Below are 83,741 nucleotides of genomic sequence, written 5' to 3'. Positions count from 1 at the left end.
CCCGCCGCCTGGGTAACGAGGGCTACACCTTCGCCAACGTCAACGGCGTGCCGCAGCCGCATGATGAAGACCACACCGTCGACATCACGTTCGCCGTGGACCCGGGCAAGCGCGCCTACGTCAACCGCATCAACTTCCGTGGCAACACCAAGTCCGAGGACGAAGTGCTGCGCCGTGAAATGCGCCAGATGGAAGGTGGCTGGGCGTCGACCTACCTGATCGACCAGTCCAAGACCCGCCTGGAGCGCCTGGGCTTCTTCAAGGAAGTCAACGTCGAGACACCGGCCGTGCCGGGCGTCGATGACCAGGTCGATGTGAACTACAGCGTCGAAGAGCAGGCTTCCGGCTCGATCACCGCCAGCGTCGGTTTCTCGCAAAGCGCCGGCCTGATCCTTGGCGGCTCGATCACCCAGAACAACTTTCTCGGCACCGGCAACTACGCCAGCCTGGGCCTGACCCGCTCGTCCTACCAAAGCAAGTACAACATCGGCTTTACCGACCCCTACTTCACACCGGACGGCGTGAGCCTGGGTTACAACGCGTTCTACAACGCCACCGACTACAACGAATATTACGATGACGATAATTCGTACTATTCCATCAATAGCTATGGCGCCGGCACCTCCCTCGGCTATCCGATCAATGAAACCTCACGGTTGAATGTCGGCGTGACGGTGCAACATGACAGCATCGAACCGGGGACCTACAGCGCCGATGAGATCTACGATTTCATCGCGCGTGAAGGCAAGGACTTCACCAACTTCAAGGCCAATCTCGGCTGGTCCGAATCGACCCTGAACAAGGGCGTGCTGGCCACCCGCGGGCATTCGCAAAGCCTGAACCTTATGGCGACGGTGCCCGGCAGCGACCTGAGCTTCTACAAGATCGACTACACCGGGCAGACGTTCCTGCCGGTCAGCGACACTACCTCGCTGCGCTTGCACACCAAACTCGGCTACGGCAACAGCTACGGCTCCACTGACGGCCTGCCGTTCTATGAAAACTACACCGCCGGTGGCGAAGGCTCGGTGCGCGGCTTTGAAAGCGGTACCCTCGGCCCGCGCGATACACCGGCCACCGGCACCTATGCCAGTGCCGGCCAGGCGTACTACTCCGACCGGGACACCGAGTCACTGGGCGGCAACATACTGATCACCGGCGGCGTGGAGTACCTGTTCCCACTGCCCTTCATCAAAGACAACAAATCACTGCGTACCTCGGTGTTCTGGGACGTGGGCAGCGTCTATTCCGACAAGTGCTACCTGAGCACCACCCAGGGATGCGACGGGGTCGACCTCAGCCAGATGGCCAGCTCGGTGGGGGTCGGGGTGACCTGGTATAGCCCGCTGGGCCCGTTGAGCGCCAACATCGCCTTTCCGGTCCGAACCCCGGATAACGCTGATACGCAGGTATTCCAGTTTTCCTTGGGGCAGACGTTCTGAATGTGCTGGCCGGAACGGGTCGTAGGGCACGGAGCTGCTATCTTGGATACAGACCTGAGTAGTTGCGATCCCCGTATCCAGGTTTGAGCAATGGAGTGATGAAGTTGGAAGCAGTGGAACTGCTCGCTATGGATGAATGGGCCACATCATCTCTGCGTGGCGAGTGTGATGTGATCATCGTCAATTACAATGACGGCAGTGAACAAGCCGGTGGACGCAGGGTATTCCCCACGCCCAGGCGCGCCTTCATGCGGGCTTTCACGGCTTTCAACCTTTTTCGTCAGGCGCACCTCTGGGCTCAGCGTTTTTCTGCGATCAATCTCAAAAACCGCCAGTAACGGCCGATACCCAGGATAAGACCCCGCCACTGGGGCGCAGGACAGAACGGTAGGTCAGTCATGACAGAGATTTATTTGCTGATAGCGCACGGCACGGACCAGGGCGAAGCTTACGTGCTGGGCTGGTTCGACGACCGGAGCAAAGCCCGGGAAGTGGCCGAGCAGAAAGAATGGGAAGCGTACCGCGCCAGCCTGAAGGAGAAACACCCATGGTCCAGCCACAAGCCGCTGGCACCGGACCAGACGGACTACCGCCGCTACTGGATCAAGACCATTTCCAAATTCGAACATGTGCCAGTGCCAAGGTCCTTTGCGGTCCATTGATCATCACGCATGAATATTCGACGAAACGAGCGCTATCGGTGGCGGTCTAGACGATTAAGCCCACCTGATGAGAGCGTTACTATGTTGAAATTCCTTGGCGGTACCGTAGGTATCATTTTCCTGATTGGCCTGATCGTGGTGATTGCGCTGTTCAAGTTCATTTTTTGAGCGTGGCAGCGACGATCTTTGACTTGGGGTTCCACCTACCTGGAGAGCAGATCGCAATAAATGACAATCACAGGGACGGATAAGGCTGACTGGGAACCGCTGAACCTTGAATGGCATCAAGGCTTCGCATTCTTGGACGGTGTGCTGCTGGGCGATGGGCAAGTGCCTGATGTGTACATCATGCTCAACCCTCAAGGCACACGACCTGGCGAGTTAGCACAATGTGCCAGCGCTGGGCACTATCCGCCCTCGCCCTTGCTGGCCGGTCAGCCGGTTTGGCGGCATCGACGCAACCCTTGGGTCTTGCGCGAAGCCCAGCGTGATTACTACTTGCTTCCGGCCTACCGGGAGCGCCACGGCTACCATGCGCTGCAGCCCCTGCCGTTTCGGTTCGACAAGGGCCTGGAAAGCCTCGGCCACCAGTACTGGCGTGACGCAACCGGTGCCTATTGGTTCGGCGAGTACGCGATTACCCAAATCCACGAGGCGCGACCCGATAGGCTGGCCCTGTTGGCATCGTCCCCGGCCTCGGTGACTTCAGCGTCCGCGCTGTTCTGCGACGGTGTGCATCTCTTTTTGCAGGGGCACATTATCGCCAGCGCCACGGCGCGGGTGCGGTATTGCAACCACCCGTCCTATCGAGTGATCGACGATCAAGTCTATAGGGGCTTCAAGCCCCTGCACCAGAAGGACGGCACGCCACTGCCGGTCGCCAACCCGGACGACTTCCAGATGCTCGCCCAACGCTGGGGCACCGATGGGCAGTCGATCATCGTGCAAGCGCAGCAAGGCTCGAGCATTGCCTATGAATACTTCTACCGCATCGACAATGCCGATCTGGCGACCTTCACCGTGCTTAACGAACGCTACGCCAAGGACAAGCAACGGGCCTATTACCTGACCGGAAAAACCATTCGCTACGTGGGCGACTTCCACCTGCTCCAGTGCTGGCAGCCAGCGTTCGATGAAGGCGGCCGCGTGGTCAGCGCCAGCGAATACGAGGATGAGTATTTTGCCGTGGACGACCAGTACGTCTACGCCGCCGGGACCCGCCTGCGCGATGCCCATGGCCCGAGTTTTCGTCACTTGGGGTTCGATTATTACCGTGATCACCAACACGTCTACAGGCGCCAGAAACGCCTCGATGTCGACGCGGAAAGCTTCGTCGTGATCCAGCCCTGTCGTAATGACCAGGATTACTCGCCCGTGCTGGTCGGTGACAAGCACGGCCCGCTGGGCTCTGGCGGCATCATCGATGCGGCCATGCAAGCGGCGTGGGCGCCTTACTTCGAAGCCCATCCGCAGTTGGAGGGTTATTGGTGGCACCGCTTGCAGACACGGCCTGAAGCCGCGCAAACGCACACGGAAACGTTGCCGCTACAGGCCATCGGTCGCGGTTTTGAGCTAGGCGACCAGGTGTATTTCCATGGACGCGTGATCAACGGGCTGGACGCTGCGAGTTTCAAATTGCTGGACACGCATCTGTGCGGTGATGCCAACGGTTTGTATCTGATCCCATTCCATAACGCCGACACGGAAGTACCCGAACGTTTTTCCCCGGAATCGGCGGAACATTTTCGCTCACTGGGCTCACCCTACCTGACTGACGGAAAGACCGTGTTCTGTCACCGGGTTTTTTACCATCCCCCGGAGCCGATTCGTAGGGCCCAAGCGGCTACGTTCGAATCCTGTGGGCATGGCTGGGCGAAGGATCAGGACACGGTGTATTACTACGGTGAGGCGAAAAAAAAGCTACCTCCCTCGGATACCCGCATTCTCGGCACCTATGCTGTCAGCCCTACGCTGATCTTCTCGGAAGGTAAGCCGCTGGACGTGGCGTTCGTTCCTGATGAAGTGCGCGTGCCCCATCCCGACTTCCTGCAACTGGGCACGCGCAAGTTGTTCTGTCATCGACGCCCGTTGAGCGCCAAGCGGATCGACCTGGCCACCCTCGAGTTCCTGAATGACCGCTACGCCCGTGACCAAAATCGCCTCTATCACTACGACGGTTATGCAACCCTGACCGAAGTCGACGAAGCGCATTATCGGGAATCCCTCGGCCAGCCAGCGGCAAGCGTTTAGAACTGCGTCACAACCGTAACGCCTGCGGTGTCAAACCGGTCCATGTTCATGAGCGCATCAATCGATTGCTCAAGGCTGATGGTCTTACCCACCAGTTTTTCAGGCGCCAGCTTGCCGGACGTGATCATCTCCATCATCGCGCCGTAACGGTGAGCCTGCATGCCATGGCTGCCGCAGATCTCCAGCTCGTAGGCAATGACTTTACTCATTGGGATAGAGGGCGTGCTGTGGTCCGCCAGCATCAAACCGACCTGGACATGCCTTCCACGCCGTCTCAGATTATTGATGGAGTTGAAGCAGGTCGTTGGATGACCCAGGGCATCCAGCGAAACGTGAGCGCCACCCTTCGTAATCTCGAGTACCGCCTCGGTGACATCCGCCACCCGGCTTGCGTTGATTGTCGCGACGGCACCGAGCGACTGGGCAAGCTTGAGCTTATCGTCGGAGATGTCGATGGCGATGACGTTCGCTCCGATAGCGTGGGCGATCATCACGGCGGACAGCCCCACGCCACCACAGCCATGAACCGCCACCCACTGGCCCGCCGTGACCTTGCCTTGATCGACAACCGCACGGAACGAAGTGACGAACCGACAACCAAGGCTCACCGCCGTGGCGAAGTCCATGTTTTCCGGCAACGCAACCAGGTTCAAATCCGCCTTGTGAATCCCCACATACTCGGCGAAAGAGCCCCAATGGGTAAAACCCGGCTGAAACTGGCTGTGGCACACCTGCTGGTTGCCGCTATTGCATTCCGGACACGCGCCGCAGCCGCCGACAAAAGGCACGGTGATACGATCGCCCACCTTCCATCGGGTGACATCCCGCCCCACCTCCGCCACGATTCCCGCCAATTCGTGACCGGGCACATGGGGCAGTTGAATGTCAGGGTCATGACCTTTCCAGCCATGCCAGTCGCTTCGGCATACGCCCGTACCCAGGACTTGAACAACCACACCGTGACGCTCGGGGGTCGGGCCTTCGACTGTCATCAAACGTGGGGGTTGGGAAAAGGCTTCGTAAACTACGGCTTTCATGAGAATCCCTCTACTTTAGAAAAGCGCTCTGTCTGAATCCTGGCTCGCGGACCGACCTTGCCGCGAACCAACGCCAACAGTAACCACAAATCCCCCGACACGTAAGAATCCCTGTCACTTATAGGTTGCAGCTGTACTGATATTCGAAGGGGAAGAATACGGTATCGACCACCAGTGAGAACGGTGCGTCGATAAGCAAGAAAGGGATCAGCTTTCCTTTGGACGTGCCCACCAGCCACCAGTCAAAGCGCAGGCCAATATAGGGGCACCGATGCTTGTCGTAATCCATCCGCATCGCGGTGGCCATGCAGCCGCCTAAGCTGGCGACCAGAATCAGCAGAATCACTTTCTGTAGCACGTAATGTCCTTATTACTTCTTTGCGAAGAGCTGCATAGACGCTTTCGCTAAAAGCGAGTCACCCCTTCCAAGTCACCAACGTAGCCACCCGCAGCCTAGTTGGTGCGCTTACGCTCCATGCCGGGCGCGCAAAACGTGGACTTGAAGAAGATGCGCAATATATAAGTCGTTTTTTTACAACCACGGAAGGGATCAACAAACGATGCACAAACAACTTTTAATGGCTGCAATGTCACTGACTTTTTACTGTACCTCTGCAGCAGCCCACTCCTATTCGGACCTCAACACCCCCGACAAATCGGGTTTCATGTGGGGGCAGGTCTATCAGCATACAAAAGCAGCGTGCGGCACCTTGCCCGAAGATCTCGAAGACGACTACGCGAAAGCAATCCGACTCCTTTCGGAGGCCAGTCCTGAGTTTGGCCCAACCTATCAAGATGGCCTGAAACCCAGCGCAAAGAAGGATCCTTTGAGGTCAGTCGAGGAACTGGAGGATTTATGCGTAAAAGGTCAGGTAGGCCTTAGAACCCAGGTGAAACTCGCACGATACTGGTTTTCTGCAAAATGGTAGGCGGGCGGGCAGACCGTCGGCGTTGATTCAGAGCGCGGCACATGGGGCAGCTGAATATCAGGATCATGACCTTTCCAGCCATGCCAGTTGCTTCGGCATACGCCCGTGCCAAGGACCTGAACAACCACGCCAGCTCTGCCATTCCCATCCAGACTCGCTCTGCCGTCGCGGCATCGCCTGCAACAGTGATAGAGAGTGCTGAGGCCCTCCCGGCTCGACCATCGGCAACTGTCAGCCTGGGCAACCCCGTGGCCGATGTCGAATCACAGACCTATTCCCGACTCGGGCAACTGCCCGGCCGCCAAAAGTTTGCACCGGCTGAATCCTCGACTGCTGAACTCGGCAACGAGACACTGAATGCTGGTCAGGATTGCCGGTAAGCGGGGTATCACGGCGGACCTCAATCCGGTGTCGTCTTACGACAATGGAACAACCGTGAGCCTGTTTGATTCGACCGTCGCAGCCATCTGCATTGCCTGCGGATAAGCCAGCAAACACTCAGCGATGGCAGGCTCCAGCTCAACCCGCACTCGCCTTGTCAGGGCCCGAGCACCGAAGCGTGGGTCATGCTTTTGGCACAGCCAGTCGCTTGCCGCAACGTCCAGGACCAGCGTACGGCGATACTGACCGAGACGTTGGTTGAGTTTGTTCAGTTCGATCTGCAACAACGCTTCCAGCCATCGGGTTTCGATGCGTTGGAAAACCAGGATGCGATCAATACGGTTTAGAAACTCCGGTTCGAACCACGCGTGCAACGCCAGCTCCAACATAGCCTGCTCACCTTGTGGGGCGATGCCGAGCCAGCGCCGCCAACCGCGTGAAAAACGTTCCCTGTAGGTGGTCGCTTGCCGGGCTCCAATGTTGCTGGTCATGAAGATCAGGCTATTGCGAAAATCCAGTGTTCGGCTACCGCCCGCCAAGGTCAGTTGGCCGTTCTCAAGAATGCCCAACAAACTGCGCACCACTTCCTTGCTGGCTTTTTCCAGCTCATCGAACAGCACGATGCCTGGGCGACTGTAGGTGCCTTGAATCAATTCGCTATTGAACAGACTGACGCCCTCTTTACTCCCCACATAACCAGGTGGCGCTCCGGTGAGCGCCGCCGAGTAATGCTCCTGGGCCAAGGTGTGCATGTCGATGCGACAAAAAGCATCGGCGCGACCGTGTATGGCCAGTGCCAGCAGACGTACTATTTCGGTCTTGCCGACACCGGTCGGCCCCATGAACAGGTTCACCGTCAACGGTCTCTCACGTTCACCAATATCGACCTTAACCACGTTTAGCAACGCCTCGACCGCGCTCATGGCGTGTTCTTGGCCGACAATTCGACTGCGCAACAACGCCATGACTTGGGCGGGATTGAAGACGAAGCGTGAGGTCAACAAATCTGCTGCCGGTGATGCGCTGGTCAGGCTAGGCTGGGGGTGGTTTGGGTCGATGCGATCATTCACGAAAGGCATGGTTTAGCCTGCGTGTTTTTCTTTACCGTCGTGGGGAAGCTCTCCCACCGGGCAATGAGCCACGCCGACGGTGCTACGGGTCAGTTTTTCGACATTTTCCTGGGCTTTCTGCGCGTCCATTACCCAGGTGCGGTAAAAGTCGAACGGGCAGTCAGCCACTCCCTTGTCGCCGTCCCCGGAGTGATAGACCCCGGTGTAACCGCGATGCAGCAGCTTGAACAAATGATTCTGTGATTGGTCGTTCGCTCGCGCATCGCGGATTTGCGAAACGGATAATTGTGCGTACTGAATGCCCATTTCCTCTTCACCGCATTCGCCCAGGGTGCGACCGTCGAAGCCAATAATCGCCGAGTGACCAAAGTAGGAATAAACCCCATCGAAGCCGGCCGCATTGGCCACTGCCACATAGCAATTATTGGCCCAGGCCATGCTTTTGGACATCATCACCTGCTGCTCTTTGGCCGGGTACATATAGCCCTGGCAACGGACGATCAACTCCGCCCCTTTCATTGCACAGTCGCGCCAGATCTCCGGGTAGTTGCCGTCATCACAAATGATCAAGCTGATTTGCAGGCCCTTGGGACCCTCGCAGACATAGGTCCGATCACCCGGATACCAACCTTCTATGGGGCACCAGGGAATGCACTTGCGGTACTTCTGGACGATTTCGCCCTGGTTATTGATCAACACCAACGTGTTGTACGGGGCTTTGTGGGGATGTTCCTCATGCCGCTCACCGGTCAGTGAAAACACCCCCCACGTGTCAGCCGCACGGCACGCGGCGGAAAAGATCGCAGTTTCTTCGCCTGGAATACTGGCGGCAGTCGCCATCATCTCATCGTGGTCGTACATGATGCCCATGGTGCTGTATTCAGGAAACACCACCAGGTCCATGCCGGGGAGACCGCTTTTCATCCCCGTGATAATGTCGGCAATCTTGCGGGCGTTTTCAATGACCTCGGCTTTTGTATGCAGCCGCGGCATTTTGTAATTGACGACAGCGACACCCACGGTATCCGGGCAGCTGGAAATATCACCATGACGCATGAGATTTACCTCTGTTAATGACTGATCATCCAAGGTCTGGAGCCGGTTTTACTCTTGAGCCCCTGTGGATTTTCTTTGGTCGGGGCCAGCGGTTTGCTCGGTGCGCAACAACTGCACCCACTGGGATGACGACGGTTCTGCTGGTACTCGCCAAGCGTCTGCGGCGCGTGGGCACTTCGCTCGTTGGTCGCCATGGCCCGGCGTTGACTGCTCGCCAACGTCGTCAGTGCCGGCGCAGACAACAGCAACCGCCCTCCCGGGCCCGCGCAAGACGGGCACTGGCACGACTCGTGCCGTTGGGCCATGGGCCGCAACATTGTGAAAGAACCACAGGTTTGACATTCGTACTCATAGGTCGGCATGGCGCTCTCCAGATATTGATCGAGCTCGGGCGTGTCTCACAGGTCCGGGGCAATCGGCAGATCGATACTGCCGTCGAGGTGTTTGATGGGACCGTTGGCGTTGGGGTTGATGTCGAACTCGAAGATTTCGGTGGGTAACCAGAGGGTCGCGCAGGCGTTGGGAATATCGACCACGCCGCTGATATGCCCTTGCACCGGCGCAGAACCCAACAGGGCATAGCCTTGGGCGGGGGAATAACCAAACTTGGTCAAGTAGTTGATCGCATTCAGGCAGGCCTGGCGATACGCGATATTCACGTCCAGGTAGTGCTGTTTGCCGGCTTCATCCACCGAGATACCTTCAAAGATCAGGTAGTTCTGGTAGGTCGGGATGATCGGGCTGGGTTTGAACACCGGGTTCTTGATCCCGTACTTGGCCATGCCGCCCTTGATCAGTTCGACTTTCATATGAACCCAGCCGGCCATCTCGATAGCACCGCAAAAGGTGATCTCGCCGTCGCCCTGACTGAAGTGCAGATCCCCCACCGACAACCCGGCGCCTTTGACGTAGACCGGGAAGAAAATCTTCGAGCCCCGGGACAAGTCCTTGATATCGCAGTTACCACCATGTTCACGCGGTGGCACGGTGCGCGCGCCCGTTGCCGCGGCATCATCCCGGGCCTGGCCCTTGAGCTTGCCCATGTGTGCGGTGGCGGCCAGCGGCGCGTTGGCCAGGGGCGGCACGCGGGTCGGGTGGGTGTCGATCAGTTCCTGCTCACGGCGGTTCCAGTCGCCGAGCATTACCGGGTCGGGCAGGCAACCGATCAATCCGGGGTGGATCAGGCCGGCAAAGTTGACCCCGGGAATGTGCCGCGAGCTGGTAAACATGCCTTTGAAATCCCAGATGGCTTTCTGTGCGCTGGGAAAGTGATCCGTGAGGAATCCGCCACCGTTCTGCCGCGAGAAGAAGCCGTTGAAGCCCCACATCGATTCGGCCTTAGCGCCGATGTCCAGCAGGTCGACCACCAGCAGATCCCCCGGCTCGGCGCCGTGCACGCCCACTGGACCGGACAGGTAGTGCACGGTGGACAGGTCGACGTCACGCACATCCGAGGCGTCGTCGTTGTTCTTGATCGCGCCAGCGGTCCAGTCGTAAGTCTCAAGAATAAAGTCATCCCCCGGCGTGACCCAGCAGGCCATGGGAATGTCCGGATGCCAGCGGTTGTGGATCTGTTCGTTCTCGGTGGCGGGCTGGTTGAGGTCGACTTTGATCAAGGTATCGGTCATGGCGAAGCTCCTGAACATTAGGGATGTACCGCGTTGGAACCAGTCTCGAATGGCGGCACGAATCGGCCAATACGTTGGATGACGTACCCCTTTGAGCTGGCTTGCCAGCTGCTACAAGGGGGTCGATCGCGCCTATACGCAGAGGTAGCGACTGATGGTGGATTCGTCGACCTTGTCCCGGGTCTCCTCAATCACGAAGCGACCCTTCTCGATCACCAGGAAGCGGTCGGCGATTTCCAGGGTGAATGACAGCACCTGCTCGGAGACCACAATGGTCAGGTCGCGCAGGTGGCGGATCTCTTTCAAAGTGCGGGCGATGTCCTTGATGATCGACGGCTGGATGCCCTCGGTGGGTTCATCGAGCAACAACACCTTGGGATTGGTCGCCAGTGCCCGGGCAATCGCCAGTTGTTGCTGCTGCCCGCCCGAAAGGTTGCCACCCTTGCGCGAGCGCATGTCGTGGAGCACCGGAAACAACGCATAGAGGTCTTCGGGCACCTGGCCCCGGGCCGATGCCGGCAGGCCGGTCTGTATGTTTTCCAACACCGTCATGCTAGGAAAAATCATCCGCCCCTGAGGCACATAGGCGATGCCGTGCTCCACCCGCTCGTGGGTTTCCAGATTCGAGACTTCCTGACCATCGACGCTGACCTGCCCCCGCCACTGCGGAAGGATGCCCATCAAGCTCTTGAACAGCGTGGTCTTGCCCATGCCGTTGCGTCCCATCACGGCGACGATTTCGCGTTTGGCCACGGCCAGGTCGAGGTCGTGAAGGATCTGACTCTGGCCGTAACCACAGGACAGCTTGTCTACGTTGAACATGCCTGCTTCCTCAATGGCCTAAATAGACTTCGATGACTTTCGGGTTGTTCTGCACCGACTCCATGCTGCCCTCGGCCAAGACCTTGCCCTGATGCAGCACCGTGACCTTATGGGCGATGCTCTTGACGAATTCCATGTCGTGTTCGATCACCAGCACCGAGCGGCCCTGGCTGATGCGCTTGAGCAGTTCCGCAGTCTGTACGCGCTCGTTGACGCTCATCCCTGCGACCGGTTCATCGAGCATCAACAGGTCAGGGTCCTGCATCAGCAGCATGCCGATCTCCAGCCACTGCTTCTGGCCGTGGGACAGCAGGTCGGCCTGTTGCTGCAACAGCTCGCCGAGAAAGATCTCCCGCGCCACCTCTTCAACCCGGGCAATCACTGCGACACTGCGTTTGAAGAACAACGCGCCAAACACCTTGCGCCCGGCCGGGTAGGACATCTCCAGGTTCTCGAACACCGTGAGGTTTTCGTAGATCGACGGGTTCTGGAATTTGCGCCCGACACCGGCACGGACGATGTTGTACTCGCGCATCTTGGTCAGTTCCTTTCCATCGAACTGGATGCTGCCGCTGGTGGCGCGGGTCTTGCCGCAGATCAGGTCGAGCACCGTGGTCTTGCCTGCGCCGTTGGGCCCGATCACCACCCGCACTTCATTGCGGTCGATGTACAGGTTGAGGTTGTCCACGGCCTTGAAACCGTCGAAGGACACCGTCAGCCCCTCGATAACCAGCACCGGCTTGTTCATCTGAAAACCTACGGCGGTCATGGCTGCGTCTCCAGCGAAGGGCGTTCAGAAGCAGGGGTCGGCGGTGCAGTGCGCGACGTCTCCGGCAGAGGCGCGGCAAAGGCAGCTTGCTGCGGGGTACGCCGCAATAAACGGCCAAGGGCCTGGCGGCCATGGCTGTCCCAGAGTCCGGCCAAACCATTGGGGAAGTACATGACCACGGCAATGAACAGCCCGCCCATCAGGTACAGCCACAATTCGGGGAAGGACTCGGAGAAATAGGTCTTGCCGTAGTTCACCAGCAAGGCCCCATACACCGCGCCGAGCAGCGACATGCGCCCGCCGACAGCGGCAAAGATCACCATCTCGATGGATGGCACGATGCCGACGAACGAAGGCGACATGAAGCCCACCTGCAAGGCGAACATGGCGCCGCCTATGGCCGAGAAGGCAGCGGCGATGCAGAACACGAAAATCTTGAAACTGGCCACGTCATAACCGGAGAAGCGCACCCGCTCCTCTTTATCGCGCATCGCCATCAGCAGCCGCCCGAGCTTCGACGCAAGGACGAAACGGCCAATGAAAATGCAGCCGAACAACAAGGCCGCGTTGATGAAGTACAGCAGCAGCTTGGCGCTGTCACTGCGCAGGTCCCAGCCGAGCAGCGTCTTGAGATCGGTGATGCCGTTGACTCCGCCGGTCAGGCCCTGCTGGCCGACGATCAGCACCGTGAGAATCAGCGCGATGGCCTGGCTGACGATAGAGAAATAAACATCCCCCACCCGCCGCTTGAACAGCGCCATGCCAATGATGAAGGCCAGCACTACCGGCACCAGGATCACCGCCAACAGGGTGAAGCTGAAACTGTGGAACGGTACCCAGAGCCACGGCAGTTCGGTGATCTGGTTCCAGTCCATGAAATCCGGAATGCCCGGCGTCGACTGGATTTTGGTGCTCTGCGGGTCGGAGGCTTCGAGCTTGAGAAACATCGCCATGCAGTAGCCGCCGACGCCGAAGAACACCCCTTGCCCGAGGCTGAGAATGCCGCCATAGCCCCAACACAGCACCAGGCCGACAGCGACGAAGGCATAGGTCAGGTACTTGCCCACCATGTTCAGGCGAAAGGCATCCAGGGTCAGCGGGAAGACCACGAGAATGAGCAGCGCCAACAGGGCCACGCCCAACAGGTTCTGCTTGCCCGCCAGCATCTTGTCTAAAAGCTTCATTGGCTCGCCTCTACTTGCGCACTTTGATGGAGAACAACCCTTGAGGGCGCAACATCAGGATCAGAATCACCCCGGACAGGGTCAGCACCTTGGCCATCGAACCACTGAGGAAGAACTCCGAGATCGATTGGGTCTGGGCAATGACGAACGCCGACGCAATAGTGCCGAACAGGCTTTGTGCGCCGCCGAAGACCACCACCAGGAAGGTGTCGACTATGTACTGCGAGCCCGCGGTGGGCCCGGTGGAGCCAATGGTGGTAAAGGCCGCGCCGGCCACCCCCGCGACTCCACAACCGAGGGCAAAGGTCATGCGGTCGACCTTGCGCGTGTTGATGCCCACGGCACGGCTCATCAGCCGGTTTTGCACCGTGGCCCGCACTTGCAGGCCCCAGCGTGAGCGATAGAGCAAGAGAAAAATGGCCGCGGTGAGCAGCAGGGTCAGGGCCATCATGAACAGACCGTTGCGCGGGATCTCGATGGACTCGGTGAAGTTGAACGAGCCCATCAGCCACTCCGGCGGCGTGGCGCTGACTTCACGGGCGCCGAACACCGAACGGAAGGTCTGCTGCATCACTAGGGACAGCCCCCAGGTCGCCAGCAATGTGTCCAACGGACGCTTGTAGAGCCGACTGATCATCGCCCACTCCACCAGCCAGCCGATGGCCCCGGCCACCAGAAACGACAGGGCGATGGCGATGAAAAAATAATAGGGTTGAAACCACGGGGCGAAATGACTGGTCAGGCTCGAACAGACATAGGTGGTGTAGGCGCCGATCGTGAGGAACTCGCCGTGGGCCATGTTGATGACCCCCATCTGGCCGAAAATGATCGCCAGCCCCAATGCCATCAACAGCAGCACACAGAACACGGACAAGCCGTTGAACCCCTGCATCGCCGCGATGGCACCAAATTCCGATAGCCATTCCATGATGATGGACTCCTGCTTGGAGGGAGGATGTGGAAAAACGCTGGAGCTCCATCGCCGGCAAGCCAGCTCCTACAGAGTGTTGGAGTCGGCCTGCCGCGATGGCCCAGACCTTACTGATAGCCTTTAGGGAACGGATTCGGCTCGATCAGGTCGGACTCGTACACCACTTTGAACTGGCCATCGGGCTGCACTTCACCGATGCGGGTCTTGCTCCACAGGTGATGGTTTTCATGCACTTTGACGTAGCCTTCAGGCGCGGTTTTCAACTCGATGCCCGGCGAGGCTGCAACCACTTTGTCGACATCGAAGCTGCCGGCTTTTTCCACCGCGGCCTTCCACAACCATGGGCCCAGGTACGCGGCCTGGGTCACGTCGCCGATCACCGAATCCTTGCCGTACTTGGCCTTGAAAGCGTCGACGAAGGCTTTGTTGTTGGGGTTGTCCAGGCTCTGGAAGTACTTCATCGAGGCATAGAAACCGGCCATGTTCTCACCGCCGATGCCCAGCAACTCATCTTCGGTGACCGAGAGCGTGAGCAAGGTCTGCTTGGCCGAATTGACACCCGCCGCATTGAGTTGTTTGTAGAAGGCCACGTTGGAGCCACCCACCACTGCCGCGAACACCACGTCGGGCTTCTTCAACTTGACTTTGTTGATCAGCGAACCGAACTGGGTGTTGCCGAGCGGGTAATAGTCTTCGCCGACCACGGTGCCGTGCAGCACGTTTTCAATGTGCTTGCGGGCAATCTTCATCGAGGTGCGTGGCCAGATATAGTCCGATCCCACCAGGTAGAAGGTTTTGGCGCCTTTGGTCTTGGCGATCCAGTCGAGGCTGGCGAGGATTTGCTGGGTGGCTTCCTGGCCCGTGTAGATCACGTTCTTCGACTGCTCCAGCCCCTCGTAGAAAGTCGGGTAGTAGAGCAGGCCGTTTTCTTTCTCGAAGATCGGCAGCACAGCCTTGCGCGACGCCGAGGTCCAGCAGCCGAACACCGTGGCCACCTTGTCGTTGACCAGAAGCTTCTTGGCCTTCTCGGCGAAGGTCGGCCAGTCGGAGGCGCCGTCTTCTTGGATCACCTTGATCTGCCGACCGAGGATGCCGCCTGAAGCGTTGATCTGCTCGATGGCCAGGCGTTCGGCCTGGATCGAACCGGTCTCGGAAATCGCCATGGTGCCGGTGGCCGAGTGCAACTGGCCGACCGTGACTTCAGTGGCGGTCACCGCCAGGCCGGTGCTATTGGCCTCGTCGGCCCATACACCCTGGCTGAACACACTGGCAGCCAATAGCGACAGGGCCGCCGCCCCCAGCGCCAGGCGGCGCGGCAACAGGCCTTTGGTCCGGATCAATCGTGGTTCCATGCTGCTACTCCTCTGCGGTGACGCTGACAGCTCGCCTTGGGGCGGCCGGCAACGGTGGTGGCATCAGCATGGCGGCGCGGATCGGCGACGGGTATACGCAGCCTGACGTAAGCGCATACGTCATTTGACGTAGGGAAAAATGCACCAAGGCGGCGCAGGCTATCGCTCCAGGCCCCGCCTGAACGGCACTGCGCGGACGCGCGCGCAGGCAACAGTTGGCGCGGCAAGACGGCGCGGTGCAGGGCATGAAAATTGCTCGGCTATCCGCCACGGGCACACCCGCCAGGCACGGAGCGCCTTGACCCCAGGAGTCTTTCGCCGTGCTTCCACCTGGCACCCAGCGCATCGCCAAGATCCGTCGCGACTACAACAGCTGGGTCGCCGACGAAACCATGGAAGACTACGCCCTGCGTTACACACCAAAGTCCTTTCGCAGATGGTCGGAGCTGCGCATCGCCAACACCGCCCTGGGTGCGGTGTCGTTCCTGGCCCTAGAGGCGATTGGCGGGGTGCTGGCCCTGAGCTACGGCTTCACCAACACCTTCTGGGCGATCCTCGCCGTGAGCCTGATCATCTTCCTCACCGGCCTGCCCGTCAGCTACTACGCCGCCCGCTACGGCGTCGATATGGACCTGTTGACCCGAGGTGCCGGCTTCGGCTACATCGGCTCGACCATCACCTCACTGATCTACGCCAGCTTCACCTTTCTGTTCTTCGCCCTGGAAGCAGCGATCATGGCCCTGGCCTTGGAGCTGTACTTCCATATCCCATTGGCCTTTGCTTATGTGATCTGCTCTGTGCTGGTGATCCCCCTGGTGGCCTATGGGGTGACCCTGATCAGCCGCCTGCAACTCTGGACCCAGCCGTTGTGGCTGGTGCTGCTGGTGCTGCCCTATCTGTTTGTGCTGCTGAAAAACCCCGAGGCCTTCAGCGACTGGACCAGTTTCCAGGGCCGTGATGCCAGCGGCGACTTCAATCTGCTGGCGTTTTGCGCTGCCTGTACCGTGGCCCTGTCCCTGGTGACGCAGATCGGCGAACAGGTCGACTACCTGCGCTTCCTGCCGGAAAAAACCGCGTCCAACCGCAAGCGCTGGTGGGCCGCCCTGCTCTGCGCCGGCCCCGGCTGGATCCTGCCCGGCGCCCTGAAAATGTTCGCTGGCGCCTTCCTGGCGTTTCTCGCCCTGCAACACGAGATCCCCATCGAGCGCGCTACGGAGCCGACCCAGATGTACCTGGTGGCCTTCGGTTATGTGTTCGCCTCGCCGGAATGGGCCCTGGCGGCCATGGTGCTGTTCGTCTTCGTCTCGCAGATGAAGATCAACCTGACCAACGCCTACGCCGGCTCCCTGGCCTGGTCGAACTTTTTCGCCCGGGTCACCCACAGTCACCCCGGCCGCGTAGTTTGGCTGGTGTTCAATGTGGCGATTGCCCTGATGCTGATGGAGCTGGGGGTATTCGACGTCATTGACCAGGTGCTCGGTCTCTACGCCAACATCGCCATCGCCTGGATCGGCTCGGTGGTCGCCGACCTGGTGATCAACAAACCCTTGGGGTTGTCACCGAAATACATCGAGTTCAAGCGCGCTCACCTCTACGACATCAACCCGGTGGGCGTCGGCTCCATGCTGATTGCCTCGCTGCTGTCGGTCCTCGCCCACTTCGGTCTATTTGGTGCGCTGGCCCAGGCCGCCCCGCCCTTCGTCGCCCTCGGCACCTCGCTGGTCATGACCCCGCTGCTGGCCTGGGCCACACGCAGCCGCTATTACATTGCCCGCACCCGCGATCCGCTACTGCTGCAACCGGTGGCACCGAGCACGCTGATCACCTGCGGCCTGTGCAGCAACCCGTTCGAAACCGCCGACATGGCTTTCTGTCCGGCCTACAGCACGCCTATCTGCTCACTTTGCTGTTCGCTGGACGCGCGTTGCGGAGATCGCTGCAAACCTCACGGGCGTCTATCGGCGCAGTTCGAAGCGCTGTTGCATTGGTTGCTGCCCAATGCAACGGTGCCACGCCTGCACACCCGGCTAGTGCATTACCTGGGCCTGCTGCTCGCGCTGATCCTGATGCTCAGCGGCGCTCTGGCGCTGATCTATGGCCAGGCCTCCCAGGGGCTGCCCCACTCGCCGCAAGCCCAGGCGACGCTGTACCAGGCATTTTTCCAGGCCTTCCTGACGCTCTCGGTACTGGCGGCCATCCTCGCCTGGTGGGTCGTTCTGACGCGGGAAAGCCGCCGCGTGGCCCAGGAAGAATCGGACCGCCAGACCCTGCTGCTGATGCAGGAAATCGAAGCCCACCGCTTGACCGACCAGGCCCTGCAAGATGCCAAGGAGGCTTCCGAGGCGGCCAACGCGGCCAAGAGTCGCTACGTCACCGGACTGTCCCACGAACTGCGTACGCCGTTGAACAGCATCCTCGGTTTTACCCAGATCCTGCAGCGCGACGCGGCCATGCCGGAGCAGCATCAGGATGCCCTGGCGACCATCCTGCGCAGCGGCTCGCACCTGCTGTCGCTGATCGACGGCCTGCTCGATGTGGCCAAGATCGAGGCTGGCAAATTGCGCCTGGAGCCGACGGAAATCCCCTTCCCGGAACTGATCCACGATCTGGAGCTGATGTTCACCCCACAAGCACGGGACAAAGGGTTGCGCTTTCGCCTAGAGCTGATCGGCAAGATGCCGGCGGTGGTGCGAGGTGACGAAAAGCGCGTCCGGCAGATCCTCATCAACCTGTTGGGCAATGCGGTCAACTTCACCGACAGCGGCGAAGTCTGCCTGCGGGTCAGTTACATGCGCGAGACGGCAACCTTCGACATCATCGACACGGGTATCGGCATCGACCCCGAGCACATCGAGCGAATCTTCCAGCCTTTCGAACGCGGTGATCTGATGCGCCAGGACAAGGGCGTTGGCCTGGGCCTGACCATTACCCGCATGCTCACCTCGCTGATGGGCGGCGAGTTGCAGGTCAAGAGTCAGCAGGACAAGGGCACCTGTTTCCAGGTGCGCCTGTTTCTCTCGCAAGTACGGGTGCCGCAAGCGGTGATCCATGTCGAACACGACATCATCGGCTACCAGGGGCCGCGGCGTCTGGTGCTGGTAGTGGACGACCATGTGGACCATCGCAAGGTCCTCAGCGGCATGCTTACGCCCCTGGGCTTTGAAGTGGTCCAGGCCAGCAACGGCCAGGAAGCTATTCGCCAGGTCGCCCTGCTGGGGCCGGACCTGATTCTCATGGACCTGTCGATGCCGACGATGGATGGCTGGGAAACCAGCCGGCTGATCCGTCGCAATGCGTTGTCCACGGCACCGATCATCGTGATATCGGCCAATGCCTTTAACGACGAGCGCGAGCGCAGCCTGGCCAGTGTCTGCAACGACTACCTTGCCAAGCCGGTACACACCCCGGAGCTGCTTGAGCGGATCCAGAAACAGCTCGACCTGCGCTGGCTGCGCCGCGAAAAACCAGCCCCTGCGACATTCCCCGAACCGGGGATATTGCCCTCACAGCCTGACCTCATCGCCCTCGGCGAACTCAGCGCCATCGGCTACGTACGCGGTCTGCACGAAAAACTCGACGCCATCCAGGCCGAGACGCCAGCCACCGCCCCTTTCATCAGCTCGCTACGCAAGCTGCTGAAAAATTTTCGCCTGGACGAAATCAACCGCGCCCTCAAGGAGGCAGAAGATGAATGCACTGACCACAGTCGCTGAACCCGGTGTCGTGTTGATTGTGGACGACACCCCGGACAACCTCGCCATGCTCTCCGACGCCCTCAACGATGCCGGCTACATGGTGCTGGTGGCCCTCGACGGGCTCAGCGCCCTGAACCGCATCGAACGCCGGCGTCCAGACCTGATCCTGCTGGATGCGATGATGCCGGGCCTGGACGGCTTCGAGACCTGCCGGCGGATCAAGGAGCAACCGGCCAACGCCGATATTCCAGTGCTGTTCATGACCGCGCTGACGGAAAGCAGGCATGTGGTCCAGGGCTTTGAAGTGGGTGGCAGCGACTACGTGACCAAGCCGATCCAGACCGACGAAGTGCTGGCCCGGGTCGCCGCGCACCTGCGCACCTCGCGCATCCTGCTGTCGGCCCGAGCGGCGTCACAGCCAGCCCCGCCGAGCCTGGACGACGAGCCGGCGCACAGGGTGCTGTCAGCACGCTTTCAGCTCACCGGTCGGGAGGTCGAGGTTCTGCGCTGGGTGGCCTGCGGCAAGACCAACCGCGACATCGGCACCATTCTTGATCTGAGCCCACGCACCGTGAACAAACATCTGGAACATGTGTATGTGAAGTTAGGTGTAGAAACACGCACAGCAGCGACCTCTGTGGCCTTGTCGGCCATGACCGATTCTCGCAACAGTGCTTCAAGGTAAGCCACGATAACCGGACGTATTGTTGGATGAGCACTGGGGCCGTTTTCGTCCATGACAGAACCTGGTGGATGAAGCAGGAACGTTGGAAACGACTCTGGATTTTCAGCCCTGCCATCCAGGCAATGCGGGGGTATTTTTTAGGCATGAAAAAGCCCAACCTTTTCAGATTGGGCTAAGTCATTGAAAAATATGGTCGGGACGGAGTGATTCGAACACTCGACCCCTAGCACCCCATGCTAGTGCGCTACCGGACTGCGCTACGCCCCGACTAGGCGTGAATCTTGTTCCGCTTCTCAACGGAACGCTCAGGAATATATCGCAAGCTTTTGAAAACTGGAAGTATTTAAAGCAGAAATTTTATTTCTTGAGCACCACCAGCACATCTTCAAGCTCGGCGATCATCTGGCGGATCATTTGTTTGTACTGGGTTGTATCGTCCTTGGCCTCATCACCGGAGAGGCGCAGGCGTGCGCCGCCGATGGTGAACCCCTGATCGTAAAGCAGCGCGCGGATCTGCCGGATCATCAGCACGTCTTGTCGCTGATAATACCGGCGGTTTCCGCGGCGCTTGACCGGGTTGAGTTGAGGAAACTCCTGCTCCCAATAGCGCAGCACGTGCGGTTTTACCGCACACAGCTCGCTGACTTCACCAATGGTGAAGTAGCGTTTGCCCGGGATGACGGGTAGTTCGTCGTTATGACTTGGTTCCAGCATAAGCCTCAACTCGGGCCTTCAACTTCTGCCCTGGACGAAAGGTGACCACACGGCGAGCCGTGATCGGGATTTCTTCTCCCGTTTTCGGATTGCGGCCAGGCCGCTGGCGTTTGTCCCGAAGGTCGAAATTGCCGAAACCGGACAATTTGACCTGTTCGTTGTCTTCCAGAGCGTGCCTGATTTCTTCGAAAAACAGTTCGACCAATTCTTTGGCCTCCCGTTTATTCAGGCCCAGCTCCTCATACAGACGTTCCGCCATCTCAGCTTTCGTCAGAGCCCCCATACGTCACTTCCTTAACGTGGCGTTCAACCTGTTTTCGAGCGAGGTGAGGATATTCTGCGTTGCGGTATTCACCTCATCGTCATTAAGAGTGCGCGATGGATGCTGCCAGGTCAAGCCAACTGCAAGGCTTTTTCTATGCGGATCAATGCCTTTACCCTGATACACGTCAAATAGCCTGAGGTCCGTCAGCCATTCGCCTGCATTTTCACGTATTACCTCCAGCACGGCGCTGGATGCAACGTCGCGATCGGCCAGCAACGCAAGGTCACGACGCACTTCAGGAAAGCGCGATAACTCCTGGAATTTCGGCATTTTCCCTTGGGCCACTTCGGCCAGCACCAGCTCGAAAACGAAGACTGGACGATCGAGGCCCAGGGTTTTCGACAGTTCCGGGTGGATGGCGCCGACATAGCCGACTTCACGCCCGTCTCGCTCGATGCGTGCGGTCTGCCCTGGGTGCAGCGCCGGGTGCTTGCCTGGTACGAAAGTGAATGCGTCGAGCGCGCCGGCGAAGCCCAGCACCGCTTCCACGTCAGCCTTGACGTCGAAGAAATCGACGACATCGCGACCTTGCGCCCAGCCTTCCGGCAAGCGACTGCCGCAGACGACACCGGCCAGCATCGGCTCTTGCTTCAAGCCGTCCAGTTGACCGACGAAGCGCAGGCCGCTTTCGAACAGACGAACGCGATCCTGCTGGCGGTTGAGGTTGTGCTGCAGCGACTTGACCAAACCAGGCCACAGCGACGAGCGCATGGCCGCCATGTCGTTGGAGATCGGGTTGGCCAGCAACAGCGGCTCGACACCGGGGCTGAACAGCTCGAACTGGCGTGGATCGATGAAGCTGTAGGTGATCGCTTCCTGATAACCACGGGCCACCAGCAGGCGACGCAGTTCCGGCAGATCGCTGCGGGCTTCGGCCTTGGCTTGCGGGGCCAGGCGCGCTTGCGGGTAGCGAACCGGCAGACGGTTATAGCCATACAGGCGAGCCAGTTCTTCGATCAGGTCGACTTCCAGGCTGATATCGAAGCGATGGCTTGGCACTTCGACGCGCCACTGCCCTGCCCCATCGGCGCTGATGTTCAGGCCGAGGGCGCTGAGCAGGCGTTCGACTTCAGCGGCGTCCATTTCCATACCCAGCATCTGGGTGATGCGCTGGGCACGCAGGTTGACCGGTGCGATCTTGGGCAGGTGCTGTTCGCTGACGGTCTCGATGATCGGGCCGGCTTCGCCGCCAGTGATCTCCAGCAGCAGGCCAGTGGCGCGCTCCATGGCTTCACGGGCCAGCTGCCAGTCCACGCCACGCTCGTAGCGGTGCGAGGCGTCGGTGTGCAGGCCATAGGAACGCGCCTTGCCAGCGACGGCGATCTGGTCGAAGAACGCGCTTTCCAGGAATACATCGCGGGTCGTGGCGGATACGCCACTGTGCTCGCCGCCCATTACGCCAGCAATCGCCAAGGCGCGGGTGTGGTCGGCAATCACCAGGGTGTCGCTGCGCAGGGTCACTTCCTGACCGTCGAGCAGCACCAGCTTTTCACCCTCTTCGGCCATGCGCACGCGGATGCCGCCATTGATTTCGGCGAGATCGAACGCATGCAGCGGTTGACCCAGCTCCAGCATCACATAGTTGGTGATGTCGACGGCGGCGTCGATGCTGCGCACGTCGGCGCGACGCAGGCGCTCGACCATCCACAGCGGTGTTGGCTTGGACAGGTCGACGTTACGGATCACGCGACCCAGGTAACGCGGGCATGCCGCCGGCGCCAGGACGTCAATCGAACGCACTTCGTCATGCACCGCCGGCACGGCCGCGACCACCGGACGCGTCACGGGGGCGGCATACAACGCACCGACTTCGCGGGCCAGGCCGGCCAGGGACAGGCAGTCGCCACGGTTCGGCGTCAGGTCGACCTCGATGCTCGCATCGTCCAGGCCCAGGTACTCACGGATGTCCTGGCCCACCGGCGCATCAACCGGCAGTTCCATCAGGCCATCGTTGCCTTCGCCGATCTGCAGTTCGGCCTGGGAGCACAACATGCCGTTGGACTCGACGCCACGCAGCTTGGCTTTCTTGATCTTGAAGTCGCCCGGCAGTTCGGCACCGATCATGGCGAACGGGATCTTCAGGCCTGGACGCACGTTAGGTGCGCCGCAGACCACCTGGAAAGTCTCCGCGCCATTGCTGACCTGGCAAACCCGCAATTTGTCAGCGTCCGGGTGCTGCTCGGTGCTCAATACCTCACCCACCACTACGCCGCTGAATTCGCCGGCGGCCGGCGTGACGCTATCGACCTCAAGACCGGCCATCGACAGGCGAGCAACCAGCTCGTCCCGACTTACCTGCGGGCTTACCCAGCCGCGCAGCCATTGTTCACTGAATTTCATCCTGTTCTCCTAATAAATTCGTTACCACGACCTAGCGAAATTGCGCAAGGAACCGCAAGTCGTTGTCGAAGAACAGGCGCAAGTCATTCACACCGTAACGCAGCATGGCCAGGCGCTCGACGCCCATGCCGAAAGCAAAGCCCGAGAACTCTTCCGGATCGATCCCGGACATACGCAGCACGTTCGGATGAACCATGCCGCAGCCCATGACTTCCAGCCAGCCAGTCTGCTTGCAGACGCGGCAGCCTTTGCCGCTGCACATCACGCATTCCATGTCGACTTCAGCGGAGGGCTCGGTGAACGGGAAGTACGAAGGGCGGAAACGCACCGCCAGTTCTTTTTCGAAGAACACCCGCAGGAACTCTTCGATCGTGCCTTTCAGGTCGGCGAAATTGATGTCGCGATCAACCAGCAGGCCTTCGACCTGGTGGAACATCGGCGAGTGGGTGATATCGGAGTCGCTGCGGTACACACGGCCTGGGCAGACGATGCGGATCGGCGGCTGCTGCGATTCCATGGTGCGGACCTGTACCGGCGAGGTATGGGTGCGCAACAGCATGTTCGCATTGAAATAGAAGGTGTCATGCATCGACCGGGCCGGGTGATGGCCTGGGATGTTGAGTGCCTCGAAGTTGTGGTAGTCGTCTTCGACCTCAGGGCCTTCGGCAATGCCGTAGCCGATGTGGGTGAAGAACTGCTCGATGCGTTCCAGGGTCCGGGTCACCGGATGCAAGCCACCGGAAGTCTGGCCACGGCCAGGCAGAGTCACGTCGATGGACTCGGCGGCGAGCTTGGCAGCCAGATCCGCCTCCTCGAACAACGCCTTGCGCGCATTGAGGACTTCTGTGACACGCTCCTTGGCAACGTTGATCAGCGCACCGACCTGCGGACGCTCTTCGGCTGGCAGGTTCCCCAGGGTCTTCATCACCTGAGTCAACTCGCCCTTCTTGCCAAGGTAGTGAACCCGGATTTGCTCCAGGGCATTGATATCTTCAGCGCTTTGCACAGCCTCTAGTGCTTGAGCGACCAGCGCGTCCAGGTTTTCCATGTACAGACTCCAGATACAAAATAGGGGAAGAGCTTTAAGGCTCTTCCCCTATTTATGACGTTTGGCACCTGGGCCCACAGAGGTGGGCCCTGGTGACTGCCGGGGGTACTTAAGCCAAGGTGGCTTTAGCTTTCTCGACAATCGCAGCAAACGCCGCTTTTTCGTTCACTGCCAGATCAGCCAGAACCTTACGGTCGATCTCGATGGACGCTTTTTTCAGGCCAGCGATGAAACGGCTGTAGGACAGACCGTTAACACGAGCACCAGCGTTGATACGAGCGATCCACAGAGCGCGGAACTGACGTTTTTTCTGACGACGGTCACGGTAGGCGTATTGGCCTGCCTTGATTACCGCTTGCTTGGCAACACGGAATACGCGGGAGCGCGCGCCGTAGTAGCCTTTAGCAAGTTTCAGAATTTTTTTGTGACGCTTACGGGCAATGACGCCACGCTTTACACGAGCCATGAGTTACTTCCTCTATTCTTGATCCAAAAATTAACGAAGGCGCAGCATGCGCTCGACTTTTGCCACGTCAGACGGATGCAGCAAGCTGCTACCGCGCAGTTGACGCTTACGCTTGGTCGACATTTTGGTCAGGATGTGGCTCTTGAAAGCGTGCTTGTGCTTGATACCGTTAGCAGTTTTCAGAAACCGCTTAGCAGCACCACTTTTGGTTTTCATCTTTGGCATGTTCGGATACTCCGCATTCAGTTGATAAACATAATCGCAAGGCCTGCCGTGCCCTGGTGATTACTTCTTCTTTTTCGGGGCGATGACCATGATCAGCTGGCGTCCTTCCATCTTAGGATGCTGTTCGACCGAACCGTACTCGAGCAGGTCTTGTTCAACCCGCTTGAGGAGTTCCATCCCCAGCTCCTGGTGGGCCATCTCACGGCCGCGGAATCGCAAGGATACCTTGGCCCTGTCCCCATCACTCAGGAAACGTACCAGGTTGCGCAGTTTTACCTGGTAATCCCCTTCCTCCGTCCCTGGACGAAACTTGATTTCTTTTACCTGAATCTGCTTCTGGTTTTTCTTCGCCGCGGCAATCTGCTTCTTCTTCTCGAAGATCGACTTGCCGTAGTCCATCACCCGGCAAACCGGTGGGACTGCGTCCGCGGAAATTTCTACCAGATCAAGCTTTGCTTCTTCAGCAATACGAAGCGCTTCATCAATCGAGACGATGCCAATCTGCTCGCCGTCAGCGCCAATTAACCGAACCTCGCGTGCCGAGATATTCTCGTTGATCGGGGCTTTCGGTGCAGCTCGTTTATCTTGTCTCATTTCACGCTTAATAATAATTACTCCAAATCTGGGCGACCACGCCGGGAAACCGCTTGCGCGAGGAACTCAGCGAATTCGGCGACGGGCATCGAGCCCAGGTCAGCACCTTCACGAGTACGCACAGCGACAGTCTGCATCTCGACCTCCCGATCTCCAATAACCAAGAGAAAGGGAACCTTGAGCAAAGTATGCTCGCGGATTTTAAAGCCGATCTTTTCATTTCTCAAGTCGGACTTGGCACGAAATCCGCTTTGGTTGAGAGTTTTTTCGACTTCAGCGGCAAAATCTGCCTGTTTATCAGTGATATTCATGATCACTGCCTGGGTCGGTGCCAGCCACGCAGGGAACGCACCCTCGTAGTGTTCGATCAGAATCCCGACGAAACGCTCGAACGAACCGAGGATCGCGCGGTGAAGCATGACCGGGTGCTTGCGGCTGTTGTCTTCGGACACGTATTCGGCGCCCAGACGGATCGGCAGGTTAAAATCGAGCTGCAGGGTACCACACTGCCAGACGCGACCGAGGCAATCTTTCAGCGAGAACTCGATCTTCGGACCGTAGAAGGCCCCCTCGCCCGGCTGCAGGTCATACGCAAGGCCCGCGCTATCGAGGGCGGCGGCCAGGGCCGCTTCGGCGCGATCCCACAGCTCGTCGGAGCCGACGCGTTTTTCCGGACGAGTGGACAGCTTCATCTCGACCTCGGTGAAGCCGAAGTCCCGGTAGACGTCCATGGTCAGCTTGATGAAGGCGGCGGATTCGGCCTGCATCTGCTCTTCGGTGCAGAAGATGTGCGCATCGTCCTGGGTAAACGCACGCACGCGCATGATGCCATGCAGCGCACCCGACGGCTCGTTGCGGTGGCAGGCACCGAACTCGGCCAGGCGCATTGGCAGCTCGCGGTAGCTTTTCAGGCCCTGGTTGAACACCTGCACGTGGCACGGGCAGTTCATCGGCTTGATGGCGTAGTCGCGGTTTTCCGACTGAGTGGTGAACATGTTGTCGGCGTAGTTGGCCCAGTGCCCGGATTTCTCCCACAGGCTGCGGTCGACCACTTGTGGCGTCTTGATCTCCAGGTAGCCGTTCTCACGCTGGACCTGGCGCATGTACTGCTCGAGCACCTGGTACAGGGTCCAGCCGTTCGGGTGCCAGAACACCATGCCCGGGGACTCTTCCTGGGTATGGAACAGGCCCAGGCGCTTGCCGATCTTGCGGTGATCGCGCTTTTCGGCTTCTTCGATGCGCTGGATGTAGGCCGCCAGTTGCTTCTTGTCCGCCCAGGCAGTGCCGTAGACGCGCTGCAACTGCTCGTTCTTCGCATCGCCACGCCAGTAGGCGCCGGACAGCTTGGTCAGCTTGAAGGATTTGAGGAAACGCGTGTTCGGCACGTGCGGACCGCGGCACATGTCGACGTATTCTTCGTGGTAGTACAGGCCCATGGCCTGCTCGTCCGGCATGTCTTCCACCAGACGCAGCTTGTAGTCCTCGCCACGGGCCTTGAAGACTTCGATGACTTCAGCGCGCGGGGTGACTTTCTTGATGACGTCGTAATCTTTCTCGATCAGCTGCTGCATGCGCTGTTCGATGGCGGCCATGTCGTCCGGCGTGAAAGGACGCTCGAAGGCGATGTCGTAATAGAAGCCTTCGTCGATGACCGGCCCGATGACCATCTTCGCGCTCGGGTACAGTTGCTTGACCGCGTGGCCAACCAAGTGCGCGCAGGAGTGGCGAATGATCTCCAGCCCCTCTTCATCCTTGGGCGTGATGATTTGCAGCGTGGCGTCGCTGTCGATGACGTCACTGGCGTCGACCAGTTTGCCGTTGACCTTGCCAGCCAGGGTCGCCTTGGCCAGGCCCGCGCCGATGGATGCGGCGACCTCGGCTACGGAAACCGGGTGATCGAACGAACGTTGACTGCCGTCGGGAAGAGTAATAGTTGGCATGGCGCCTCCTCTCCTAGTGGTGACCCCTACCAAAGGTCACGTGGGTTGGGATGAGCCAGTACAAGATCCAGTCCAGGCCATTCAATGACGAACGCCTGCCTTACAGCGGCAGGAGCCTTGCGGCCAACCGGGAAAACCGAACCAGAGTGACTGGGATTCAAATCAGGGTTATTCGGACTCTTTGCCACCGGGACGAACGAGCATCCACAGCCTGGAAATAGCCGAGCCCGGCATGCTAGCACAGATGAACGGTCATCGATGCACAAGGCTGTCACAGGAAGGCAAATCGTCTGCTTTTATGCCAGAGTGCTGAACTTGATCGGCCCTAGAGCCCTCGAATCACAGAACATCGACCCAGAAGGAGCATCCCCGCATGCGTCTCAATACCCTGTTCGCCGTAGTCGCCCCCATTGTTCTGCTGCTGCCTTTGAGTGCCCACGCTGACTGGCCGAAGGGCGAGCGGGATAAATACATGGCCCAGTGCACCCAGGCAGCGACCCCGCAGATTGGCGCGGCGGCGGCGAAATCCCACTGCGCCTGTGGCGCCGACGCCATCAAGTCCTACCCGGCGAGTGATATCCAGGCGCTGATGGACAACAAGGCCACCCCCCAATTGCAGCAAAAAGCCCTCGGCGAGATCGCCAAATGCAAGGCCAATGCGCCTGCGAAAAAGTGAATAACTGGAGCCTTTGATGCCGCCCGGGGCTGGTAAAAGGCCAAAAAAAGCGCTTTTTCGTACTATTTATGCAGGTTTTACAGCTTTTTTTATCGTCTTTACTTTCGGCTCAAAGCCTTTAAAACCGGGCCTTTCAGCGGGTAAAGGCGATAAAGTAAACACGACTGATTGGCAAACAGCGCCTGCGGGGGGCTCCCAAATCGAACATTTCGACTATGATACCCGGGTGTGCCCAGTTGGCCTGAGCAGCACAGTACACTGAAAATATATGTTTCTTGGAGATACACCATGTCTAATCGCCAAACCGGCACCGTTAAATGGTTCAACGATGAAAAAGGCTTCGGCTTCATCACTCCTCAAGGTGGCGGTGACGACCTGTTCGTACACTTCAAAGCTATCGAAAGCGACGGTTTCAAAAGCCTGAAAGAAGGCCAGACCGTTTCCTTCGTGGCTGAGAAAGGCCAAAAGGGTATGCAAGCTGCACAGGTTCGCCCAGAGTAATTTCTCGGCGCACAAAAAAACCCCGTCCATGTGACGGGGTTTTTTATGGGCGATCGAAAAGCGTCAATCAGCCACAGTTCACCCGGTTGATCACCAGGTCGGCATCGGTATTGAGGTTCAGGCGATCGGAGCGGTACTCGAGCGTGACCATGTCGTTGGGCTTGAGGATCCGGGCATTCTGCGCGCCGGCGCGGGTACGGGCCTGCTCCAGCAACTGTGGCGAGGCCTTCTTGCCAATGGCGAACTCGGCGGCCTTTGCTTCGCAGCGGCTGTGACCGGTCTCGGCCGCCACAGGTTCGGGGGTCGATTCAGAGGTGCTGCTGCAACCGCTCAAGAACATGGCGGCCAGCAAAGTACTCAATGACGCGAGCTTCCAAGGCATGAAGCCTCCTTTTTTCGATGAATAAACAGAGAACGTGCGACAGCCCAAACGGCGCTTGGTTTCAACACCGCAGGCCTCAGCCAGGGGAAAGCTGGCAGTTTGCCTGAGCCCGTTCCCGCTGTTCAGGCCTGAATCGTGACTGGATATGAACACGGCTCAATAAACGTCAATGTAATCGAAGGGCGGATTGGGCCAGTTGTCCTTCAGCGCGTTGTAGATCTGCATGACCCAGACCTCGTCGCTGGCAGCGACCCGGCCGACGTACCCCGAGCCCTTCGCCCAAGTTTCGAGCCGAAACCGCAAACCATCGATGTCAACGCCACCGACCACACCCGAGGACAAATAGGCAATGCCACCCTTGGTCACGCGCAGTTGGGTATGCTCGTCGTCACTGGCCGAGGCCAGCAACTGACGAACCGCCTCGACGGTCAGGCCATCAGGAGCGTTCAAATCTATCTGCACGGCGAAGCTCCTTTGAAAAATAAAGGAACAAGTGTCGCACAGCCCTCCCCCAATGCCTAAGTCGCAGTGCCAAATCCCGGGCAAAAATGTTTAACTCAGCCTACAGACCTTCAACTCGCGAGCCCGACCATGAGTACCGTCAGTATCGAAGCCACCATCAATGCCAAATGGTCGGAGGGCCACAGTTCCTATAGCCCGGGCAGCCCGGAGGAACTGGCAATCATCTGCATAGAATTGTTGGTGAAAGAGTTGGGGATAGAAGTCGCCCGCAACTTCATCCAGCAGACATTCGAGCGCTACCCGAGCATCGTCGACGCCGTGGATTGAGGTACGCGCCCGCGGGTCCAGCCAGGGGCGCGCTATAGCCAGGCAGATTACTTCAGGCGCGCCAGGCGCTCGGTCAGCAAGTCAAAGAACCCCTGGGCATCGCCGTTTTCCACCCAGAACGCGTTCTTCGGCGCTTTCAGGCCATCGTACCAGTCGACGATGGTCTGCCCGAACGTCGGGCCCTCGCGACTGTCCACCACGACATTGACTGAACGACCAGTGAACAATTGCGGCTTGAGCAGGTAGGCAATCACGGTCGCGTCATGCACCGGCCCGCCCGTCATGCCGTAGTGCTCCATGTCGCCCTTGACGTATTCGTTGAGGATATCGCCCACCAGCTTGCTGGCATTGTTGTTCAGCGCCGCGATCTGCTTCAGGCGCGCCTCGCTGGTGAGAATCTTGTGGGTCACATCCAACGGCAGGTAGGTCAGCTTCACGCCGCTCTTGGCCACCACCTCGGCCGCCTGCGGATCAGCGAACAGATTGAACTCAGCCACCGGGGTGATATTGCCGCCGTTGAAGTGCGCACCGCCCATGATCACCACTTCCTTGATGCCCTGGACAATGTCCGGTTCCTGGACCAACGCCAGCGCCAGGTTGGTCTGCGGCCCCAGCATGGCAATGGTGATGCTGTGGGGCTTGGCCGCCTTCAGCGTGTCGATCAGGTAGTTGACGGCATTGCCTTCGGCGAGCCCCTTCTTCGGCTCGTGCACCGTGACACCCGACAGGCCTTCCTTGCCATGGATGTTTTCTGCGTAGATGGGCGTGCGCATCAAAGGTTTCGGCGCACCGGCATAGACCGGCACGTCTTCGCGCCCCGCCCACTCACGGGTCAGGCGAGCGTTGCGCGAGGTCTTGTCCAGGCGCACATTGCCGGCGACGGTGGTCAGCGCACGGATATGCAGTTCCTCGGGCGACGCCAGGGCGAACAGCAGCGCCACCACGTCGTCGGCGCCTGGGTCGGTGTCGATGATCAGGTCGATCTTTTCCGCCGCCTGGGCGCTCGTTGCAGTGATCAATGACAAAAGCAGCAGACTCCGGATCAGTTGATGCATTTTCTCAGCATAGCGGTGCATGGCGCACTCCTTGTGCAGGGTTGAACAGGGTTAGAACGTCACTCCAGCGACCAGCACGATATTGCAGTACGGCGAGCATTCGCCTGTACGAATGATCGCCCGTGCCTGTCGGCTGATGACCTTGAATTGCTCATGGCTGACCAACGCCCGCTCACCCAACGCCCCCTCGGCATTCAGCGTCTCCAGGGTTGCCAGGGCCAACGGCTGCTTGTCGAGGATCTCCTCGGCCAGGACATGGCTTTCCACCTGCATTTCGCTGAGCACCACCTTCAAGGTGCTGACAAAGTCAGGAATGCCATGGGTCAGGGCCAGGTCAATCAATTCGACCTGGGGCGGCACGGGCAGGCCGGCATCACCGATGACCACCTTGTCGCCATGGCCGAGGGAAGCGATCAGTCGGGACAGTGCCACATTCAATAACGGCGTCTTTTTCATGATTTGAAAGCCTGTACTTCCAGCAACGTGGGGATTGAAGGTTGCGCGCCGGCGCGGGTGACCGACAGCGCGGCAGCGACCTGGCCGAAACGAATCGCATCGACCTCGCTTTTGCCGCTGGCCAAGGCTGCCGCGAAGCCGCCGACAAAGGTATCCCCGGCGGCCGTGGTATCCACGGCCTTGACCCGCGGGGCCGGGAAATGCTCGAAGCTGGCGCCGTTGGCGAACATCAGCCCCTGGGCCCCCAGGGTGACGATCACCTTGCCGGCACCGGCGGCGATCAAATGCGCTGCGGCGGCCTCTGCGGTTTCCAGGGAATCCACCGCCAGCCCGCTCAGCACCGCGGCTTCGCTCTCATTGGGAATCAGGTAGTCGATGCAGGCATACCAGTCGGCGGGCAACGCATGGGAAGCCGGCGCCGGGTTGAGGATGACGATTTTGCCCAACTCCCGCCCGCGCTTGAGGGCATGGCCGACGGTGGCATCCGGCACTTCGAGCTGGCAGATGATGACATCGGCGCTTTGCAGTACCTCATCGACACCGTCCAGGACCTCGGCGGTGAGCGCTCCGTTGGCACCGGCGACGATAACGATCGCATTCTGGCTGTTGTCGTCGACGACAATCAGTGCCACGCCGCTGGAACCCTGCTCCACGCGGACCGCCTGGCAGTCGATGCCCTCGGCCAGCAACGCGCCGCGTAATTGTTCGCCATAGGCATCGTCGCCCACGCAGCCGACCATCGACACCTGCGCCCCCAGGCGCGCGGCGGCTACCGCCTGGTTGGCGCCCTTGCCCCCCGGGATGGTCGCGAACGACTCGCCGATCAGCGTTTCACCGCCACGGGGCAAGCGCGGCGCCCGGGTCACCAGGTCCATATTCAGACTGCCTATTACCACTACTTTTGCTGGCATACATCACTACTCATCAATTCGGTTCAGCGGTATTGGGCGAATGTACCGGACAGCGGTGCAGTCGACTCTCGCAAGACAATACTCGGCGTCACGATCCGCTGGTCGGTGGCAAGGCCCGGCGTAGCGATACGCCGCAGCAGCACTTCGGCCGCCATCTCCCCGAGCTGCAGGATCGACTGCCCCACCGTGGTCAACGCCGGGTAGACATAGCGGCTCATCTGGATGTCATCGAAACCGATGACCGACAGTTCGCTGGGCACGCGCACATTGCGTTCAGCCGCGGCGCGCAGTACACCGATGCCGATCATGTCGTTGGCCGCGAAGATCGCGCTGGGCGGCAGCTGTTCAAGCAGTTGCGCAGCGGCGCGGTAACCGCCGGTACTGGTGAAATCGCTTTCGAGCATGCGCTCGACGGGCAGCTCGATCCCGGCCTCTTTCAGCGCCCGGCAGTAACCGGCCAGGCGCATCTGCGCCACGCTGGTATCGGCCGGGCCGCCGATGAAGGCGATGTCGTGGTGACCCAACTCCAGCAGGTGCCGGGTCGCCAGGTAGGCGCCGTATTCATGATCGATGCGCACCAGGTCCGCGTCGACGCCATCGAGCCCGCGGTCGACGATCACCATGGGCGTGCGCACGCTGGCCAGGCCCTCGGCCAGGCCGACATCGCCTCCGGCGGACGCGAAGATCAGGCCATCGATGCGTTTTTCCAGCAGCACCCGCAGGTAGCTGCGTTGCTTGTCCGGGTTGTCGTCGGAGTTGCACAGGATCACGCAATAGCCGTTGCGCTCACAGTAATCCTCGATACCCCGGGCCAACTCGGCAAAGTAAGGGTTGAGGCTGTTGGGCACCAACAGGCCGATGGTCGCCGTGGTCTTGGCCTTGAGCGACCGGGCCACGGCACTGGGCACATAGTCCAGGCGCTCGATGGCCGCCTCGACCTTGAGTCGCACTTCTTCGCTGACCGGCCGCGTCTTGTTAACCACGTGGGACACGGTGGTGTAGGAAATCCCCGCGAGCGCTGCTACATCCTTGATCGTCGCCATGGTTCAGCCCCGCCGACTGGCGCGCTGACTGCGATAGGTATCGAGCACGACCGCCACCACGATCACCGCACCGGTGATGATGCGCTTGGTCGGCTCGGTAGCGCCGATCTGTGCCAGACCCGCCGCCAGCACGGAGATGATCAACACGCCAAAGAAGGTACTGATGACCGAGCCTCGCCCACCCATCAGGCTGGTACCGCCGATGACCACCGCCGCGATCACCTGCAGTTCCAGCCCCGAGCCAGCGTTCGGGTCCGCGGCCTCCAGGCGGGAAATCTGGAACAACGCCGCCACGCCGGCCAGCAAGCCCATCAGGCTGAACACCAGGATCTTGTAGGGCTTTGGATTGATGCCGGCCAGGCGCACGGCTTCTTCATTGGTGCCGATGCCGATCAGGTAGCGACCGAACACCGTGCGGGTCAGCACCGCCTGGGCAATGAAGATCACCAGCAAGGCGATGATGAACGAAGGCGAGATACCAAAGGCGATGGGGTTGGACAGCCAGGCGAACGAGTCGCCGATGTAGGCGGTCCGGGAACCGGTCATCTGGTACGCCAGGCCCCGGGCCATTTCCAGCACGCCGAGGGAGACGATGAACGATGGAATCCGCCACGCAACGGTGATCGAACCGGTGACCGTACCCGCCAGCGCTGCCACGGCCATGCCGAGCAAGGCCGACGGCCAGACGCTCCAGCCCCAGCCGAGCACGGCCACACTGACCGTCGAGGCCGCCAGTGCCAGCACCGAGCCTACCGACAGGTCGATGCCGCCGATGATCAGGATGAACGTCATGCCGACCGCCAGCACCATCAGGTCGGGAATCTGGTTGGCCAAGGTGCTGAACGTGTCATAGGACAGGAAATGGCTGCTCAGGGTTGAGAACAGCGCGACCATGGCCAGCAGTGCGCCGGCCAGGCCCAGGTAGGTCCCGAGGCCATAGAAGTTGCCACTCGATTTGCCGACGGCAGATGCGGTTTTCATGAAAAATCCCTAGGCGCTGCTTCGTTGAGCAACGCATCACGTTTCTGGTAGCCGGCGAATGCGGCGGCAAGCAAGTCATCCTGGGTCCAGCTGTCGCGCTCGAAGGTGTCGATCAGGCGCCCGGCGGACAGCACGCCGATTCGGTCGCAGATCAACATCAGTTCCCGCAGATCACTGGACACCACGACCAGCGCCTTGCCCTGGCGAGTCAACTCGCCGAGCAGCGCATAAATGTCGAATTTGGCGCCGACGTCGATGCCACGGGTCGGCTCGTCGAACAGCATGACCGCGCAATCGCGTTCGAGCCAACGACCGATCACGACTTTCTGCTGGTTGCCGCCCGACAGCTCGGACACCAACTGGGTCGGGCTGGAACTGCGGATGCGCATGGCATCGACCTGGCGCTGCGCCAAGGCCAGTTCGGCGCTGCCGTTGACCAGGCCAGCGCTGGAAATCTCCGGCATGTTACCCAGGGCAATGTTGGCGGCGATGGACTGCGTCAGCAGCAAGCCTTCGCCCTTGCGGTCTTCGGTGATCAACGCGATGCCATGGGCCACCGCATCGGACGGCGAGCGAATGCTCACCACCCGGGCCGGCGAACCCAGCGCCACCGTGCCGCTGTCGGCCGGATCGGCACCGAAGATCAGCCGCAACAGTTCGGTGCGCCCTGCCCCGATCAGGCCGGAGATGCCGAAGATCTCGCCACTGCGGACTTCGAAGGACACGTCGCGGACCTTGTCGGAACGGGTCAGGCCTTTAACGGTCAACGCCGGCGCGCCGATCTGGCGAGGGCCAAGGTCGATATGCTCGCCCAGCTCCCGGCCGACCATCAGGGTCACCAGTTGCTCGCTGTCGTAGTTGGCCATCGGCTCGACGCAGACCAGGTTGCCATCGCGCAGTACCGCAATGCGCTGGGCGACCCGCGCCAGTTCTTCGAGACGATGGGAAATGTAGATGATCGACACGCCACGCGCCTGCAAGCGGGTGATCTGCTCAAAGAGCATTTCGACTTCGCGGGCCGTCAGCATGGCGGTCGGTTCATCGAGAATCAGCACATGGCAATCGCCAATCAGGTTGCGGGCGATCTCGACCATCTGTTGGTGACCGATCCCCAGCTCGCCGACCAGCGTGTCGGGATCGATCGCATCGAGCCCCACCTGGGCCATGGCCTCGATGGCCGCCTTGCGCAATTGCTTGCGACTGATCCAGCCGCCGTGGCTGGGCAGGTTGTCGAGGAACAGGTTTTCAGCCACGGACAGGGTCGGCAGCAGGTTGAGTTCCTGCATCACCATGCGCACGCCCAGCTCTTCAGCCTGGGTCCGGCTGCCAGGACGATAATCCTGCCCCTGAAATTGCATCTGCCCGGTCGTCGGCGTCACCAGCCCGCCGATGATCTTGGACAGGGTGCTTTTGCCGGCGCCATTTTCACCGGTCAGCGCCAGCACTTCACCGCGCATCAACGTCAGGTTGATATCGGTCAGTACCGGCTGGGCATAGGTCTTGCCGATACCGCTGACGCACAGGACAGCGTTCGGGTCGCGAACGGACATAACAAACTCTCCAATGCGCTCGCCCGGATGGGCGAGCACCGTTGTGGCGCCAGGATTACGGCTTGGTCACCAGCTCGACCGGAGTTTCGATAACGCCGTTGGTACCGCTGTCGACTTTTTCGCCCTTGAGCATCTTCAGCGCTGTTTCGATGCCGAACACGGCCTGCTTGGCGGCGAACTGGTCGGCAGTCGCCAGGACACGACCGTCCTTGAGCATTGGCTTGATGGCATTGATGTTGTCGTAGCCGACCACCTGTACTTTGCCCGCCTTGCCCGCCGCGCGCACGGCCGATACGGCACCGACCGCCATGCTGTCGTTACCGGCCAGCAGTGCCTTGATGTTCGGGTATTCGCTGAGCATCGACGCGGCAACCTGGTTGCCCTTGTTGATTTCCCAGTCGCCGGATTGCAGGGACACGACCTTGACCTGCGCCGCCTCCATCGCATCCTTGAAGCCCGCGGTGCGTGCCTGGGCGTTGGTGGTGGTGGAGACACCTTCGATGATGCCGACTTCGTCACCGGCCTTGAGTTGCTTGGCCAGGTATTCGCCCACCAGTCGCGCGCCCTTGCGGTTATCAGGGCCTACGAACGGTACGTTGATGTTCTTGCTCTTGACCACGGCCGGATCGAGTTGGTTATCGATGTTGATGACCGTGATGCCGGCATCCACGGCTTTCTTGATCACCGGCACCATGGCCTTGGAGTCCGCTGGCGCGATGATCAGGGCATCGACCTTGGACACGATCATCTGCTCGACGATGCGGATCTGGTTGGCGGTGTCGGTTTCATCCTTGATCCCGTTGGAGATCAGGTCGAAATCGGCGGAGTGTTCCTTCTGATAAGCCTTGGCGCCGTCTTCCATGGTCAGGAAGAATTCGTTGGCCAGGGATTTCATGACCAGGGCAACCTTGGGCTTTTCTGCGGTCTGGGCGAATGCCGAGGAGATAGGCAGCGCAGCGGATGCGGCCGCGAGCATGGCAACAGCGAGAAGGCGTCCAGCGAATGGCAACTTCATGGGTTCACTCCGATCTTATGATTATTGTGAGCAAATCAATGCACGGAACGCCGCGCAAACGTTTGCGTGAAGTGAACTATGGTAAGGCTTCGCAGATTTGTCAACGTTGCGGTTTGACCCGCAACGTCGAAACTCAGACCGTCGTATTGACCACCGAACCCGAACCGCTGCCCTTGGACAACTCCGTGACCAGGTGGCCGGTGACTTCCAGCAAAGCGCCACTGGTATCGGCGATCTGCCCCTGGACTGCCATGACCGCAGAAGCCTTGGCTTCCTCCGTGGCATAGTCGCGCGCCTCTGCGGCGGCCAGTTGCTGTTGCTGCTCCCTGAGCTGCTGCTGAAGTTCTTGCATCCGCTTGAGCAGCACCTGGACCGCCACGCTCTGGGTGCTGCCACCCTCCTGCGCCTGGTCGGTTGCTTCAGCGCCAGCGCCCATGCCCGTGCGGACCTTGCCCGAGGTTTGCGTTGTACCCAGGGCCTCATCGGCGGCCTGGTCTTCTGCCTCGCTCAAAGCCTTCAGGGTGGCGGCGGATTTTCCGCCGATGGTCACCGCTGCCGCATTGGGAAAGCCGATGGAAAACGACATGTCAAAACTCCATGAAGGGGGGATTCCTACGAAGGTCATCGCCCGCCGAAGTCGTTTCTTTAGCGCCCACTGAAACCCATCGATAGCTTCGTCACCCTGAGCGGCAACGCCTGTGTACATCAGCCGATAAAAAATTCCTTTTTCCCACACCAAAACGAAAAAAGTGCTGTCAGACGATCTTCTTGAATTTTAAGTAGTTGCGTAAATGCCTACGGTTAAATACTGTATGCCCGTACAGCTTAATAAGGATAATCCTGTGGCCACCCCCTCCGCTGCAACTACCCCCTTAGATTCCTATACACGACTCGGCCTCCGGGTCTCGAAAATCATCAACGCCCCCACCGCGCAAAAAGCCAAGGCCGCCCTGATCTTCCGTCTGCCCGACGAGCCGGTGGATGAGTGGGAGCGCCTCCTGGAAGAAATCGACGAGAACGACAACGTGACCCTCGCCTATCGCGACGATGGTGGTGTGCAGGTTTTCTGGGTTGTGCCGAAGGAAGATTGAGCCTGATGAGTGTTCGCTGTTTAGCTTTTTTGCTTGTGTTCATCGCCATGGGCGCACAAGCCGGTGCCCCGCGCACCTTCAACGAAGCCAAGAAAATCGCCTGGAAACTCTATGCCCCACAATCCACCGAGTTCTACTGTGGCTGCAAATACACCGGCAATCGCGTGAACCTGGCCGCCTGCGGTTACGTACCGCGCAAGAATGCCAGCCGTGCCGCCCGCATCGAGTGGGAGCATATCGTCCCGGCCTGGCAGATCGGCCATCAGCGTCAATGTTGGCAAGAAGGTGGCCGCAAAAACTGCACCCGCTATGATCCAGTCTATCAACGGGCCGAGGCCGACCTGCACAACCTGGTGCCGAGCATCGGGGAAGTGAATGGCGATCGCAGCAATTTCAGTTTTGGCTGGTTGCCGGAGCAAAAGGGCCAATACGGCTCATGCCTGACCCAGGTGGATTTCAAGGCCAAGAAGGTCATGCCCCGCCCCTCCATCCGGGGGATGATCGCCCGGACCTATTTCTACATGAGCAAGCAATATGGCCTGCGCCTGTCGAAACAGGACCGGCGTCTGTATGAAGCCTGGGACAAGACCTACCCGGTCGAAAGCTGGGAACGCCAGCGCAACCAGAGCGTGGCGTGCGTCATGGGACGAGGGAACGAGTTCGTGGGACCGGTGGACATGAAGGCCTGCGGTTGACCTCGCACTTGTGAACAGCACAAAACCAACAACTGTGGGAGCGAGCTTGCTCGCGATAGGGACAGGCCAGTCAACACCAACGCTGGCTGATCCACCGCTATCGCGAGCAAGCTTGCTCCCACAGGTTTTGGGGCTTGGCTGACTTTTTGGGCTGCCCGATTATTGAGCCGTCGGGTAATCCACCACCAACGTCTCGATGTTGCGCTTCTTCGCCCGGACCAGGGCGGCCGTGACCTGCTCCTGCTTGGCTTGGGCTTCGGCCTCGGAGCTGAAAGGGCCGACCAGGACGCGCTCCTTGCCGTTCTCCCGCACCACGTTCGACATGAAGCTGTGCTCGATGAGCCAACCGGTCAGGTCGCTGACAGCCTGCGGTGTCTCGCCACGAACCTCGACGGCCCACTGCGGCGCGGCAGCGACGGCCGGTGCGGAGGTGGCGGCGGGTTTCGGCTTCGGTGCTTCGACGTCACGCCCTTCACCGCATCCTGCCAGCACCAATACCGCGATAACCCAAGCCAATTTACGCACAACGTTTCCCCTGGAAGACATGAGACATGGATTTTAGCACCCGTGCCTCTCAAGATCGCCGCAAACAATGCTCAAAACACGAGAATCCTGCCCGGCGTCTCTGTATAGTCGCACCCTGGGAATTAATGCTGCATCTGCACGTCAGAAAGAGGCACCCACATTGTGACACTTAGCACTAATCTATAAGCAGTACCGACATCTGCACTGTCTGAATCAGGTGCCCTATAAAGCAATCAAGGAGAACACCATGCTGATACTCACCCGCAAAGTCGGTGAAAGCATAAACATTGGTGACGACATCACGATCACCATTCTGGGCGTTAGCGGCCAACAAGTACGGATCGGCATCAACGCCCCGAAAAACGTTGCGGTGCATCGTGAAGAGATCTATCAGCGTATTCAGGCCGGCCTTACCGCCCCTGACAAGCCGCAAACTCCCTGAACATTGCAGCAGTCCGCAGCCAGCCCGTTTGCATCGTCGCAATGGCTGGCTAAAGATTCTGGCCGACTGCGCCGCACCCTGCCCCACCCCGCCTTCTTTCGCCCCGCCCGTGAATCGATACTAATGGCATGGCGCTTGGCATGGCTGTCAGACGTTTCGTTTTAATGATGACGAAGCAGGCGTTCGCGGCCGGTCAGCCCAAGCCCACGCCGCGCGCCATGCCTGTGGCGGCGACGACCATCAAGATCAGCAACAAGGCTTCGATGTGGCTGATCCGTGCAAGTCGGCCGGCTTTCGAAGGATCGATCGCCCTCCCTTTGCCCAGTGCCATCCGCCATTTGATCAGGGCAATCATCGGCACGATCTCTAGCAGCAGAATCAGCAGCAGCAACGTCATCTTCAAGTGAAAAAGCGGTTGATGCAGGTAATAGTCCGTGCCTTTTTCATACCCGCCGAAAGCGCGCATCCCCCCGGTCACCAACAGCACCAGGGCCGACAGGCCCCACAGGTTGTCAGCAACCAAGACACCCCGCACCGCGTCCACACCGCCCGCCAGGCGCCGTAGCGCCGTGCCGCGCGTCAGCACCGCCCAGAATCCGAGGGCGAACGCCAGCAGATGAGTTGCCGCAAGAGACCAATGAGCCAACATGGAAGACTCCTGACAGTGGGAACGTCGAATCGACCAGACAGTACTAGCTCATAAAGGAATGGTTGCCAGGCTGAGCACAAAAAAACTGTGGGATCTTCAATGTATGTGATGCCTGTGAACCGCTCAAAAAACTGTGGGAGCGAGCTTGCTCGCGATGGCAATCTTTCATTCAACATTATCGTTGACTGATTCGACGCTATCGCGAGCAAGCTCGCTCCCACAATTGGATGAACACCACTGGCCCTGTGGGAGCGGGCTTGCCCGCGAAGACGGAGGCTTATTCAACATCTCAGTGACAGAGACACCGCTTTCGCGAGCAAGCCCGCTCCCACATAGACCCGGGTGGACTCAGTCCGCCAATCGCCAGGTCGTCCCGCCCTTCCCGTCTTCCAGCACCACGCCCATGGCGGTGAGCTGGTCGCGGATGCGGTCGGATTCGGCCCAATCCTTGTTGGCCCGGGCAGCCAGGCGTGCCTGGATCAATGCGTCCACCTCGGCGGCGTCCACGCGGCCTTCGGCACCGGCCTGCAGGAAGTCATCGGCTTCGAGCTGCAACACACCCAGCACGCTGGCCAGTTCTTTCAGGCGGGCCGCCAGGCCGGCTGCGGCATTGAGATCGCTCTCACGCAGGCGGTTGATCTCACGCACCATCTCGAACAGCACCGCGCAGGCTTCCGGCGTGCCGAAGTCGTCGTTCATCACTTCGGTGAAACGCGCCACGAACGCTTCGCCACCGGCAGGCGGCACGGCGGGCAGGCCCTTCAACGCATGATAGAAACGCTCCAGGGCACCCTTGGCGTCCTTGAGGTTGTCTTCCGAGTAGTTGATGGCACTGCGATAGTGGCTCGACACCAACAAGTAACGCACGACTTCCGGGTGGTACTTATCGAGCACGTCGCGGATGGTGAAGAAGTTGTTCAAGGACTTGGACATCTTCTCGCCGTTGATCCGGATCATGCCGCAATGCATCCAGGCATTGGCGTAGGTCTTGCCGGTGGCCGCTTCGCTCTGGGCGATTTCGTTTTCGTGGTGCGGGAACTCCAGGTCGCTGCCGCCGCCATGAATGTCGAACGTCTCGCCCAGGCAGCAGGTGGACATCACCGAGCATTCGATGTGCCAACCCGGACGCCCGGCGCCCCATGGCGATTCCCAGCTCGGCTCGCCCGGCTTGGCCGCCTTCCACAGCACGAAGTCCAACGGGTCCTGCTTCGACTCGTCGACTTCGATGCGTGCGCCAATGCGCAGGTCTTCGATCTTCTTGCGCGACAGCTTGCCGTAGCCCATGAACTTGGCGACGCGGTAGTACACGTCGCCATTGCCCGGCGCGTAGGCGTAGCCCTTGTCGATCAAGGTCTGGATCATCGCGTGCATGCCCGGAATGTGGTCGGTGGCACGCGGCTCCATGTCCGGCTTCTTGATGTTCAGGCGCGCTTCATCTTCATGCATCGCCGCGATCATGCGCTCGGTCAACGCTTCGAACGACTCGCCGTTCTCGTTGGCGCGGTTGATGATCTTGTCGTCGATGTCAGTGATGTTGCGCACGTAGGTCAGGTCATAACCGCTGAAGCGCAGCCAGCGGGTCACCAGGTCGAAGGCGACCATGCTGCGACCATGGCCGAGGTGGCAGTAGTCGTACACGGTCATCCCGCAGACGTACATGCGCACCTTGTTGCCATCCAGCGGCTTGAAGACTTCTTTGCTCTTGGTGAGCGTGTTGTAGATCGTAAGCACGGTGTTTCCTTAAGACTTGATCACTGGCCCCACGAATCACGCAGGGTCACGGTACGGTTGAATACCGGCTGACCTGGTTTCGAGTCCTTGATATCCGCGACGAAGTAGCCTTCGCGCTCGAACTGGAAACGGTCTTCCGGCTGTGCATTGCCCAGCGAGGGTTCAGCACGACAACCGGTCAGCACTTGCAGTGAGTCAGGGTTGATGTTGTCCAGGAAACTCGCGCTGTCTTCGGCCTTCTCCGGGTTCGGAGAGCGGAACAGGCGATCGTACAGACGCACTTCGCACTCGACGCTGGCAGCAGCCGGCACCCAGTGGACCACGCCCTTGACCTTGCGGCCTTCAGGGTTCTTGCCCAGGGTGTCCGGATCGTACGAGCAACGCAGCTCGACGATGTTGCCGTCGGCGTCCTTGATCGCTTCGTCGGCACGGATCACGTAGCTGCCGCGCAGGCGCACTTCGCCGTTCGGCTCCAGGCGCTTGTAGCCTTTTGGCGGCTCTTCCATGAAGTCATCGCGGTCGATGTAGATTTCACGGGCGAATGGCAGTTTGCGCACGCCGAGTTCTTCTTTTTGCGGATGACGCGGCAGCTCGAGGTTTTCGACCTGGTCTTGCGGGTAGTTGGTGATCACGACCTTCAACGGACGCAACACGCACATGGCGCGCGGGGCATTCGCGTCCAGATCCTGACGGATGCTGAACTCGAGCATGCCGAAATCGACCACACCGTCGGAACGGTTGGTGCCAATCATCTCGCAGAAGTTGCGGATCGACGCCGGCGTGTAGCCACGGCGGCGGAAGCCCGACAGCGTCGACATGCGCGGATCGTCCCAGCCATTGACGTGTTTCTCGTCCACAAGCTGCTTGAGCTTGCGCTTGCTGGTGATGGTGTAGTTCAGGTTCAGACGGCTGAACTCGTACTGACGAGGGCGCGCCGGAACCGGCAGTGCATCGAGGAACCACTCGTACAACGGACGATGGCTTTCGAACTCCAGGGTGCAGATCGAGTGGGTGATGCCCTCGATGGCGTCCGACTGACCATGGGTGAAGTCATAGTTGGGGTAGATGCACCATTTGTCGCCGGTCTGGTGGTGATGGGCATGACGGATGCGGTACATGATCGGGTCGCGCAGGTTCATGTTCGGCGAGGCCATGTCGATCTTGGCACGCAGCACCCGTGCGCCGTCCGGGAACTCACCGGCGCGCATGCGGGCGAACAGGTCCAGGTTCTCTTCCACGCTGCGCTCACGGAACGGGCTGTTCTTGCCCGGCTCGGTCAGGCTGCCGCGGTACTCCTTGGCCTGCTCGGGGGTCAGGTCGCACACGTAGGCGTTGCCGGACTTGATCAGTTCCACCGCCCAGTCGTGCAACTGGTCGAAATATTGCGAGGCGTAGCGCACCTCACCGGACCATTCGAAACCCAGCCACTTGACGTCGCTTTCGATCGCATCGATGTATTCCTGGTCTTCCTTGGCCGGGTTGGTGTCGTCGAAACGCAGGTGCGTGACGCCGCCGAACTCCTGGGCCAGGCCGAAATTCACGCAGATCGACTTGGCATGGCCGATGTGCAGGTAGCCGTTGGGCTCCGGCGGGAAACGAGTGACGATCTGTGTGTGCTTACCCGAGTCCAGGTCCGCCTGGATGATCGGGCGCAGGAAATTGACCGGCACGGCCGGGCCGGTCTTGGAATTCGAGGTAGGGTCGACAGTGGGCTTGCTCATAGGATCCTTGAACGTACAAGTGCGCGGCCGGGTGCGGCCTGATAAATCAAAGCCCGTATCATAGCCGATGCTGTCAAGTACCTGACAGGCCAGGCCGGCAAACGATTGAATTTAATCGACGGCCAGATGAAAAACAGCCTCGAAATTCGTGCCCGGCACGCTAAACTGCCCAACCTGGCCGATTGCAGCCAGACCGGTTGCGGGCGTTTGTGCCCCGAAACCCACGAATTCCTTGAAAGAGTACCGACCATGAGCAAAGTCAAACTGACCACCAACTTCGGTGACATCGTTCTGCAACTGAACGCCGAGAAAGCGCCGCTGACCGTGGCCAACTTCATCGAATACGTCAACGCCGGCCACTACGAAAACACCGTGTTCCACCGCGTCATCGGCAACTTCATGATCCAGGGCGGCGGCTTCGAACCGGGCATGAAGGAAAAGAAAGACAAGCGCCCGAGCATCCAGAACGAAGCCGACAACGGCCTGCCGAACAAAAAATACAGCGTTGCCATGGCCCGTACCATGGAACCGCATTCGGCTTCCGCGCAGTTCTTCATCAACGTGGCCGACAACAGCTTCCTGAACCACAGCGCCAAGACCGTACAGGGCTGGGGCTACGCAGTGTTCGGTGAAGTGACCGAAGGCACCGACGTGGTCGACAAGATCAAGGGCGTCGCCACCACTTCCAAGGCTGGCCACCAGGACGTCCCGGCAGACGACGTGATCATCGAGAAAGCCGAGATCATTGAGTGATATTGCTGATTTCAGACTTGCATCTGGAAGAGGAGCGCCCGGACATCACCCGGGCGTTTCTGGATTTACTCGCCACACGCGCCCGCTCGGCGCAAGCGTTGTACATTCTGGGCGACTTTTTCGAAGCCTGGATCGGCGACGATGCCATGACGCCGTTCCAGCGTTCCATCTGCCAGGCCCTGCGCGAATTGAGCGACAGCGGCACGGCCATCTTCCTGATGCACGGCAATCGCGACTTCATGCTGGGGCAGGCCTTTTGCAAAGCGGCCGGCTGCACCCTGCTCAAGGACCCGAGTGTCGTGCAGCTCAATGGCGAGCCGGTGCTGCTGATGCATGGCGACAGCCTCTGCACCCGCGACGAAGGCTACATGAAGCTGCGGCGCTGGCTGCGCAACCCGGTGACGCTGTTCATCCTGCGGCACCTGCCGCTGGGCAGCCGCCAGAAACTGGCGCGCAAACTGCGCAGCGAAAGCCGCACGCAGACACGCATGAAAGCCAATGACATCGTCGACATCACGCCCGAAGAGATCCCGCGGATCATGCAGCAATACGGCGTGAAGACCCTGGTCCACGGCCACACCCATCGCCCCGCCATCCACAAGCTGCAACTGGGCGAACACGCCGCCCGGCGCATCGTGCTGGGGGATTGGGACAAGCAAGGCTGGGCGTTGCAGGTGGATGAACAGGGGTTTGCACTGGCGCCGTTTGGGTTCGCCCCGCCGCCGCAGCTGCCTGCGCCCCACCCAACCTGAGATCCCCCTGTGGGAGCGAGCTTGCTCGCGATAGCGGTGTTTCAGTCGACATAAAAGTTGACTGTCATGCCGCCATCGCGAGCAAGCTCGCTCCCACATTGAATTGTATTGACCTTTGGATCAATGCCCCGCCGCAGCCGGCCCCGCCTTCGCCGCAAACGGCGGTTTGGCCAGCCACACCAGCACGATCAACCCCATGAATGCCCAACCCAGCAGCGTGAAGTAATCCACGGTGGAGAGCATGTACGCCTGGCTGTTGAGAACCTGCTCAAGCCGGGCATAGGCCGGAGCATTCGCGCCGCCAAGCTGGTTGAGCGCCTCGCGGGTGGCCGGCTCGAAAGTGCTGATGCTTTCGCTCAGGTAGGCGTGATGCTGGTCGGCCCGGCGGATCCAGATCCAGGTGGTCAACGATGCGGCAAAGCTGCCGCCCAGGGTCCGCAGGAACGTCGCCAGCCCCGCGCCGTCGGCAATCTGGTGCGGCGGCAGGTCCGACATCAGGATGCTCAGGGTCGGCATGAAGAACAGCGCCACGCCGATGCCCATGAACAACTGCACCAAGGCAATGTGCTGGAAATCCACCTCGTTGGTGAACCCGGCGCGCATGAAGCAGCTCAGGCCGATGGCCAGGAACGCCAGCCCCGCCAGCAAGCGCAGGTCGAACTTGTGGGCGTACTTGCCGACGAAGGGCGACATCAACACCGGCAGGATACCGATGGGTGCCACGGCCAATCCGGCCCAGGTCGCGGTGTAGCCCATCTGGGTCTGCAACCACTGCGGCAGAATCAGGTTGATGCCGAAGAACCCGGCGTAACCGCCCACCAACACAATGGTGCCGATGCGGAAGTTGCGATAGGCGAACAGACGGAGGTTGACCACCGGGTGGCGGTCGGTCATTTCCCAGATCACGAAGACCGCCAGGGCAATGACTGAAATCAGCGCACCAATGACGATGAAGTTCGATTCGAACCAGTCCAGGTCGTTGCCCTTGTCGAGAATCACCTGGAGCGCGCCAACACCGATGATCAGTGTAATCAATCCCACGTAGTCCATCGGCTGATGGCTGGTGACCACCGGCCGCGCCTTGAGCTGCTGGCGCACCACCATCGCCGCGAAGACGCCAATGGGCACATTGATGAAGAAGATCCACGGCCAGCTATAGCTGTCGGTGATCCAGCCGCCGAGGATCGGTCCGGCAATCGGCGCCACCACCGTGACCATCGCCAGCAACGCCAGGGCCATGCCCCGCCTGGCCGGCGGGTAGACGGCGATCAGCAAGGTCTGGGTCATCGGGTACAACGGCCCGGCCACCAGCCCCTGGAGTACCCGAAAGCCAATCAGCTCCGGCATCGAGGTGGAAATGCCACACAAGAATGAAGCGAGCACGAACAGCATCGTCGCCCACAAAAACAACTTCACCTCGCCAAACCGACGGCTGAGCCAGCCAGTGAGCGGCAGGGCGATGGCGTTGCTCACCGCGAACGAGGTGATCACCCAAGTGCCCTGCTCCGAGCTGACGCCCAGGTTGCCGGAAATGGTCGGCAAGGCGACGTTGGCGATGGTGGTGTCGAGCACCTGCATGAACGTCGCCAGCGACAGCCCGATGGTGCTGAGCAACAGGCTGGGCGGCGTGAAGGACGCGTTATTGCTCATTGCGAAATCCTATGAAGCGAAGAGAGTCAATCGCGGGCAAGCCTTGCTCCCACTGGATCCAGAGTTGCCTGAACTCAGTGGGTAGGACACAAAACCTGTGGGAGCCGAGCTTGCTCGCGATGAGGCCCTTGCAGTCAATATCTCTGTAGCCGGTCATACCGCTATCGCGAGCAAGCTCGGCTCCCACAACTGATCAGCGCTGCGCGGTTTTGCTCGCCGCGGAACTGTTGTCGTGGATCAGACGGGTGATCATCGCGTCGGCCTCGGCCAACTGCCGGTCATAGACCTGGGTGCTAAACGAGGCTTTCTGCGGTGGCTGTTGGGCCAACACCGGGCCGCTCTGGTCGTGCAGATTGACGCTGACCTGGGTCGACAGGCCGACTCGCAGCGGATGCTTGGCCAGTTCTTCGGCGTTGACATGAATGCGCACCGGCACCCGCTGGACGATCTTGATCCAGTTACCGGTGGCGTTCTGCGCTGGCAGCAAGGCAAACGCGCTGCCGGTCCCGGCGCCCAGGCTGTCGATGGTGCCGCTGAACTTCACATCGCTGCCGTACAGGTCGGCTTCGATGTCCACCGGTTGGCCGATGCGCATGTCGCGCAGTTGGGTTTCCTTGAAGTTGGCGTCGATCCACAGCTGATCCAGCGGGATCACCGCCATCAACGCCGTGCCCGGCTGCACCCGTTGGCCCAGTTGCACGGTGCGCTTAGCCACATAGCCGGTGACCGGCGCGATCAAGGTACTGCGGGCGTTGGTCAGGAAGGCCTGGCGCAATTGCGCGGCGGCAGCTTGCACGTCGGGATGGGACGACACCACGGTATCGTCCACCAAGGCGCTGGTGGTCTTGAGCTGTTGCCGGGCATTGGCCAGGGCGTTCTGCGCCGAGGTCAGGTCATCCCGGGCGTGGGACAGTTCTTCCTGGGAAATCGCTCCGCCGGCCGCCAGGTTCTTGCGTCGGCTGTAGTTTTCCTGGGCCTTCTGCACTTCGGCCTCTTGGGCATTGACCTGCGCCCGCATGCCATCGACGTTGCTGTACAAGCCACGCACCTGGCGCACGGTCCGGGCCAGGTTGGCCTGGGCACTTTGCAGCCCGACTTCGGCGTCGTTCGGGTCGAACTGCACCAGCACCTGGCCTTCACGCACCAGGTCGCCGTCATCGGCACCGATGCTCACCACGGTGCCGGTCACCAACGGCGTGATCTCCACCACGTTGCCGTTCACATAGGCATCGTCGGTGCTTTCGCTCCAGCGGCCATACAGTTCATGCCAGCCCCACACACCCAGGCCCGCGAGAATGACGATCAGCGCCAGTGCCAGCAGCATGACCTTGCGCTTGCGTGGGTTGCCGCTGTCTTGTGTGTTTTCGGATTGAGTCGTTTCGGCAGTCGCCATGACAAGTACCTCGAATCAGTGAGTCGGCGTGGCAGGGGTCGGCGTTGCCGCCGCCAGGGTCTGGGCTTCGAAACCACCGCCCAGGGCCTGCATCAGTTGGATCGACAAATCGATCTGCTCGGCATTCAGGTTCGCCAGTTGGCGCTGGGCCTGGAGCAATTGCTGCTCGATGCTCAGCACGTCCAGGTAATTACCGATGCCCGAGCCGTAGCGCTGGACCACGGTGTCGTAAGAGTTCTGTGCGATATCGGTGGCATGTTGCTGGGCACCGATCTGGCGAGCGATGTCGCGCAACTGGTTGATGGTGTCACTGACATCGCCAAGGGCCGTGACCAGGCTCTTGTTGTACTGCGCCACCGCCAGGTCGTAATCGGCGTCCCGGGCATCCAGGTCCGCCCGCAGGCGGCCACCGTCGAAGATCGGCAACGACACGGTGGGCGCCACGTTGAAGAAGCGGCTGGCCGAACCGAACATCGCATCGCCGAGCAATGACTGCACCCCCGCCGCCGCGCTCAGGTTGAGGTTGGGGTAGAAGTTGGTCTTGCCGGCCTCGATGTTCTTGCTGGCCGCCTCGACCCGCCAGCGCGCCGCGACCAGGTCCGGACGACGGCCCAGCAACTCGGCCGGCAGGTTCGACGGCAAGGCGACCGCGCTGGCTTGCAGCACGTTGGGCCGGGCGATTTCATTGCCGCGATCCGGGCCCTTGCCCAGTAACACCGCCAGGGCGATCTTGGCGCTTTGCAGGCGTTTTTCTGCGTCGATCAAGGTCGCATCGGCGCTGGCTTCCAGGCTTTCGGTCTGCTGGAACTGGTACTCGCTGTCGATCCCGGCGCTGAGGCGGCGCTTGCCCAGGTCGAGCATCTGCCGGGTGCGCTTGAGGTCTTCGGCGGCCAGGTCATGAATGATGTGGGCCTGGCCCAGGTCGCTGTAGGCCCGGGCCACGTCGGCGGCCAGGGTCAGTTGCGCGGCCTGGCGATCGATCTCGGCGGCGCGGGCCTGGCCCAGGGCGGCTTCCCAGGCGGCACGCTGGCCACCCCAGAGGTCGAAGTTGTAGTTGAAGTCCACACTCAGCGAACGCAGGGTGCTGTATGCCCCGCCCTGCCCTTGCGGATCCTGGTCACGGGCCAGACGCGAACGGCTGACGCTGCCACTGGCATCCAGGGTCGGCATGCGCGCCGCGTTGGCAGCATAGGCCGCGGCACTGGCCTGGTGGACCCGGGCGCTGGCGACCTGCATGTCCGGGCTATCGCGCAGGGCTTCACGGATCAGGCCGTCGAGCTGCGGATCACCGAAGTTTTTCCACCAGTCGTTTTTCGGCCACGCGGCCGGCGACAGTGTGACCCCGGTCAGGGACTGTCCAGCCTGGAGGCTCTTGGCCTCGAGGCTGACGCCTTCGGTCTTCAGGCCGCTGTAGCTGGCACAACCGGCGAGGCTCATGGCCAACAGCACCAGGCTCAAGCGGGTACGCAAGGTTTGACGTTTCATTTCTCCCCCAATCGCAACACGGTGATGGGATCACCGGCAGCGAGCAGTATTTTCTTGAGGATGTCTTCGAGGGTTTGCAGCTCCTCGCGGCTGATGGCGCTGGCCAACTGGTTCATGGCGTCGGCACCGATGAACGGCAGGCGATCGGCGAGGGCCTGGCCGGCTTCGGTCAACACCAGTTGCACCTGGCGCCGGTCCTCTGCCGAGCGCTGGCGGACCAGGAAACCTTTCTGCTCCAGGCGATCGAGCATCCGCGTCATCGAGCCGCTGTCCAGGGACAGGTAGCGACACAGCTCGACCGGTGTGTCGATGCCGTGCTGGGCCATGATGATCAACACCTTGAACTGGGCGGCGGTAATGCCGACGGGCTCCATGTGAGTGTCGATGATCCGGTCCTTGAGCAGCGCGGCGCGGCCGAGCAGCATGCCGAGGTGGCAATTGTGAAATTCGTCTGGGGTGAAATGCTTCATCTGAGCACCGTTTGCTGCCTAGGCAGTGAATGTATGTCGAGATATTACTGCTTAGGCAGCAAATGTCAAACAAATAGTTAGCTTGCTACTCACCAGCAGACAAAATGCAGACATCCCTGTGGGAGCGAGCTTGCTCGCGATAGCGGTATAACCTTCAACTTCTTCGTTGACTGACACGCCGCTATCGCGAGCAAGCTCGCTCCCACAAGGGTTTGGGGGAAGGGGTTTAGAAATCGCGCTTGTAGAAGATATCCAGCGAACTGGCGACGCCGCTGGCGGCTTCGAGGTACACCTTCTTGCTGAGCTTGTAGCGCAGGGCGATGGTGTTGGCCGGTTCGAACACGCCGACGCCGTAGCGCAGGCTGAGTTTTTCCGAAAGGTTGCCACTGGCGACCACGCTGGTGGTGTTGCCGCTGCCTTGGGTGTCGAGCTGGAAGTCATCGATGCCCAGGTTATTGGCCAGGCTGCTGGTCACGCCCGAGCTGCCCATCAGCCCCAGGCCCAGCGCCGCCTGGGCGAGCATGTTGTTGTCCTCGCCCGTGGTGCTCAGCGGCCGGCCCAGTACCAGGTAGGACAACGCCTGCTCCTGGCTCATGGCCGGCTCCGAGAAGATTTGCGTGGTCGGTTGCTCGGCGCTGCCGCTCAAGCGGATGCCGGCGATCACGTCGTCGGTCTGGCGAATCGCTTCGATGTCCAGGTAGGGCTGGTCGATGGGCCCGGCGAACAGCAGCCGGGCCCGACGCACCGTCAACCGTTGCCCGTAGGCCCGATAGCGGCCGTCGTTGAGCCACAGTTCACCGCGGGTGTCCATGTTGTCGCCGATGTGCACTTGCCCCTGGACGTTGGCCGTCAGGCCGAAACCCGAGAACGCGAGTTTGTCCTGGCCGACGATCACGTCGATGTCCATCGCCATGGCTATCGGCGCCTTGCCCTCCTCGGTCTGGTGGCCGACGATCACCGTGTCATCCGACACCTTGACGGTGGACGGCGGCAGTTCGCGGACGGTGATCTCGCCCTTGGGCACCAGGACCTTGCCGGCGATGGAAAGCTGCTCGCCCTGCATCGTGATGTTCAGGTCCGGGGCGACATCGAGCACCGCGTACGGTTCGACGGTGACCGGCAGTTGCGAGCCCTTGAGAGCCAGGTTCAGGGTCAGGGCTTCGCCCCAGCCGATGTTCCCGGTCAGGCTGCCCTGCCCGCGCTTGCCGCTTTTCCAGGCACCGTCGAGCCGTACCGTTTCGCCGGCAATCATCGCCCGCACCTGCAGGGCTTCGAGGCTGATCGGCAGTTCCGGGCCAGAGACTTCGCCGTCGCTGAGCACCAGGTTGCCGTTGACCTGGGGTGCGAGCAAACCACCCGACAACGTCCCGCTGCCGTTCAGATGACCGGTGAGGGTTTCCACCATCGGCACGAACGGCCGGGCCACGGACAGGTCCAGACCCGTCAGGCGGAACGAGCCGCTCAAGGGCTTGCTGGCCGGCAGCGGATTGATCTGCGCCTGGAGCACCAGCTCGCCGAGCTTGGCGCCGACGAAATTCAGGTCGGTGTCGATGCGCTTGGGGGTCAGGCGGCTATTGAGCGTCAAGGTCTGGTAGGGGAAGTCCAGCCATTGCGCCTTGTCCCCGGCCTTGTCACGGATGCGCAACGTACCGCCACTCGCGTCCACCAGGACCCGGCCATTCGGGCCGCTCGCTGGCAGATCCAGTTGCAGGTCCGCATTGAGCCGGCCCTGCCAGGCAAAATCCTTGGGCATCCACTGGGCCAGGCTTTCGATGGGGAACTGTTTGAGGTGATAGCGCAGCTTCGGCTCCGGCATCAGCCGCTGGTCTTCACCGCACAGGCTGGCATCAAAGGAACGCCAGCAGTGAGCGCCAACGTTGAGCGTGCCATCGGCCAGGCGTTCCAGTTTTGCCGGGGCTTGCAGGCGCCAGGCTTGACCGCCGGCCTGCACCTCGCCGCTGGCCAGGCGTCCGCGCCAATTGCCCTGGTCGAGGGCGCCGTCGAGCGCCAGGGTCGTGTCGAGTTGCGGCCCTTGCAAGTCCAGGTTGAGTGTTTGTCGTTTAATGTCACCCTGCCCGCTGACGGTCAGCGCGCCCAGGGACGTTTCGCCGGCGCGGATGCCGCTGGCCTTGAGGTCGAGCTTGCCGCGCTGGGCGCTGTCGAGGGTCGCGTCCAGGTTCAGGCTTTGCAGGCGATTGTCCTGCAGCGCCAATTGCGTGCCTTGCAGACCGAGCTTGCCTTGGGGCGCCTTGAGCGTGCCGGCGACATCGACCCGGCCAACGACCTGGCCGCGCAATTGCGGCCAGAGCTGGGCCAGGCGGGCGAGCTTGATGTCGATCTGGCCGGTGAGTTTCTGTTGCAGGCTGCCAGTGCCGTTGATGCGGTTATCCCCCAGGCGGATGTCCAGCGCGCTCAGGTTCCACTGCTCGCCAGCACCACTGGCCTTGGCCTGGAACAGCGCCGGTTGGCCCCGTAGCTTGCCCTTGAGATCCAGGTCCGCGTCGAGCTCGAGGCGGTCGTTCTTCATCGTGCCTTTGCTGCGCAACGGTCCGGCCAGGGTCCCGGGCAACTCGCCGAGCCAATACGCCGGGTTGATGGCCGACAGTTGCAACGCCGTGTCCCAAGCAATGCCGTCGGCAAATTGCAGGCTCAAGTGTCCTTCGGCCTTGCCCTGCCCCGCGGCGAGCTTGAGTTGCGGCAGATGGATTTGCGTCAGGTTGCCGCTGAATGGGCTGTCCAGGCTGAAAGCCCCGGCGGGGCCGTCCAGCGCGGCCTGAAAATTGCCCAGGTAGTTGCCATCGGTGTACGAGACTTCGCCATTGAAGCTGCGCAACGTCACTTGCGGCTCGTCGATCAGCGGATACAGGCGATGCCAGGGGAAATCCAGCCAGGCGACTTTCGCCTCGGCGCTCAAGCCGTCGCGCCAGTCCACTTGTCCGCTGAGTTTCAGGCTTTGCTGATTGCCGGCGTCCAGATCCAGGCCGGCGATCCGTGCGCCATTGGCGTCCACGGTGCCTTGCAGCAGCAATGCCACTGGCCCTTTTTCGGCGGGCAACGTCGCCTTGCCAAGCAATTGATAGCCTTTTTTCAGATCGCCTTCGCCGGTCAATTCCAACTGATTGAGCAACAGCGTGTCTGGCAGATCGGCGCTGGCTTTGAAACCATCGGCGGTAATGCGCACCTTGGCGGGCAGGTTGTCCGCCAGCGGTTGCAGCTCACCGGTCAACTGGCCTTGCAGGTAGCCGCTACTGTCGGCCTTGAGGTTGAGGGTCTTGAGCAGGTTGCCGTCGACTTTCAGGTCCAGGGCCCAGGGCGTGGCACCCGGAGCTGGCAGGGTCAACCGGCCTTCGGCATTCAACGGCCAGTCGCCGCCGGGCTTGAGCAAGCCGGACAGCTTCAGGCCCAGCTCGTCGCGCTGCAACTGCACCGAGTCGATCTGCAGACCCTCGGCGGTCCAATGGGCAGCCAATTGCAGGCCCTTGAGTTGCTCGCTGCCGTTGAACGACAGGCTGCCGACTTGCACATCGCCCAATTCGATCGCGAGCGGCAAGTCCAGGTCCGGCAAGCTGATCGGGCCGCTGCTCGGCTCATCGGCCGAGGCGGGCAACTGCAAGGCGATCTGGTCGGCCTTGAGCTGTTCGATGCACAGGGTCATGCGCGCCAGGCACAACGGCGACCAGGCGAATATCACTCGATCCAACGCCACCCGACTGTCGCCCTGCTGCCACAGCAGGTGATCGGCGCTCCACTGCCCGCCCAGCCGGCCCTGGAAATTCTCCACGGCCAGCCCCGGCACCAGGCCGAGGGCCCAGCGGCTGCCAAATGCCGTGCCCAGCACCGTGCTCAAGGCCAGCACGACCGCCAGCAGCCCCCCAACAAGGGCCAGTAGCGTTATCTTCACACCACGCTTCACAGCTCAGGCCCCATGGAAAAGTGCAATCGAATACCGCCTTCATCGTCCATCGCATGGGCCAGGTCGAGGCGGATCGGCCCCACCGGCGACACCCAGCGCACGCCGACACCCACGCCGGTCTTCAGGCTCGGCAGCTCAAGGCTGTTGAAGGAGTTGCCCTGGTCGATGAACGTCGCCACTCGCCATTTTTCCGCGATGGAATACTGATACTCGAGGCTGCCGGCGACCATATAGCGACCACCGATACGGTCGCCCTCGGAGTTTTCCGGCGACAGGCTCTGGTAGTCGTAACCCCGCACGCTCTGGTCGCCACCGGCGAAAAAGCGCAGGGACGGCGGAATGGATTTGTAGCCATTGGTGGCGCTGCCGCCGATTTGCGCCCGCGCCAGCAAGCGATGCTTGTCGAACACCGTGGTCAGGCCCTTCACCATGGCGGTGCCGTATACAAGGTTATTGTCCGAGCCCAGCCCTTCCTTGGCGACCTTGGTGTCGAACTGCAAACGGTAGCCGTTGTGCGGGTCGATGCGGTTGTCGCTGCGCAGATAGGAATAGCTCACGCCCGGCATCAACAGCGTGCTCAGGCCCGCATCGTCGCCGAGGCGGTATTCCTCGCGCTGCCACTTGAGCGACACCACCCGCTGCCAGCCGCTGGGCAACTTGCTGTGCCATTCCGGGCCCACGGTAAGCAGTTTGCTGAGGCTGTCGGTACCGGCCAGTTCTTCATATTGATAACCGCCGGCGTAGCGCATCTTGTCGGTCAGCGGCGGGTCCAGCGGCACGTCGTACCACAGGCCGACGTTTTGCCGGGGCGCCGACACTTCCGCTTCCCAGCCATAGCTGTGGCCCTGGGGGTTGACCCAGTGGCGCGTCCAGTTGGCTTTGGCCCGGGGGCCGACATCGGTGGAAAAACCCAGGCCAAGGCCCATGGTGCGCGGCTTGCGCGTATCGAGCTTGACCGCCACCGGAATGACATTGTTGGTGGCGGCGGTGGGGGCCGCATCCACCCGAACGCCTTCGAAATAGCCGCTCGATTGCAAGGCCTGGTTGAGTTCGGCAATCAGCTCGGAGTCGTACGCCGTGCCCGCCTTGAACGGCACCATGCGTTGCAGCAGGTCTTCGTCGAACGGCGTGTCGCCCTCGAAGCTCACCGGGCCCAAGGCATAGCGCGGGCCGCTGTCGTAGACAAGCTCGATGTCGGCGATGCCCGCCTGGGGGTCCACCCGGAGTTTCTGCTGGGTGAAACGTCCGCTGAAGTAGCCGTAGCGCGAGGCCTGGTTCTGGATCACCCGCTTGGCGTCTTCATAGCGACCATGGTTGAGTACCGCGCCGGGCTTCAGCGCGGCATTGCCGGGCACGCGAAAAGCCTTGAGCGAAGCCGCCGGCCCATCGATGCGCACGGTGACGTTGCGCAGGTGCACCGGCTCGCCGGGGTCGATGGTCAGCACCAGCCGTGGATCCTTGCCGCCCTTGACCTCGCTGTCGATCTGCGGCTGGTAGTAGCCCAGCGCCTGGGCGGCCTTGCGCGCCTGTTCCTCGGCGCCGCGACTGAAGCGCAGCAAGGCTTCCTCGTCACGGTCCCCCACGCCACCGATGTAACCTTCGACGTTGGCCTTGAGTTCATCATTGGACGGCTGGACGCGTACTTCCAATTCACTGTTTGCCAGTGCCGCGCAGCTGAAGGACAGCAAGAGCGCGCCACGGGTCATTCTTCCTGGGAGATTCATGGCGCGGATGCTATCACGAGCGTAGGTGCTTGATAGAGCCAGACATTTCCTAAAAGTTCGCCCGACTATGCCGTTGCGCTTTGCAGAATCTGCGGGTTGGCGTGGAAGAACACATGCTCGCGGATCGGTCCTACCGCGACTTCACCGATTTCCTCGTATCCCTGGCGTTTATAGAACTCAAGGTAGCGCGGGTTTCCGGTGTCCAGCACCACCCCTTGGGAATGCTCGTCCACCGCACACCAGTTATGGACCGCCTCGAGCAACTGCTCGCCGAAATGCTTGCCCTGGAACTGTGGGTGCACCCCCAGCAGCGGCAATACATGGACCGCATCCGACGGCAGGCAGGCCAGCACCGCCGCGTGGTACTCCAGATAGCGCCGGGTGCAGCGAAAACCGGTGCTCAGGACCATGCGCAGGCGCCAGGCCCAGCTTTCGGTGATGCCCAGGCGCCGCTGCGGCGGGGCGATCAGGGCGATGCCAATCAGGCGGTCGTTGACCAGCAGGCCGATGGCCGGCAGGTCCTGGAGAAAATGCTGCTTGACCAGCTCGCGCACCGTGGCCCGTACCCGCTGTTCATAACCGGGACGCTCGGATTCGAACAGGTAGCTGAAGGTAGGCTCATGGCGATAGGCCTGGTACAGCAACGAACGGGCTTCACGGGAATAACCACTGTCGAGCATATGGACGTCGGCGATGGCGGCGGTTTCAGGCATGATGGCAGATCTCCTGGGCGGGCTCGGTGAAGCCTGAGCAAAGACCTTGTGGGAGCAAGGCTTGCCCGCGATGAAAGCGATACGGTCTTTCAGGAATCGAGTTGTCTGTTTCGCGAGCAAGCTTTGCTCCCACAAAGCGTTCGCCAAAAGGACATTAGCAGCGCATTTGTCCTACTGCCACGCTGGCTCCCTTCCCACATGTCAGCTAGCATCGCAGTTTTGCCAGGACAGCCGACCATGAAGATCGTCTCCTTCAACATCAACGGGCTGCGCGCCCGCCCCCATCAGCTGGCGGCGCTGATCGAGAAGCACCAGCCGGATGTGATCGGGCTGCAGGAAACCAAGGTTCACGACGAACAATTCCCCCTGGCCGAGGTGCAGGCCCTGGGTTACCACGTGCATTACCACGGGCAAAAAGGCCACTACGGCGTCGCCCTGCTCTCCCGCCAGGCGCCGCTGAGCCTGTACAAAGGTTTCGAAAGTGACGACGAGGACGCCCAGCGGCGCTTCATCTGGGGCACCTTCGCCGATGCCAACGGCGTACCGGTGACCATCATGAACGGTTACTTCCCCCAGGGTGAAAGCCGTGACCACCCGACCAAATTCCCGGCCAAGGAGCGTTTCTACAACGATTTGCAGCAACTGCTGGAAAGCCGCTTCAGCAACGACCAGCCGGTGGTGGTGATGGGCGACGTGAACATTTCCCCGGAAGACTGCGACATCGGCATCGGCCCGGACAACATGAAGCGCTGGCTGAAAACCGGCAAATGCAGCTTCCTGCCGGAAGAGCGCGAATGGATGGCCCGCCTGAAGAACTGGGGCCTGGTGGACAGCTTCCGCCACCTGAACCCGGACGTCGCCGACCGTTTCAGTTGGTTCGACTACCGCAGCCGCGGTTTCGAGGACGAGCCCAAGCGCGGCCTGCGCATCGACCTGATCCTCACTTCCCACGGCCTGCTGCCGCGGGTCAAGGACGCTGGCGTGGACTATGAGCTGCGGGGCATGGAAAAACCGTCGGACCACGCGCCGATCTGGTTGCAATTGAGCTGACTGGCGCACATGAACCCTGGACAGACCTGTGGGAGCAAAGCTTGCTCGCGACGAACGATGACGCGGTCCCGCCGTTAAACCGAGTCGCCCGTATCGCGAGCAAGCTTTGCTCCCACAGAACGCATCTCCCTGCAGCGGCTGAAAAGTCGCACTCCTGTCATTTATCAGTAACCTGACTGACTTAATCTTCCGGCACTTCCTCGGGTTCAGAAGGTGCCGGCATGCGGCTGTGTGTTGTGGTTTTCATGGGCCTCTGGCTGCCGTTCGTAGCATGGGCCGGCAATTTGCCCATTCCCGAACAAGGCCCTGCCTTGCGCCTCCAGGGCTCCAATACCATCGGTGCGGCGCTGGGGCCGGCCCTGGTCAGAGGCTTGATGGAAGATCAGGGCCTGCTCAGGGTCAGCAGCGAAATCACCGGGCGCGACAATGAGCAGCGCATCATCGGCCTGACCGCCGATGGCCGGCGGGTGGAAGTCGACATCGCGGCCCACGGCTCCAGCACCGGTTTCACCGCCCTCAAGCAAGCCAGCGCCGACCTGGCGGCCTCTTCCCGGCCGATCAAGGACAGTGAACTGAAGGAATTGTCGCCCCTCGGCGACCTGAAAAGTCCTGCCGCCGAGCAGGTCATCGCCATTGATGGCCTGGCGATCATCCTTCATTCCTCCAACCCGCTGCGCCAACTCGATACCGTGCAACTGGCGCGGATATTCAGCGGCGAGGCAAAAACCTGGGAGTCCGTCGGCGGAACGGGCGGGCCGATTCATTTGTATGCCCGGGATGAACAGTCCGGCACCTACGACACTTTCAAGGAACTGGTCCTCAGCCGACAGGGGAAACGGCTGGATCCTGCCGCGCGGCGCTTCGAGTCCAGCGAACAGTTGTCCGACGCGGTCAGCCAGGACCCGCAAGGCATCGGCTTCATCGGTTTGCCCTACGTGCGCCAGGCCAAGGCACTGGCCATTGTCGACGGTGCCTCCCAACCCATGTTGCCGCTCAACCACCTGATCGCCACCGAGGACTACCCACTCTCCCGGCGCCTGTTCTTCTATTTGCCCCCCTGGGGCACCAACCCGTGGGCCACGGCACTGGTCGAGTTCACCCAAAGTGACAAAGGCCAGGCCATCGTCGCGGCCAACGGATTTATCGCCCAGACCGTCCAGGCCATGGCCGTCACACCCAATGCATTGATGCCCGAGGGTTACCAGGCCCTGAGCCGCCACGCCCAACGCTTGACCGTGAATTTCCGCTTCGAAGAAGGCAGCGCCAGCCTGGACAACAAGGCCCACCAGGACCTGAGCCGCGTGCTCGACTATATAAAGCAGCACGGCAAAGCCGACCGACGCGTGACCCTGGTAGGTTTTGGCGACGCCAAGGATGACCCGGCGCGGGCCGACCTGCTGTCCAAACTGCGAGCCATGGCGGTGCGCCGTGAACTGGTCAAATACGGCGTGGCGTTGCGGGAAGTGCGAGGGTTCGGCGCCTTGATGCCGGTGGCGGCCAACAGTGAGGATGAAGGGCGGGTTCGGAATCGGCGGGTGGAGGTCTGGGTTTACTAGAACGACGCCATCAAAAAGCGCACCCGCTTTTGTGGCGAGGGAGCTTGCTCCCGCTGGGCTGTGTAGGAGCTGCCGAAGGCTGCGATCTTTTGATTTTGATCTTTCGCTTGGGATTCAAGTGTCTGGGGAAAGATCGCAGCCTCGTTGCACTCGACAGCTCCTACACAGCCGAACGGGAGCAAGCTCCCTCGCCACAAAAGCCTGGATGTTTACCTCATTATTCTTGATGTAGGACCGAACGACCTCACCTTGCGCCATTGCCTACATCTACGCCAGAATCCGCCGGCTTGTACGCCTTGAGGCCAGGTTTTATCGTTTCCGGGTCGCTGACGAATCAGCGATCGGGTTTGGTAGCCCGGTTTCCTGGCGCACGTGCATCCTGATGCAAGGGGCTTCTACGTCCTCTGTTTTATGGTGGTCATGCGCAGGGCGTTCTCGGACGCGCCGGGTTGCCAGGTAACCGGTCTACCAACCTTCGTATGGCCACCACCCTTCGTTTGGTAGCGAGAGTGATGGCTCCAATTTCTTATCTGGAGTTTCATCTATGTTCAAACCAACACCCAACCCGCCGGACACTGATCCAGCCAACTCAAAAGCGTTCGACAAAGTCGCCGACCGCGCCCTCGACTACTACCTCAAGCCCAAGACCACCAAAACCGAGGCTGATCCCGGCCAACTCTTCACTGTCATCAACGGTGTCGACACCGAATCCCTGCTCGCCAACCTCAGCGAAACCCTGGCCTCGGCCAACGCCATGCTCAGCGACCTGGCCTTCGACCTGGAAGGCTCGAGGCGCCACATTGCCCTGGGCATCCAGCAATTGATCGAATTGAGTGGACAACTGGCAAACCGCGCGCTGGACAACGTCGAAGCGCGTCCGTCGACATAGCGCATTTTCCTGTGGGAGCGAGCTTGCTCGCGAAGGCGGTTTGTCAGCCAACACTTGATCGACAGACAGATCGCTTTCGCGAGCAAGCTCGCTCCCACAAGGTTTCGAGGCGTTCGAGGTTACGGCATGGTGCGTTACCGCCCCGCCAACTCCATGATCATCCGCGACAACAGGTAAATCCGCGGCACCACGCTCTCGACTTCCGCATATTCCTCCGGCGTATGAATGTTGCCGCCGACGATGCCAAAGCCATCCAGCGTCGGCGTGCCGACACCCGCCGAGAGGCTGGCATCCGCCGCGCCGCCGCTGCCTTCCTCGGTGAGTTTGCGCCCCAGTTCGCCATAGATGCCTTGGGCCATGGCCATCAACCGGTCCGACTCCGCCGTCTGGGGCATCGGTGGCAGGCCGCGCTTGAGGCTGGTAGTGACTTCGGTGTCGGCGATCAATTTGTCCTGCGAGACCCGGGCCAGGTCTTTTTCGATGCGGTCGAATTCTTCCGGCACCGCCGCCCGCACATCGGCCTTGGCGCTCGCCTGGTCGGGAATCACGTTGGTCCGGTCACCAGCGTTGATCACCGTGAAGTTGATGGTGGTTTTCTTTTCCGCGTCGCCGAGCTTGCCCAGTTGCAAGATCTGGTGCGCGGCTTCCATCGCCGCATTGCGCCCCAGTTCCGGCGCGACGCCGGCGTGGGACGCTTTGCCCTTGACCTCTACCAGCGCCGTGGCACTGCCCTTGCGCCATACCACCAGGCCGTCGGCCGGGCGACCCGGTTCGAGGTTGAGGGTCACGTCATGAGCCTTGGCGGTTTTCTTGATCAGGTCGGTGGCGGCGTCCGAGCCGGTTTCTTCGCTGGCGTCGAGCAGGAAAGTAATCTGCGCGTAGTTCTTGAAGTCCAGGTTCTTGAGCACCTTCAAGGCGTAGATCCCCGCGACGATACCGCCCTTGTCGTCCATCACTCCCGGCCCGTAGGCGCGGCCATCCTTGATATGGAACGGGCGTTCGGCGGCCGAGCCCTCCTTGAACACCGTGTCCATGTGGGCCATCAGCAGGATTTTCGCTTTACCGGTGCCCTTGAGGGTCGCCAGGATGTGCTGGGTACCGTCCGAGTTCGGCACCTTCTCAATGGTCGCGCCCAACTTTTTCAGTTCGTCGATGGCAATGTCGCCGACCTGGGTCAGCCCCGGCACATACCCGGAGCCGGAGTCGATATTCACCAGGCGCTCCAGCAACTTCAGGGCCTCGCCCTTGTACTGCTGCGCATCGCTCAGGATTTGTTGATGGGGTTGCGCCAAGGCCATGGGGGTGAAGACGCCAAGGGCCAGGCTCAGGCCGAGGCTGACGGCCAGACGGGAGCGAACAGCGGTTATCGTCATGATTTCATCCTTGTTCCGTATCGAGAGAGTGCCATGGGCACCCTACCCGACAATCGAGCAAGGCTCTAGACAGCAGGTGGCCATCTCAAAGGGAAACGACCGACTCCTCCAACACTTGCAGACTCCGGAAACAAGTGACCCGGTTGCGCCCGCCGGTTTTGGCCTCGTAAAGCGCCTGGTCGGCATCATTGAGCCAATGGGTCGCATCGCCATAGGCCGGGTTGAAGGCCGCCAGGCCAATACTCAGGCTCGCCTTCAACGTCGGGTTCTGTTCGTAGCCGAGCATCGCGAAGCGCTCACGCAAGCCATCCATGGCCCGTACGGCATTGGCCAGCGTCAGGTCCGGCAGAATCACACAGAACTCATCACCGCCATAACGCCCGACCACGTCGGCGGCCCGCAGGTTCTGACTGAGGATCTTGCCAAGCTGGCGCAGCACGATGTCGCCAGCCACATGGCCATACGTGTCATTGATGGCTTTGAAATGATCGATGTCGATCAGCGCAAGTGCGCCGTGCCCTGCCCCCTCATCAGGGTGACGCAGGCAGCGCTGGAATTCCTCGTTGAGGCGATCTTTCCAGGCACCATGGTTAAGCAGCCCGGTCAGGCTGTCGGTACGACTCAGGGCCAGCAACTCGCGCTTTTGCCGACCCAGGATGTAGGCCTGGCGAAAGCAGAACCAACCCAGCGCCATCGGATACAGGCACAGCAACGGCAGACAGGCGTAGATCTGCGCCGGGCTGGTCATGGGCACGCTGGTCAGCGGGAAGATCAGCACCCCCACAACAATGCCGGCTACTTGGGCCAGCGCCCCGATAAACAGGAAACGCAGGCCACCGATGGCAACGTTGTTCATCGCCATCATCGCCAGCGTGACGGCCGCGGGCAGCGGGTTGAATTGCATCGCCGCGACCCAGAAGCCGCCGAGCGCCGCATCGATCAGTAAATTGAGGTGTTCGACGTGGTACGGCCTCGCGCAATGCCGGCCCCACCAGTAGGACACGTGTGGCCAGAGCAGGCCGTTGAACAGCATGAAACCCCAGACCCACGGCGCCGGATCGAGGGGAAAGACAGCAGCGCTCACCAACAGCAACCCCAGCGTCAGGCCCAGAATGCGCGAGATATAGAGCCTCCTGGCCAGCGTCCGTCCCTTTTTTCCCGTTGTTTGCATAGAAGCCTCTGCACCGCGGGTTTCCCAAGTCATTGGGACGGGGGTTGCCTGGAGTCTATCAGGGTGGCATTAAATAGCCACCACTGAATACAGGGGTATTTATTCTCCTTCAAATACGGGACTCTGCTCGTATTTTGGCTATACATGACAAGGAAATCCGTAAACCCTCAGAAAGAGGTCCCTGGGTTTAAGCTGCTTATTACCGCCTGATCCGTTTGATTACATTCTGTCGCAGCCCATGGAGGGCAAAACATGCTGGTGTTGTGGGTAGTTCTTGCTGTACTTATCGCCTGGAGCTGGTTGACGTATCCCGGCATCGGCCATGTGATCTACGACATGAGCATGGCCTTGGAGGCACGCCTTTACCGGTTGCGCAAAATCACCGTGCCCATCAGCGAGATGACCGTGTCGACCTGGCAGGGCGGGCCTTATGAAGCGTCCGCCAGTATCCTGATGCTGCACGGCTACAGCGGCGACAAGAACCTCTGGCTGCGTGTTGCCCGGCATTTTGTCAGTGATTACCGGGTGGTGATCCCTGACCTCCCCGGCCATGGCGAAACCGGCTTCAAGGCCGGCGGCGGCTACGACATCCCGACCCAGGCCCGGCGGATCATCGAGTTGCTCGACGCCTGCGGCCTGGACAAGGTCCATGTGATCGGCAATTCCATGGGGGGCCATCTCGCCGCGTGGCTGGCGGCCACTTCGCCTGACCGCGTGCTGACCCTGGCGCTGCTCAATCCGGCCGGCGTCACCTCCCCCCAGCCCAGCGACATGGACCGTCAACTGGCCACCGGTCGTAACCCGTCCCTGGTGCATTCGCGGGAGGAGTTCATGCCGTTCTATGCAATGACCATGGCCTCGCCGCCCTGGGTACCGGGCATGGTGATGGCGGCCGTGGCCGAGCGTTATGTACAACACCGCGAAGAACTGGCGGAGATCTACACCGACTTTCGCGCCAGCCCATCGATGGAGCCCCACCTGGCCGACATTCGCGCCCCTTCGCTGCTGCTCTGGGGCCGCCAGGACCGGGTGATCGATGTCAGCAGCGTGCCGGTGTGGAGCAAGGGCATCGCGGACTTGCGCGTGGAAATCTGGGACGGGATCGGCCACCTGCCGATGATCGAGCAACCGGGGAAAACCGCGGCGCTGTACCGTGGCTTTCTTAAGGGGTTGGGCCAGTGACGGCGATGCGTAAAACAACATGAACCCAAGGTGGGAGCGAGCTTGCTCGCGATAGCGGCGACACATTCAACACTGAGGCACGCTGACCCACCGCCATCGCGAGCAAGCTCGCTCCCACAAGGATTCGTGGCCGACCGAGGGGTATCGATTTCATGAACATCCTCTACGACGAACACCTCGACGGCCCTTTGCCGAAGGTGGACAAACAGGCCCTGCTGCAAGCCTTCCAGGCACAGATTCCAGACCTGGACATCCTGCACCAGGAGCAAGACCTCAAGCCCTACGAGTGCGATGGCTTGTCGGCCTATCGCACCACGCCCCTGCTGGTGGTCTTGCCCAGGCGGGTCGAGCAGGTGCAAGCGCTGCTCAAGCTCTGCCACGAACAGAACGTCCCGGTGGTCGCCAGGGGCGCCGGGACCGGTCTGTCCGGTGGTGCCCTGCCCCTGGCCAGTGGCGTGTTGCTGGTGATGGCGCGATTCAACCAGATCCTGCACATCGACCCCGACGCCCGTACCGCACGACTTCAGCCGGGTGTGCGCAACCTGGCGATCTCCCAGGCAGCGGCGCCGTTCGGGCTGTATTACGCGCCAGACCCTTCGTCCCAGATCGCCTGTTCCATTGGTGGCAATGTCGCGGAAAATGCCGGCGGCGTGCACTGCCTCAAGTACGGCCTGACAGTGCACAACCTGTTGAAGCTGGAAATCCTCACCGTCGAAGGCGAACGCCTGACCCTGGGCAGCGAAGCCCTGGATTCGCCGGGCCTGGACCTGCTGGCGCTGTTCACCGGCTCCGAAGGCTTGCTCGGGGTGATCACCGAAGTGACGGTCAAGCTGTTGCCCCGGCCCCAGGTCGCCAAGGTGCTGCTGGCCAGTTTCGATTCGGTGGACAAGGCCGGGCGGGCGGTGGCCGACATCATCGCCGCCGGCATCATTCCCGGTGGCCTGGAAATGATGGACAACCTGGCGATCCGCGCCGCCGAGGATTTCATCCACGCCGGCTATCCGGTGGACGCCGAAGCGATCCTGCTGTGCGAACTGGACGGGGTCGAGGCCGATGTCCATGACGACTGCGAACGGGTTCGTCAGGTGTTGGAACAGGCCGGGGCCACCGAGGTGCGCCAGGCGCGGGACGAGGCCGAGCGGCTGCGGTTCTGGGCCGGGCGCAAGAACGCCTTCCCGGCGGTGGGGCGCCTGGCGCCGGATTATTACTGCATGGACGGCACCATCCCCCGACGCGCCCTGCCCGAGGTGCTGCAACGCATCGCCAGCCTGGGCGCCGAGTATGGCCTGCGGGTCGCCAATGTGTTTCATGCCGGCGACGGCAACATGCACCCACTGATCCTGTTCGATGCCAACCAGCCCGGCGAACTGGAGCGCGCCGAAACCCTGGGTGGGAAAATCCTCGAACTGTGTGTCCAGGTAGGCGGCAGCATCACCGGCGAGCACGGGGTTGGCCGGGAAAAAATCAATCAGATGTGCACGCAGTTCAACAGCGACGAACTGAACCTGTTCCACGCGGTAAAAGCGGCATTCGATCCCCAAGGCCTGCTCAACCCTGGCAAGAACATCCCGACCCTGCACCGTTGCGCCGAGTTCGGTGCCATGCACATCCATGGCGGGCAGTTGCCGTTTCCCGAACTGGAGCGTTTCTGATGAGCCGCGAAGCCGACCAGGACGCCAGCGACCTGTTGCTCGAACAGGTCAATCGCGCACGGGCCAACGCCACGCCGTTGCGCATCCAGGGTTCGAACAGCAAGGCGTTCCTGGGGCGGGAAGTGGCCGGCGAAGTGCTGGACACCCGCGTGCACCGTGGCATCGTCCATTACGACCCCACCGAGCTGGTCATCACGGCGCGGGCCGGCACCCCGCTGCGGGAACTGCTCGCCGCCCTGGAGGCCGCCGGGCAACGCCTGCCCTGCGAACCGCCGGCATTCGGCGACGACGCCACGGTCGGCGGCATGGTCGCCGCCGGGCTGTCGGGGCCCCGTCGCCCCTGGGCAGGTTCGGTGCGCGACTTCGTCCTGGGTACGCGCCTGATCAGCGGCCACGGCACCGTGCTGCGTTTCGGCGGCGAGGTGATGAAGAATGTCGCCGGCTATGATCTCTCGCGCCTGCTGGCCGGCAGTTTCGGTTGCCTGGGGGTGATCACCGAAGTGTCCTTGAAGGTCCTGCCCAAGCCCCGTCACAGCCTGAGCATCCGCCTGGAACTGGGCAGCGCCGAAGCCTTGGAGACACTCGCCGAATGGGGCCGCCAGCCCCTGCCCATCAGCGCCGCCAGCCATGACGGCGACTGCCTGCACCTGCGCCTGGAGGGGGGCGAAGGCTCGGTCAGTGCCGCTCATCAACGTTTTGGTGGCGAGGTGATCGACGATCGATACTGGACGGCACTGAATGAACATCGGTTGGCATTTTTCGACGAAGGCTTGCCGCTGTGGCGCCTGTCATTGCCCAACCATACCGGCCCCCTCACCCTGCCCGGCGCTCAACTGATCGATTGGGGTGGCGCGCAACGCTGGTTGAAAACCGAGGCTGGCACGGTACAAGCCCTGGCCCATGAAGTGGGCGGCCATGCCACCTGCTATCGTCAGGGTGCCAGCGACACACCGTTCCAGCCACTGGCCCCGGCGCTGCTGCGCTATCACCGGCAACTCAAGGCCCAGCTCGATCCCCTGGGACTGTTCAACCCTGGTCGAATGTACCCGGAGCTCTAGCATGCAGACTCGGTTCAGTGAGGAAAGCAAAAACCTGCCCCGCGCCGAAGAAGCCGAACGGATCCTGCGCAGTTGCGTGCATTGCGGCTTCTGCAATGCCACCTGCCCCACCTACCAATTGCTCGGCGATGAACTGGACGGCCCGCGAGGCCGGATCTACCTGATCAAGCAAGTGCTCGAAGGCCAGCCGGCGACAGCCAGCACCCAGTTGCACCTGGATCGCTGCCTGTCGTGTCGCAACTGCGAGACCACCTGCCCGTCCGGCGTGGATTACCACAACCTGCTGGATATCGGCCGGGCAGTGGTCGACCAAGCCGTACCGCGCCCCGCCGGCCAACGCGCACTGCGCCTGGGGTTGCGCAGCCTGGCCGTCAGTCCCGAACGGTTCAAGGCCCTGCTGCGCCTTGGTGCGGTCTTCCGTCCGTTGCTGCCGACGAACCTGAGCGCCAAGTTGCCCCGCCCCGCCCCCTCCCACAGCGACCGCCCCCCGCTACGCCATGGGCGGAGGGTGTTGATGCTCGAAGGCTGCGTGCAACCGGGCCTGTCGCCCAACACCAACACCTCGGCAGCGCGAGTGCTGGATCGACTCGGCATCAGCGTGATCCCTTGTGCGCAAGCCGGCTGCTGCGGTGCGCTGGATTATCACCTCGATGCCCAGGCCACCGGACTGGACCGCGCCCGACAGAACATCGACGCCTGGTGGCCGCACCTGGAGCACGGCGCCGAAGCCATCGTCCAGACGGCCAGCGGTTGCGGTGCCTTCATCAAGGACTACGGGCACCTGCTGGAACATGACCCTGCCTATGCCGCCAAGGCCAAGCAGGTAAGCGAACGAGCGCTGGACCTGGTGCAAGTGCTCGGCAACGAACCGCTGGAAGAGATCTGCGCGGCCAGGAACCAGCGCATCGCCGTTCATTGCCCGTGCACCTTGCAGCATGCGCAGAAACTCGGCGGCAGCATTGAAGCGCTGTTGACGCGGCTGGGTTTCAACCTCACCGAGGTGCCCGACGGCCATTTGTGTTGCGGTTCGGCCGGCACCTATTCGCTGACCCAACCGGCCTTGGCGCGGCAGTTGCGCGACAACCGCCTCAATGCCCTGGAAAGCGGCCAGCCGGAGATGATCGTCACGGCCAACGTCGGCTGCCAGAACCACCTCGACGGCGCCGGTCGCACGCCCGTGCGGCATTGGATCGAGCTGGTGGATCAGTCCCTGGCAGAATGAAGTCCTGAAGATTCTTCGTTTGCCGGGGCCGGCGAAGGCTGCGATCTTTCGTTCAACTTTCCCACTGCCCTCGCCAGGAATTCTCACGATGAGCTTCGTCAGCCCCGACCTGATCCGCCAACGCTTCTCCAGAGCGATGTCCGACATGTACCGCGACGAGGTGCCGCTGTATGGCGCCCTGATGAAGCTGGTGGAACACACCAACGCCCAGGTGCTGAGCGAACAACCGCAGTTGGCCGCACACCTGCGCAGCACCGGCGAACTCGAGCGCCTGGACTTGGAACGCCACGGCGCGATTCGCGTCGGCACCGCCGCCGAACTGGCGACCCTGGGGCGACTGTTCGCGGTCATGGGCATGCAGCCGGTGGGCTACTACGACCTCACGCCGGCCGGGGTGCCAGTGCATTCCACAGCGTTTCGCGCCGTGCATGAAAGCGCGTTGCAGGTGAGCCCGTTCCGAGTGTTTACCTCGCTGCTGCGATTGGAACTGATCGAGAATTCCGAGCTGCGGGCCTTTGCCGAGTCGGTGCTGGCCAAACGGCAGATCTTCACCCCCGGGGCCCTGGAGCTCATTGACCTGGCCGAGCGCCAGGGTGGCCTGACGCAAGCCCAGGCCGAGGACTTCGTCCTGCAGGCCCTGGAAACCTTCCGCTGGCACCACAGCGCCACCGTCACCGCCGAACAGTACCGGCAACTGAGCGCCCAGCATCGCCTGATCGCCGACGTGGTGGCGTTCAAGGGCCCACATATCAATCACCTGACGCCGCGCACCCTGGACATCGACATCGTCCAGGCCCAGATGCCCATGCATGGCATTACCCCCAAGGCCGTGATCGAAGGCCCACCCCGTCGCCAATGCCCGATCCTGCTGCGCCAGACCAGTTTCAAGGCACTCGACGAACCCGTCGCCTTCACCGACCAGCTACAGGCCCAAGGCAGCCACAGCGCCCGCTTCGGCGAAATCGAACAACGCGGCGCCGCGCTCACGCCCAAGGGCCGCGCGCTCTACGACCAATTGCTGAACGCCGCACGCGATGCGCTGGGGGCGTTTCCCAACGAAGCCAACGCCGAACGCTACAACGCGTTGATGGCCGAACACTTTGTCGCATTCCCGGACAACCACGATGAATTGCGCCAACAGGCATTGGCGTATTTCCGTTACTTCCCGACGCCCAAGGGCCTCGCCGCCAAGGGCGACCTCGAACCAGCAGCGTCCCTGGAACACTTGCTCGAACAGCAATACCTGCGCGCCGAGCCCTTGGTGTACGAAGACTTCCTGCCGGTCAGCGCCGCCGGCATCTTCCAGTCGAACCTCGGCGATGCCGCCCAGAGCCATTACGCCGGGCAGTCCAACCGCCAGGCCTTCGAAGCGGCGCTGGGGCGAGCGACCATCGATGAGCTGAGGCTGTACGCCCAGACGCAACAGCGCTCCATTGATGAGTGCAGGGCTGCGTTGGGCGTGTAGGAACAGGCCGAAGGATAAAACGGCAATAAGTTGCCTGACCGGCGCGCAACACGGCGCGCCGTCCTCGGTGATTCTGCCCGGCTAGAGCGACGCCCGGGTGGATCGCGAATATCTGCAATGCACCGGGCAAGCGTTTGTACGCTTTGTTGCCCGACTGAAGGGAATAGCCGCCTTCACTCAGATCAAGCCATTGATATTTATAGTCTTTTCTAATCTGGCATAGCGTTTGATAACCGTCAGGCCACCTAGGGGCGATTCCCGTCCCAGGACCTTATCGTTATCCAGGAAGGAGAACATTCCTTGGCTATCCCCGCGTACATGTCCGTTACAGGCACCAAACAAGGTCTGATCACTGCCGGTGCGTTTACCGCCGACTCAGTGGGCAACACCTACCAAGAGGGTCACGAAGACCAGGTCATGGTGCAGGCTTTCGAGCACCAGGTGACCATCCCTCGCGATCCTCAGTCCGGTCAGCCAACCGGCCAGCGCATACACAAACCCCTGATCATCACCAAGGTATTCGACAAGGCTTCGCCACTGATGCTCGATGCCCTGACAAGCGGCGAGCGCCTGACCGAAGTCAAGATCCAGTGGTACCGCACTTCGGCCGCCGGCACCCAGGAGCACTACTACACCACCACATTGGAGGACGCGATCATCGTCGATATCAAGGACTACATGCCCAACTGCCAGGACCCGGAGAACACCCACTTCACCCATCTGGAAGACGTGTACTTCACGTATCGCAAGATCACCTGGACCCATGAAGTCAGCGGCACCTCGGGTTCCGATGACTGGCGTGCACCGGCCGCCGGTTGAAATCGGAGGCAGCCGTTCACGCATCGACCAACGCAGTGGGTCAATGTGCACTCTGATAATTGACAGTTATTGATTCAGGACGGTGTTCGCCCAGTGCGACGGCCTCGGCAATCCATGCACTGGTAAAGAGCCTGACACTGGGCGAACAGGCACAATAATAATGGAACTTTCAGAATAAGTCCGCGAGGCTGTTTAAATAATTGTTTATCTTTGTTGTAGCTGCGCACGACTGATCATGACTCATATGTTCGTACAGTTACATTCGTGGACCGGAACCCGGACCTGTGGCGAGGGAGGATTCCTTCGCTAGCGCTGCAAACAGTTATACAAAACATGGACAAGTACAAAAAGTTGCCTACACAAGAAAATTAAACAGTCATTAAAAAACTCTTTTTAATACCAGCCGGACTTCAACCACGCCGTCCGGTTTTTTGCGCATCGGTGTCCCCCGCTTCAGGGTCACCCCGTTGCTGTTTGCGCTTGGCCGGATCATTGGGGCGCAAGGCATCGTTATCGCGTTCCACTTCGCCGGGCAATGCCGGTGCGTCCGGGTTGGATGGGGTTCGATCGGGGTTGTACTTCATGGCGAACTCCTTGGATCTTTCGGGATTCAAGCATCGGGGTCGGCGACTTCTTCAGCGACATTGGCATCCGGCGAGCGCCGGTGCAGTTGCTCGGCCTGGGTCTTCAAATCCTGCCAGCGCGCCAGGTCGATGACGCCCCGGCCAAACAGGTCATTGGCCACCCGCATCAGCTCGGTGAAGTGGGCGTCGGGGGACTGCTGCCAATAGGCGTTGTCGTCGAACAACTGCTGCCAGTCGGCCAGCGACGGAAGTTTGAGGTCATCGCTCATGACGGGCTCCTGCGAGACGTTCATCAGTTATGAGGGTCGACGTTCGCAGGGAGTTCCGGCGATTTTCAATAGCCGGTCATTTCCAGATAACCCGTGCCGCCCTGGTTGCCACTGAGTCGTACCGGGCCTTCCCAATAGGGAATGCGCAGGTCCATCCAGGCCTTGGGATTGAGTGCCTGAAGGGTAACGTCGAGTTGTTTGCCGGGGATTTTGATGGCCCAGCGTACCGGCATCGGGCGTCCGGCGACCTGGGTGGTGTCCAGAGGCACGAGACTGATCTCTGCGGCCTGCAGGGTTTGCGTCCGGCCCTGGGCATCGATCCAGGTGCCTGTGAGGTAAGGCGCGCCGTCCTTGTGGCGCATGCGATAGAGCATCAGGTGCTCGCCATTGTCCAGGTGCAGGGAGAACCAGTCCCAGCCGGTCTGGTTGGCGGTCAGGGGCTGGCTGCTCCATTCGCGGTCGAGCCAGGCCGGGCCGCTGACCGTGTAACGCTGACCGTCGATTTCCAATTCACCGCTGGCCTGGAAAAACGGCTGGCTGTAGTAGTACGACGCCTGCCCCTGTTCGGATTTCTGGCTGAAACCTTGATCGCCCTGCAACACCAACGGGCGGCTCGACGTCAGCCGCAACGCATAGCTGAAGCGTCGGTCGCGCGCCTTCAATTGCATGTCCGCCAACGGCTCGGCCGCAACAGCCTGGCTGGTGAATTGCCAGTCGTCGATCCATGCCTCGAAAGGCACCGCCTGCACCCCGGCCTGCCCCACTCCGCCTCGGGCATAACGCTCGGCGGCATGGTGCACGGTGGCGGAAGTGACCGCCGCGTGGCCAAGCCAGATCGTCTGGTTGCGCCAGCCGCTGGCCTGGGGCGCGGCATCCAAGGCGCTGCGAAACAGCGTCCATTGCACACCGAATTCCCGGCCCTGGGCGTCCTTGAGATTGGCGGTGACGTACCACCACTCGATACGGAAACCGTCATGGATGCCATGGTCGGCCGGAAAACTGAACGCCCGCCCAGGCACGACGGGCGTAAAGGCGACAGCCTGGTCGCCGAGGCCGGCAAAGCCCTTTTGTGGCGGCGCTGAATCATCACAACCGCTGAGCAACGCCAGCAGCAACACGCCAATTTTAATTTTCATGGGCAAAGGTCCTCAGCAAATCCGCCGGCTGCGTTCGATACAACGCATACAGCGGCCAGGCCGATGCCAGGAGCGTGGCGAGCATCGCCAGGGCCAGCAACTGCACCAATTGCAACGGGAACACCCGCAACGGCAGGCGCCAGCCGAAGGCCTGTACATTGATCACCGCGTCCAGGCACCAGGCCAGGGCAATCCCCAGCGGCAAGGCCAGGACCAGGGTCAGCAGCGCCAGCAACCAGGTCTGGCCGAGGTTGAGCAACATCAATTGCCGACGCGTCACCCCCAGCGCCCACAGCGGCGCCAACTGGCCGAGACGACTCTGACTCTGGGTCAGCAGGCTGATGAACAACGCCACCCCCGCCACCGCCAGGGTCAGGCTGTTAAGGGCGGCGGTGGCGGCGAAGGTGCGCTCGAACACCTGGGTCGACCAGCCCTTGAGCCGGGCCTGGTCGACGATGCGGCTGTCGTCCAGGCTGAACCGGCCCTGCAACGCGGTCAGTAGTGCCGGGATCGCGGGCGGTTCGATGCGCAGGTTGAAACGGTTCGGCGTCAGCTGCGGCCAGTGCGCCAGCAAGTGATCGGCATTGACCAGCACGTGGCCCTTGGGATTGCCGTAGTCGGCGTAGATACCGACGATGCGCAGTGCCCAGGGTCCCTGTGGCGTCGGCAGGGTCAACTGATCGCCGATCCTCACCTTGAGGCGCCGGGCCAGTTGCTCGCTGAGCATCAGGGTGTCGGCGGCGGCCAGTTGCTCCCACGGCTTGTCGCCGGCCGATTCCAGTAGCGGCCAATGCTGGCGATAGTGCGGGTGATCGATGATGCCATGGATCTCCGTCGGCCAGCCCTGCAACGGGATCGAGACTTGCCAGAGGGGAACGACAGCCGTGATCGCCGGTTGCTGCTTGAGCCAGGCGTGCAACTCCACCGCCTGGGCTGGGGTTTGCGGGTTGATGTACAACTCGGCGGTCAGCCGTTGTTCGAGCCAGTTACTGAAGGTCTGGCGGAAACCGGCGGTCATGCTGCCGGCACCGATATTCGCCGCCAAGGCCAACAGCAAAGCCATCAGCGCCAGGCTCAGCGTCGGCAATTGCTGACGACAATCGGCGAGAAACCATTGCCCGAGCACCGAGCGATTGTGGCGCAGCAGTTGCTTCAGCGCACTGTTGAGCAACACCGGCAAGGCCAGCGCCGCCCCCAGCAACAAGGCGGTCATCAGGACAAAACCGCTGGCCAGGCTGTCGCCCCAGACCAGCGCCGAGGCAGCAATCAACGCCGCCCCTGTCGCCACCCAACCCTGGCGTCGCAGCCAGCGCCCATGGGCCTGATGCCAGGCCTGGGGATTGGCCAGCGCCAGCAAGGGCAAACGCGCCGCCCGTAGCAGGCTGTCGGCCCCGGCCAGCAGCGCGCCGAGCAGGCTCAGGCCGACACCGCTGAGCCACCACCCCAGGCTGAGGTTCAAATGCCCGGCTACTTCGGCACCGTACAAACCCCGCAGGCTCGCCGCGACATCAGGCAACAACAGGCCCGCCAGCCAATAGCCGCAAAGAACCCCGGCGATCCCGCCCAGCAAGGCCAGCGCACCCAGCTCAATCGCCAGACTGATGACCAGCACCCGCGCACTGACGCCACAGGCCCGCAGGGTTCGCAGCAGGCTGCGACGCTGTTCGAGGGCCAGGCCGATGGCGGCGTGAACGATGAACAACCCCACCACGAACGATAAAAACCCCAAGGCGTCGAGGTTCAGGTGAAAACTTTCGGTCAGGCGCGACAGGTTGTTTTCTTCATCGGCACGCGTCAATTGCAGCCGATCACGGAAGGCCTCCGACAGCGCGGCATTGAACGTGGCGGGCAACAACAGCCGCGACAACTGGTCCGGCAACCCGAGTACGGCTTGGGCAAAACCGATGTCCATCAACAGCACGCCCGGCGCCATGTCCACTTGGACATGCAGCGGCGGCAGCGGTTGCCCATCGACTGTACGAGGCCGGTCGCCCTCGTCCAGCCCCAAGGCCTGCAAGGTCTGCGGGGCGACCCACGTGCGACCGGGGTCGGTAAAAAACTCGACCACCTCGCTCATGTCCCGCGCCTGCCCCGCCAGGGCCGCGCCGGGCGGCAGCGACACCGGGTCGATGCCCATCAGTTGCAGGCGCTGATCCTCGTGCCCCTTGAGCAGCACCCGGGCCTGCAACACCGGCGACACCGGCCAGCCCTGGCGCCGCAAATCGATAAACCATTGCTGAGGGAAGGTGCCGCCACCGGGGGCATTGAGGCTGGCCTGGGGTCCGCCGCCGATCAATTGGCTGGCCCGGGCGTAGCTGTCCCGGGCCTGACTGTTCAGCGCTTGCACGCCGGTGAGCAGGCTGGTGGCGAGCCAGAGGCCGGTCAGCACGCTGAAGAATTGCACCGGGTGTTGGCGCCAATGGCTGAGCAGGGCCTTGAGGGTCTGGCGAACGATCATCACCCCTGGGCCACCTGCGCCAACCGTCCGCCGTGCAACACCACGCGTTGGGCCAGGCGAGCCGCCACCCGTGGACTGTGGGTCACCATCAGCAGACTGGTGGGGCTGCCCTCCAGCAGTTCCAGCAACAGTTGCAGCACTTGGTCGCTGGTGGTTTCGTCGAGGCTGCCGGTGGGTTCGTCGGCCAGCAACAAAGGTGGCCGCGAGGCCAGCGCCCGCCCCAGCGCCACCCGTTGCTGCTGGCCGCCGGAAAGCTGTTCAGGGTAACGCCGCAGCAACGCTGCAAGCCCGAGCCGCTGCACCAGATGGGCTTGCCAGGCCGCGTCATGGCGGCCGCACAGGCGCGCCTGGAACGCCAGGTTGTCTTCCACCGACAAGCTGCTGATGAGGTTGAACTGCTGGAACACCAGGCCGATTTCCGTGCGTCGCCAGTTCGCCAGTTGGCTTTCGCTCATGCCATCGAGCCGATACTCGCCACTGCGGATGCTGCCGCGATCCACCTTGTCCAGCCCGGCGACCAGGTGCAGCAAGGTGCTCTTGCCACTGCCGGACTCCCCCATCAGCGCCAGGCTGCTGCCGGGCATCAGGGTCAGGTCGACGCCCTGCAGCACCGGCAACGGGCCTTGGGGCGTGGGGTAGCTTTTATAGACATCGCGGACTTCAAGCATGAACAGGCTCGATGAATGAACGTGAGGCTCAGGATAGCGGAATTAGCCGCAATGCCGGCCCAGGCGAGAGCTCGCGAAGGCGGTGTATCAGTTGGCGGTGATGTGGATGGGCAGGCCTCATCACGAGCGAGCTCGCTCCCACAGGGCTCTGCGGCGTATGTGCATTTTGTGGCTGCCGAAAATCCATGTGGGAGCGAGCTTGCTCGCGAAGGCGGCGTCATAGTCGATGAAGATGTTGGATGTGCCGGCCTCATACGAGCAAGTCCACTCCCAAAGAGCTCAGCGTATAGAGTCAATGCCCCACTGCCATTTCAACCTGGCCGGAATGCGGTGTCACGATGTTGTCCAGGTCGATATGTTTCCACGCCGGTTTCGCCCCCAGCCGCGCGTTGAAGCGGTAGTTGAAGGTGAAGTCGTCATCGGTCGGCTGGTTCAGGGATTTTCCATAAGCCGATTCGACCCCGACCGGGTCGTAGCCCATCAACTGCAACAACGTCGGGAAGATGTTGTAGTGGCTGGAGCGGTCCTTGTTCCGAGCCCAGGCATTGCGCCAATCGAGGGTCTGCAATTGGCTGCCCTGGATCACCACCAACGGCACCAAGCCTTCTTCGGCCACCGGGTCGCCGCCGCAATGGGTGTTAAGCCCGGGATTGCCGCGTTCGTGCAGATCCTGGCCGTGGTCGGAGGTATAGATCAACACCGCATGGCTCAAATCGGCCTGTTGGAAGATTCGCTTGAAGAACTCGCCGACATTCCACAACAAGGTGTTCTGGTAGGCGTTGCGGTACAGCAGCCAGTCATCTTGCTGGCCATTGAAACCGTCGCGCCTGCCGGTGTCGGCCACTTCCTGGAACTGCCCGCGCGGCAAGGCCGGACGGTAGTTCATGAAGTCGTCGGGGTATTTGTCGTGCACTGGAAAATGCGCCCCCACCTTGTTGATCACCACCAGTTCGGCCTGGTGGTCGCCCAACAGCTCGATCAACTTCGCCGCCGCCGCCATGTCGCGGTCACGCACGCTGGCCTGGTCGAATTGGACGAATTCGTCGATGTCCTGTTTTTCCAGGTCGGTCATCAGGTTCTGCAGGTTGCCGCCAGTGCGCTGGGCGTCGATGTAGACGGTGCGCAAGCCGGCCTTCTTGGCGTACTGCCAGATCGACGGCCGGGTGCTGTTGATGCGCATGTAGTCAGCGCGAGTACCGCCGTAGCGCAAGGTGACATTGGTGTCGGCGCTGCAATTGGCGATGGAAGCCGCGTAGCCGAAATTGAAAATATCCACGCCCTCGGGCGGTGTCTTCAGGCCGCTGTGCACGCCAGACGGCGTGTTGATATCCAGGTAATTGCCGCCAATGCTTTCATCGATGATCAGCACGATGTCCTGCTCGATCAAAGACGATCGCCGCGTCAGGGTGACCGGTTCCCGGGGGCCGATGGTGTTGTGCAAGGACTCGTAGGCGAAGAGATTCAAATAGGCCAACGGCGTGTACATCACCGGCAGGCCGCGCGCGCCCTCGCCCGCCCGCACGAACAGCACGCCACTGAGCAACACCACGCCCAGCACGGGCGCGAGCACCGGCAGATAACCGGGCACTCGCAGCGCCCGCCGAGGCTTGAGGGCGATGCCGAACAACAGCAACAAGCCGCCGATCGCCGCGTTGATGATCACCTCGCGATACTGATAGGCCGCTTCCTGGATGAACCCTCCCGAGTACACCAGCGAGACAAACTGGCTGTAGGTCAGGTAACTGTCCGTGACCTGGGTGTACACCTCGAAAAAAACCGCTGACACGAACAGCGCCACGGCAAATACATGCCTGACCATCGTCTGGCGTATGTAGGCGCACATCCACAGCGCCCCCACCAACAACACGAACATGGCGCCGAACAGCAAGGTGGCCAAGCCCAGGCCCAACGTATCGAGACGGTCGAGGTAATAGGCGTACCCCTTGAGCAGGTACAAAAACAGCAGCAATTCCTTGAGGTAGCGGGCCATGTTTTCCTCGACCGGATCGCGGTGTCGAAAGCACTTCGTTCCTGCACGTTAGCAGCCGATTTTCAAAGCGCAAGAAACGCCCTCCCCCAACCACGCGTCAAAAAAAAGTTGCCCCAAAAACGACACGAAAATAGGTAACAAAATATAAAAATCTATGGATAACGACCGTTTATCGCTTTGTTAAATGCCAGTCACACCCAGCAAAACAGCCACTTTGCTAGATCAGTCAATGACTTGATATCAAAAGGCCCGACTTCACTTGAATTGCCAACACTGACAACTGTCATTTTGCTGACACGCTTTTCTGAAGCTGCGCTATACCCCTCTAAACAGTTTCATCCGAGTTACATCATTCGGTCTGCGAGGCGCGCCAAAAATGGACGTGAGCGTATTTGGTACGGGGTATGTCGGGTTGATCCAGGCGGCCGCAATGGCCGACGTCGGACACCGCGTTTTGTGCATTGACATCGACCCGAACAAGATCCGGCAACTGCAACAGGCCGTACCGACCATCAGCGAGCCGGGGCTGTCCAATCTGCTCGAAGACAACATCAAGGCCGGACGCCTGTCGTTCAGTTCCCAGGCCAGCGACGCGGTCAATCACGGCGAGCTGATTTTCATCGCCGTCGGCACCCCCGCCGATGAAGACGGCTCGGCCGACCTGAGCCATGTGCTGGCCGTGACCCGGCAGATCGCCGACTTCATGGACAGCGACCGCACCCTGGTCATCAAGTCCACGGTGCCGGTGGGCACCGCCGACAAGGTGGCCGAATGCGCCCGCCAGGCATTGGCCCGGCGCGGCCTGAAACAGCTGAACGTGCGCGTGGTGTCCAACCCCGAGTTCCTCAAGGAAGGCAGCGCCCTGGCCGATTGCATGCGGCCGGACCGGATCATCGTCGGCACTGCCGACCCGGTGGCCCGCGACCAGATGACGGAGCTCTACGCGCCCTTTTGCCGCAACCACGAAAAACTGATGTTCATGGACAACCGCAGCGCCGAACTGACCAAGTACGCCGCCAATGCCATGCTCGCCACCCGCATCAGCTTCATGAACGAACTGGCCAACCTCACCGAACGGCTGGGCGCCGACATAGAAGCGGTGCGCAAGGGCATCGGCTCGGACCCGCGCATCGGTTATCACTTCATCTACCCCGGCTGCGGTTTCGGCGGTTCGTGCTTTCCCAAGGACCTGCGGGCCCTGCTGCACACCGCCGAACAAAGCGGCATGCCACTGCGCCTGCTGCGCAGCGTCACTGACGTCAACGACAGCCAGCGGCACATCCTCTTCGAGAAACTGGCGAAGCAATTCCCGGATGGCCTGGCCGGCAAATCGATTGCCATCTGGGGCCTGGCGTTCAAGCCCAACACCGATGACATGCGCGAAGCCCCCAGCCGCTACCTGATGGAAGCACTGTGGCGCGAAGGCGCCCGGGTCCAGGCCTATGACCCGGAAGCCATGTCCGAATGCCGCCGCCTCTACGGCTATCGCAAGGACCTGAACCTCTGTGCGACCCGCGATGACACCCTGGAAGACGCCGACGCCCTGGTGATCTGCACCGAGTGGAAGAACTTTCGCGTGGTGGATTTCGACCTGCTGGCCAGCAAGTTGCGCGCCCGGGTGATCATCGATGGCCGCAACCTGTACAACCCCGAACACCTGGCCGCCGCCGGGCTGTTGTATCGCGGTATCGGGCTGCGCCACACCGTGCCCGGTACCCCGGCACCAGGGCCACAAGCGTGAACATCCTGGTCACCGGCGCAGCCGGTTTCATCGGCGCCCATGTCGTGTTGCGGCTGCTGCGCGACGGCCATCGGGTGTGCGGGCTGGACAATTTCAACGACTACTACGACCCACAGCTCAAGCACGACCGCGTGGCCTGGGTGAACGACCAGGTCGGCACCTTCCCCTTGGCACGGCTCGACCTGGCCGACGCACCGGCCATCGACGAATTGTTCCAGGCCCGGCGCCCGGACGTGGTGATTCACCTCGCGGCCCAAGCCGGCGTGCGCTACTCCCTGGAAAACCCGCAGGCCTATGTCGACAGCAACATCACCGGCTTCCTGAACATCCTGGAAAGCTGCCGCCGGTATCCGGTCGAGCACCTGATCTACGCCTCCTCAAGCTCGGTATACGGCGCCAACCCGCGCACGCCTTATTCGGTGCAGGACAACGTCGATCATCCGCTGTCGCTGTACGCGGCCAGCAAAAAAGCCAATGAACTGATGGCCCATAGCTACAGCCACCTGTTTGGTATTCCCTGCACCGGCTTGCGGTTCTTTACGGTGTACGGCCCTTGGGGCCGGCCGGACATGTCGCCGATCCAGTTTGCCCGCGCCATTACCGAAGACCGTGTGCTGCAGCTGTTCAACCACGGCGAGCACCAGCGCGATTTCACCTACATCGACGACATCGTCGAAAGCATCGCCCGCCTGATCGAACATGCACCCCAGGTCACGCCCTTGCTGGATCACGAACAACCGGGCCCGGCCACCAGCCGCGCGCCCTGGCGGATCTACAACATCGGCGGGCAGCACCCGGTGGCGCTGCGCACCTATGTCGCGCTGCTGGAAAAACACCTGGGCCGCACCGCCCGCGTCGAACTGCTGCCCCTGCAAGCGGGCGATGTGCTCAACACCTGCGCCGACGCCAGCGACCTGGCGCGGGCCACCGGCTTCAAGCCGGGCATCGAACTGGACGACGGCCTGGGCCGCTTCATCCAGTGGTTCCTCGAGTATTACCTAGTGCCTGCCCACGCGCCGCTTGCGGCCCAATCTCAGCGGAGGAGTCTATGACCCGACATGAACAAATCATTGCGATCGATGCCCCCGGACGCGATAAGCGTGTCGATCCCGAGCACCGCAGGCGCCTGGATGCGGCCATTCACCGCCAAGGCCGTGGTTGGTTGACCGGTCGAGACGGCGGCCGGCCCTGGACGGTCTCGCGGACCAATCGGGTGGTAGCCGGCCTCGGCGCACTGGCGATCCTGGTGGTCTTCTGCCCGCTGTTGCTGGGCCTGGCACTGCTGGTCAAGTTTTCCAGCCCGGGCCCGGTGCTGTTCATACAGAAACGCACCGGCTATCGCGGTCGGGTGTTCGGCATGTACAAGTTCCGCACCATGGTCGCCGACGCCGAAGCCCTCAAGGAGTCGCTGCGCCACCTCAACAAACACGGCGCCGATGCCATCGATTTCAAGATCGACAACGACCCGCGCATCACGCCCATCGGCCGGTTCCTGCGTCGCAGCAGCCTCGACGAACTGCCGAACCTGATCAACGTAGTGACCGGCGACATGCGCCTGGTGGGCCCACGGCCGACCTCGTTCAACGCCTATCGCTACAAGGACAACCATCTTGTGCGCCTGAGCATCTACCCCGGCATGACCGGCCTGTGGCAGATCTCCGGACGCAGCAATATCGACTTCGACCAGCGCGTGGAATTGGACCTCAGCTATATCGCTGAACAAAGCCTGTGGCTGGACTTGAAGATCCTGATGCTTACCCCCTTCAAAGTTTTCAGCGGCCACGGAGCGAGTTAAATGGACGGTTCAACGAATATCCTGACCATAGCCAGCCCGAGCGAGACCAACCTGACCTCGACCGTGCTCGACCCTTCCCTGCGGACCCTGCTCTTGACGTCCGCCAACACAGGCACCGGCACCAGCACCAGCGCCATGGCACTGGCCGCTCAGCTGGCGCAGATGAGCAACGGTCGCGTCCTGCTGGTGGATGCCAGCCAGTCACCGCGCAACCTCAGCCAGCAACTGGCGTTGCACAAGGAACGCGGTTTCACCGACCTGCTGTTCAACAGCCTCGCCCCACCCCTGTTGCAGGACTGCGTGGTGCAGGCGTCCAGCCTGCCCTTCGACGTGCTGCCCCACGGTCGCCTGGGTCGCAATGCCGAGCGCCTGAGCCCCGAGCGCCTGCGCCCGCTGTTCAAGCAACTGGCGGCGCAGTACCGCTTTGTGGTGATCGACGCCGACGCGGTGTATTCGGCCAGCGACACGCTGGTGCTCAGCACCCAGGTGGATGGCGTGGTGCTGGTGGTGCGCGGTGAAGACACCCGCTGGGAAGTGGCCCAGGCCGCCCGCCAGCGCCTGTCCCAAGCGGGCGCGAAAGTGGTCGGCAGCGTGTTCAACCGACGCAAGTACTACATGCCCAAGTGGCTCTACAACAACCTGTAAGCCTGCAAAAGGATGACGAGATGAACGCCAGAATGCTTGTCCTGCTGTTGCTGCCGCTTGCCGGTTGCTCCAGCACCAGCGATACCCGCTCGATGCCGGTGCAGATCCTCACGGCCGCACCGGCCAACGCCCAGGCCACCGACATGCCCAAGGTCGAACAGACCCTGCGGCCCCAGGACGTGCTGGATGTGATCTTCCACATCAGCACCACCGGGCCCCAGGCCTATCGGGTGCAGGCGGGCGACCAGGTGGCGCTGAACTTCACCGCCGCCAGCCAGCTCAACGGCACGCAACAGGTGATGCCCGACGGCAGCATCGAACTGCCAGGGGCCAACACCTCGGTGAAAGTCGCCGGCCTGACCACCGACGAAGCCCGTCTGGCGGTCCAGCGCGCCTATGACCAGAAGATGCTGTTCCAACCCAATCGCAACCAATTGACGGTAATGGTGACCAGCCCGCTGAGCAGCGAGACGAACCTGCGCAACACCTTGACCCACCCAGCCACCGGCATGAGCCGGGAGATCATCGTGGGCCGGGATGGTTACGCAAGCTTCCCGGAAATCGGTTCCGTGCCGCTGCAAGGCATGACCGTGACCCAACTGGAAACCTTCCTCAACGAGCGCTACGCCCAGTTGCCAGGCCACATGACCGTCGACGTGCTGCTCAAGTCCACCGCCGGCAACGAGATCTATGTCCTCGGTGAGGTGGCGCAGCCTGGTTCCTACCCGATCCGCCGGCCCATCTCGGTCCTCGAGGCCCTGACCCTGGCTCGTGGCACCAACGTCAAGGCCCGGCTCGACTCGGTGGTGATCATGCGGCGCAACGGCAACCAGGTCGAAGCCCGCCACTATGACGTGGAAAAAGCCCTGAGCGGCGATGCCTCGCAGATCGCCTACCTGCAGCCGGAAGACATGCTGTACGTGCCCAAGACCGGCCTGGCCAAAGCCGGTGAAATGGCTCGGCAACTGGCCGACGTGGTGCTGTTCCAGGGCGTTGGCGTCAGCCTCGGCTACCGCCTCGACAACAAAAGCAGCGACAGCAACTGACCCAGGTGACCGATCATGAACCCCAAGGAAAACTATCTGCACGAGTTCTTCAGGATCTTCTTCGCCAACAAGCAGTGGGTGAAGCGCGTCTTCCTGATCTTCGCCGTGATCGCCCTGGTGCTGCCGTTGATGCTCAAGCAGAGCTTCGACATCACCGCCCAGGTGATCGTCCAGTCGAAAAAACTCTCCCAGGGCGACGCCACCACGTCGCTGAACCAGGAAAACGCCACCTTCATCCCGCCGTCCCTGGCGGACATGGAAACCGAGAGCAATATCCTGCGCTCACCGGCGTTGATCCGGCAAACCATCAGTGCCCTGCGCGACCAGGGCGACTACACCCCAAGCCCAGGCATTCTCAACAAATGGGTGAGCGAGCCACTCAAGAAGTACATCACCCAGCCCCTGCGTGAGTACGTCATCAACCCGCTGCGCGATGGCCTGGGCCTGGAGGTCGATCCGGTGCGCGACACCGTGCTCGATACGCTGACCGACGAGGCCATCGAAAACCTGAAGATCGAGACCCTGCCCGGCTCCAACGTCATTTCCATCGTCTACAGTTTCGGCGACCCGGCCCAGGGCACCCGATTCGTGGCGCAATTGCTGCAGAACTACCTCAGCAACCGCCAGGACCTGCAATCGATCGAACTGCCACAGACCTTCTACGAGCAGAAGAAAGCCCAATACCAGACCCGCCTCGACGGCCTGGAAGGCACCCGGCTGGGGCTGCTGGAAAACATCGGTTCGTCCGATCCCAAGGAAGAAATCACCTTCCGCCTGAACGCCATCAACACCGAAGAACAGGCCCTGAACCTGTATCAGGATCGCCTGCTGCAAAGCCAACGCTGGCTCGATTACCTCAAGACCAGCCTGGCGGCGGCGAACAGCTCCCGGTTCAACGACTACACCTTCCCGTTCACCTTCACCACCACCGTGGACAACATTGCCTTCGAGGACCGGGAGATCAAACAACTGGGCGAGCAACTGACCAGCCAGGTCAGCCGCTACATGAATGACCTGGCGATCTTCCAGCCCAGCAGCGAACCGATGTTGCTGGCCCGGGAACAGATCGTCCGCACGCGCCAGCAGTTCCTGAAAGTGGTCAACAACCGGATCCAGGAACGCACCACCGATCTGGCAGTGGTCAGTTCGGTGATCAATCAGAAAGTCGAACGCATCGCCGCCTTCAAGGAGCGCATCCATCAGTTGCAGGAAACCCAAAGCAAGCTGCGGCAAATGGACACCGAGATCAACGCCTTGCATGCAGCCTTCTCCACCTACGCCCAGCGCTTCGCCGAAGCCAGCACCGCGCGCTCGCTGGACAACGACCTGTCCAACGCCCGGGTCCTGAGCCCGCCGTTCGA

The 83,741-nt window shown here is 61.2% G+C and carries 79 protein-coding genes, 1 tRNA gene and 1 pseudogene (1 of these 81 only partly in view); 31 read left to right on the top strand and 50 right to left on the bottom strand.

The window, feature by feature from the left end:
* The 4 genes from bamA to IB266_RS03210 form a co-directional block, all read left to right on the top strand.
* Positions 1-1,442, top strand: a 1,442-nt coding sequence (bamA, locus tag IB266_RS03225; protein ID WP_192260093.1) for an outer membrane protein assembly factor BamA, incomplete at its 5' end; no start/stop codon positions are given.
* Positions 1,443-1,546: 104 nt separating this feature from the next.
* Entirely contained in the window at positions 1,547-1,780 is a 234-nt protein-coding gene (locus IB266_RS03220; RefSeq protein ID WP_225613381.1) for a hypothetical protein, read from the top strand.
* Between the two features lie 60 nt (positions 1,781-1,840).
* A complete protein-coding gene (locus tag IB266_RS03215; protein WP_003203536.1) occupies positions 1,841-2,104 on the top strand; it encodes a hypothetical protein in 264 nt (87 codons plus the stop codon).
* 228 nt (positions 2,105-2,332) lie between these two features.
* On the top strand, positions 2,333-4,354 hold the full coding sequence (locus IB266_RS03210) for a DKNYY domain-containing protein (protein WP_192260091.1): 2,022 nt from the start codon (positions 2,333-2,335) through the stop codon (positions 4,352-4,354).
* Here IB266_RS03210 and IB266_RS03205 read toward each other — a convergent pair.
* Together IB266_RS03205 and IB266_RS03200 are read right to left on the bottom strand one after the other, a co-directional pair.
* On the bottom strand, positions 4,351-5,391 hold the full coding sequence (locus tag IB266_RS03205; protein WP_192260089.1) for a zinc-dependent alcohol dehydrogenase family protein: 1,041 nt from the start codon (positions 5,389-5,391) through the stop codon (positions 4,351-4,353). The two genes, IB266_RS03210 and IB266_RS03205, sit on opposite strands and share 4 nt — an antisense overlap.
* A 118-nt stretch (positions 5,392-5,509) precedes the next feature.
* On the bottom strand, positions 5,510-5,749 hold the full coding sequence (locus IB266_RS03200; protein WP_092442125.1) for a YceK/YidQ family lipoprotein: 240 nt from the start codon (positions 5,747-5,749) through the stop codon (positions 5,510-5,512).
* 202 nt (positions 5,750-5,951) lie between these two features.
* Between IB266_RS03200 and IB266_RS03195 the strand changes: the two genes are divergently transcribed.
* Positions 5,952-6,320 carry a hypothetical protein gene (locus IB266_RS03195; RefSeq protein ID WP_192260087.1) on the top strand — a complete coding sequence of 123 codons (369 nt, stop codon included), beginning with the start codon at positions 5,952-5,954 and terminating at the stop codon, positions 6,318-6,320.
* Between the two features lie 26 nt (positions 6,321-6,346).
* Here the strand turns inward: IB266_RS03195 and IB266_RS31030 are convergent.
* The 10 genes and pseudogenes from IB266_RS31030 to urtA all read right to left on the bottom strand — a co-directional run.
* Positions 6,347-6,457: pseudogene (locus IB266_RS31030) on the bottom strand (alcohol dehydrogenase); the annotation flags it as partial.
* Positions 6,458-6,736: 279 nt separating this feature from the next.
* The gene (locus IB266_RS03185) at positions 6,737-7,780 is read right to left on the bottom strand and encodes an AAA family ATPase (RefSeq protein WP_192260085.1); all 1,044 of its coding nucleotides are present in this window, start codon (positions 7,778-7,780) and stop codon (positions 6,737-6,739) included.
* 3 nt (positions 7,781-7,783) lie between these two features.
* Positions 7,784-8,827 carry an aliphatic amidase gene (locus tag IB266_RS03180; RefSeq protein WP_192260083.1) on the bottom strand — a complete coding sequence of 348 codons (1,044 nt, stop codon included), beginning with the start codon at positions 8,825-8,827 and terminating at the stop codon, positions 7,784-7,786.
* Positions 8,828-8,841: 14 nt separating this feature from the next.
* Positions 8,842-9,189, bottom strand: a complete 348-nt coding sequence (locus IB266_RS03175) for an FmdB family zinc ribbon protein (RefSeq protein WP_192260081.1) — start codon at positions 9,187-9,189, stop codon at positions 8,842-8,844.
* 36 nt (positions 9,190-9,225) lie between these two features.
* Complete coding sequence (gene fmdA, locus IB266_RS03170) at positions 9,226-10,455, bottom strand: formamidase (RefSeq protein WP_192260079.1); 1,230 nt, start codon at positions 10,453-10,455, stop codon at positions 9,226-9,228.
* A 132-nt stretch (positions 10,456-10,587) separates the two neighbouring features.
* Complete coding sequence (gene urtE / locus IB266_RS03165; protein WP_063320404.1) at positions 10,588-11,277, bottom strand: urea ABC transporter ATP-binding subunit UrtE; 690 nt, start codon at positions 11,275-11,277, stop codon at positions 10,588-10,590.
* Between the two features lie 10 nt (positions 11,278-11,287).
* Positions 11,288-12,046: an urea ABC transporter ATP-binding protein UrtD gene (gene urtD, locus IB266_RS03160; protein ID WP_192260077.1), complete on the bottom strand. Its 759-nt coding sequence runs from the start codon at positions 12,044-12,046 to the stop codon at positions 11,288-11,290.
* Positions 12,043-13,230 (bottom strand): urea ABC transporter permease subunit UrtC, encoded by a 1,188-nt coding sequence (urtC, locus tag IB266_RS03155; protein ID WP_192260076.1) that lies wholly within the window; start codon positions 13,228-13,230, stop codon positions 12,043-12,045. The genes urtD and urtC overlap by 4 nt, the downstream gene beginning before the upstream one ends.
* 10 nt (positions 13,231-13,240) lie before the next feature.
* Positions 13,241-14,158, bottom strand: coding sequence for an urea ABC transporter permease subunit UrtB (gene urtB, locus IB266_RS03150; RefSeq protein WP_063320401.1), 918 nt, complete (start codon positions 14,156-14,158; stop codon positions 13,241-13,243).
* 110 nt (positions 14,159-14,268) lie between these two features.
* Positions 14,269-15,513 (bottom strand): urea ABC transporter substrate-binding protein, encoded by a 1,245-nt coding sequence (urtA, locus tag IB266_RS03145; RefSeq protein ID WP_058542510.1) that lies wholly within the window; start codon positions 15,511-15,513, stop codon positions 14,269-14,271.
* Between the two features lie 320 nt (positions 15,514-15,833).
* On the opposite strand from urtA, the gene IB266_RS03140 reads away from it, so the two are divergent.
* On the top strand, positions 15,834-19,226 hold the full coding sequence (locus tag IB266_RS03140) for an ATP-binding protein (protein WP_192260075.1): 3,393 nt from the start codon (positions 15,834-15,836) through the stop codon (positions 19,224-19,226).
* Positions 19,201-19,893 (top strand): response regulator, encoded by a 693-nt coding sequence (locus IB266_RS03135; protein WP_092144399.1) that lies wholly within the window; start codon positions 19,201-19,203, stop codon positions 19,891-19,893. Before IB266_RS03140 ends, IB266_RS03135 begins: the two co-directional genes overlap by 26 nt.
* Before the next feature lie 190 nt (positions 19,894-20,083).
* Here the strand turns inward: IB266_RS03135 and IB266_RS03130 are convergent.
* The 9 genes from IB266_RS03130 to thrS all read right to left on the bottom strand — a co-directional run bounded on the left by IB266_RS03130 (position 20,084) and on the right by thrS (position 27,545).
* Positions 20,084-20,160 (bottom strand) — tRNA-Pro (locus IB266_RS03130).
* Positions 20,161-20,250: 90 nt separating this feature from the next.
* Positions 20,251-20,607: a MerR family transcriptional regulator gene (locus IB266_RS03125; RefSeq protein WP_003179985.1), complete on the bottom strand. Its 357-nt coding sequence runs from the start codon at positions 20,605-20,607 to the stop codon at positions 20,251-20,253.
* Positions 20,588-20,890 (bottom strand): integration host factor subunit alpha, encoded by a 303-nt coding sequence (gene ihfA / locus IB266_RS03120; RefSeq protein ID WP_002553164.1) that lies wholly within the window; start codon positions 20,888-20,890, stop codon positions 20,588-20,590. The genes IB266_RS03125 and ihfA overlap by 20 nt, the downstream gene beginning before the upstream one ends.
* A 3-nt stretch (positions 20,891-20,893) precedes the next feature.
* Entirely contained in the window at positions 20,894-23,272 is a 2,379-nt protein-coding gene (gene pheT, locus IB266_RS03115) for a phenylalanine--tRNA ligase subunit beta (RefSeq protein ID WP_192260074.1), read from the bottom strand.
* Between the two features lie 31 nt (positions 23,273-23,303).
* Positions 23,304-24,320 carry a phenylalanine--tRNA ligase subunit alpha gene (gene pheS / locus IB266_RS03110; RefSeq protein WP_003203624.1) on the bottom strand — a complete coding sequence of 339 codons (1,017 nt, stop codon included), beginning with the start codon at positions 24,318-24,320 and terminating at the stop codon, positions 23,304-23,306.
* 109 nt (positions 24,321-24,429) lie between these two features.
* Entirely contained in the window at positions 24,430-24,786 is a 357-nt protein-coding gene (rplT, locus tag IB266_RS03105; protein WP_002553161.1) for a 50S ribosomal protein L20, read from the bottom strand.
* Positions 24,787-24,816: 30 nt separating this feature from the next.
* A complete protein-coding gene (rpmI, locus tag IB266_RS03100; RefSeq protein ID WP_002553160.1) occupies positions 24,817-25,011 on the bottom strand; it encodes a 50S ribosomal protein L35 in 195 nt (64 codons plus the stop codon).
* A 60-nt stretch (positions 25,012-25,071) separates the two neighbouring features.
* On the bottom strand, positions 25,072-25,623 hold the full coding sequence (infC, locus tag IB266_RS03095) for a translation initiation factor IF-3 (RefSeq protein ID WP_169432615.1): 552 nt from the start codon (positions 25,621-25,623) through the stop codon (positions 25,072-25,074).
* Positions 25,623-27,545 (bottom strand): threonine--tRNA ligase, encoded by a 1,923-nt coding sequence (gene thrS, locus IB266_RS03090; protein ID WP_014337550.1) that lies wholly within the window; start codon positions 27,543-27,545, stop codon positions 25,623-25,625. Before thrS ends, infC begins: the two co-directional genes overlap by 1 nt.
* A gap of 373 nt (positions 27,546-27,918) precedes the next feature.
* On the opposite strand from thrS, the gene IB266_RS03085 reads away from it, so the two are divergent.
* The 3 genes from IB266_RS03085 to IB266_RS03075 are packed head-to-tail and all read left to right on the top strand — an operon-like array spanning position 27,919 to position 28,722.
* Positions 27,919-28,221 carry a hypothetical protein gene (locus IB266_RS03085; RefSeq protein WP_060738176.1) on the top strand — a complete coding sequence of 101 codons (303 nt, stop codon included), beginning with the start codon at positions 27,919-27,921 and terminating at the stop codon, positions 28,219-28,221.
* Positions 28,222-28,237: 16 nt separating this feature from the next.
* A complete protein-coding gene (locus IB266_RS03080; RefSeq protein ID WP_192260073.1) occupies positions 28,238-28,483 on the top strand; it encodes a hypothetical protein in 246 nt (81 codons plus the stop codon).
* Positions 28,484-28,509: 26 nt separating this feature from the next.
* Complete coding sequence (locus tag IB266_RS03075) at positions 28,510-28,722, top strand: cold-shock protein (RefSeq protein WP_003179963.1); 213 nt, start codon at positions 28,510-28,512, stop codon at positions 28,720-28,722.
* Positions 28,723-28,789: 67 nt separating this feature from the next.
* Here the strand turns inward: IB266_RS03075 and IB266_RS03070 are convergent, their stop codons facing one another.
* Positions 28,790-29,104 carry an I78 family peptidase inhibitor gene (locus IB266_RS03070; protein WP_192260072.1) on the bottom strand — a complete coding sequence of 105 codons (315 nt, stop codon included), beginning with the start codon at positions 29,102-29,104 and terminating at the stop codon, positions 28,790-28,792.
* Positions 29,105-29,260: 156 nt separating this feature from the next.
* Complete coding sequence (locus IB266_RS03065; protein WP_192260071.1) at positions 29,261-29,566, bottom strand: hypothetical protein; 306 nt, start codon at positions 29,564-29,566, stop codon at positions 29,261-29,263.
* A 129-nt stretch (positions 29,567-29,695) separates the two neighbouring features.
* Here IB266_RS03065 and IB266_RS03060 point away from each other — a divergent pair, with 129 nt between their 5' ends.
* Positions 29,696-29,893: a hypothetical protein gene (locus tag IB266_RS03060; RefSeq protein WP_072405216.1), complete on the top strand. Its 198-nt coding sequence runs from the start codon at positions 29,696-29,698 to the stop codon at positions 29,891-29,893.
* Positions 29,894-29,940: 47 nt separating this feature from the next.
* Here the strand turns inward: IB266_RS03060 and IB266_RS03055 are convergent, their stop codons facing one another.
* The 8 genes from IB266_RS03055 to IB266_RS03020 form a co-directional block, all read right to left on the bottom strand.
* Positions 29,941-30,969 carry a nucleoside hydrolase gene (locus IB266_RS03055; protein ID WP_192260070.1) on the bottom strand — a complete coding sequence of 343 codons (1,029 nt, stop codon included), beginning with the start codon at positions 30,967-30,969 and terminating at the stop codon, positions 29,941-29,943.
* 30 nt (positions 30,970-30,999) lie between these two features.
* Positions 31,000-31,404, bottom strand: a complete 405-nt coding sequence (rbsD, locus tag IB266_RS03050; protein ID WP_060738181.1) for a D-ribose pyranase — start codon at positions 31,402-31,404, stop codon at positions 31,000-31,002.
* Positions 31,401-32,315: a ribokinase gene (gene rbsK, locus IB266_RS03045; protein WP_192260069.1), complete on the bottom strand. Its 915-nt coding sequence runs from the start codon at positions 32,313-32,315 to the stop codon at positions 31,401-31,403. The genes rbsD and rbsK overlap by 4 nt, the downstream gene beginning before the upstream one ends.
* 23 nt (positions 32,316-32,338) lie before the next feature.
* The gene (locus IB266_RS03040) at positions 32,339-33,358 is read right to left on the bottom strand and encodes a LacI family DNA-binding transcriptional regulator (protein ID WP_092175792.1); all 1,020 of its coding nucleotides are present in this window, start codon (positions 33,356-33,358) and stop codon (positions 32,339-32,341) included.
* A 3-nt stretch (positions 33,359-33,361) separates the two neighbouring features.
* On the bottom strand, positions 33,362-34,339 hold the full coding sequence (locus IB266_RS03035; RefSeq protein WP_060738184.1) for an ABC transporter permease: 978 nt from the start codon (positions 34,337-34,339) through the stop codon (positions 33,362-33,364).
* On the bottom strand, positions 34,336-35,889 hold the full coding sequence (locus IB266_RS03030; RefSeq protein WP_072405219.1) for a sugar ABC transporter ATP-binding protein: 1,554 nt from the start codon (positions 35,887-35,889) through the stop codon (positions 34,336-34,338). The genes IB266_RS03035 and IB266_RS03030 overlap by 4 nt, the downstream gene beginning before the upstream one ends.
* A gap of 55 nt (positions 35,890-35,944) precedes the next feature.
* Positions 35,945-36,904 carry a sugar ABC transporter substrate-binding protein gene (locus IB266_RS03025; protein ID WP_060738186.1) on the bottom strand — a complete coding sequence of 320 codons (960 nt, stop codon included), beginning with the start codon at positions 36,902-36,904 and terminating at the stop codon, positions 35,945-35,947.
* 133 nt (positions 36,905-37,037) lie between these two features.
* Positions 37,038-37,490 (bottom strand): hypothetical protein, encoded by a 453-nt coding sequence (locus IB266_RS03020; protein WP_192260067.1) that lies wholly within the window; start codon positions 37,488-37,490, stop codon positions 37,038-37,040.
* 205 nt (positions 37,491-37,695) lie between these two features.
* On the opposite strand from IB266_RS03020, the gene IB266_RS03015 reads away from it, so the two are divergent.
* Together IB266_RS03015 and IB266_RS03010 are read left to right on the top strand one after the other, a co-directional pair.
* A complete protein-coding gene (locus tag IB266_RS03015) occupies positions 37,696-37,995 on the top strand; it encodes a DUF1654 domain-containing protein (RefSeq protein ID WP_053121397.1) in 300 nt (99 codons plus the stop codon).
* 5 nt (positions 37,996-38,000) lie between these two features.
* Positions 38,001-38,690, top strand: coding sequence for an endonuclease (locus IB266_RS03010; protein WP_060738188.1), 690 nt, complete (start codon positions 38,001-38,003; stop codon positions 38,688-38,690).
* Positions 38,691-38,849: 159 nt separating this feature from the next.
* Here the strand turns inward: IB266_RS03010 and IB266_RS03005 are convergent, their stop codons facing one another.
* Entirely contained in the window at positions 38,850-39,215 is a 366-nt protein-coding gene (locus tag IB266_RS03005; RefSeq protein WP_092199037.1) for a penicillin-binding protein activator LpoB, read from the bottom strand.
* 247 nt (positions 39,216-39,462) lie between these two features.
* On the opposite strand from IB266_RS03005, the gene csrA reads away from it, so the two are divergent.
* Entirely contained in the window at positions 39,463-39,657 is a 195-nt protein-coding gene (gene csrA / locus IB266_RS03000) for a carbon storage regulator CsrA (RefSeq protein ID WP_003179932.1), read from the top strand.
* Between the two features lie 193 nt (positions 39,658-39,850).
* Here csrA and IB266_RS02995 read toward each other — a convergent pair whose 3' ends face one another.
* The 3 genes from IB266_RS02995 to IB266_RS02985 form a co-directional block, all read right to left on the bottom strand.
* Positions 39,851-40,306 (bottom strand): DUF2214 family protein, encoded by a 456-nt coding sequence (locus IB266_RS02995; protein WP_192260065.1) that lies wholly within the window; start codon positions 40,304-40,306, stop codon positions 39,851-39,853.
* Positions 40,307-40,654: 348 nt separating this feature from the next.
* The gene (cysS, locus tag IB266_RS02990) at positions 40,655-42,037 is read right to left on the bottom strand and encodes a cysteine--tRNA ligase (RefSeq protein ID WP_192260062.1); all 1,383 of its coding nucleotides are present in this window, start codon (positions 42,035-42,037) and stop codon (positions 40,655-40,657) included.
* Between the two features lie 20 nt (positions 42,038-42,057).
* Complete coding sequence (locus IB266_RS02985) at positions 42,058-43,758, bottom strand: glutamine--tRNA ligase/YqeY domain fusion protein (RefSeq protein ID WP_192260060.1); 1,701 nt, start codon at positions 43,756-43,758, stop codon at positions 42,058-42,060.
* Positions 43,759-44,007: 249 nt separating this feature from the next.
* Between IB266_RS02985 and IB266_RS02980 the strand changes: the two genes are divergently transcribed.
* Together IB266_RS02980 and IB266_RS02975 are read left to right on the top strand one after the other, a co-directional pair.
* A complete protein-coding gene (locus IB266_RS02980; RefSeq protein WP_060743046.1) occupies positions 44,008-44,511 on the top strand; it encodes a peptidylprolyl isomerase in 504 nt (167 codons plus the stop codon).
* Positions 44,508-45,263 (top strand): UDP-2,3-diacylglucosamine diphosphatase, encoded by a 756-nt coding sequence (locus tag IB266_RS02975; RefSeq protein WP_192260058.1) that lies wholly within the window; start codon positions 44,508-44,510, stop codon positions 45,261-45,263. Before IB266_RS02980 ends, IB266_RS02975 begins: the two co-directional genes overlap by 4 nt.
* A gap of 120 nt (positions 45,264-45,383) precedes the next feature.
* Here the strand turns inward: IB266_RS02975 and IB266_RS02970 are convergent, their stop codons facing one another.
* The 7 genes from IB266_RS02970 to IB266_RS02940 all read right to left on the bottom strand — a co-directional run bounded on the left by IB266_RS02970 (position 45,384) and on the right by IB266_RS02940 (position 56,611).
* Positions 45,384-46,913, bottom strand: a complete 1,530-nt coding sequence (locus IB266_RS02970; protein ID WP_192260056.1) for a DHA2 family efflux MFS transporter permease subunit — start codon at positions 46,911-46,913, stop codon at positions 45,384-45,386.
* Positions 46,914-47,106: 193 nt separating this feature from the next.
* Positions 47,107-48,306: an efflux RND transporter periplasmic adaptor subunit gene (locus IB266_RS02965; protein ID WP_192260054.1), complete on the bottom strand. Its 1,200-nt coding sequence runs from the start codon at positions 48,304-48,306 to the stop codon at positions 47,107-47,109.
* Positions 48,307-48,321: 15 nt separating this feature from the next.
* The gene (locus IB266_RS02960) at positions 48,322-49,791 is read right to left on the bottom strand and encodes an efflux transporter outer membrane subunit (protein WP_192260052.1); all 1,470 of its coding nucleotides are present in this window, start codon (positions 49,789-49,791) and stop codon (positions 48,322-48,324) included.
* Entirely contained in the window at positions 49,788-50,261 is a 474-nt protein-coding gene (locus IB266_RS02955) for a MarR family winged helix-turn-helix transcriptional regulator (protein WP_053183538.1), read from the bottom strand. The genes IB266_RS02960 and IB266_RS02955 overlap by 4 nt, the downstream gene beginning before the upstream one ends.
* Before the next feature lie 226 nt (positions 50,262-50,487).
* Positions 50,488-54,174, bottom strand: coding sequence for a translocation/assembly module TamB domain-containing protein (locus IB266_RS02950; RefSeq protein ID WP_192260050.1), 3,687 nt, complete (start codon positions 54,172-54,174; stop codon positions 50,488-50,490).
* Positions 54,171-55,898, bottom strand: coding sequence for an autotransporter assembly complex protein TamA (locus IB266_RS02945; protein WP_225613379.1), 1,728 nt, complete (start codon positions 55,896-55,898; stop codon positions 54,171-54,173). The genes IB266_RS02950 and IB266_RS02945 overlap by 4 nt, the downstream gene beginning before the upstream one ends.
* A gap of 65 nt (positions 55,899-55,963) precedes the next feature.
* Entirely contained in the window at positions 55,964-56,611 is a 648-nt protein-coding gene (locus IB266_RS02940) for a GNAT family N-acetyltransferase (RefSeq protein WP_060738199.1), read from the bottom strand.
* Positions 56,612-56,848: 237 nt separating this feature from the next.
* On the opposite strand from IB266_RS02940, the gene xthA reads away from it, so the two are divergent.
* The 3 genes from xthA to IB266_RS02925 all read left to right on the top strand — a co-directional run bounded on the left by xthA (position 56,849) and on the right by IB266_RS02925 (position 60,106).
* Positions 56,849-57,661, top strand: coding sequence for an exodeoxyribonuclease III (xthA, locus tag IB266_RS02935; protein WP_192260048.1), 813 nt, complete (start codon positions 56,849-56,851; stop codon positions 57,659-57,661).
* A 221-nt stretch (positions 57,662-57,882) separates the two neighbouring features.
* Positions 57,883-59,217, top strand: a complete 1,335-nt coding sequence (locus tag IB266_RS02930; RefSeq protein WP_192260046.1) for a substrate-binding domain-containing protein — start codon at positions 57,883-57,885, stop codon at positions 59,215-59,217.
* Positions 59,218-59,761: 544 nt separating this feature from the next.
* Positions 59,762-60,106: a DUF6124 family protein gene (locus IB266_RS02925; protein WP_192260044.1), complete on the top strand. Its 345-nt coding sequence runs from the start codon at positions 59,762-59,764 to the stop codon at positions 60,104-60,106.
* Between the two features lie 134 nt (positions 60,107-60,240).
* Here IB266_RS02925 and IB266_RS02920 read toward each other — a convergent pair whose 3' ends face one another.
* Positions 60,241-61,479 carry a M20/M25/M40 family metallo-hydrolase gene (locus IB266_RS02920; RefSeq protein ID WP_192260042.1) on the bottom strand — a complete coding sequence of 413 codons (1,239 nt, stop codon included), beginning with the start codon at positions 61,477-61,479 and terminating at the stop codon, positions 60,241-60,243.
* An 85-nt stretch (positions 61,480-61,564) separates the two neighbouring features.
* The gene (locus IB266_RS02915) at positions 61,565-62,650 is read right to left on the bottom strand and encodes a diguanylate cyclase (protein ID WP_192260040.1); all 1,086 of its coding nucleotides are present in this window, start codon (positions 62,648-62,650) and stop codon (positions 61,565-61,567) included.
* A gap of 252 nt (positions 62,651-62,902) precedes the next feature.
* Between IB266_RS02915 and IB266_RS02910 the strand changes: the two genes are divergently transcribed.
* The 6 genes from IB266_RS02910 (at position 62,903) to IB266_RS02885 (ending at position 70,048) form a co-directional block, all read left to right on the top strand.
* A complete protein-coding gene (locus tag IB266_RS02910; protein ID WP_192260039.1) occupies positions 62,903-63,832 on the top strand; it encodes an alpha/beta fold hydrolase in 930 nt (309 codons plus the stop codon).
* Between the two features lie 152 nt (positions 63,833-63,984).
* The gene (glcD, locus tag IB266_RS02905; protein WP_103311231.1) at positions 63,985-65,484 is read left to right on the top strand and encodes a glycolate oxidase subunit GlcD; all 1,500 of its coding nucleotides are present in this window, start codon (positions 63,985-63,987) and stop codon (positions 65,482-65,484) included.
* The gene (gene glcE / locus IB266_RS02900; RefSeq protein ID WP_092472606.1) at positions 65,484-66,542 is read left to right on the top strand and encodes a glycolate oxidase subunit GlcE; all 1,059 of its coding nucleotides are present in this window, start codon (positions 65,484-65,486) and stop codon (positions 66,540-66,542) included. The genes glcD and glcE overlap by 1 nt, the downstream gene beginning before the upstream one ends.
* A gap of 1 nt (position 66,543) precedes the next feature.
* The gene (glcF, locus tag IB266_RS02895) at positions 66,544-67,764 is read left to right on the top strand and encodes a glycolate oxidase subunit GlcF (protein ID WP_192260038.1); all 1,221 of its coding nucleotides are present in this window, start codon (positions 66,544-66,546) and stop codon (positions 67,762-67,764) included.
* 88 nt (positions 67,765-67,852) lie between these two features.
* Positions 67,853-69,229 (top strand): VOC family protein, encoded by a 1,377-nt coding sequence (locus IB266_RS02890; RefSeq protein WP_192260037.1) that lies wholly within the window; start codon positions 67,853-67,855, stop codon positions 69,227-69,229.
* A 300-nt stretch (positions 69,230-69,529) separates the two neighbouring features.
* On the top strand, positions 69,530-70,048 hold the full coding sequence (locus IB266_RS02885; protein ID WP_192260036.1) for an Hcp family type VI secretion system effector: 519 nt from the start codon (positions 69,530-69,532) through the stop codon (positions 70,046-70,048).
* A 410-nt stretch (positions 70,049-70,458) separates the two neighbouring features.
* On the opposite strand, the gene IB266_RS02880 is transcribed toward IB266_RS02885, so the two are convergent.
* From IB266_RS02880 to IB266_RS02855, 6 genes are all read right to left on the bottom strand, one after another.
* On the bottom strand, positions 70,459-70,632 hold the full coding sequence (locus IB266_RS02880) for a hypothetical protein (protein WP_192260035.1): 174 nt from the start codon (positions 70,630-70,632) through the stop codon (positions 70,459-70,461).
* A gap of 26 nt (positions 70,633-70,658) precedes the next feature.
* The gene (locus IB266_RS02875) at positions 70,659-70,901 is read right to left on the bottom strand and encodes a hypothetical protein (RefSeq protein ID WP_192260034.1); all 243 of its coding nucleotides are present in this window, start codon (positions 70,899-70,901) and stop codon (positions 70,659-70,661) included.
* Positions 70,902-70,966: 65 nt separating this feature from the next.
* Positions 70,967-72,037 (bottom strand): lipocalin-like domain-containing protein, encoded by a 1,071-nt coding sequence (locus IB266_RS02870; RefSeq protein WP_192260032.1) that lies wholly within the window; start codon positions 72,035-72,037, stop codon positions 70,967-70,969.
* Complete coding sequence (locus IB266_RS02865; RefSeq protein ID WP_192260126.1) at positions 72,027-74,495, bottom strand: ABC transporter permease; 2,469 nt, start codon at positions 74,493-74,495, stop codon at positions 72,027-72,029. The genes IB266_RS02870 and IB266_RS02865 overlap by 11 nt, the downstream gene beginning before the upstream one ends.
* Positions 74,495-75,163: an ABC transporter ATP-binding protein gene (locus tag IB266_RS02860; RefSeq protein WP_192260030.1), complete on the bottom strand. Its 669-nt coding sequence runs from the start codon at positions 75,161-75,163 to the stop codon at positions 74,495-74,497. Before IB266_RS02860 ends, IB266_RS02865 begins: the two co-directional genes overlap by 1 nt.
* Before the next feature lie 292 nt (positions 75,164-75,455).
* Positions 75,456-77,153 (bottom strand): sulfatase-like hydrolase/transferase, encoded by a 1,698-nt coding sequence (locus IB266_RS02855; protein WP_192260028.1) that lies wholly within the window; start codon positions 77,151-77,153, stop codon positions 75,456-75,458.
* A gap of 376 nt (positions 77,154-77,529) precedes the next feature.
* On the opposite strand from IB266_RS02855, the gene IB266_RS02850 reads away from it, so the two are divergent.
* The 6 genes in view from IB266_RS02850 to IB266_RS02825 are tightly spaced (at most 20 nt apart) and all read left to right on the top strand, a layout consistent with a single transcriptional unit that may run on beyond the window.
* Complete coding sequence (locus IB266_RS02850) at positions 77,530-78,894, top strand: UDP-glucose dehydrogenase family protein (RefSeq protein WP_072405253.1); 1,365 nt, start codon at positions 77,530-77,532, stop codon at positions 78,892-78,894.
* Complete coding sequence (locus IB266_RS02845) at positions 78,891-79,946, top strand: NAD-dependent epimerase (protein WP_192260026.1); 1,056 nt, start codon at positions 78,891-78,893, stop codon at positions 79,944-79,946. The genes IB266_RS02850 and IB266_RS02845 overlap by 4 nt, the downstream gene beginning before the upstream one ends.
* Positions 79,943-80,689 carry a sugar transferase gene (locus IB266_RS02840; RefSeq protein WP_192260024.1) on the top strand — a complete coding sequence of 249 codons (747 nt, stop codon included), beginning with the start codon at positions 79,943-79,945 and terminating at the stop codon, positions 80,687-80,689. Before IB266_RS02845 ends, IB266_RS02840 begins: the two co-directional genes overlap by 4 nt.
* Entirely contained in the window at positions 80,690-81,334 is a 645-nt protein-coding gene (locus tag IB266_RS02835; RefSeq protein WP_060738218.1) for a CpsD/CapB family tyrosine-protein kinase, read from the top strand.
* Positions 81,335-81,354: 20 nt separating this feature from the next.
* Positions 81,355-82,380 (top strand): polysaccharide biosynthesis/export family protein, encoded by a 1,026-nt coding sequence (locus tag IB266_RS02830; protein ID WP_192260022.1) that lies wholly within the window; start codon positions 81,355-81,357, stop codon positions 82,378-82,380.
* Positions 82,381-82,395: 15 nt separating this feature from the next.
* On the top strand, positions 82,396-83,741 hold the 5' portion of the coding sequence (locus tag IB266_RS02825; protein WP_092327370.1) for a GumC family protein. The gene runs 247 nt beyond the window's last position; only the first 1,346 of its 1,593 coding nucleotides appear in the window; the start codon lies at positions 82,396-82,398; the stop codon falls past the right edge of the window.

This window comes from Pseudomonas sp. Pdm06, from assembly GCF_014851795.1.
GTDB classification, from domain to species: Bacteria; Pseudomonadota; Gammaproteobacteria; order Pseudomonadales; family Pseudomonadaceae; genus Aquipseudomonas; species Aquipseudomonas fluorescens_AA.
The sequence above is the reverse complement of the archived record's forward strand: the minus strand, read 5'-3'. Positions and strand labels throughout refer to the sequence as shown.

Coding starts and splice junctions, on each gene's coding strand:
- ihfA (WP_002553164.1), bottom strand. CDS start 20,890: ATGGGGGCTCTGACGAAAGCTGAGATGGCGGAACGTCTGTATGAGGAG.
- glcD (WP_103311231.1), top strand. CDS start 63,985: ATGAACATCCTCTACGACGAACACCTCGACGGCCCTTTGCCGAAGGTG.
- IB266_RS03205 (WP_192260089.1), bottom strand. CDS start 5,391: ATGAAAGCCGTAGTTTACGAAGCCTTTTCCCAACCCCCACGTTTGATG.
- IB266_RS02985 (WP_192260060.1), bottom strand. CDS start 43,758: ATGAGCAAGCCCACTGTCGACCCTACCTCGAATTCCAAGACCGGCCCG.
- IB266_RS02840 (WP_192260024.1), top strand. CDS start 79,943: ATGACCCGACATGAACAAATCATTGCGATCGATGCCCCCGGACGCGAT.
- IB266_RS02925 (WP_192260044.1), top strand. CDS start 59,762: ATGTTCAAACCAACACCCAACCCGCCGGACACTGATCCAGCCAACTCA.
- IB266_RS02830 (WP_192260022.1), top strand. CDS start 81,355: ATGAACGCCAGAATGCTTGTCCTGCTGTTGCTGCCGCTTGCCGGTTGC.
- rbsK (WP_192260069.1), bottom strand. CDS start 32,315: ATGCCAGCAAAAGTAGTGGTAATAGGCAGTCTGAATATGGACCTGGTG.
- IB266_RS02940 (WP_060738199.1), bottom strand. CDS start 56,611: ATGCCTGAAACCGCCGCCATCGCCGACGTCCATATGCTCGACAGTGGT.
- xthA (WP_192260048.1), top strand. CDS start 56,849: ATGAAGATCGTCTCCTTCAACATCAACGGGCTGCGCGCCCGCCCCCAT.
- IB266_RS02910 (WP_192260039.1), top strand. CDS start 62,903: ATGCTGGTGTTGTGGGTAGTTCTTGCTGTACTTATCGCCTGGAGCTGG.
- urtB (WP_063320401.1), bottom strand. CDS start 14,158: ATGGAATGGCTATCGGAATTTGGTGCCATCGCGGCGATGCAGGGGTTC.
- IB266_RS03135 (WP_092144399.1), top strand. CDS start 19,201: ATGAATGCACTGACCACAGTCGCTGAACCCGGTGTCGTGTTGATTGTG.
- IB266_RS03075 (WP_003179963.1), top strand. CDS start 28,510: ATGTCTAATCGCCAAACCGGCACCGTTAAATGGTTCAACGATGAAAAA.
- IB266_RS03030 (WP_072405219.1), bottom strand. CDS start 35,889: ATGTCCGTTCGCGACCCGAACGCTGTCCTGTGCGTCAGCGGTATCGGC.
- IB266_RS02970 (WP_192260056.1), bottom strand. CDS start 46,913: ATGAGCAATAACGCGTCCTTCACGCCGCCCAGCCTGTTGCTCAGCACC.
- IB266_RS03210 (WP_192260091.1), top strand. CDS start 2,333: ATGACAATCACAGGGACGGATAAGGCTGACTGGGAACCGCTGAACCTT.
- IB266_RS03180 (WP_192260083.1), bottom strand. CDS start 8,827: ATGCGTCATGGTGATATTTCCAGCTGCCCGGATACCGTGGGTGTCGCT.
- IB266_RS03185 (WP_192260085.1), bottom strand. CDS start 7,780: ATGCCTTTCGTGAATGATCGCATCGACCCAAACCACCCCCAGCCTAGC.
- IB266_RS02865 (WP_192260126.1), bottom strand. CDS start 74,495: ATGATCGTTCGCCAGACCCTCAAGGCCCTGCTCAGCCATTGGCGCCAA.
- IB266_RS03195 (WP_192260087.1), top strand. CDS start 5,952: ATGCACAAACAACTTTTAATGGCTGCAATGTCACTGACTTTTTACTGT.
- IB266_RS03070 (WP_192260072.1), bottom strand. CDS start 29,104: ATGCCTTGGAAGCTCGCGTCATTGAGTACTTTGCTGGCCGCCATGTTC.
- IB266_RS02835 (WP_060738218.1), top strand. CDS start 80,690: ATGGACGGTTCAACGAATATCCTGACCATAGCCAGCCCGAGCGAGACC.
- fmdA (WP_192260079.1), bottom strand. CDS start 10,455: ATGACCGATACCTTGATCAAAGTCGACCTCAACCAGCCCGCCACCGAG.
- IB266_RS02980 (WP_060743046.1), top strand. CDS start 44,008: ATGAGCAAAGTCAAACTGACCACCAACTTCGGTGACATCGTTCTGCAA.
- IB266_RS02860 (WP_192260030.1), bottom strand. CDS start 75,163: ATGCTTGAAGTCCGCGATGTCTATAAAAGCTACCCCACGCCCCAAGGC.
- IB266_RS02890 (WP_192260037.1), top strand. CDS start 67,853: ATGAGCTTCGTCAGCCCCGACCTGATCCGCCAACGCTTCTCCAGAGCG.
- rbsD (WP_060738181.1), bottom strand. CDS start 31,404: ATGAAAAAGACGCCGTTATTGAATGTGGCACTGTCCCGACTGATCGCT.
- pheT (WP_192260074.1), bottom strand. CDS start 23,272: ATGAAATTCAGTGAACAATGGCTGCGCGGCTGGGTAAGCCCGCAGGTA.
- IB266_RS03010 (WP_060738188.1), top strand. CDS start 38,001: ATGAGTGTTCGCTGTTTAGCTTTTTTGCTTGTGTTCATCGCCATGGGC.
- IB266_RS03060 (WP_072405216.1), top strand. CDS start 29,696: ATGAGTACCGTCAGTATCGAAGCCACCATCAATGCCAAATGGTCGGAG.
- IB266_RS02915 (WP_192260040.1), bottom strand. CDS start 62,650: ATGCAAACAACGGGAAAAAAGGGACGGACGCTGGCCAGGAGGCTCTAT.
- urtE (WP_063320404.1), bottom strand. CDS start 11,277: ATGTTCAACGTAGACAAGCTGTCCTGTGGTTACGGCCAGAGTCAGATC.
- rpmI (WP_002553160.1), bottom strand. CDS start 25,011: ATGCCAAAGATGAAAACCAAAAGTGGTGCTGCTAAGCGGTTTCTGAAA.
- rplT (WP_002553161.1), bottom strand. CDS start 24,786: ATGGCTCGTGTAAAGCGTGGCGTCATTGCCCGTAAGCGTCACAAAAAA.
- IB266_RS03055 (WP_192260070.1), bottom strand. CDS start 30,969: ATGCACCGCTATGCTGAGAAAATGCATCAACTGATCCGGAGTCTGCTG.
- IB266_RS02945 (WP_225613379.1), bottom strand. CDS start 55,898: ATGAATCTCCCAGGAAGAATGACCCGTGGCGCGCTCTTGCTGTCCTTC.
- thrS (WP_014337550.1), bottom strand. CDS start 27,545: ATGCCAACTATTACTCTTCCCGACGGCAGTCAACGTTCGTTCGATCAC.
- IB266_RS02930 (WP_192260046.1), top strand. CDS start 57,883: ATGCGGCTGTGTGTTGTGGTTTTCATGGGCCTCTGGCTGCCGTTCGTA.
- glcE (WP_092472606.1), top strand. CDS start 65,484: ATGAGCCGCGAAGCCGACCAGGACGCCAGCGACCTGTTGCTCGAACAG.
- IB266_RS02855 (WP_192260028.1), bottom strand. CDS start 77,153: ATGGCCCGCTACCTCAAGGAATTGCTGCTGTTTTTGTACCTGCTCAAG.
- csrA (WP_003179932.1), top strand. CDS start 39,463: ATGCTGATACTCACCCGCAAAGTCGGTGAAAGCATAAACATTGGTGAC.
- IB266_RS03035 (WP_060738184.1), bottom strand. CDS start 34,339: ATGAAAACCGCATCTGCCGTCGGCAAATCGAGTGGCAACTTCTATGGC.
- IB266_RS02960 (WP_192260052.1), bottom strand. CDS start 49,791: ATGAAACGTCAAACCTTGCGTACCCGCTTGAGCCTGGTGCTGTTGGCC.
- IB266_RS03025 (WP_060738186.1), bottom strand. CDS start 36,904: ATGAAGTTGCCATTCGCTGGACGCCTTCTCGCTGTTGCCATGCTCGCG.
- IB266_RS02965 (WP_192260054.1), bottom strand. CDS start 48,306: ATGGCGACTGCCGAAACGACTCAATCCGAAAACACACAAGACAGCGGC.
- urtA (WP_058542510.1), bottom strand. CDS start 15,513: ATGGAACCACGATTGATCCGGACCAAAGGCCTGTTGCCGCGCCGCCTG.
- IB266_RS03085 (WP_060738176.1), top strand. CDS start 27,919: ATGCGTCTCAATACCCTGTTCGCCGTAGTCGCCCCCATTGTTCTGCTG.
- urtC (WP_192260076.1), bottom strand. CDS start 13,230: ATGAAGCTTTTAGACAAGATGCTGGCGGGCAAGCAGAACCTGTTGGGC.
- IB266_RS03175 (WP_192260081.1), bottom strand. CDS start 9,189: ATGCCGACCTATGAGTACGAATGTCAAACCTGTGGTTCTTTCACAATG.
- IB266_RS03215 (WP_003203536.1), top strand. CDS start 1,841: ATGACAGAGATTTATTTGCTGATAGCGCACGGCACGGACCAGGGCGAA.
- IB266_RS03020 (WP_192260067.1), bottom strand. CDS start 37,490: ATGTCGTTTTCCATCGGCTTTCCCAATGCGGCAGCGGTGACCATCGGC.
- IB266_RS02850 (WP_072405253.1), top strand. CDS start 77,530: ATGGACGTGAGCGTATTTGGTACGGGGTATGTCGGGTTGATCCAGGCG.
- urtD (WP_192260077.1), bottom strand. CDS start 12,046: ATGACCGCCGTAGGTTTTCAGATGAACAAGCCGGTGCTGGTTATCGAG.
- IB266_RS02920 (WP_192260042.1), bottom strand. CDS start 61,479: ATGACGATAACCGCTGTTCGCTCCCGTCTGGCCGTCAGCCTCGGCCTG.
- IB266_RS02955 (WP_053183538.1), bottom strand. CDS start 50,261: ATGAAGCATTTCACCCCAGACGAATTTCACAATTGCCACCTCGGCATG.
- IB266_RS03125 (WP_003179985.1), bottom strand. CDS start 20,607: ATGCTGGAACCAAGTCATAACGACGAACTACCCGTCATCCCGGGCAAA.
- IB266_RS02995 (WP_192260065.1), bottom strand. CDS start 40,306: ATGTTGGCTCATTGGTCTCTTGCGGCAACTCATCTGCTGGCGTTCGCC.
- pheS (WP_003203624.1), bottom strand. CDS start 24,320: ATGGAAAACCTGGACGCGCTGGTCGCTCAAGCACTAGAGGCTGTGCAA.
- glcF (WP_192260038.1), top strand. CDS start 66,544: ATGCAGACTCGGTTCAGTGAGGAAAGCAAAAACCTGCCCCGCGCCGAA.
- IB266_RS03080 (WP_192260073.1), top strand. CDS start 28,238: ATGCCGCCCGGGGCTGGTAAAAGGCCAAAAAAAGCGCTTTTTCGTACT.
- IB266_RS03015 (WP_053121397.1), top strand. CDS start 37,696: ATGCCTACGGTTAAATACTGTATGCCCGTACAGCTTAATAAGGATAAT.
- IB266_RS02870 (WP_192260032.1), bottom strand. CDS start 72,037: ATGAAAATTAAAATTGGCGTGTTGCTGCTGGCGTTGCTCAGCGGTTGT.
- IB266_RS03040 (WP_092175792.1), bottom strand. CDS start 33,358: ATGGCGACGATCAAGGATGTAGCAGCGCTCGCGGGGATTTCCTACACC.
- IB266_RS02880 (WP_192260035.1), bottom strand. CDS start 70,632: ATGAAGTACAACCCCGATCGAACCCCATCCAACCCGGACGCACCGGCA.
- IB266_RS02875 (WP_192260034.1), bottom strand. CDS start 70,901: ATGAGCGATGACCTCAAACTTCCGTCGCTGGCCGACTGGCAGCAGTTG.